Here is a 115,343-nt window from a genome sequence, read left to right as displayed (position 1 = left end):
CGGGGCGCGACCGGCGGTCTCCCTGCATCTGCTCGGCTACCTGTTCGACCCGACCTACCCGCCGCTGGCCGACGAACTCGACCGGGTGCGCGCCGCACGGACGGTACGCGGCGAACGCATCGTCGACCTGCTGCGCGCCGACGGCATCGACATCACCTGGGACGAGGTGCTCGGCTACGCCGCCGGCGGCACCGTCGGTCGGCCACACATCGCCCAGGCGCTGATCCGGGCCGGTCTGGTCGCCAGCACCGACGAGGCGTTCCAACCGCAGTGGCTCGGCCAGCGGTACCGGCTGCCAAAGAACGACCTCGATGTCTTCACCGCCGTACGGCTGGTGCAGGAAGCCGGCGGGGTCACGGTCTTCGCCCATCCGTTGGCGAACCGCCGGGGCCGTACCGTGCCGGACAGCATGATCGCCGAGCTGGCGGCCGCCGGGCTGACCGGCCTGGAGGTCGACCACGTCGACCATGACCCGGCCGAGCGGGCCCATGGCCGCCGACTCGCCGACGACCTGGGTCTGGTCGCGACCGGTTCGTCCGACTACCACGGCAGCCACAAGACGGTCGAGCTGGGCGCGAACACCACCAGCGTCGACGCGTACGAGCAGCTGATCGCGAAGGCGCACGGCGTACCGCCGCTGTAGACCCGGACCTGGTCTGACCGGGACCGCCGATCGGGCGGCCACTAGGTTGAGCGGGTGGACGTCAAGCTGTTCGGCGAGGTCTTCGTGACCCTGCTGGTGATCACCGACCCGCCCGGCATGGTGCCGATCTTCCTCGCGCTCACCGGGGCGCTGCCGCTGCGGGAACGCCGTCGGGCCGCCTGGCAGGCGGTGGCGCTGGCGCTCGGGGTGATCGTGGTGTTCGCGGTCGCCGGCCAGACCCTGCTCGCGTACCTGCACATCGACCTGCCGGCGCTGCAGGCCGCCGGTGGCCTGCTGCTGATCCTGGTGGCGCTGGAACTGCTCACCGGCAAGGCCGACGACCCCGGGCAGCAGTCGACGTCGAACATCGCGCTGGTCCCGCTGGGCACGCCGCTGCTGGCCGGGCCGGGGGCGATCGTGGCGACGATGCTGTTCGTGCAGCGGGCCGAGGCGACCGCCGACTACGTGGCGATCGCGCTCGGCATCGTCGCGGTGATGGTGGTGGTCTGGCTGACGCTGCACTTCTCCGGGTTCATCGTCAAGGTGCTGCGGCCCGGTGGTATCGAGGTGCTGACCCGCATCGCCGGGCTGCTGCTCGCCGCGATCGCGGTCCAGCTGATCGCCGACGCGGTGGCCGCCTTCGTCCGCTCCTATGTGGCCGGCGGCTGACCCTCGGCCACGCGGTGGTGAGCGTGCCGTGGCAGGATCGGCGGGTGCCCCGACCTTCCTCCCCAGCGGGCCAGCGGCGCCCAGGTGCCGGCGCGCCCCAGGCCGAGCAGCTCGGCTTCGACGGTATGCCCGAGAAGCTGTTCGTCTGTACGCCGAGCAAACTCGCCGCCTACGCCGACTGCCCCCGCCGCTACCGCTACACCTACCTGGACCGGCCCGCCCCGCCGAAGGGGCCACCGTGGGCGCACAACTCGCTCGGGGCCAGCGTGCACACGGCGCTGCGGGCCTGGTACGCCCGGCCGGTGCCCGAGCGCCGTCCGGAGGCGGCGGCCGCGCTGCTCAAGAACACCTGGGTACGCGACGGCTACCGTGACGACGAGCAGGAACGGGCCGCCTACCGGCAGGCGCTGCAGTGGTTGGAAGCGTATCTCGGTGCGCTGGACCCGACGGTCGAGCCGTTGGGGGTGGAACGGGTGGTCGCGGTCAAGACGTCGGTGCTGGCCTTCAATGGTCGGGCCGACCGGATCGACGCCCGACCCGGGCCGGACGGCTCGGAGGCGGTGATCGTCGACTACAAGACCGGTCGGTCCGGTCTGACCTCGGACGACGCCCGTGGGTCGCAGGCCCTGGCGCTGTACGCCTACGCCGCGCGGCGGACGTTCCGCCGGCCCTGTCGCCGGGTGGAGCTGCACCACCTGCCGACCGGTACGGTCAGCGCGTTCGAGCACAGCGACGAGTCGCTGGACCGGCAGGTGGCGCGGGCCGAGGCGACCGCCCGGGACATCACCGCCGCACAGCGGGCGGTCGCCGACGGGACGGATCCGGACGAGGCGTTCCCGGCGACGCCCGGCACGCTCTGCGGATGGTGTGACTACCGCCGGACCTGCCCGGCCGGGGCCGGCTATCCGGAGCAGCAGCAGTGGGCGGCGGTCGACCGGCTGCTCAACCCGTCGCCGCAGCCGCGGGCCGCGGCCGAGGACTGACCGGCCCGCCGTCGCGGCCCGCCTGCTCGGCCCCGTCGCGGGCTGGCCCCGCCTGCTCGGCGTCACGGGCAGCCTGCTCGGCTCGGCGTCGGGCGGCCTGCCGGATCGGGCCCTCGACCAGGCTGCGGGGCACCGCCCGCAGTGCCAGCCGCAGGCCACGCGCGGACACCGCCGCACAGACGTCGGTGGTCGGCAGGCCGGGACCGCCGTACATGCGCCGGGCCCACGCCGGCAGCAGGCCCGTCGCGGTGGCGGCCACCCCGAGGTACGCCAGCCGGGGTGGGCCGAACCCGAGCCCGATCCGCCACGGCAGGCTGAGCTGGCCGGGCACCGGGGGCGCGGTGAGGAACAACGCGGTGTCCGCCGCGTCCCGGGTCATCCGCAGCTGCGGGCGGACCGCCCGGTAGTACGTGGCGACCTCGGCGGCACTTCCGGGAACAGTCGCCGGGTCGAGGCCGATCAGCTCCGCGCTGCGCCGCTGCTCGGCGTAGTAGCGGTCGATCTCGGCGGGGGTGAGGTCCAGCCCGGCCCGGGTCGCGGTGGACAGGAACGACTCGACCTCGGTCACGTGCACCCAGCGCAGCAGCTCCGGCTCGTCGATGCGGAACTCCACTCCGGTGGCCGGGTCGGTGGCCCGCAGTCGGGCGTGCAGTCGGCGGATCCGGGCGGCGGCGGCGTTCGCCTCGGCGGTGGTGCCCCACACGGTGGTCGCCACGTAGATCGAGGTGCGCATCAGCCGGCCGAACGGGTCGGCGCGGTAGTGCGAGTTCTGCGCCACCCCGGCGATCGCCCGGGGGTGCAACGCCTGCAGGTAGAGGCTGCGCAGCCCGGCGACGATCAGGATGGGCTCGTCGTGTACCCGCCAGGTCACCGAGTGGGGCCCGAACAGCCCGAGGTCGTCCGCGTCGGACGACCGGTGCCCACCGTCGCCGTCGGCGGAGCGGTGCTCACCGTCGCCGTCGGCGGACCGGTGCCCACTTGCGGCGTCGGTCATCCCGCCGCCCGCTGCTGGCAGTCGGGGCACAGCCCCCAGAAGGTGACCTCCGCCTCGTCGATGACGAAGCCATGGTCGGCACTTGGCTCCAGGCAGGGGGCGGCACCGACCGTACAGTCGATGTCGCCGACCACCCCGCAGCGCCGGCAGACCACGTGGTGATGGTTGTCCCCGGTGCGTCGTTCGTACCGGGCCGCGCCGCCGGCCGGCTCGATGCGCCGGGCCAGTCCGGCCCGGGTCAGCGCGTTCAGCACGTCGTAGACGGCCTGGGTGGAGACCGAGTCGATGCGGTCGCGGACCTGTCGGGCGATGTCGTCCACCCCGAGGTGCCCGCCCCGGGCGAGGACCTCGAGCACGGCGAGCCGGGGGCGGGTCACCCGTAGGCCCCGGCTCCGCAGCTCCTCCTCCGCCCGCATCTGTCCATCGAAACACGCAGGTGGGTGCGGGACAAGACGACGCCGTGCCGGTGGTGGCCGTGGCCACAGGCCGGTCGGCCGGCCGGGCTCAGAAAATCAGTCGGGAGCAGAGCAGGCAGGTCAGGATGATCATGACGGCGGCGGCGATCATGCCGACCCCGTAGGTCACCGTACGGGCGCTGCGTTCGGCACTGTCCACCGCCGCGGTGTCCTGCGGCGGCAGCGCACCGGGCGGGGCCGGGTTGACCACCAGCGGCGGCCGCCAGCCCGGCGGTGGCGGGGCACCGACGGGCGGTCCGGGATAGGGCGGGACAGCCGGCGCAGGGGGAGCGCCCCGGCCCGGGCCGGCGTCGTCGGCCGGGCCGTCCGACGACGGATCGGGGCGTCGCCAGTACGCGTCCGGTGCCGGGCCGTCATCTGTCGTCACGGTCGACGACGCTACCAACCCTCGGCCGGTGGCGTCGGCAGCAGTTCCCGGCCGGTAGCCTGGGGACCGTGCCGAACCTGGATGCCGTCCCCGCTGACGCCCGTGGCGATGCCGACCGGGTCGTCGACCTCGGCGACGACGACGCGCCGCTGCTACCGGAGCAGACCCGCGACGACACCGATCAGGGCTGGGGCGACCGGGTCGGGCAGCACGACGACTGGCTGCTGGAGCAGCGCCCGCCGCACTGGGGCTGAGCGCCGGTCAGCTGGCCGACCCGGCACCGGCCGAGGCCTTGGACGACGAGGTCGAGCCGGCCGGTGCGCTGCCGCTGGAGGCCGCACCGCCGTTCGACGACGATCCGGAGCCTGAGGTCGATCCGGAGCCCGAGGCCGATCCGGAGCTTGAGGTCGATCCGGAGCCGCTGGCCGCAGCGGAGTCCTTCTTCTCCGTCGCCGACTTCTCCGACCCGGTCGAGGAGCCGTTGCCGGCCGCGCCCTTGCCGTCGCCGCTGCGGGAGTCGGTCCGGTAGAACCCGGAGCCCTTGAAGACGATGCCGACCGAGTTGAAGACCTTGCGGAGCCGGCCCTCGCAGGACGGGCAGTCGCTCAGCGGTTCATCGGTGAAGGACTGCACCGCCTCGAGCTGGTGTCCGCACGCGGTGCAGGCGTACTGGTACGTAGGCACGGTCTCCTCCGAGCTTGGCTGGCCGTTTGGCACTCAACCTGTTCGAGTGCCAATGGTGCGTCATCGGACCCCGGTACGTCCAGCGGGAGCCGGTCCGGCTCACCCCGCCGGACGGCCACCACCCTGATCGGCCAACCAGTGCAGCCCGCCAGGAGTGACCACCGCCGTCACCGGTCGGTCGTGCGGCTGCGCCGGCAGTCGGGGCAGCAGCTCCCCGTCGTGCAGCAGCGCCACGACCGGTACTCCGGCGGGCACCCGGGCCAGCGCCCGGTCGTACGAACCGCCGCCGCGACCCAGCCGCACCCCACGCCGGTCGACGGCGAGCGCCGGCACCACGACGAGGTCCACGCCGGCAACCGCCGCCGTGCCCCACCGTTCACCGGCCGGGTCGTGCAGCGGCACCCAGTCCAGGTCCCGGTCGGCCAGCAGGACCGGCAGCAGCACCCGGTCGGTGCCGCCGACCGCTTCGGCGAGCAGCAGCGGCAGACCGTCGCCACCGGGCTCGGTGCCGAACGGAACGTACCCGGCGACCAGGCTGGGGCGCCGCACAGCGAGCAGTTCGCGCAGCCCAGCGGCGATCCGGTCGTCGGCTGCGGCCCGCTGCGCGACGGTCAACTTGCGCCGCCGCGCGAGGATGTCGGTACGGACCCGGCCCTTGGTCGATGCGTACCCGTTCGCTTCATCGGGAAAATCCGACACTCAACACTCCTGGTGGCAACCGCCGCGAAAATTCCGAGCTGTGTCAGCATCGCAGCAACAGGTGCAGAATCCTCTGGGGGAAGCGTGACCCTGCGTGGACGGTTGACCACCGCTTTCCTCCTGGTCGTGCTCGGACCGGTGCTGCTCGGCGCGTTCTTCGTCGGCGCCACCGTCGCAGCCGTCGGGCAGAGCCGGTCGCTGGAGCGGCTGGAACTGGCCGCCGCCAGTGTCCGTACCTCGATCAACGCCATGTGCGCGCAGCTGGAGGCGGCGGCCGGGTCGATCGCCGTACTGCCCGAACCCGGGCAGGTCACCGACGCCGCGAACCAGGTGGTGGCCCGGGGGATCGCCTCGACGGTGCGGGTCAGCCGGGCCGACGGCACAGTGGTGGCCCAGATCGGCGACCCGCCACCGTCGCCGTGGATCGGCTGTCTCAGCGGCACCGCCGCCGGCGGGGCCGCCGCGACGGACTCCGCGCCGACCGACCGGCCGACCACCGACGCGTTGGCCGTCGTCGCCCACGTGGAGGTCCGCGACCCGGCCGGCAGCCTGGTCGGCCAGGTCGCGGCCGCGCAGCTGCTGGATGCCACGTTCGTCACCCGGCTCGCCGCCGCCAGCGGGGTCGGGGTGACCCTGTTCGCCGACACCGACGCCACGACGGTGGTCTACAGCACCGAACCGGCGACGGTCCGCACCAGCGTGGCGGCGACCGCCGCCGCCCTGACCGACGGCGACACCGCCACCGACGACACCGGACGACACGTCCGGCGGCTCGGCCCGGCCGACGGCCAGCCGCTGCCGCTGGCCCTGTCCACCCCACGGGAGCAGCTGTCCGGGCTGTACACGATCCTGGTGGCCACCGTCGTCCTCGCCGGACTGCTCGCCGTCGTCGCCGCCTGGTGGCTGGCCCGCTCCACCACCCAACCGTTGGCCGAGCTCGCGCACGCGGCCAGCCGGGTCGTCGACGGCGACCTGACCGCGCGGGTGCCGGTACGCGGCACCGACGAGGTCAGTGAACTGGCGACGATCTTCAACCGGATGACCCGGGAGGCCCACTCCTACGTCCAGGCCCTCACCGCGAGCCGGGACCAGCTGCGCGGCCAGTTGACGATCCTCGGCGACACCCTGTCGAGCACCCACGACCTGCAACGGATCCTGCGGGTGATCCTGCAGACCGCGCTCGCTGCCACCGGCGGCCGCGACGGCGCCGTACTGGTGCTCGACCCGGCCGCCGGCGTCCTGGTCGGGCAGTCGTCCCAGCCGCGACCACCGGCCGGCTCCGACCCGGCGGCCATCAGTGCCACACCGACGCCGGCGGGCGCGGTGCCGGTACCACCGGGCGCGGCACCGGCACCGTCGGACACCCTGCAGGTCCCGCTCGGCAGCGGCCTGCTCGGCTCGGTCGCGGTCAGCGGCAAACCCCGGCGGGGTCGGATCGAACGTGACGGCCCGGTGCTGTCGGCGTACGAGCCGGCCTGCCGGACCTACGTGGCGGTGCCGTTCTCGGTGCCGAACTGGAGCGACGACGGCGCGACCGCCGGCGCGGGGTCCGCCGGTCAGCGCGGGTCCGCCCGCCGCCAGTCGACCAGTCCGGCGGCCTTCGGGGTGCTGGCCGTCTACGACCGCCTCGGTGGGGACGAGTTCGACGACGCCGACCTGATGACGCTGCGGACGTTCGCCGGGCACGCGGCCGTCGCCGTCAACAACGTCCGGATGCACAAGGAGGCGGAGCGGCTGTCGGTGACCGACCCGCTGACCGGGCTGTGGAACTACCGGCACCTGCGGGAGTCGATCAACCGGGAGATCGAGCGGGCCAACCGGTTCGGCCGGATGCTCGCCGTACTCGTGCTCGACCTGGACCGCTTCAAGGAGATCAACGACACGTACGGGCACGGCGCCGGGGACACCGTGCTCGTCGAGTTCGCCCGCCGGGTACGCATGGAGATCCGCGAAGTGGACCTGGCCTTCCGACAGGGCGGCGAGGAGTTCGTCGTGCTGCTGCCGGAGACGGACGTACGCGGCGGCGTGATCGTCGCCGAGCGACTCTGCGAGGTGATCCGGGCCAGCCCGTTCCGGGTCGAACCGCACACCGGCTCCGGTCGGCGGGGACCGGCGACGGTCTCGGTCACCGTATCGATCGGGATTGCCGTCTACCCGGACCACGCCGACGGCGGAGACGCCGTCCTCGATGTCGCCGACGACGCGCTGTACGCGGCGAAAGCCGCTGGCCGCGACACGTTCCAGGTGGCCAACCGGGCTCCGCAACGCACCGCCCGGGTCCCCGCCGGTGGCGCGGCGGCCGACCCGGAGGGCGGACAGACCCCCGGCGGCGGCGCGTCTTTCGGGCCACAACCGCCGCGACAGACCCGTGGCCGATAGTCTCGCGGCATGTCGGAGCATGCAGCCACCCCAGCAACGACCCCCACCGCCGGCACGGACCGGCGGGCGGTGAAGGCGGTCATCCCCGCCGCCGGGCTCGCCACCCGGTTCCTGCCCGCCACCAAGGCCGTACCGAAGGAACTCCTCCCGTTGGTCGACCGGCCGGTCCTGCAGTACATCGTCGAGGAGGCCGCCGCCGCCGGGATCAACGACGTCCTGCTGATCACCGGTCGCGGCAAGACCTCGATGGTCGACCACTTCGACCGGCAGCCGTATCTGGAGGGCCGGCTCGCCGACAAGGGCGACCAGGAGCGGCTCGCCGCGGTCCGCCGGCCCAGCGAGCTGGCCGACATCTACACCTGCCGGCAGCACGAGCCGCTCGGCCTGGGCCACGCGGTCGGCTGCGCGCAGAGCCACATCGGCGACGAACCGTTCGCGGTGCTGCTCGGCGACGAGTTCGTCGACGAGAACGACCCGCTGCTGCCGGCCATGATCGACCTGCAGGCCCGGGCCGGCGGGATCGTCCTGGCGTTCATGGAGGTGCCGCCGGCCGAGACCAAGCGGTACGGCATCGCCTCGGTCGAACCCGCCGCCGACGCGGTGCAGAACGGTGCCGAGATCGTCCGGGTCACCGGCCTGGTGGAGAAGCCGTCCGCCGAGGAGGCACCGAGCAACCTGGCGGTGCTCGGCCGCTACGTCCTGCCGGCCAGCATCTTCGAGGCGATCAAGCGGACCAAGCCGGGCAGCGGCGGTGAGATCCAGCTGACCGACGCCATGGCGATGCTGCTGGCCGAGGGAACGCCGGTGCACGGCATCGTCTACCGGGGCACCCGCTACGACACCGGCGCGCCGCTGGGGTACCTGCAGGCCGTGGTGCAGATCGCCTGCCAGCGCGACGGGCTCGGCGACGACTTCCGGGCCTGGCTGAAGGAGTTCGTCGCCGACACCCCCGGGGTGCCCACTACATGACCGCGACGGCCGGTGCCGAGGCGGCCTTCAACGAGCTGACGCCGCTCGCCGACTACCTGGGCAGCGTGCTGCGCAGGATTCGGCCGCTGCCGCCGCTCGACCTCGACCTGACCCAGGCGCACGGCAACCTCCTCGCCGAGGATGTCGTGGCGCCGCACGCCTTTCCCGCGTTCGACCAGGCCGTCATCGACGGTTACGCGGCGCGGTGGGAGGACATCGCGCCGGCCGGCCGGGGTGGCAAGGCGATCCCGGCCAGCCGGTCGGCGTCGGCGCAGCCCCGGTCGGTACGGCTCAACGTGGTCGGCGACCTGGGCGCGGCGAGCTGGCGGCCGGTCCGGCTGACACCGGGCACCTGCTTCTCGGTGGCGGCCGGCGCGCCGCTGCCGGTCGCCGCCGACGTCGTGGTGCCGATCGACTGGACCGACCAGGGCATGGCGGCGGTGGAGATCTTCCAGGTGCCGCGGCGCGGCTACGGGCTGCGGCGCGCCGGTGACGAGTTGCCGACCGGGGCGGTGCTGGCCCGCGCCGGTTCCTATGTGACCCCGGCGATGGTGGCGGTCTTCGCCGCCACCGGCATCGGGCACGTCGTCGTCCGGCCCAGCCCTCGGGTGGCGATCGTGGCGACCGGCGACGAACTGGTCGACGTGGGTCGCAGCAGCCAGCCGGGGCAGGTGGTCGACGCGAACTCGCACGCGCTCACCGCGGCGGTCGCCGAGGTGGGCGCACTGGCGTACCGGGTGGGCATCTGCGACGACGATCCGGAGGGGCTGCGGGGGCTGCTCGAGGATCAGGCGATGCGGGCCGACCTGATCATCACCACCGGTGGCACCGGCACCGGGCCCGGGGACATGGTCCGGCGGATCTTCTCCCGCCGGGAAGGGGCCCGCGCGGGGCCGGTCGAGTTCACCGACGTCGCGCTCTATCCCGGAACGGCCCTCGGATTCGGTACGGTCGGAGCCGAGGAGGTGCCCGTGGTCTGCCTGCCCGGTGAACCCGGTTCCGCGTTGGTCGGCTTCGAGGTGCTCGGCCGGCCGGTGATCCAGTTGCTGGCCGGTGCCGAGCCGGTGTTCCGCCCCAGCGTGCGCGCCCACCTGCTGGAGACGGTCTCGTCACCGGCAGGTCTGCGTGAGTTCCGGCCGGCCAACGTCGCCGAGCGGCGCGGCGGCGGCTACACCGTGCAGCCGCTGCCCGGTGGGCCGTTCACCCTGTCCGGGCTGGCCGAGGCGAACGGTCTGCTGGTCCTCGGGGAGCGGGTGACCACCGCCGCCGCCGGTTCCACCGTCGACGTGCTGCTGCTGGACCGGCAGCGGTGATCGGGGACGAGGCACCGGGCTGGCCGGTGGTGCTCACCGACGGGCCGGTGGTCCTGCGCCCGTACCGGCGAAGTGACGCCGCCGAATGGTCGGCGGTCCGCCGCCGCAACCAGGCCTGGTTGGCGCCCTGGGAGTCGACGCCGCCCGGCCCGTGGTACGACCTGAACTCGCCGGACGCGTTCCGCTACCTCTACCGCGACCAGCGCCGGCAGGCCCGGCGCGGGGAGAGCATGCCGTTCGCCGTCTGCCTGGTCGAGTCGGGTGCGCAGCGGTTCGTCGGTCACCTCAACATCGGCAACATCGTGCGCCGCGCGTTCTGCTCCGGCTACGCCGGATACTGGGTGGACACGGCTGTCGCCGGGCGCGGGGTGATCCCGACCGCGTTGGCTCTGGCAGTGGACCACGCCTTCGCCTCCGGTGGGTTGCACCGCATCGAGGTCAACATCCGACCCGAGAACCTGCCGTCACGGCGGGTGGTGGAAAAATTGGGTTTCCGTGAGGAGTCCTACCACCACCGGTACATGCACATCGACGGTGCCTGGCGTGACCACATCGGATACGCCCTGACCAGTGAAGAAGTGCTGGTCGAGGGAGGACTGCTGGCCCGGTGGCGGCGGCTGAGAGCCAGCGCACACTGAACCATTCCGTCGGCGGTGGTCGGCGCGGCGTACAAAATTCCTGGTCGGACGCCCGTAACCTCAAGTAACGAGAAGGTACGGCAACCTATCACGCCTTCATGTTCGAGTGCGGGTGGCTGGTTGCCTCGGGGTGACGGGAGGGGTGAGGGTGCCGACCTCGGTGCTCCTCGCCGTCCTCGCCGCCGCCGGGCTGCTCGCCCTCGCACCGGCACTGGTCCGCCGGTACGACGCTACCGAGCGCCTGGTGGCGGAGCGGGCGCAGTCGACGGCGCGGGTGCTGCAACGCCGCCGCCGTCGCCGTACCGTGCCCGGACGCACCCCGCTGAATCCGCCCCGCGCCCGGCGGCTCACCCTCCGTCCGCCTGCGCCGGCCGGTGACGGTACGGGCGGGAGCAGCCCGTCTGAGGCGCTCGCGGCCGCGCCGACGAGTGCGCCGCCTGGTGGTCGCGGAGGCGCTGAAGGTCGCCGACGTGGCGGCCGGCTGAGCCTGGTCCCGGCGGCCGGCCGCCACCCCCGCCGGGTCAGCACCCGCCGGCACACCCCGGCGGTGGTCCGTCGTCGCCGGGTCTTCGCCGCACTGCTGCTGCTCAACCTTGTCGAGCTGATCGGCGTCCTGGCGGTCGGCCCGGGCTTCTGGATCGGCTTCGCGGTCACCGCGCTGCTGCTCGCCGCCTACCTGGTGCACCTGCGGAACCGGGCGATCATGGAGCGGCGCCGTCGCCGCCAGCGGGCCCGGGAAGCCGCCTGGCTGGCGGTGCGCCAGGCCGAGGTGCGTCGGGAGCAGGCCCGCCGGGCGGCGGCCCGTCGGGAGCAGCAGCGCCGGCTCGCCGCCCAGCGTGAGGTGATGCGTCGCGCCGCGATGGGTCTGGACCGCCCACGTGACCTGCCGGCCGCAGCCAGCGGTGGTGGTGGCCGCGGCAGCGGTGCTGGTGGCGGTGGGGTCACCGGGTCGGTCTCCTACCGCCGCACCGGTGGCCTGCGTGGCCGGGCCTACGAGGCCGGCCGCAGCTACGACACCCCCCGCTCCTGACCCACCCCCTTCTCCGCGACGGCCTTCTCCGCGACGGCCTTCTCCACGACGGCCTTCTCCACGACGGCCTTCTCCACGACGATCTTGCGGTTATCGAGGACTTTTGTCGGAATTGTCGGTCGATAAGTGCAAGATCGTCGGGATCTTGGGCGGTGGTGTCGAGCCATGCCGGGAGTGATTCGCGTGCCAGGTGCCCGACCTGTTAGCCTTGTCGCCGGTCCACTGCCCGGTTTGCCTGGCGGCGGGCCCACCCGTACAGGGGGCTGTGGCGCAGTCCGGTAGCGCACCTCGTTCGCATCGAGGGGGTCAGGGGTTCGAATCCCCTCAGCTCCACCCAGTTCAATGGCCGTTTCCGCCAGTCGGAGACGGCCTTTCGCGACATGTGCAGCAGCAGTGCCGGGCGATGAATCCGGTCGGCGCCGATCACCCGTCGGCGTCAATCGAACAGCCGGTCGAGCGCCTCCTGTTCGAGGTCGCGCCAGCGCTGGGCGTCCTTCAGCGCCTTGGTGACCTCCTTCTCGTCGAGGTGGTGGGCGCCCTCCTCGCGGATGCACGCGACGCTGAACGGCCCGCCGACCGACGGCGAGGTCCGATCCAGCGCCTCCAGTACCCGTACCACGCCCACCACGCCGTACTCGACGGTGCGCGTGGTCATCCGGAAGTGGGACAGCAACGCGCCGGCCTGCTGCGCCATGGGCGCGCCGGAGCCGACGGCGTGGAAGCCCACGTCCTCGTAACGGCCGATGAGCCCGTTGGGGTTGATCTCCACGATCCACGGCCCGCCCTGGCTGTAGCCGGCCGCGAGCAGGTACGCCGACACCCCGCCGCCGCTGTTCTCGCCGGGCACGTCCGGGATGTAGTTCTCGTAGTGCTTCTTGAAGACGGGCAGGACACGCTCCTGCAACTCGTCGCCGATGTCGGGTGCTTCAAGGATGGCGGGGGCAGAGTCCTCCAGGAGAGGACGCAGGTCGTTGAGTACCCCCCGCGCGCCGCTGCCGCCCCAGGCGGCGCAGGCGCCCAGCGGGTGCAGCTTCTGGGCGGGGAAGCTCATCCCGCGGTCGCTGTCGGTGATCTGGGAGTCCGCGCCGATCACCACCCCGTCACTGCAGACAACGGCGAGTACGACGGTCATGGTGTCCTCCTGGGGTGCGGGATCGGGCGAGAGATACCCGGCCTGCCGTCTGCCTACACCCCGACAGGTGTCGGCACCGGGCAGCCGATCGACGGCATTCGCGGCGATACCCGGCCGGTATCAGCCCTGATCAGATCGGTATTGGACGCTTTCTGATCCCGAATGGACGATTTCCTCGTGACTGCGGAACCGCCGCGGTCCCTAGGAGGAGAGAAAAGGTGAAAGGGCTCAACTTCCGTCGGTGGGCGACCACCGTCTCGATCGGCGTGGCACTGGCCGGCGCGGCCACCTTCGTGCCAGGTGCCGCGCAGGCCGGTGGGTCGGGCTGGCGTCATGACGACCTGGACGTCCGGGTCTCGGTCGGGGTGGACGCAGTGGCGGCGACCAGCATCCACGCCGAGCGGTTCACCCCCACCCGGCCGGCCAAGGGCGTGCAGATCCTCGTGCCGGGCGCCACCTACGACCACCGGTACTTCGATCTCGAGACGAGTCGAGGAGTGGTGTCGCAGGCGCGTCAGGCGGCTCGGGACGGGTGGGTGGCGATCGCCATCGACCGGGTGGGCACCGGCGGATCGTCGAAGCCGCCGGCCGCCTCCGTCACCACCGCCGTACACGTCGCCTCGATCGACCAGTTCGTCGACCGGATCGACCGTACCTACAAGCGGCTACCGATCGTGCTGGTCGGTCACTCGTACGGCAGCGTGGTCGCGGCCGGCGTGGCCGCCCAGTCGGACGACGTCGACGCGCTGGTGATCACCGGGTTCCTGTACCGCCGGACCGCGCCCTCTTTCGAGGGGTTTCCGGAACTCGTGCCGGCCGGCCGGAAGCTGCCCGAGGGCTACCTGACCACGGCACCGAACACCCGCCAGTTCTTCTACCACCTGCCGAACACCGCTCCGGCGACGCTGGCGGCCGACGAGCGGACCAAGGCGACCACGACCGAGGCCGAGGTTCCCGGCTTCGCGCAGGAGTTGTTCACGCAGTCCTTCGCGAGCGCGGTCCGCGTGCCGGTCCTCGTCGTTGTCGGAGAACACGACTACCTGTTCAAGGGCAGTGACCCCGCCGAGTTCGCGCTGGTGCAGCGACAGACGTTCGCTGCGGCTGTCTCCGTCGACGCGGTGCTGATCCGCGACGCCGGGCACGACCTTGCCCTGCAGCGCAACGCGCCGCACACCAACGCGATCATCAACAGGTGGGCCCTTGAGCACGCGCGGTCAGCGGTCTCGCCGGCCCGTTGAGGGGTACGGCGCGGCAGCCAGCCCGGGTGGCTACCGCGTCCGCGGTACGGGCCTGCCTGCGTCCGGACGACGACTTCCTCGACGATCGGCGCAACCATCGGAAGCGGTCCGATCGGCGAGTCCGCGCTGAGGACGAACCTGCTGTAGAGGGGAACGTGTCTTGCCAATCGTGAAGTCCAACGGTATCGATATCTGCTACGAGTCGTTCGGTGATGCCGATGATCCGGTGATGCTCCTGGTCATGGGGCTGGGCGAACAGCTCATCGCCTGGCACGACGGCTTCTGTGAGATTCTCGCCGACCACGGTTTCCGGGTGATCCGGTTCGACAACCGTGACGTCGGACTGTCGACCTGGCTCGACGGGTACGGCGACGTCGACGTGGCCGGGCTGTTCACGGGCGATCTGTCGACGGTGCGGTACGGACTGTCCGACATGGTCGCCGACACCGCCGGCCTCCTCGCCGCGCTGGGCGTGTCCCGTGCGCACCTGGTCGGGGCCTCCATGGGCGGCCACATCGCGTAGCAGCTCGCGATCGACAACCCCCAGCTCGTGGCCAGCCTCGCCTCGATCATGGCGAGCACGGGCGACCGTACGGTCGGGGAGAGCAGCATCGAGGACCCGTTCGCGCTGCTGCCCGTCCCGGACGCCGACCGGGAGACCGCGATCGCCGCTGACGTCGCGCTGTACCGGCTCATCGGTTCACCGGGGTTCGTCACCAGCGACGAGGAGCTGGCCCGTCGCGCCGCCGCCAAGTTCGACCGCGCCTACCACCCGGCCGGCACGCTGCGTCAGCTCGCCGCCGCCGCGACCGCCGCCGACCGGACCGAGGGCCTGCATACCCTCAGGATGCCGGCGGTGGTCATCCACGGTGACAGCGACCCCCTGGTCGGTCCCAGCGGCGGCCGCGCCACGGCCGATGCCATCCCCGGGGCCCGGCTTCTGACGGTTCCCGGGATGGGGCACGACCTTCCCGAAGGCGCGTGGAAACTGATCGCCGACGCCATCGTCGCGAACGCCGTGCGCGCCTCACCCGCACCGTAGTGCGTCAACCAGTGGAGTCCCCGCCACTGGGCGATGCGTAGGCCTCGGCCTGGATCCGGTAGAGCGTGGCGTACCGGCCGCCGGGTATGGACATCAGCTGCTGGTGGCTGCCCGCCTCGACGACCCGACCCTGGTCCAGGGTGAGGATCAGGTCCGCGCGGGTGACCGTGGAGAACCGGTGGGAGACGATGACGGTGACGGCATTCGTGCCGGCGGCCGCCCGACGGGACCGCTCCATCTGCCGGTCGAAGATCTCCTGTTCGCTCGGTGCGTCGAGCGACGCGGTCGGCTCGTCGAGCAGGAACAGCAACGGCCCGGTACGCATGGCGGCCCTCGCCAGGGCGGTCTTCTGCCACTGTCCCTCGGACAGGTCGACGCCACCGAACGCCGCGTCGAGTTCGGTGTCCAGCCCATCGGGCAGCCCGTCGGACAGGTTGGTGGCGTCGACCTCCCGCACCGCTGCCGAGATCCGTTCCCGGTCCGCCATCCGTGGTAGATCGCCGAAGCCGACGTTCTCGGCGAACCGGGTGGGGAATCGTCCGAAGTCCTGGAACGTGGCGCTGATCCGGGACCGCCAGGCCGGGGTCCGGATCTCGTCCAGCGGTACGCCGTCGACCAGGATCCGTCCGCTGTCCGGCCGGTACATGCCACCGAGAAGCTTGACCACCGTGGTCTTGCCGGATCCGTACTCGCCGACCAGCGCGACCACCGCGCCGGCCGGCAGGTGCACGCTGACCTGCTCCAACGCCTGTCCGGTAGTGCCGGGATAGCGGTAGCTGACCCGGTCGAGGGTGATCCCGTGGCGCAGCCGCGTCGGCGGCTCGACGCCGACGGCAGGGTTGCGGTTGGCGCGGACGTAGTCTCGCAGCCACAGGTACGGGTCGATCACCCTGCCGGCGCTGGCGACGTTGGTGGTGTAGCGGACCCCGGTGTAGACCGACTGGCGCAGGGCGGTGGCGACGGTCACCGCCAGCACGAGGTCACCGGCCGAACCGGTGCCCCGGGTCGCCTGGTGCACGACCAGGGCGAGCCCGGCGCCGAAGCCCGTGGTGAACAGCAGCCAGCCCGTCAGCCGCCAGCCGGCGGCGACCCACTGGGCCCGCATCCGCAGCCCGACGGCCTCGTCCCAGGCGGCCCGTTGGCGACGGATGAGCTCGTCGGCGGCACCGACGACCCGGATCTCCTTGCCGGCGGCAGGGTCGGTGGCCAGGTCGAACAGGTGCCGTTGTCGGCGTACCGACCCGGCGGCCGCGAGGTCCGCCCGAATGATGGCGTTGTTGCCCTGCTGGTCGCACCAGAGCGGTACGGCGGCGAAGACCAGCAGCCACAGCAGCCACGGGTCCACCGTCGCGAGCAGCAGCAGCATCGCGGTCAGTTCCAGTACGGCGAACAGGACGCCGTTGGCGGACCACAGACTGAGGACGATTTCCCATCCGGCGTTGCGGACCAGGGTGAGCCGGTCCTGGAAATCGGTCCGTTCCAGGTGCTCGAGGCCGTCGAGCGTGGTGATGTCGCGGTGGATTCGTGGGTTGAGGTCGAGAACGGCGACCTTGCCGATCAGAATTCCGGCGGTGTGTGAGTCGAGCGCACCGAGCACGATGCCGGCGGTGCCGGCCAACCCGGCACCGGCCGCGCCGACGACGGCGGCGCCGGTGTCTCCCCGGATCATCGCGTCCACCGCCATCCGGAGGGCGAGCGCGCCGCCGACGACGGCGGCCGCCATGGCGGCCGGGATGAGGAACTGCATCGCGGTCAGTACGGGTGCCCGACGCCAGGAGTCCGCCAGCAGTTCGGCCCAGAGCAGCAGGTAGCGGCGGCGGCGGATCCGGCCGGTGTCCGGCGCGGCGTCGCCGGCCGCCCGGCGGTCGGTCATCGGTGAGCTCCGCTGGTGAACCGGCGGTCGGTCATCCGTGAGCTCCGCTGGTGAACCGGCGGGCCTGGATCGCGAACAGTTCGGCGTACCGGCCCTGGCAGGCGATCAACTCGTCGTGGTGTCCGCTTTCGGTGATCCGGCCGCCGTCGAGCAGCACGATCCGGTCGGCCTGGCGGACCGTGGAGAGGCGGTGCGAGATCAGCACCACGCTCACCCCGCCCCGGACGGCGGCCAGCCGGTGGAAGACCTCGAACTCGGTACGGACGTCCAGGTGCGCGGTCGGCTCGTCGAGGACCAGCAGGTCGGCTCCCATCCGTACGGCGTACCGGGCCCGGGCCAGTGCGATCTGCTGCCACTGGCCGCCGGAGAGGTCCACCCCGCCGGGCACGGTACGGGCCAGCGGGGTGGCCCAGCCGGCGGGCAGCCGGGCCAGCACCGGATCCAGCCCGGCGTCCGCTGCGGCGGCGTCGAGTACGGTCGGGTCGAACGGGCGGTCGCCCCGACCGAGCGCGACGTTGTCCCGGGCGGGCAGGTGGTAGCGCACGAAGTCCTGGAAGACGATGGCCAGCCGGTGCCGCCAGGCCACCGGCCCGAGCGCCGTGACGTCCACCCCGTCGGCGGTGACCCGACCGGCGTCCGGTTGGTAGAGCCCGGCCAGGATCTTGATCAGGGTCGACTTGCCGGCACCGTTGAGGCCGACGATGGCGAGTAGTTCGCCCGGCCGGATCTCCAGGTCCAGGCGGTCGAGGACCGGGCGTCGGGCTCCCGGATAGCCGAACGAGACCTGCTCGAAGCGGACCAGCGGCGGGCCGGCCAGCGCCGGTTCCGGTGCCGGTGGTGGTGGCGTCGCTCGGGCGGTCGGCTCCGACGTGGTCGACGGTACGGGCAGTCGATCCGCCAGGTCCTCTGTGGCGCGCAGGCAGCCGGTGGCGGCGACGGCGACCCGCAGGTCCTCGCTCCAGCCCAGGGTCTGGAAGATGGTGACGCCGCTGGCCAGCACCGCGGTCGCCGCGACGACCCGGTCGGATCCGGCTGGGGCGCCGGCCGCGCCGGCCGCGCCGGCCGCGACCGTCGCGTAGCCGGCGACCAGCGGGACGCCGATCAACAGCAGCTGGCCGGCCTCGCGCGGGATCGCGCGGGCCAGCGCCGCCCATACCGGGCCGTCCATGGCGAGTGCGTGTCGTTGGATCCGCCGGGTCAGCCAGTCGCCGAGTCCGTAGATCCGGATGTCCTTGCCTTCCGCTGGTGAGGTAGCCACGGCGAGCCAGCGCTGGTTGCGCGCTCCGTCGATGGTCCCGGACCGCCAGATCGCGATGCCCCGGGCGGCGTCGCGTTGCCGGAACATTCCGTTGATCAGAGCGGGAAGCAGCAGCGCCGGCACCAGCCAGCCGGCGTAGGCGGCCAGCACCAGGCAGCTGCCGGCCACCCCGGTCAGGCTGGCGGCGAGCCGCAGGCCGGCCACCGCGCCGGCACCGGGGGTGTGTTCCGTCCAGTTCTCCGGATCGGCCCGGGCCGCCCGGATCATCGCCCGGACCTCCGGGTCCTCCAACGCGGCGATGGTCGTACCGGCGGCGAGGCCGGCGACCCGGGCCCGGTGCGCACCGTCGATCCGGGCGGTGGCCAGCGTCGCCAGGGGAGTCACCGCGGTGTCCACGACATGGCCCGCCAACAGCACCAGCACGAAGGCGAGCAACGGCAGCACGACCGCCGACAGCGGGGCGCCGAGTTGGCCGGTCGTCTGGATCTGCCCGACCAGGTGCGCCATCGCCAGTGCACTTGCCGGTGGCAGCAGAGCTCCGGCGACGAGCAGCACGGTCAGCGCCGAGGTCAGCGGCGGCCGGGCCGCGCGTAGCGCGCCGGTCAGCAGCCGGACGTCGGACAGCAGCGCCACCGGTGCCGCCTTCATGGTCGTCACCGGGGTGGACCCTGCCCGGCCCACGACCAGGCCTGTCGGGGATCGCGTCGCCACGGGTCGAAGGACTCCAGCCACCAGGTGGCACCGGCGGTCCGGAGGCCGGCGACCAGCTCCCGGGCCTGGAGCGGATCGTCCGGTGGCAGCCGACCGGGGACCGCCACCGTCCAGCCCGGAGCCCGCGACGGCGTCGCCGTCAGGATCTCGGCGAGCTCTGTCTGGTCCGGTCCCCGTAGTCCGCCGTCGGGCTCGCGCACCATCGGGACGATGCCGTCCCAGCGGGCTGCCCGGGCAAGTGGCCCCCAGCGGGCTGCCCGGGCGGCCGGCCCCCGCCGACCGGCGACCGGCCAGGTGGCGGCGATCCAGAGCGGGATCCGGGGGCGCTGCACCGGTGTCGGCAGGAACGTGACGCGGTCCAGTCGGAGATGGTCGCCCCGGTGGCTGATCTCACGACCACTCCACAGCTGGTCCAGCATCATGAGCGACTCGTCCACCCGCCGGGCTCGGGCGGCCAGGCTGGGATCGAGCCCGAAGGCGGCGAAATCGGTGTCGGCGCTGGCGCCGAGACCGACGCCGACCACCAGCCGGCCGCCACTGAGCTGGTCGGCGGTGGCGGTCTCCCGGGCGACCTTCCACGGTTGCCGTTGGGCGAGCGGGACGACCAGCGGCCCGCACCGGATCCGCCGGGTGCCGGCCAGAATGGCGGTGACCGCCGTCCAGGAGTCGGCCACCGGCAGCCGGCCTGCCCGGTCGATCAGCAGGTGGTCCCAGAGGAACACGCCGTCCCAGCCGGACTCCTCGGCGGTCCGGGCGAGTCGCACCAGCCGGACCGGGTCGGCGTAGTAGCCGACGTTCGGCACCAGCAGGCCGAACCGCACGCCGTCGCCGACCAGCTCCGCCGGTCCGTCGGGGCGGCTCATTGTGCCGCCGGCGCGCGGACCGGGTCGGCGGCGATGATCCGCCGGGCGGTCTCCTGCCCGGACCGCACCGCCCCTTCCAGGTGGCCGTAGAACTGTGCGCAGCGCTCGGTCCCGGCCCAGCGGACGGGTCCGTCCGCCGCCGTGGTCGGCCACGGCGGGCCTGCCGCCGTCCACCAGCCGGGCTCGGGTACGGCCGCGTAACAGCCCTCGACGGTCGACTCGGCCTGCCAGTCGCGCTCCAGCACCGCCAGCGGCTGCCGGGCCGTCGGCCCGAACCAGCCGGCGAGCCGGTCGAGCAGGGCCACCCGGCGGGCGGCACCGGACCCGGCGGCGTACCGGCTGGCGTCCGGGCCGGTGACGAAACCGACGAGTACGCCGAGCCCGTCCCGGCCGGCGGAGTCGTCCACGACGTACCGCAGTGGACCGGTCCGCGCCGTCACCCAGCCGGACAGCCCGGCCTCCCGCCAGAACGGACGTTCGTAGATCAGGTGGAGTTTGACGGTGGCACCGCGGGTGCGGGCCGGCTGCGCGGGGCGGTGGACACTCGGCAGGTGCAGCCGGATCCGGTTGGCCGGCCCGGGGGGCACCGCCACGACCACGTGGGTGCCCAGGACGGACAACCCCGGGCCGACCACGCGGACCGGGCCGTGGCCGGGGCGGGCACCGGGTCGACCGGCCGAGGGTACGGCGTACAGGTCGGTGACCTCGGCTCCGTGCCGGACCGGCCGGGTCAGGGCCGCCGCCATCCGTTCGGCCAGTTGGTGCGCACCGCCGACGAACCGGTCCTGCTGAGCGCCGCCGGCGAACGCCGTCAGGTAGTGCACTCCGCCGCCGGAGGCCAGGTAGAACAGCAGGTGCAGCAGGCTGACGTCGGCGGGGTCGGCGGCGAGCATCTGCCGGACCAGCAGGTCGACCAGCAGCCGGGCGTCCGGATGGCGGAGCTCCCGGTGCGCCCAGGCGGCGACGGTCAGCTGGTCCCACTCGGCGGCGTGTTCGGCGGTGGCCGGGTCGGCGGGCGGCACCGTCGCGGCGAGATCGTCCAGCCGGTCCAGCGCGTCACCGACGGCCAGTGCGTTGAACGCCGGCCGGCCGGCGTCCGACCGCAGCAGGCCGGCCCCGAGGTCGTACAGGTTGGCGCCGGGCGCGGCGGTCGGGGTCAGCGCCAGCCCGAACCGCGCCGCCAGCTCGCGGACCCGCAGATGCCGTACGCCGAGGTAGCTGCCGCCGGCGTCCAGCGCCTGCCCGTACCGGTGGTGGCTCGCGGTCCGGCCACCCACCCGGTCGAGCGCCTCGACCACCTGCACCTGCCGCCCGGTCGCCGCCAGCTCGGTCGCGGCGGTCAGCCCGGCCAGGCCGGCACCGATCACCACCACGTCCACCGCGTCCGCCGCGTCCACCGGTGGCCCGCCGGTCACCGGGCCGGCTCCGTGGCGGTGGCCGCGGTCGTGCGGGCCGGTGCCAGCGTCCCGTCGGACCGGTACGCCGTGACGAGTCGCGCCAGGAAGGTACGGAGCAGGTCCTCGTGCGGGGCGAGCGGTCCGGGCCGGTAGCCGCCGCCGGAGACGCCCCGCTGCACCGACTCGCAGGCGGCCCAGTCCTGCCGGTTGGTGGTGTGCCAGAAGTCCACGGCGTAGCCGGGATCGACGTCCGCCTCGACCAGCTCCGCCGGGAACAGCCACTCGCACTCGACCCGGGTCCGGTCCGCCGCCACCGGCACCAGCCGGTGGGTGACCAGGTGGTCCGGGGTCGCCGTGACGAACAAGCCGGGCGGCAGCAGGTGGTAGCGGACCTGCCGGACCGTCTCCTCGTCCAACTCGGGGAAGGTCCAGCCGGGGCCGGAGCCGTCGAGCGAGATCGAGGCGGCCGAGTTGCGCAGGTCCAGCTGCCCGCCGAGCCATTGGCCGGTGGTGGTGAAGCTCTCCCCGCCCTCGGTGCGCTGCACCCGGCTCAGCTCCGGGTGGGTGCTCGGACAGTGGTAGCACTCCAGGTAGTTCTCGACGATCAGTTTCCAGTTCGCCGCCACCTCGTACCGCTCGGTGGCGACCACCCGCAGCGTGTCGGGCCGGTATACGGCGAGCGCGGCGTCGAGGTCGCCGACCACGTCGGCCAGCGGCGGTGCGTCGCCGCCGACGTCGACGAAGAGCCAACCCTGCCACTGCGCCGAGCGCACCGGCAGCAGGTCGAGGTCCGCGTCGGGCGGCGGGTCGAACCGGGGCGCGTTGCGCAGGGTGCCGTCCAGGCGGTACACCCAGGCGTGGTACGCGCACCAGACGGTGGAGCGGCGTACCGTGCAGTCCCGACCGACCAGCTCGTGTCCCCGGTGGCGGCAGGCGTTGCGGAAGGTACGGAGCCGGCCGGTCGCGTCGTGTACGGCGAGCACACCGGTGCCGGCCACGTCCAGCCCGGCCTGGTCGCCCGGCCCGGCCAGCGCAGCGCTCCGACCGACGCAGACCCAGCCGTGGCGCCAGAACCGGTCCCGTTCCCAGGCGAGGACCTGGTCACTGGTGTACGCCGTGGCGGGCAGTCCGGTGGCCTGCCCGGCCGGCGGCAACGTCGCCACGAACTCCGGCGGCAACGTCGCGGGAAACTCCGGCGTCAACGCCTGCCTCCTTGCCTGCGCGACCATGGCATGATCTCGCGATGGGCTGGGGAGCGGAGGTCCGGCGCGCGCCGCTCGGCGGGGCGCAGCAGTTCGAGTGGTGGAAGCTGCTCACCGGCACCTGCAACGCGATCACCGTCGCGTACCGGCCCGATCCGCCGGTCCCGTACGACCGGGCGGTCTCCATCCTGCGTGGACTCGTCGCCCGGCACGAGGCGCTGCGGACCGCGTTCCGGCTCGCCGCCGACGGCATGCCGGTGCAGGTCGTGCGGGCCGCCGGCGGCGAGCTGCCGGTCCGGGTGTGCGACGAGCGGACCGAGTCCGCGCGGGCGGCGTTCCGCCTCGCGTTGACCGAGCCGCCGTTCACCGACGCCGATCCGGAACAGGTCCGGTTCGGCGTGGTCCGCTCGGCGGGCGACGCGGTGGAGTTGCTGGTGGTGGCCAGTCACGCGGTCTTCGACGGGTACAGCGAACGGATCGTGCTGGCCGAGCTGGCGCAGGCGTGCCGGATGCCGGGTGGCGAGGACGATTCCGACCGCCCCGGCCACCCCGACCTGCCCGGCCCGTCCGACGGCCCACAGCCCGCCGACTCGGCGTGGGACGAGGACTCCGGTGAACTGGCGGCGGTCCGGCTGGCGGCCCAGCGGTTCTGGCACGAGGAGGTACGCCGGATTCCGTCCAGGCTGTTCGTGCCGCTGCGCCCCGGTGTGTTCCAGCGGTACGGAGCCAGCTACCGTTCCGCCGCCCTGCCGCCGGCGCTGGTGCTCGCCGCCCGCCGGCACCGGACCAGCCCGGCGGTGGTCTACTCGGCGCTGATGCACGCGTTGCTGGCGATCATGTCCGGCGCTGCGGTGACCGTGGTGCGCAACCACTTCGCAGGTCGCACCGTCGAGGAGCGCGACACCGTCGGCTGCTACCACTGCATCCTCCCGACCACGGTCGACGTCTCGGACCGCCCGTCGCTGGGCGCCCTGATCGAGCGGCTGCGCGTGCGGACGTTCCAGGTGCAGAGCCGTTACCGGGTGGGGCAGCTCACCCTGCGGGAGATGTTCGCCGCCGAGCAGCGCCGGCGGGGCGAGGTGATCGCGGTCGGGACGACGATCAACTTCGATCAGAGTCCGGAGCTGACCGCGCTGCAGCAGCGCGGCGACGGCGAACTGACCGATCTGCTGGCCACGGCGGGCGAGCTGGAGTTCGGGATGGGCCGCAACGAGACGACGCCCGACCCGGCCGGGTTCGACGCGTACCTGATGAACACCGTCGAGGATGGTGCGATGTGGATCCTGGCCAGCTTCAACAGCATGGTCCTCGATCCGGGGCAGATGCGGGCGATGCTCAGCGGCCCGGAGCGTATCCTGCGGGCCTACCTCGCCGGAGCCGATCTGACGCTCGACGAGGTCGCCGCCCGGCTCGGCACCCACCTCGGCGAACCAGCGCTGGTGGACCTCAGCCCAGGGGAGGATCCGGGCCGCCCGGCCGACGATGCCGTCGACCAGTCGACGGCCGCCGCTGGGACGATGCCCGGTGGTGCGGTGTCCGCTGTGGCGGCGCTGCGCGCGGCCGTGGCCGACCTGCACGAGCTCGACCACGTCGACCAGGACCGGTGCTACCTGGCGGCCGGTGGCCGGCTGCTGCTGGTGCCGGCGGTCCTCGCCCGGCTGTCCGCCGCCGGATGGGCGGGGCTGGTGCCGGACGACTTCACCACTGCGGTGCCGTTGATCCGGCTGGCCCGGCGGCTGCGGCCGGCCCGGTGACCGGATCATCCGGTCACCAGGTGGGACGGTCTTGTCGCCGGACCCGCTCATCCGGTCGACTCCGCGAGTCGGGTGGCCAGCTCGCGGAAGTCGCGCGCCTCGAAGAACAGCGTGATGTCGAGCTCGGTGCCGAGCCGGGCCTCCAGCCGCAGGAACAGGTCGGTGGCGGTGACCGAGTCGCCGCCGATGTCGAGGAAGTTCTCCTCGGCGGCGACGCAGCGGCCGAGTACGTCGGCGCAGGTCGCGAGGATCTCGGCCAGGTACCTGTCGGACGCCGGCTCAGCCATGGCCGGGCCGCAGCAGGTCCGCCAGACCGCGCGGCGTACGCCACTCGAACAGGTCGACGAAGGTGAGCTCGATGTCGTAGCGGCGGTAGAGACGGGAGATGAGCCGGGCCGCGAGCAGCGAGTCACCGCCGGCGTCGAAAAAGTCGTCGTCGGGCCCGTACGCCCGGTCCAGCACCCGACCGAAGATCGCCGCCACCTCGGCGACGACGGGATCGGCGTCGACCGGATCGGCGACGACGGGATCGGCGTCGATTGCCGGGAGGTCGGCCGTGGCGAGTGCCGCGTGGTCGACCTTGCCGTTGGCCAGCAGCGGCAGGGCGGCCCGCACGGACCACCGGGTCGGCACCAGGTGGCCGGGCAGTCGGTCACGTAGCCACCCGGCCAGCTCCGGCCCGGTCACGGCCGTGGTGGCGCGGGGCACCACAGCGGCGGCCAGCTGTCGACCGCCGGCCGGCGCGTCGATCGCGTACACCGCTGCGGCGACCAGCGCCGGGTGGCCGAGCAGGGAGCGTTCGACCTCCTCCGGTTCGACTCGGTGGCCGCGTACCTTGAGCTGCCGGTCGACCCGGCCGACGTAGTGCAGCTGACCGTCCTCGCCGCTGCCGACCAGGTCACCGGTGCGGAACATGCGTCCGTCGTCGCCGCCAGAATCCATGGGGCCGCTGCCGGGCACGGGACCGAACCGTCGCGCGGTCTCCGCCGGGTGGGCCGGGTACCCCAGGCTCAGCGCCGGGCCGCCGATGTACAGCTCGGCGGTCCGGGAGCCGGGTGCCGTCGGGACCAGCACCTGGCGTACGTGTGGCAGTGGCCGGCCGATCGGCACCGGCGTGCCGTCGGGCAGCGCCCGCCCGGTCGGGCCGGCGAGGTCGGCCTGGTGGGTGACCAGGACGGTCTCGGTCTGGCCGTAGGTGTTGACCAGCCGGACCCGGTCGGGCACCAGCTCGCACCAGGTGCGGACCGGTCCTGCGGCCACCTCCTCGCCGCCGATCACCACCAGTCGCAGCGACGGCGGCAGTTGACGACCGGTCGACCGGAGGAATTCCACCACTTCGTACCAGAAGGAGGTCGGCAGGTCGATCACCGTGACGTCGTTGGCGGCGACCGCAGCGAGCAGGCCGGCGACCGTGCCGTCGGTGGCCCGCCGGTCGATCACCAGGGTCGCCCCGCCGAGAAGCGCCGGGTAGATCTCCTCGCCGCTGGTGTCCCAGGTCAGGGCCGCGAAGCTGAGGACGCGGTCGCCGGGGGTGATCTGCCACGCCCTTGCCAGCGCGGTCGCCGCCGTCGCCAGGGCACCGTGTCCGACGAGGACACCCTTGGCGGTGCCGGTGGAGCCGGAGGTGTGGATGACGTACGCCGGCTGGTCGCCGCCGACCTCGCCGACCGGTTCGGCGGGCGGGGCCGTCTCCGGTGCCGGGATTGTCTCGATCATCCGGGTGGGCAGATCGGCCGCGTGGGCGGCCGGCAGCGGCGCGGCGAGCAGGATCCGGCGCAGCGCGCAGGTCGTCGCGATGTCGTGGAGGCGGGCCGGCGGGTCTGCGGCATCCAACGGTACGTATGCCGCACCGGCCCGCAGCACGGCGAGTAGCGAGGCGATCCCGGTGACCGAGCGCCGTACCGTGACCCCGACGAGCTCACCGGGTCGGACACCGTCGCAGGCCACGACGCCCGCCAGCGTTTCGACCTCGCGCCACAGGGTCCGGTAGTCGGTGACCCGGCCGTCCTCGATGATCGCCGCAGCGTCCGGAGTCTCGGCCACCACCTGCTCCAGCAGGGCCACGACCGACGCGGGCCGGGTCGAGCCGAGCGCTTCCATGTGGACCGGTGCCTGGCTCATCGGCATCGGGCTCCTTCCCGGCAGCCGCATCGGGGCCCGGCTGACCGCCGGCCAGGATGGGTGTCGATGCGTTTCGACCAGCCAGAAATTAGCCCTTCGCCGGGCCCATGGTCAACGCCCAACATGGATGGTCGTCAGGCGGTCCGGGTGGCGGCGTCGAGCTGTTCGACGATGCGCCGCTCAGCGGCGGCGATGAGATGCAACAACTTCGGCACCTGACGCAGACTGCGGGAGACCAGGTCCGCGGCTGCCTGGTCCGTCGCCGGACCGGACCGGTTGCCGGCCAGCCAGAGTGAGGCGGCGATGTCCCACTGCCGGGAGACGGCGCGGACCTGGTCGGCGTACCCGGCCAGCTCCGGATGGCCGAGCCCGGCGACCCGGGACAACCAGAGCGCGTGTCCACGGCGGACCGCGCCGAGGTCGGTGAAGCTGCTGACCGGCAACTCCCGCCGCCGGCCCGGGTCGGCGACGAAGTCGGGCCCGGCGAGCCATTCGGCCAGCCGGTCGGCGACGAGCTCGATCGCGGCCACCCCACGCCGACCGGTCGGGTCCGACATCGCCGCGACGTTGCGCCTGATGTGGTCCTGCCAGTTTGCGGCGAGCCAGCCGGCGCTCCGGGTGAGTGCGTCGGGTCGTACGGCGAGCTCCACAGTGCGCCACCGCGCCGCACCCAGCTCCGGAGAATCGGCCCACCGGGCGAACCGGGTGTGCCCGACCCGGCCGGCGAACCGGGACGCAGGGAAGCTGTCCAGCACGTCGACGCTGGTGTCGGTGGCGGCGGTGACGACCAGGTCGTGCGGTACGTGGGCCGTCCGGTGGAACGGAGCCGGCTCGTAGCCGTACTGGTCGATGGTGACCGCGACGGCCCGACCGGGCCGGGCCCGCGCGGCGAGCCACCGCACCAGCTCCGGCAGCCCGCCGGCCCGGCGGTGCAGCAGCTCGATGCCGGTGCCGGCCGGCCCGGCCGCCGTGGGCAGCGGCTCACCGCTGCGGTACGCCACGGACAACCCGTCGGCGACACTGCGGTCCTCGGTGATCTCGAAGGTCCACTCGCCGAGGAGCAGATCCTCAGGATTGGTGACGCCGGCCAGCCGAAGCAACGTACCGAGCGCGGTGTCCCGGCAGTCGCCGTGCGCGAACCCGTCGTCGGCCCCGATCTGCATACCCGTAAGGACACCGGCGAAGGCGGCCGGGGTCAACTCTGCTGGGCCGCCCATTCGGCGACCCGGCGGGCGCTTTCGGACTCGGAGAGGTCCTCGACCCGGGTCATGATCGACCAACGCACCCCGTACGGGTCGCGGATGCTGGCGAACCGGTCACCGGAGACGAAGGTCGCCGCCGGTTCCCGTACGGCCGCGCCGGCCGCGACCGCGCGGGCCAGCGTCGCGTCCACGTCCGGGCAGTACAGGCCCATCGAGTAGCAGTCGTCGTCGCCGGCCGGCGGGGCGACCAGGCCGTACGCCGGCGACGGCTCGCCGAGCTGCAGGTGACCGTTGCCGAAGTCGAGTACGGCGTGCACGACCGCGCCGCCCATCTCGGTCACGTCCACCACCCGGGCATCGAACACGTCCCGGTAGAAGTCGATCGCGCCGCGCGCGTCCGGGATGGCCAGGAACGGGGTGAGGCTGGTGACGCCATGCGGCGTACCGTTGGTGGTGTGCTGGCCGTCGGCGGCCGCGAAGGTGTCGGACATGGTCCCGACCCTAGGCAGCGTGCGGTGCGGCGGCTTGGAGATTCGCGACAGCCGGGCCCGCCGGTGTCGCAGGGCCCGTCGGCGGCGCAGGCCGTAGCCTGGCTGCCGTGGACCCGGCGCAGCGCGGCATCCTCTACCCGGCCCGGCTGCCGACCTTCGTCCGGCTGCCGCCGCCGGAGCCGGTGGCGGCTCTGGTCCGCTGGTTCTGGATCCCGCAGTGGCGGATCGCGCCGGGCCGGGTCTCCCGGCAGCAGATCATCGCCTTCCCGGCCTGCAACCTGGTGGTCGGCCCGGACGGCGTGGAGCTGGCCGGCCCGACGACGCGCCTGTCGTACCGCGACCTGACCGGCACCGGCTGGGCGGTCGGCGCGCTGCTGCGTCCGGCGGCGGTGCCGCACTTCACCGCGGACCCGGCGGCGCTGCGGGACGCCTCGCTCCCGCTGGACCTGCCCGAGCTGCGGTCACCGGTGGTCGCGGCGATGACCGCGCCGGTCGACCCCGCGCAGCGGCCCGCCGCCGCCGTGGCGGCCTTCGCGGACTGGCTCGCCGTGACCGTCGACCCGCCTGACCCGGACGGCCTGGCCGCCAACACGCTGGCCGAACTGGTCGACAGCGACCCGCAGGTCCTGCGGGTCGAGGACATCGCCGACCGGCTGCACGTGTCGACCCGTACGGTGCAGCGGCTGGCCCGCCGCCATGTCGGCCTGCCGCCGCTGACGATGATCCGCCGGCGTCGGTTGCAGGAGGCGGCGCACCTGCTGCGGACCGACCCGGGCACCGACCTGGCGGGGCTGGCAGCCCAACTGGGGTACGCCGATCAGGCCCACCTGGCCAACGAGTTCCGTACGGTGCTCGGCTTCACGCCGACCGCGTACCTCCGAGGGAGCGCCCCAACCTGACGGCGCAGCCTCCGCTTCGTTGCTGAGCCACTCGCCCAGCTGACCCGAAATCGGGATGAACGGCGGCACCGCCGCCCGGCAGGATGGACGGCGTGCATTCCGCGACCGCCGTGACCCCAGCCGAACTGCCGGACCTGCTGCTGCATGTGGCGGTGGTCCGGCCGGTGTTCGTCTGGGGTGCCCCGGCAGGCGGCGCTGGTCGACGACGGCCAGCTGACGGCGGCCAAGGCGATCGCCGTGGTCGACGCGCGTGGCCAGATCCGGGCCAGCAAGGCGCACCGGTTCGACGAGGAACAGTGGTTGTGGGTCTTGGCGCACTGCCTGCTGCACCTGGGCTTCGGCCATCTCAGCGCCGGCCGCTACGCCACCGACCCGGCGTACGCCGATGTGGCCTGTCTGGCGGTCACCCGGTTCCAGCGGGCGGTCAAACTCGGGACCGAGCCGCTGCTGCTGCCGGCCGAGTTGCCCAGCACCGACGAGCAGGTGCTGCTGCGGCAGTGGCGGCAGGCCGGCGTACCGGCCGAGTATGTCGGCTGTGGCACCGGCGGCAACGCTTCGGACCTGGCCGCGTCGCCGGTCGGGATGAGGGCGGTCGGCTGGGACTGGCCGGCTCAGTTCGCGGTCGGCCTGTCCGCAGCCGCGATGGCCGCGGTCGACGTGGCCGGCGGGGCACGCCGTTCACTGACCGACCCGGCCGCCCGCCGGCAGCCGTGGCAGCTGGCGATGAGCTGGTTCCTGTCGTCGTACCCGCTGCTCGGTGCGCTGGCGTCGCGGTTCACCCTGGTCGCCGACGCCGACCTGGCCCGCAGCTGGCACATCACGATCGCAGCGGTGTCGCCGTCCGCCGGGGAGATCTACCTCAACCCGCTGCGGGAGTTGTCGAGCACGCAGTGGCGGTTCGTGTTGGCCCACGAGATGCTGCACGCGGCGCTGCGTCACGGTGACCGGGTCGGCGGGCGTGACCCATACCTGTGGAGCGTGGCCGCCGACTACGTCATCAACGGCTGGCCGATCGAGATGGGCGTGGGCGAGCCGCCGGACGGACTGCTGCACGACCCGCAGTTGGCCGGCCTGTCCGCCGAGGCGGTCTACGACCAGATCGCCAAGGACCTGCGCCGGCTGCGCAAGCTGGCCACCCTGCGCGGCACCGGGCTCGGTGACGTACTCGGCGAACCGTTGCCGTATGCGGGCCGTCCTGGCCACGGCGTCGACCTGGACGACTTCTACCGGCGGGCGCTGCTCGACGGCTACGCCTACCACCAGCGGGAGGGCCGGGGTCATCTGCCGGCCGGGCTGGTCGCCGAGATTCGGGTCCTGCAGCAGCCGCCGCTGCCGTGGGACGCCCGGCTGGCCCATTGGTTCGACGAGTACGTCCCGTCGCCGCGACGGGTCCGCTCCTACGCCCGCCCGTCGCGGCGACAGGCCAGCACCCCGGGTATTCCGCGACCGGGCTGGCGGTGGCCGGACGAGTCGGTGTCCCGGTGCACCTTCGGTGTGGTGCTGGACACCTCCGGCTCGATGAGTCACGAACTGCTCGGCAAGGCGCTCGGCGCCATCGTCTCGTACGCCACCGCCCGGGACGTGCCGGCCGCCCGGGTGGTGTTCTGCGACGCCCACCCGTACGACGCCGGCTATCTGCCGGTGGAGCAGATCGTCGGCCGGGTACGGGTGCGGGGCAGGGGCGGCACGGTACTGCAGCCCGGTGTCCGGCTGCTGGAGTCCGCCACCGACTTTCCGGCCGACGCACCGATCCTGGTCATCACCGACGGGTACTGCGACGTGGTGCGTATCCGCCGGGAGCATGCTTTTCTCGTCCCGGACGCTGCCCGGCTGCCCTTCACCCCGCGCGGACCGGTCTTTCGCCTGCGTTGACTGCTGGAGCTGACGCCTGCGTCGACGGTTGGAGCTGACGCCTGCGTCGACGGTTGGAGCTGACGCCTGCGTCGACGGTGTCAGGTGTCGCTGCGGCGCAGGCCGGCGATGAGCAGGCGGACCAGGCGGCGGGCGTCGTAGCGGGGGTCGGTGTCGTCGCCGATGCAGAGGTTGCCGACGCCGCGCAGCAGCTGGTAGGCGTCGACGTCCGGGCGGATCTCGCCAGCGGCTTCGGCGGCGTCGAGCAGTTGGGCGCAGGCGGGGACGAGCCGGCCGGTGAAGGAGTCGTGCAGGGTCTGGTAGGTGGCGGCGTCGGAGTGCAGCGCCCCGGCGAGGCCGTGCTTGGTGACCAGGAAGTCGACGAACAGTTCGATCCATCGGGCCAGCGCGGCGTGTGGACTGTCACTGTCGGTGAGCAGGGCCGGGGCGGCTTCGGCGCAGGCGTCGACCTGGTGGCGGAAGACGGCGACGATCAGGTCGGCGCGGGTGGGGAAGTGGCGGTAGATGGTGCCGACGCCGACCCCGGCCCGGGCGGCGATGTCGCGTACCGGCACGTCGACGCCGGATGCGACGAACGCCGCCGCGGCGGCGCTGAGCAGTGTCTGCTCGTTGCGCCGGGCGTCGGCCCGCTGCTTGCGCGGCGGGATCGGGGGCGCTGAACCGTTGCCGTCGCCTTCGTCGCTGTCGACCACGCGTGGTCACCTCCGTCATCCGACTTGGCAAACGGAACACTGTTCCGTATCGTTCTTAGCGGAACGCTGATCCGCTTACGGCTCCAGCGTGCCAGACCAGTCGACCCTGTTCAAGGGAGAAACCACCGTGCAGTACCGCACTCTCGGCCGTACCGGCGTCCAGGTCAGCACCCTCGTGCTCGGCGCGATGAACTTCAGCACCGCCGGCCGTACCGACCAGCAGGAAGCCACCGCCATCATCGACGCCGCCCTCGACGCCGGGATCAACCTGATCGACACCGCCGACTGGTACGGCCAGGGCGAGTCGGAGCAGATGGTCGGCAAGGCCATCGCCGGCCGCCGCGACGACATCGTGCTGGCCACCAAGGCCAACATGCCGATGAGCGACGAGCGCAACCACCAGGGCGGCTCCCGCCGCTGGCTGGTCACCGCCCTGGACGACAGCCTGCGCCGGCTCGGCGTCGACCACGTCGACCTCTACCAGGTGCACCGCTGGGACCCGACGACCAGCGACGAGGAGACCCTGTCCGCGCTGACCGACCTGCAGCGGGCCGGCAAGATCCGCTACTTCGGCTCGTCGACCTTCCCGGCCTACCGGATCGTCCAGGCCCAGTGGGCGGCCCGGGAAAACAAGACCAGCCGGTACGTGACCGAGCAGCCGCCGTACTCGATCCTGCAACGCGGCATCGAGGCCCACGTCCTGCCGGCCATCCAGGAGTACGGCATGGGGGTGCTGGCCTGGAGCCCGCTCGCCTCGGGCTGGCTCTCCGGCGCGATCCGGGCCGACCGGGAGATCAGCACCAACCGGTCCGGTTTTCGGCCGCAGATGTTCGACCTGACCGTCCCCGCCAACCAGGCCAAGCTCGACGCGGTCGAGAAACTCGCCACCGTCGCCGACGACGCCGGCGTGACGCTGATCCAGCTGGCGCTCGGCTTCGTCACCGCGCACCCCGGGGTGACCAGCGCGATCATCGGCCCGCGCACCGCCGACCACCTGCGTTCCCAGCTGGCCGCCGCCGACACCGTACTGACCGCCGACGTGCTCGACGCCATCGACACGATCGTCGCTCCCGGCGTCGACCTCGCCCCGCAGGAGAAGCACGACACCCCGCCAGCCCTGCTCGACCCGGCGCTGCGTCGCCGCTGACCCGCCGTACCGGAGGGATCCGATGTCACCGACTACCCGACCCAGCTTCGGGATCATGACCGCCCCGTCCCAGGTCGACTACCACGACGTGCTGCGGGTCTGGCGCGACGCGGACACGATCCCGGCGATCGAGCACGCCTGGCTCTACGACCACCTCATGCCGCTCGGCGGCGATCCGAACGGGCCGACGTACGAAGGGTGGACGCTGCTCGCGGCACTCGCCGCGCAGACCCGGCGGCTGCGCCTGGGCCTGCTGGTGACCAGCAACCGTTTCCGACCACCGGCGATGCTGGCCAAGATCGCCGCGACCGTCGACGTCGTTTCCGGCGGGCGGCTCGACTTCGGTATCGGTGCCGGTTCGCGGCCCAGCTACCCGCTGGCCCGCCGCGAGTACGACGCCCACGGCCTGCCGTTCCACGACTTCGGCCACTCCGTGGACAGCCTCGCCGAGGCGTGCACCATCATCCGGCGGCTGTGGACCGAGGCCGAGCCGTTCGACTTCCACGGCACCCACCACCAACTCGTCGGAGCATTCGGCAATCCGAAGCCGGTGCAGCGCCCGTACCCGCCGATTGTGATCGGGGGGCGGTCGTCGGCCGTGCTGCGGGTGGTCGCCGAGCACGCCGACCTGTGGAACATCCCCGGCGGCGACATCGCCGACGCGGTCCAGCCGCAGCGCGCTGCTGGACCGCTACTGCGCCCAGATCGGCCGGGACCCGGCGGCCATCACCCGCTCCATCCACCTGCCGGTCTCCTACGACCAGCCCAAGCTCACCCGGGCCGCGATCAGCGAAGCGATCGATGCCGGCTTCCGGCACCTCGTCCTCGGACTGTCGCCGCCCTACCCGGCCGACGTCGCCCACCGGGTCGCCGACGAGATCATCGCCGGGTCGGCCTGAGGCTTCCGCCAGGGACCGGAACGGGTCGCCGGTCTTCTGGCCCGCCTGCGGATACCCTCAGGTGGACCCCACACCGTCCAAATGGGGCGTCAAGGAGGCTGGCGTGGCGATTCAGCGGATGGACAACGTCCTCATCGTGGTCGAGGACCTTGACGTCGTGCGGGCGCGGGAGTCGAGGGTCTCCCACCGGGCCAGACGATCCCCGAGCCGTAGCCGCAGCTTCCGCCCATAGTGCGGATGCCATCTGCGTTCAGCGTCGATGCCGGTCCCGCAGACGTAGATCAGCTGACCGACCCGCTCGGGGTGGTCGATGGCGTACCGCAACGCCAGGTGGGCACCCCACGAGTGACCGGGCAGGGCCATGCGCGGTCCGGCCAGCTGGTCGCGTACCGCGTCGAGGTCGGCGACGAAGCGGGCGACGCTGTACGGCCCGCGCCGCTGCGATCGCCCACAGCCGCGCTGATCCCACCGGATGACGCGGAGATGCTCGTTGAGAAGCCGGGCGAGCGGTTCGAAGTAGTCCCACATACCCGGACCACCGTGACAGAGCACCAGCGGCGGACCGTCGCCGGACTGCTCCACCCACAGTCGGCAGCCGTCGTCGGCGCGGACATCCAGGCTCATCGGGTCATTGTCGCGGTGGCGGTGGCCGTCGGGCATCGCCGGTGAGGTCCATCGCGGGGCGTAGATCCCCAGCTCCTGGCCATCCGCCTGGTGAGAACAACGAGGTGACCTGATGGGGCTTGTGGAGAGCCCGTTGCGTTGTGAGGCGCACGGCGGGTTCGGGTGGCGGTTCGGGGAAACCTACTGGTGGCGACACCGACAAGCGCTCCGGACCGACCTCACTACGGCCGGGATCTGGTGGTCGTGGACCGCTGGTTCCCGTCGACCCGGCTGTGTTCGGGCTGCCGCGCACTGGCCGAGCGGATGCCGTTGCAGGTGCGGTCGTGGACCTGCCGGTGCGGGCAGGCCCACGACCGGGACATCGACGCGGCCCGCAACATCCTCGCGGAGGGGCTCTCCGTGATTGCCTGTGGAGGCGGTGTAAGACCTCACGGGGAGTCCTCCTCTCGGACGGGCGGTCGTCGGCGAAGCAGGAACTTCCTGGGGCGACCCAGGGAATCCCGTCCCTTGGGGCGGGGAGGAAGTCAAGCCGGACCTGGGTGCCCAGTGGTCAATCTGGTAGGTTCTTGATGATGGCTTCGGTGACAGCCTTGGTGCTGGCGCTGCCGCCGATATCCCGCGTCAGCAGCCCTTGTGCCGTGGTCGCCTCGATCGCGGCGTTTATCTTCCTGGCCTCGTCGGGCAGGCCGAGATGGGTCAGCATCATCGCTGCGCTGCCAATGGCGCCGATGGGATTGCAGATTCCCATCCCGGCGATGTCGGGCGCGGACCCGTGAACCGGCTCGAACATGCTCGGGTACCGCCGTTCCGGATTGAGATTCGCACTCGGGGCGAGGCCGAGGCTACCCGCGAGAGCGCTGCCGAGGTCGGAAAGGATGTCCGCGTTGAGATTGGACGCGACGACGACCGAGAGATCCTCCGGGTGTAGGACGAACTTGGCCGCCATCGCGTCCACAAGGACGCTTTCCGTTTCGACGTCCTGATAGTCTGCGGCGACCCGCCGGAACGTGTCGTCCCAGAGGACCATACCGTACTGCTGGGCGTTACTCTTGGTGACGCTGGCCACCTTCTTGCGGGTCCTGGTGCGAGCGAGGTCGAACGCGAACCGCATGATCCGTTCGCAGCCGACCTCGGTGAACAGGGCGGACTGGACGGCAACCTCTCCGCCCGCACCGCGGGCGGAGAGGTTGCGTCCGCCGAGGCCGGCGTATTCGCCTTCGGTGTTCTCTCGGACGACGACCCAGTCGAGCTCTACGGTGTCAGCCTTCCGTAGTGGACTGGTGACGCCTGGCAGGAAAGTCACCGGCCGGACGTTCGCCCAATGGTCGAATCCCTGACAGATGCGCAGGCGAAGACCCCACAGGCTGATGTGGTCAGGTACCGTGGGCCACCCAACGGCACCGAAATAGATGGCGTCGAAGTCGCGCAACGTGTCCAGACCGTCCTCAGGCATCATGATCCCGTGCTCGGCATAGTAGTCCGAACCCCACGGGAACTCCGCCCACTGGAATCCGAAACGACCACCGGAGCGCCCTTCCAGTGCGTCAAGTACGTCCCGTCCAGCGGCGACTACCTCCCGACCGACGCCGTCGGCGGGAATGACGGCGATACGGAAGTGGTGCTGATTGCTCATGGCAACTCCGGCCTCGTGGTAGATGGTAGGCACAAATCAGTGAACCCGGATGCTCGATAGGCGTCCAACACCGCTATCCGATCGGATGCATTGGTCCAGCCTATGATTCCTGCTGCACTACGCCTCGCAGCTGTGGGTGTGCTCGGCCGTCATGCGCTGCGTACCGGCGAAGGCCTTGACGGTGCGGGGCCGCCCCAACTTGATCCGGTCGAGGGCCTTGATCCTGTCCTTCTTGCTCCGATCGCGCCACGTGTCGTCGTCGGTGTCGAAGGAGAGCGGCTGCAGGTAGTCCACGGGGTCGATGACCCACCGCACGTGCGGCCGGTCGGCATCCGGCACACCCATGAGGTTCATCTGCTCGAGGTAGCCGGCGTACACCGCCAGGGAGCAGCCCTCCCGAGTCCGGGTGCCCGACGTCAGGTGGTTCGGCACGTAGATGCGGGGACGGACGATCGACTGGTAGTGGATGAGGTCGCGCAGACCGTTGTTGGTGTAGTTGGCGGTCGATGCCGTTGCCAGATGCAGGTCGGTCTGGGGCAGCGACGCGAGGCGGCCCCGGATGCGCTCGCCATCCTCGGGGGTGCCGGGCCAGCCGTTGCCGATGCCCTCCTTCAGCGCGCCTGCGGTGTTCTGCCACCCGAAGCTGAAGTTGCTGCCGTGCCGCAAGGTGATGTGGAAGTAGATACTCACGGTGCCGCCGGAGCCGCCGCCGGTGCGCAGGTTCATCTGCCCGGGCTGCGGGTTGGACCCCGGGGTCAGCGAAGTCCCCGACGGAAAGAGGGCCGAGTCGCGCGGGTCGACGAGAATCTCGGTACGCGGCGGCGGGTACTCCGGGTCCTGCGGCACCGCGACCGAGTGCAGGTGCCGGAAGGCCACCACCTGAGCGAAGGGTTCGAGTACGTCGAGCCGGACCATCTCGGTACCGGGAACGGAGTCGGCGCTGGTGACCGGCACGGTCCGCAGGACGGCGTCAGAGGGGATCCGGGTCTGCGGATCGGTGTTGACCAGCGGGTCAGCCTTCAGCCGAGCAAAGTCGGCGGCCAGCACGGCGCAGGTTTCCTCCGAGGCGTAGATGGTTGCACCGGTCATGGCCGCGATGTAGGCCGCGTTGTCGGCATGGTCGCCGTGCCCGTGGCCGAGCAGAACAGCGTCAGGCCGGGCATCGACGAGGTCGGCGATCACCAGCGGAGTACGGCCACGCTCCACCTCCAGCCGGCTGATGAACGTGTCGAGGTACAGCAGGCGGCCGCCGACCGCGACGGCGAACGACGAGTTGGACAGCCACGATGCGACCACGCGCTCCTCGGGCAGGGCACCGGTCTGAGGGTCGACGTTCTCCGGGCCGAAGAGCCGCAGCCGGGCAGCGATGCCGGCGTCCGAGAGGCGCCTACCGCCGCCCTTGGACGGGCTCCAGCCGGTGCCGAGCTTGGTCGCCAGTGCCGGTTCAGTGACGATTGCCGAGCCGACGGCGGCGCCCGACAGCGCGGTGGCCGAGGCGAGGAACAACCTTCGTTTCATCGGATTCCTCTCATTGCCTGGTGCAGGCATGGAGTAGGGACGGGGTGCAGGCATGGAGTAGGGACGGGGTGCGGGGACGGGGTGCGGGTCGGAGCTGAGATCGACTCACTCAACCAATGTGATCGTCGCCACGTCCAAGACCGGTGTCCTCTCGACGCGATAGCGCGGCCCTATGGGTCGTGGCGACGTGCGTCACCTGGCCCGACGTGCGTCGAGCCGGCACCGGCTTCAGCGTCAACCGGTGAGATGGTCCAGGGCTATCCGTCGTCCGATCTCGGTGAGCAGCTCAGCGGCATCCGACTGGCATCGGTCGAGGTCGGGGTCGATACTGGCGAGCGGGTAAGCGCCAGCAAAGCCGGCGGCAGCGAGGTCGGCCGCATCGAGCGTCGACTGGCCGGCCACCGCGACGACCGGCACACCTGCGGCGTGCGCCGCTGCCGCAACCCCCACCGGAGTCTTCCCGGCCAGGCTCTGCTGATCGAGGCGCCCCTCTCCGGTAATCACCAGACGGGCGCTGGTCAGGGCCGTGGCGAAGTCGGTCAGGTCCAGGAAGACCTCGATACCCCGGCGAATGGTCGCACCGAGTGCCAGGGCGGCGAATCCGACGCCGCCGGCGGCCCCAGCCCCGGGCGCTGCGGCCAGCCCCGCACCGGCTGCCTGTCCGACTGCTGTGGCGAACCGGCTCAGAGCCTGCTCAAGCAGGTTGACCTGCGCGGGGTCGGCACCCTTCTGCGGTCCGTACGTGGCGGCCGCGCCTCGGCTACCAAGCAGGGGATTGTCAACGTCGGCGGCCACCGTCACCGAGACACCACGCAACAGGTCGTGCACGGGATTCAGATCGACGGAGGCTACCTCGGCGAGCCGGCGACCGCCGCGCGGAATGTTCTGCTGATCGCGGTCGAGCACCCGGGCGCCCAGCGCCTGCAGCAGGCCGGCTCCGCCATCGGTGCTGGCGCTGCCACCCAGGCCGATGACGAGGTGACGGCAGCCGCTGCGGACCGCTGCGACGATGACCTGCCCGAGTCCGTACGACGAGGCGTCCAAGGGGGCGGGAACGCCGTCGGGTAGCTGGCTGAGCCCGCACGCGTCGGCGAGCTCGACGACCGCCACCTCGCCGCGGACCGCGTAACTCGTTCGTACGGTCTGGCCGGTCGGCCCGTCGACCTCCACCGGAACCAGGTCGAAGCCGACATCTGACAGGAGCGCGACGGTGCCGTCGCCGCCATCGGCCATCGGACGGCACTCGACCTGGACGCCGGGTCGGACGGCCCGTAGCCCGGCACGCAGCGCCAGAGCGACGTTCGTCGCGTCGAGTGACCCCTTGAACTTGTCCGGTGCCACGAGACACGTCGTCCTGGTGGTGGGCATGTCGGCCTCCCGCTGCTGGTGGACAGGGCTGCCGGGTGGACCGGAAGCCTCACCAACCTTGGGTGGACCCGGGTGCGGCGTCCAACACGCACGATCTACCCCTCTCATAGGTGCGGCCTATGAGATCGGCTGGATGATCCGTCACCTGGCGTGCGGGCATGGCGGCCGGGCCGGGCACCGCGCTGTTCAGCGCGTCGGTGCGGGCGTCGACGGGCCGCACACGTCGGCCTGGTCGGTCAGGCCGCCGGCTGGTCGAGCCGCTCGTCGCGGTACCTCCGGGCGATGTCGATGAATGCCCGCGCGGCGGGCGTCAGCTGGGTGCGGCGACTGACCAGGACGATCCGCAGGTACGCCGTGGGGCGGATCGGCAGCACGTCCGCCCCGGCCCTGATCGCGAGATCCTTCCACGCGGCGGGCAGGATCGCATCGGCCACCCCGGCGAGGACGAGGGGAAGGATGGACGTCCGGTGGGCGACCTCGGCGACGAGCCGGGCCTGACTTCCCTGCGCCAGGATGTGATCGACGAGCTGTCGCATGAGGGAACCGGGCTGGGAGGCGATGAGCCGGTGTCCGTCGAAATCGTCGGCGGTGACGTGGTCGCGGCCATGGAAAGGGCCACCGGGAGCGGTGAACAGCATCAAAGGCTGGTTCTCCAGGGGCACGACGTCGAGCTCGGCGACCCGGACGATGTCGGGCGCGCCGAGCAGGCCGATCTCGACGGCACCGGTACGCACCGCGTCGATCACCTCGTCCGGTACGAAGGCGGCGTTGACGCTGACAGTGACGTCGGGGTGAGCGGCGGCGAACCGCTGCATGATCGGTGCCAGGGGCTCGATGCCGGCGGACGGCATCGAGGTGACCTCAACCCGGCCTCGGGCCACCCCCTTGATGGCGTCGATGGTGGCCTGTGCGGTCGCCAGGTCGCGGATGACCTGCCGGGCCGGACCGATCAGCTGCTTGCCGGCGTCACTGAGCACCACGCCGCGTCCGACCCGGTGGAACAGCGCGACGCCCAGCTCGCGCTCCAGTCCGGCGATGGCCTGTGACAGTGACGGTTGCGCGATGTAGAGCTTCTCGGCTGCCTTGCCGAAGCCTTCAGCGTCGACGACTGCGAGGAAGTATCGGAGCTGGCGGGCGTCCATCGCGCGTCAGCACCGGCTGCCGGTACGGGTCTGGGGCAGCTGAGAATGCCTCCCGGTCGGTGCCGCCCTTCTCAGGCTGCAATCTGTCATGCGCGCGCACCCTTCGCTGATTCTCATGATCAGATCGGCCTGACCTGGCGATATGCAACCAGGTGGCGGCCGATAGGTCCAGACCCCGTTCGGGATTCGTTAGATAGGCGCTGGCTACGAGTGGGAAGTGTCGACCGAGGGTAGCGGCCGACGGTCGATCGAACGCCGCAGCCACGTCCGCGCCGCCACGAGCCGTACGGTTTCGGCGGGAACCGGCGGGTGGCCGCGCCGAAACTACCGGTCCGTCAATGGCCGCGGCCCATCCGCGCTTCTGTCTGCTATGGGCGCTTTGGGCGTTTGATTCGCAGTTTCGCGCGCGCGATCGCTGAGGGCTCCTCGATAGGTCGTGCCTATGAATGAGATCGATGCAGCGTCTTGGACGTCACTATGTCGGCCGAGTTAACTGTTGTGCTGCAGGACACAGTCAGCTCTGGAGGAATCACGTGCCCAGATCCCCACCACCGGCCGACCAGGAGAAACAGGCCGGCGCGTCCGCGCCCGTCCGAGAACTGGATCGCCGCCGACCCCCGACTGGCGTGTCAGCGCGCCGACGAACGGTCCCGACCGTTCCCACCACCACGGCCACCAACCAGAGCCAGTCGCCTAGCCGACGAGTCCAAGGGAGTCCTGTATGGTCCATCCGTCCCCGCTGCGCGCCGACCCGGAACGAGCCGTCCCGCCCTCCGACGAACGGCCCGACACGCTGCTCAGCGTGTCCCACGCCTCGATCGGCTACTGGGTCAACGGCACGTTCGCCCGAGCTGTGGCAGACGTGAGCTTCGACGTCACCGCTGGCGAGACGATCATGTTGATCGGCCCGTCCGGATGCGGAAAGTCGACCCTTCTCAAGACCATCGCGGGGTTCCTCGAACTCGCTGACGGCACGATCACCGTGGCCGGTCGACGCACACTCGCCCCCGGGCCGGACCGGGCGGTCGTCTTCCAGGAGTTCGACCAGCTGTTCCCCTGGCGTGACGTACTCGACAACGTCGCATACCCGTTGCGTCGCAACGGTCGTAAGAGGTCCGACGCGGACCAGCAGGCGCGCCGCTACCTCGAGATGATGGGGCTGAGTCGAGCCCTCGACCGCCACCCCCACCAGCTCTCGGGCGGAATGAAGCAGCGGGTGGCGATCGCGCGCGCCTTCGCGCTGGAGCCGGTCATGCTGCTGATGGACGAGCCGTTCGGGGCTCTGGACGCGCTCACCCGGGCCCGCCTGCAGGCGGAGCTCAACGCCATCGCGAAACGAACCGGGGTCACCATCCTGTTCGTCACCCACAGCATCGAGGAGGCAATTGTTCTCGGTGACCGGGTCGTCGTTCTGACCGACCCGCCTTCGGTGGTCCGTGAGACCGTCCAGATCACCGACGAAGCCAAGGTGGTGGGTTCAGAGGAGTACCGCAGCGTACGGACACATCTGGGCAGCCTGCTGCACCGGGACGGGAAGGGGGCTGACGAGGATGTCGCTGAGTTCACCGACTGAACAATCGACCATCACCCGTACCGAGGGGGACGTCCCGGCCGCGCCGTCGGCCGACGCCGCCCCACCGCGCAGTGTCAGGGACTGGCGGTGGGGGGCGATGCCGGTGTGGCTGCGCCGGGTTCTCGTCGTCGTCCTGCTGCTGACCGGGTGGCAGCTCTACGTCACGATATCGGGCGTCAACCCTCTGCTGTTCTCCTCACCCGCAGACGTGGGTCGGGCCCTGGTCGCGGGTTTCCAGAACGGTGAACTGCTGCGATCGACCGGCACCACCATGCGGGTCCTGTTGCTCGGCATGCTGTTCGGCAGCCTCATCGCCGTCGTGCTGACCACGCTCGCGGTGTGGACGCGCTTCGGTGAGGACGTACTCGTCGTCTTCTCCTCGATGCTGAACCCACTGCCGTCGATCGCCGTGCTGCCGCTGGCGATCCTGTGGTTCGGGCTCAGTGAGACGGCTCTGGTGTTCGTGGTCGCCAACGCGGTGATCTGGCCGATCGCAATCAATGTCAACACCGGCTTCCGGACGGCGAACCGGACGATCATAGCGGTCGGCCGCAACATCGGGCTCAAGCGCTGGCGCATGATCTCCGAGGTACTCTTCCCGGCCGCCCTGCCACACACGATCTCGGGAGTCAAGACTGCCTGGGCCTTCGGCTGGCGCACCATCGTCGCCTCCGAACTCGTGTTCGGCGTCGCAGGAGGCGGGGGTGGCCTCGGCTACTTCATCAACAACAGCCGCTACTACCTTGACATCCCCGACGTCTTCGCCGGCCTGGTGACGATCGCGGTCATCGGCCTACTGATCGACATGGTCTTCATTCTGATCGAGCGGCGCACTGTCGTTCGATGGGGAATGAAGACATAGCCGGTCCGCCAACCTGTCGGAATCCGGTTCCCGCCACCACTGTAGGTGGAACACACTGTCCGCCCGACCCTCCGTCCAATATCAGCAGACAAGGTGGGGATCACCCTATGATTTCAGCTAGTTCTCGAGCCGCTCGGCGATCCCGATATGTTGCCGCGACCGCTCTGGCCGCACTTTTGTCGACCTCGGCCGCATGCGGTTCCAACGACGCCGACGTGCAGGCCGGCGACGGTATGCCGGCCAAGGTGACGATTGCGTACCAGCCGGGCCTGTCATACGCTCCGCTCATTCTACTCAAGCAGAACGGCACCCTGGAGAAGGAGTTTCCCAACACGACCTTCGAGTGGACGGAGCTATCGTCGAGCGCGGCAGTGCAGGACGGCATGATTTCAGGCGACATCCAGGTCGGCGCCGGAAGCGCGGCACAGATGATCCTGGCCCGGGACAAGGGGGTCGACTGGCGGTACCTGGCCTCGCTCAACGACGCGGAACTTTGGCTGATGGCCAAGGACGAACGGCTCACGTCGCTCAGTGATTTCACGTCCTCCGACAAGATTGCGATGCCCTCGCTGACGTCGATTCAGGCGTTGGTCCTTCGAAAGGGAGCCCAAGACCAGCTCGGCGACGCCGAAGCGCTCGACACGAACATCGTGCCCATGTCCCATCCGGATGGCTTGCAGAACCTGGTGAGCGGACAGATCGCCGCGCACCTGACCTCACCGCCGTTCCAGTTCGACGAGCAGGATCAGGGCATGCGTGTCGTGCTGAAGAGCAGCGACCTCTTCGGGCCGATCATGTTCAACGGTGTATTCATGATGAACGAGTACTACGAGCAGAACACCGAGTTCTCGACCCGGCTCTACTCGATCCTGGAAGAGCAGATCGCCGCGCTCGCGGACGACCCGGCGGCGGCGGCGGCTGAGCTCTCGGCGAACTCCGGTGGCAAGACCACACCTGAGAGCTTCGAGAAGTACCTCACCAACCCGGCGATCACCTACACCACCGAGCCGCACGGTCTTCAGGACATCGCCGGTTTCATGGAGGAAATCGGAATGATCTCGGAGACACCGGACAGCTGGAAGGACCTCACCTTCCCCACCGTCCACGAGAGCGCCGGCAGCTGACGCCACAACCCACCCGCCATACGGTCAGACGAGCCGTCGGCGACCGCCGACGGCTCGTCTGACGCACTGGCCACCCAGAGGACCGATACGACTGACCCGGCCTGATCCGGCTGCGGAATCAGCTCGGCCTGTCCGGTGATCGGGCCGCGCGGCCGACCAACTCGACCGCGCACCCGATCAGACGGTGATCGGGCCGCGGTGCAGCCAGTCAACCAGCTCCGGTACGGCGAGCTTGGCGACCTGCTCCTCGTAGCGCCGCAGGTCGCCGTCGTCGAGCAGGTCACGCCACTGGCCGGTGGCGCCCCGGTTGAAGAACTGCTTCGGGTCCCGCCACATCGCCAGGACGGGGGCGAATTCCTTGGCGCGGCTGCGCATGGAATCGAAGGTGGCCGCCTGCACCAGCTCCGGCCAGCGCTGTTCGGGCACCTCGATGTCGAGCTGTTCGGCGATCGCCCGCATCTGGCCCTCAAGGTCGGACTTCAGCTCGTCGTAGTGCAGGAGCAGGACGTTTGACCGGTCACGCTCCGCCCAGAAACCCGACATGTGGTGCAGCATCGACGGCAGGCCGATCTGCACGTCGGGGTGTTCCATCCAGGCCCAGAACCGATCGTACTCGGATTCCAGCTGCGGTGGCGCGTCGTCGGTGAGCTCGCCGGTCAGGTCGTCGTTGCCGACCGCCGCGTCGCGTAGCGCCAGGACCACGTCGTAGTCGGTGTTCTGGAAGTGCGCGTCCCAGGACAGCGCGACGTCACGCGGATCCCGGCCGACGGCGATGTAGTTGACCTCGTCGTGGATCGGCAGTCCGTCGAACGGGGTGTGGGTCTTGATGATGCGTCGGTGCTGCTGCGCCTCGTAGAACGCGAACACGTCGGCCTGGCTGCGGGTCTTCATGTCGGGCCAGATGGTGATGTCGTCCAGCCGGCCGGGCAGCTCCGGCGTCTGGAAGATCAACAACGCGCAGATCGTCTGGGTCCACGTGGTGCCGCACTTGGCGGGTGTCGAGATGACGATGTCACCCGGGCGAAAGGGAAACCCCTGCCACCGTGCACTGTCCATGATCGCGTTCTGGTACCGCTCGGTCGGTTCGCGCACCGTTCCTCCAGTTGCATCAGTCGTCGTCCCGTCTGGACGATCGACTCTACTATGTAGGGTATCGGTGCGAATCGGCCACAAAAGGACACCGGTGCCGCGACGGAGGGCAGGCACCGGGGTCCGGTCCCAACGTTTACCGGGCGTGGCCTCAGTTGTTCCGGAAGGCGTTACGCCGGGCCCGTAGCGTCACCAGCCCGACCACCAGCACCACCAGGATGGCGAGCACCAGCATCGCGACCGCGACGCGGATCAGCCACGCCCATCCGTCGGCGGACGCGACCCCCTCGGCATCCGACGCCGCAGCTGCCGGCGGTGGCGGCGGTGACTGGGCCGGCGTGGCCCGTACGTCGATGATCGCCTCGCCCGCGTACGGGGTCGGCGCGGTGACCGTCACCTGCCAGTCGCCCGGCTGGAGAATCGGGCCGGTGGAGTAGAACCCCTGCCCCTCACCGGACGGCTGCACCTGCATCGGGCCGACCGTCTGGCCGTCCGCACCGGTGGCGGTCAACACCAGCCGGATCGCCTCCGCCGGCCGGTTGCCCGCCGAATCGGTGACCTCGATGGTCACCCCCAGCGCACCGTCGCTGGCCACGTCCAGATCGAGTTGCCCGGTCTGCGCCGCCGCCGGGCCGGCCGCCGGCAGGATCACCAGCAGTAGGCCGACCAGCACCACGGCGAGCCCACTAATCAGCCGCATAATCACTCCTCGTACGGAAAAAGGGTCGGCCCCGCCCCACCCACGGACGCAGGCGGGACGGGGCCGACCACCATCAGAGTTGCTGGTCCGGATCGATCCGGGTCGGGTCTTCCGCGAGCCGACCCGCACCGGTCACCGGCTTACCACCGTTGGCCTGCACTCCGGCCGCGCTGGCCGTGCCGCCGAGGCGCACGATCATCGCGTCCGCGTCGCGGACCATGGTGTCCCGCACGTCGGTGTCGGTCACCAACGCCGGGTCGGTGGCGAGGGCCTTGAAGGCGGTCAACTGCTGCACCGCCCGCTTGTCCTTGCCTTCGGCCTCGGACAGCCGCGCCGCGTCCAGCTTGTTGGACAGCTTGCGGTGCGCGAGGTTGGACAGCTGCCCGGTCGCCTTGAACCGGTCGATCAGGCTCTGCATGTCCCGGAACGACGTGGTCACGAAGAACCGGACCGTCGAGGCGGTACGGTTGCCCGCCTTGTCGGTCGCCGTCACCGTCAACTCGTGCATCCCCAGCGGCAGGTCGTACATGGCCTGCAGCGTGTTGTTGGCGTACGGCTGGCCGTTGAGCGTGCCGACCACGGTCGCGATACCGGAGGTCGGGTCGACCGCCTGCCACGACACCCGGACGTCCTGGCTGTCGCCGTAGAGCTGACCGTCGGCCACGCCGGAGATCAGCAGCGTCGGCTTCGTGCCGTCGATCTTGACCACGGCCGACTTGAGCGCCTCGACGTTGCCGACCGCGTCGGTGGCCCGGTACAGCAGCTCGTGCTCGCCGTCACCACTGATCGCCACCGGCTCGGTGTACGGCGTCCAGTCACCACCGTCGAGCGACCACTCCAGCAGCGCCACGCCGGAACCGGCGTCGGTGGCCGCCAGCACCACCGGGATGGTGCCGTCGTGCCACCCGTTGTCGTTCGCCGGGGCGAACTCCGCAGAGCTGACCGGCGCCGTACCGTCGATCTTGAACGTGACCGACCCGGCCTCCTCGACGTTGCCGGCGGCGTCGGTGGAGCGGAACCGCAGCTCGTGCTCGCCGTCGCCGGTCACCGTCACCGGCGCGGTGTACGTCGTCCAGCCGGTCTCGTCGTCGAGCGAGTACTCGGTGCCCGCCACCCCGCTGCCGCCGTCGTTGTCGGTGGCGGCCAGGGTGACCGTGACGTCACCCGGGTACCAGCCGTCGACCGGCTCGCCGGACCCGGTGACGGTCGCGCTGGTCACCGGTGCGGTGGTGTCCTCCTCCGTCGACGGGGTGGTCAACCGGAAGTAGTCGAACGAGACCGGCTTCGACGCCGTCTGGTTGCCGCTGAGGGTGAACACCCCGATCTTCGGGTTGGCCCCGACCGCCGTGCTGGTCAGCGACTCGAACGCCGTCCAGGTGGTGCCGTCCGCCGAGTACTCGGCTGTGAAGACGTCACCAGCCCGGGACACCCGCAGGTACCACACCCCGGAGGTCAACCCGGTGACCTGCGGCTGCGGGTTCTGGACCACGGCGTCGATCTCACTGCGGAACTCGATCCGCCGGCTGACCGCCGAGCCTGCCGAGTTGTCCGTGACGAAGTCCAACTTCAGGTAGTTGTCGTCGTCGGCGTACACGAGCAGACCGCCCTGCTGGTACTGCTCGTTCAGCAGGCTGCCGTCGACTTTCGTCTCCATCGTCCAGTCGCCCTCGGGGGCGGTCTGCAGGATGAAGTTCGTCGGCCCGGTGTTGTCCCCGGTGTAGATGTCCCCGTTGGGCACGTCGATGGTCAACGCCCCGTCGGCGACCCGGTACGCGGCCGCGTCCTCCCGAACGATGGCGTCCCACCGGCACTTGTCCAGCGCGTCGCCGTCGAACTCGTCGGAGGCCTCGACCGGCCCGTCCGGCGCGTCCGGCGTGAACTGGAACCAGTCGAACAAGGCGTCGACCACCGGCGCCTCGGTGCCACCGTTGAGGGCGAACACCCCGACCTGCGGGTTGACGATGCCGGCCAGCGCCGCCGACCGACCGACCGGGGTGAACGTCTGCCCGTCGGCCGACATGGCCGCCGTGACGTTCGTGCCGTCGCTGGTCAACCGCAGGTAGATGGTGTCACCGGCGGGTGCGTCGGTGGCGTCGGCACCCTCGTTGCGCGGCGTACCGGCGGTCTCCCGGATGAACTCCACCCGGCGGGAACCGTTGTAGAGCAGATCCACCTTCGCGTAGTTGGCGTCGTCGCCGTAGAGCAGCAGACCCGCCTGCTGGTAGTTGGCGGTCACCGGCAGGGTGACCTTGGTGGTGGCCTGCCAGGCACCGGACGGCACCGGCTGCAGCACCAGGTTGGTGGCGTCGTTGCGGGAGCCGTACAGGTCACCGACGCCGGTCGGCAGCCGCAGTACGCCGTCGGAGACCGAGTAGAGCTGGTTCTCCCGGACAATCGTCCACCGGTCGCGGTCCAGCTCGTCGCCGAGGAAGTCGTCCGAGCGCGCCCCGAAGCAGGACGTGTTCGGTGCCTCCACCCGGATCTGGGTGTACGCCGAGGACTGCGCGCCCCGGGCGTCGGTCACCGTCAGCACGGCGGTGAACGTCCCCGGTACGGCGTACGTACGGCTGGCCTCCAGCGTGTCGGCGGTGCCGCCGTCACCGAAGTCCCAGGCGTACGTCAACGGGGTGTCGCCTTCGGCGTCGGTCGCCGTACCGGTGAACGCGACGGTGACCGGCGCGGTGCCGGACGTCGGGGTCGCGGTCACGGTGACCTGCGGCGGCGCGTTGTCGGTCACGCCCCGGCCGATGAAGTCCATCCAGTTGACGTTGAACAGCGAACCGGTGCCGCCGGCCGGGTCCCGGGCGACGAAGAACAGCGTTCCGCTGTCCAGCGCGCCGGTGACCGGTGCGGTGACGTTGGTCCAGGACTGCCAGCCCCCGGTGCCCGGTACGGTGGCCGTGGCCACCAGCGGACCGTCGGCCGCGTCGGCCCGGACCTCGATCCGACCGCCGTTGGCCGCCGAGGCGACCCGGAACCGGATCTCGTCGATGCCGGTCAGGCTGGCCGGGTCGACCGACCACCAGTCGCCGTCCTCGATGAATCCGATGTTGTCGCCGCCGCCGGCCGGGTCGCTGGAGGCTTCCACCTGGACGCCCGGGTCGCCGCCGCCGGTGGCGTCCGCCACCCGCCCGGTGACCGTGTAGTACTCGGCCTGCTTGCGCTTGGGCTGCAGCAGCTCGATCGCCCGGCCGGTGAGCGGCCCGGCGCCGGCGACGCCGCCGTTGTCGGTGTAGGTGGCCTCGAAGACGGTGAAGACGTCCGCTTCGGCGCCGTGACCGTCGGCGAGCTGGGTCTGCACCACGCCGGAGCAGCCGGTGTGCTGGTCCAGCGGGTGGGCGTGCTCGTCGTGGCCGAGCAGCACCTGCAGCTGCACCCGGTCACAGTCGATCTCGCCGTCCTCCGGGTCGGTGACGGTGATGGTGTACTCGACCTGGTCGCCCCAGTTGAAGAAGCCACCGGCCGGCGGGAAGGTGATTTCCACCGTCGGCGCGGTGTTGCCGACCGTCACCGGTACGTTGGCCACCGCGGTCCGCCCGTTCGGGTTGGTCACGGTGAGCTGTGCGGTGTAGCTGCCCGCCTCGGCGTACGTGTGGCTCGGGTTGGCCTGGTCCGAGGTGGCACCGTCACCGAACGTCCACGCGTAGGTGAGGTCCCCGCCGTCGGGGTCCCGGGAGCCGGCGCTGGAGAACTGCACGGTCAGCGGTGCCGGCCCGGAGGTCGGGGTGGCGCTGGCCTGGGCGATCGGTGCGCGGGCCCCGGCGATGTAGTCGATCCGGTAGACCCCGGAGTCGTCGTTGTTGCCGCCGAAGCCGCTGCCCCATTCGATCATGTACAGCGCGCCGTCCGGGCCGAACTCGAAGTCCATCGGCCGGATGAAGCTCATCCCGGTCAGCAGCTGGTTGATGTCGATCAGTTCGGTGCCGTCGGCACTGACCTGCATCGTGTACATCTTCGACTGGTTCCACTCACCGAGCAGCGCCTTGCCGTCGTAGTAGGCCGGCCACTTGCGGTCGGAGACCAGATCGGCGTCGTAGCGGTAGACCGGGCCGCCCATCGGCGCGCCACCGCCACCGATTTCGGGGTAGCGCGGGTCGCCGCTGTAGCCGTAGTCGACGGTGGCCGGGATCGCCGGCGGCAGGTTGGTCAGGCCGGTGTTGTTGGGGGAGTCGTTCACCGGGGCCGAGCAGTCGAACTTGGCGCCGCTCGGGCCGGACGGGAACTGGTAGTCGTTGTACGCCTCGTTCGTCCCGGTGCAGTACGGCCAGCCGTAGTTACCGGGAGTGTCGACGATGTTCCACTCGACCAGACCCCGCGGGCCCCGGTTGGGGTTGTCCGAGTTGGCGTCCGGGCCGTAGTCGGCGACGTAGAGCGTGTCGGTGGCCGGGTCGATGCCCATCCGGAACGGGTTACGGAAGCCCATCGCGAAGATCTCCGGGCGGGTCTGCGCGGTGCCCGGTGCGAACAGGTTGCCCTCCGGGATGGTGTACGTCCCGTCGTCCTCCGGGTGGATCCGGATCACCTTGCCGCGCAGGTCGTTGGTGTTGCCGGAGGTCCGCTGCGCGTCGTAGTCCTGCCGGCCGGCCCGCTCGTCGATCGGGGTGTAGGCGCTCGACTCGAACGGGTTGGTGTTGTCCCCGGTGGCCAGGTACAGGTTGCCGTCGCTGTCGAAGGCCATGGTGCCGCCGGCGTGGCAGCAGGTGTTGCGTTGCGTGTCGACCTGCAGCACGACCTTCTCGCTCGCCAGGTCGATGCTGTCGCCGACGACGGTGAACCGGGACAGCAGGTTGCGGGCGACGCCGTCGTTGCGGGCGTAGTAGAGGTAGACCCAGCCGTTGTCGGCGAAGTCCGGGTCGAGCCGGATGCCGATCAGGCCGTCCTCGTTGCCGGTGAACACGTCGAGGTCGATCGCGGTGACCGTGCTGCCGGTGTCCGGCTTGACGATCTGCACCCGGCCGTCGCGCTCGATGTAGAAGACTCGCCCGTCCGGAGCTACGTCCAGCTCCATCGGGTTGCTGGTGTTGCTGTCCAGGGTGATCTTCTCGAAGCTCTCGGTCAGCGACGCGCCGCAGTCGGACTCGACGACGCCGGCCACCGACTGGATCCCGCCGAGCAGGTGCGTCAGGAACTCCGGTTCGGCGAACGACTCGTCGGTGTGACCCATCCCGGTGTACCAGGCGCGGCCGCCGTCGTAGTCGCGGCACCAGGCGATCGGGTGGTCGGCGCCCATCGCGCCGGAGCCGACCGAGTAGCTGGACTCGTCCAGGCTGGCCAGCACGTGCACGTCGCCACGCGGGTTGGTCCGGAAGTTGTACCACTCGTCGTAGCGGGACCACTCGGCCGGCAGCCCGGCGGTGGCCGGGTGGGCGTTGTCCTCCACCTTGACCGTGGCGGTCTGGTTGGCCGGGTGGCTGGCGAAGTAGGCACCGACGAGTTCGCCGTACCAGGGCCAGCTGTACTCGGTGTCGGAGGCGGCGTGGATGCCCACGTACCCGCCGCCGGCCTGGATGTAGCGCTCGAACGCGGCCTGCTGGTCGGGGTCGAGGACGTCACCGGTGGTGGAGAGCCAGATCACCGCCCGGTAGTTGGCCAGGTTCTCGTCGGTGAAGGCGGCGCTGTTCTCGGTGGTGTCGACGGTGAAGTTGTTGGCCGCGCCGAGCTGCTGGATCGCGGCGATACCGGCCGGGATCGAGGCGTGCCGGAAGCCGGCGGTCTTGGAGAAGACCAGGACCGAGTACGGGTCGTCGACTGCGGCCGGCGCGGGCTGCTCGGCCGGGGTACCAGGGGTGGTCGGGGCGGCCTGCGCGGCGGGGGCGCCGAGCAGCATTGTGGACAACATGGACAGTGATAGCAGTGCGGCGGTGATGGGGCCACGCGGAGCATGGCGTCGGCGGGTTCGGGACACGGGGTCTCCTCGTCCTGGTGAACAGGGGTGCCGGGTCGACCCGGCCGATGGCCTTCCCGTCGTGCTCGGTGAACGTGCTGCCACGACGCGTTCACCGATGTTTTGTTAAGCCGTTGGACAAATTAGGGACTGCCGGCTCTGTTTCCGGCAAGAGTTGAATATGTAACGGTTTTATAACCGAGGTCACGCGCAACACCCCGCCGGCGGTCGTTGCGACACCGGCGGGGTGTGAAAAGGGCAGGTCGGCGGCCTTGTCGTGGCCGCCCCAGGGTCGAGCGTGGAGCGGCCCGGCGGGCGTTACACCCCGAGACGATCTGGGCGTGCGACGGTCACATCCGAAGCTGCGGCCAGTCCAGGACGTCGGCGGCCAGCCCCGCGACCGTCGCGAGCAGGCCCAACCGGGCCTGGCGCAGCCGCTGGTCCTCGGCCATCACGAACACGTCGTCGAAGAAGGCGTTGACCGGGTCGGTCAACCGGCCGGCGATCTCGGTGAACCGGTCCAGATCCACAGTGTGGTCCAGATCGGCCTGCACCTGCTTGACCATCTCGTGCAGCCGTACCTCGGCCGGCTCGGTGAGCAGCGCCGGGTCGTAGCCGGCCGGCACCTCGGCCGGCACGATCCGCCGGGCCCGCTGCACCGCCTCGGCCAACGCCCGGAACTGCGCGTCGCCGAGCAGCCGGTCCAACTGGGCCAGCAGCCGGTCCACCAGCTGCGGCCGGTCGGCGTGCGGCAGCACCGCCCGGACCCGGTCCACCGGCTGACCCTCCTCGGTGAGCAGCTGCTCCAGCCGGCGGGTCAGGAACTCGCCGATCTCGGCCAGCACCGCGTCGTCGACCGGCACCGGCTGACGCCGGGCCGTCAGCGCCAGCCCGGCGGCCAGCGAGACCCCGGCCAGCCCCGGCTGGCTGCGGTGCACCGCCAGCAACCCCAGCACCGCCCGCCGGATGGCGAACGGGTCACTGCTGCCCGTCGGCATGCCGACCGTGGCGGCCAACCCGGTCACCAGGTCCAACCGGTCGGCCAGCGACAGCACCGCGCCGGGCAGCGACTGCGGCAACTGGTCCCCGGTGCTGCGCGGCAACTCCGCCTCGAAGACCGCCTCGGCGACCTCCGCCGACTCGCCGGCGTGCGCCGCGTAGTCGCGGGCCATCACCCCGGCCAGGCTGGTCATCTCGGTGACCAGCTGCGAACCGAGATCGAACTTGACCAGCTCGGCGGCCCGGGCCAGCGTCCGCCGCTCCACCTCGGAGAGCGTGACCAGCTCGGCCAACTCCCCGGCGAGCCCGGCGATCCGGTCGGCCCGGTCGGCCATCGACCCCAGCTTGTCGGTGAAGGTCAACCGGTCCAGCCGCGACCGCAGCTCGGCCACCGGGGTCGCCCGGTCGGCCCGGTAGAAGAACGCCGCGTCCTCGTAGCGGGCCCGCAGCACCGCCTCGTTGCCGGCCCGCACCAGGTCGGTGTCGATGGCGCCGTTGGCGACCGCCACGAAGTGCGGCAGCAGCGCTCCGTCGGCGCCGCGCACCGGCAGGTACCGCTGGTGCTTGCGCATCACCGTCGCCAGCACCGCCTCCGGTAGCTCCAGGTACCGCTGCTCGAAGCCGCCCAGCAGCGGCGTCGGCTGCTCGACCAGATCCACCACCTGGGTCAGCAGCCCGGCCTCGCCGGCCAGGTCGACCCGGCCGCCGACGCTGCCGGACAGCTCCCCGGCGGCGGCGGCGATGATCTCCCGGCGTTCGTCCGGGTCCACCACGATGCCGGCGTCGCGCACCGTCGTCAGGTAACTCTCCGCGTCGGCCACCGGGACCGTCGACGTGGCGGCGGTACGGTGCACCCGGGTGGTCCGACCGGCGGCCACCGTGGACACCTCCACCGGCACCACCACGTCACCCCAGAGCGCCAGCAGCCACCGGACCGGCCGGGTGAAGGCCAACTGCGGATCCCGCCAGCGCATGTTCTTCGCCGACCGCAGGCCGGTGACCACCCCGGCGAGCACCTCGGTGAGGACCTGCGCGGCCGGGCGGCCGGGCTCGTCGCGCAACACCGCCAGATGCGGTACGCCGCCGATCTCCACCTGCGCCAGCTCGCTCACCTCGACCCCCTGGGACCGGGCGAAGCCCGCCGCCGCAGGGGTGGGCGTGCCGTCCGGGCGGAACCCGGCGACGACCTTCGGGCCGCGTACCGTGCGGGTGTGGTCCGGCTCGCGGGCGGCGACCGCGTCGACGATCGCGACCAGCCGGCGCGGGGTGGCCAGCACCCGCACGTCGCCGTGCGCCAGCCGGGTGGCGGCCAGCCGGTCGGTGACCAGCTTGGCGACCTGCTGGCGGGCCGAACGCACCTCCGACGGCGGCATCTCCTCGGTGCCGATCTCGAACACCAGCTGCCGGGCCGCGTCGGCCGGTCCGCCCGACGTGTCCGCCTGTCCGGTGTCCGCCGGCCCCGCCGAGGTGTCCGCCTGGCCGGGCTGGGCCGGGGCCACCACACCGAGCGGGTGCCCCAGCTCCTGGCGTCGACGCACCCACAACTGCGCCACCTCGCCGGCGAGCCGGCGCATCCGGGCGAACTCGGTGGCCCGCTCGGCGGTGGAGACCGCGCCCCGGGCGTCGAGCACGTTGAACGCCTGCGAGCACTTGAGCACGAAGCTGTGCGCCGGCACCGGCAGCCCGGCGTCGATCATCCGCTGCGCCTCGGCGGCGTACAGGTCGAGCAGCTGCCGGTTGGTGGCGACGTCGGCGTCGTCGAGGTAGTAGCGGCTCATCTCGTACTCGCCCGGTCCGAAGATCTCGCCGTACGAGACGCCGGGCGCGTAGGCGATCTCCTTGAAGTGCCGCACCCCCTGCAGCGCCATCATGATCCGCTCGATGCCGTAGGTGATCTCCACCGACGGCACGTCCAGGTTGATCCCACCGGCCTGCTGAAAGTACGTGAACTGGGTGATCTCCAGCCCGTCCAGCCAGACCTCCCAGCCCAGCCCCCAGGCACCCAGCGCCGGCGATGCCCAGTTGTCCTCGACGAACCGGACGTCGTGCGCGGCGACGTCGATGCCGAGCGCGGCCAGGCTGCCCAGGTAGAGCTCCTGGGCGTCGCCGGGCTCCGGCTTGAGGATCACCTGGAACTGGGTGTGGGTCTGGATCCGGTTGGGATTCTCGCCGTACCGGGCGTCGTCCGGACGCACCGACGGTTCGACGTACGCGACCCGCCACGGTTCCGGCCCGAGCACCCGCAGGAAGGTGGCCGGGTTGAGCGTACCGGCGCCGACCTCGGTGTTCATCGGCTGGACCGTCAGGCAGCCCTGCTCGGCCCAGTACGCCGCGAGGCGGGCCAGCGCGTCCTGCATCGTCAGCACGATCGACTCCCAGGTTTGGTGCCGGCAGGCGACCCCGGGGCAGGGGTGTCGCGCCGGCGGCGGATGATTCCGGGCCATTCTATTTACCCGGCCACCGCCGGTTCCCCGGCCTCCGTACGTCAGTCGCCGAGCGCCTTGTCGAAGCCCCAGGAGTGGTAGGTCGAGACCGTCAGCCACGCCGACACCCGGGGATGCTCCCGGTCGGCGTAGCGGTCCCCGGTGTAGTGCCGGGCCAGCCGGTCGATGTCGGTCAGCTCCGGGTCGGGCATCAGCTCCACCGTGCCGTGCAGACTCACGTGCCGGTACCAGGAGTCGCCGTCGAGCACGGTCAGCGACACCCGGGGGTCGGTCCGCAGATGCGCCAGCCGTCTGCGCCGGCCGTCGAGGTTCAGCAGCACCCGGCCGTCGTCCCAGAGGTACCAGGTGGCGACGGTCACCGGCGCGCTGTCGCGCGGGCTCACCGTGCCCATCACCGCCGGATTGGGCCGGCCCAGCATCTCGACCATGTCCTGCGGCAGCGGGGGTCTGGCCATGGGTGGCTCCTTCCAGTCCGGTGGTAGGCGCAAGCGGCCGACGTCCGGGGCGTCGGTGCCGCTGCCGCCGACTCTACGGCCGCGCCGGCCGGGCCGTGGCCGGTGGCAGAATCCGCAGCGTGGAGCGGATCCGGCGTGGCTACGCGCGGCAGCGTCGCCGCGCCGGCGGCCAGTGGTGCGCGCTGGTCAGCCGGGTGACCGGCGACGGCGGCTGGGAGCCGGTGTTCGCCGACGACGCCGACCGGGTGGTGCCCGGCTACAGCGTGCAGAAGCTGGCGGTGGCGGTGGCCGTGCTCGACAAGGTCGACCGGGGCCTGCTGCGCCTGGACGACCGGCTCGACCTGGCCGCCCCGGACATCCTCGGCGGCAGCGGGATCTACCATCTGCACGGAGTCTGGGGCGACACCGTCACCGTCGCCAACGTGCTGACCGCGATGCTGCTGGTGTCGGACAACACGGCGGTACGGCTGTGCGGCCGGGTGGCGGCGGCCCGGGAGATCAACGAGATCCTGGCGGCGAAGGGTCTCACCCATACCCGGGTCGAACCGGTCGCCGACCCGCACCGGTTCCTCCTCGGCGTCACCACCCCCCGGGAGACCCACGACCTGCTCGTCGGCCTGGCCGGGCGGACCCTGCTGAGCGCCGGGTCCTGCCGGTTCCTGCTGCGGGTGCTGCGCGGGGCCGCCGGCTACCACGACGGCGTACGGCGGACCATGTCGTCGGCCGAGCGTGCCCGGGTGGCGACCAAGCACGGTGCCGACGTGGACGCCGACGTCAACGCGGCCGCCCGGCACGAGGTCGGGATCATCGCCGACGCGGACGGCGCGCCGGCCCTGGTGTACGCGTTCTTCGCCGACGGCCTCGACGACCCGGACAACTACGGTGCCACTCACCCGGCGGTCGAGGCGCACGCCGTTCTCGGCCGGTTGCTGCTCGACGCGGTGCCGACGGGCCGGGTGGGCGCCAGCGGTTGACCGCCCCCGCCCACCCGGCCGGTCTACACCTGGTCGCGCAGGCTTTCGGTGCGCTGCGTCACCACGGTCCGCAGCTGGTCGAGTTCGGCGGTGACCGCGTCGGCGTCGGCGCCGTCGACCGTGGCCAGGACGGCGGCCAGGCCGTCCAGCGCGGCCGTCGCCGCGCCGCTGGCGAACATCCGCTGATAGTGATCGCGGTACGCGGCCTCGTACACCTCGGTGAACGCGTCGCTGGCCAGGAACCGCTCCTTGAGCGGGTGCCCCATCGACCGACCGGGACCGCCGCCCTGCTGTGCCGTACCGCCCTGCTGCCCCGGGCCACCCGCGCCGGCGTCGCCCCGCTGGAACCCGTCCGGCGGTTCGAACCCCTCCGGCGGTTCGAAGCCCTCCGGTAGCTCGAAGCCCTCGGGCGGTGCGAACCCGGCACCGGGGTCGCCGCCCTCCTGCGCCTGCCCACCGCCGAACCGGCCGCCGCCCATGCTGACCGTGTCGTGTGGGCCGAGCGTCGCGTCGCCGCGCAACGTCAGGTTGTGGTCCCAGCTGACCACCGTGAACTTCCGGGTGGTCAGGTCGTAGTACAGGTAGTAGTTGCGGCCCGGGCCGGCCATGTCGTCGAAGTTGAGCAACAGGTTCTGCGCGGCGACGTAGCGGGCGAAGGACTCGACGTCGACGTGGTCGGCCAGTTCGGCGTCGAACTCCTCGTCGGAGGCCTCGCTCGCCCAGCGGATCAGGTTGATCACCGGCTGCAGGTCCTGACTGCCGGTCAGGTTGATCTGCTTGAAGTCGTCCTGGTACTCGATCAGATCCTCGCCCTGGTAGCTGAACGATCCGGAAGCCAGGGACTTGTAGAGCACGCCGCTGGTTCCGACCCCGGCGGCGTACTGCTCGTCGGGGTGTTCGACGACGAGCCGGGCGGTGGTCGGCCGGTCGTTGACGGTGAACGAGCTGTACGCGTACCGCTGGGTGGTCATGCCGGCGGCGGCCAGCAGCGACAGCGACAGCGCCTCGTTGGCCACCGCGCTGCCGCCGCCCATGCCGCCGACGCGGACCGCGATCTCCTGCAGCCCCTGGTAGCGCCGGCCGTCGACGAACTCGTCGAAGCTGATCAACCAGGGCAGGCCCTCCGGCTCCTCGGCCGCGAGACTGGCCATGCCCGTGCCCTGGCCGCCGCCGAACTGCCTGCCGCCGCCCTGCGCCGCGCCGTCGGGCTGGCCGCCGCCTGCTGGCTGGCCCTGGCCGCCGCCGAACTGGCCGCCACCGCGTTGGGCGGTTTCACCGTCGCGGGTCAGCCCGCCCAGCGTGGAGTTGCCCTTGAGCCGGATGCCCACGCTCGGAATCGTGGTCCCGTCGACGACGAGGTCGGCCTCCAGATACTCCTTCTCGCCGTCGTCGAAGTAGGCGTCGAGCATCCGCTGGTAGTCCGCGTCGGCGAAGACCAGCGTGATCTCGTGGGCCACCGTCGAGTCGAACAGGTCGACGGTGCCGGCGATGTCGACCGTCACCACATCCGTCGCGGCGTCGGCCGCGCTGGTGACGTACGGCCGAACCCGGGTGCTGCCCAGCACGACCGTGATCACCAGCAGGAACGTCGCGCAGCTGGCGAGCAGCCGGTAGTTGTGCCGAACGCGGACCGGTATCCGATGTCGGAGCCGTCGGCGGGCCATCAAAGGTCCGTCTGGTCGTAGCCGGTGAGCACGGTGACCCGCTGCCCGCCGGTCAGCTCGCCTAGCGCCGAGATCAGCTCACCGGGCTCGGATCCCTTCTTCAGCCGGACCGTGTACATCAACTCGGTCAACGCTCCACCCCGGATCGACTCCATGCTGACCAGCTCGAACTCGGAAGTCAGCCGCAGCAGCACGTCCTGGATCCCCTGGGTGTGGTCGCCGTCCGGCGGTACCTGCACCTTGACCACCTGGCGTTGCACGTTGAGCGCGAACCAGTTGAAGCGGGACATCACCCCGATGATCAGGCAGATGGCGATCGTCGCGACCACCGCGAGCAGGTAGAACCGGGTGCCGCAGGCCATCCCGATGCCCATCACCAGGAAGATGAAGCCGACGTCACGGGTTTCCTTGATCGCGTTGCGGAAGCGGACCACCGACAGCGCGCCGACCAGCGCGAACGCGCGGGCGATGTTGGAGCCGACGACCAGCATGATCAACGAGATCAGCATGCCGAGGATGACCAGGGTCTGCACGTACGACTGGCTGTACGACACGTTGCGGTGGGTGGCCCGGTAGACCCATCCGATGATCGCGCTGAGCACGAAGGACAGTGCCAGCGAGGCGGCGATGTCGCCGAGGCTGAACGTGCTGGACAGGTCCTGGAAGGTGATTTCCATGTCGGTTCAGCCCTTCGCCGATGCGCCGATAGAGAGCAGTTCGTCATCCGACCGGTCGACGACCGGTGCGGGTTCGGCGTCCGGGACGTGGAACACCGACCGGGGTGCCCGGCCGAACGCCTCGACGCTCTGGCAGTACTTGCTGACCCGGACCACCGACAGGTTGGCCTCGGCGGCGAGGTCGGTCAGCCAGTACGGGACCCGCTCGTTCGCCTTCACTTCCATGATCGAACGCGACGGCGGCACGATGAACCGGTTCTCGGCGTCGGCGCCGAGGTGGAAGTCCCGGTCGCGGCCGCGTACCCGGGTGTCGAGGGTGACCCGCAGGCCCAGGTCGGCCCCGGACCCGACGAAGGCCTGCCGCTGGTAGCCGGTGATCGCCACCGGGCGCAGTCGCAGGCCGGAGACCAGGCCGAGGACCTCCTGGACGAAGCCCCGCTGCGGGCGGGCGTGCTCGATCATGTCGCGGTCGTCGCAGAGCCGGCGGGCCAGCCGGTACGGCAGGGCGATCCGTCGTTTCTGGGTCACCCGGTTCACCCGCTGCTTGATCTCGACGTAGACGGTCGTGTCGTCGTCGATGCCGGTCCGGTCGCCGTAGTGCCGGATCCTGATCTTGCGGCGGAACCGCAGCCCTTCGATCTTCTCCCAGTAGAAGCGCAGGTCGTCGGTGTCGTAGTAGAGGCTCCACACGCCGTACCCGTCGACGCCGGCGTGGCTGTCCCGGTCGAGCCGGGCGGCGAGCCGTTCGCGCAGCGCCGGCACCGCCGCGTTGTCGACCAGGTACTTGATCTCGTACCGGTTGAACGCGTGCAGCCGGGAGGCGCCACGCAGCGCGTGCCCCGCCCGGTCGTCGCCGGGACTGGTCGATGTCGCTGACGCCGGTTCGGGGCGCATAGGCGGAGTCCTCACCTTCAGGTAGGGCCGATTCGGTGCGAAGGTGAGGAAACACCGGCGAGATCAAAACAACCTCGGAACGGACTGCGAACCTCAGGTGTACGGGATCTGACGCGGCGGTGTCGGCTGGCGCAGACGTCGGCTTCCCGGCAACCCACAGCCGGCTCCCAGCCCGCTCCGAGGCTCGGCCGGTAGGCATGCCTGATGACGCCAACCGCCGCGAGCAGCCGCTCAGCCGGGACCGGGACCGGCCGGCACCCCCGGATCCTGGTCGTCGACGACGAACCCAACATCGGCGCGCTGCTCGCCGCCACGCTCCGGCTGATCCAGTTCGACGTACGGGTCGTCGACGGCGGCCGGGCCGCGCTGGTCGCCGTCGAGGAGTTCGAACCGGACCTGATGGTCCTCGACGTGATGATGCCGGACCTGGACGGGTTCGAGGTGGCGCGGGCGATGCGCCGGGGCGGCCGGCCCGTACCGGTGCTGTTCCTGACCGCGCGTGACGCCCTGCAGGACCGGATCGCCGGGTTGACCGTCGGCGCCGACGACTACGTCAGCAAACCGTTCAGCCTGGAGGAGGTGGTGCTGCGGATCCAGGCGATCCTGCGCCGCGCCGGAGTGACCGCCGAGCCCGGCCCCGCTGACCGGGTGCTGCGCTACGCCGACCTGGAGCTCGACGAGGAGGCCTACGAGGTGCGCCGCGCCGGTCGGCGCGTCGACCTGTCGCCCACCGAGTTCAAGCTGCTGCGGTACCTGATGGTCAACGCCGGCCGGGTGCTGAGCAAGAGTCAGATCCTGGACCGGGTGTGGAGCTACGACTTCGGCGGGGACGGCCGGATCGTCGAGTCGTACGTCTACTACCTGCGCAAGAAGATCGACCAGGAGGAGCCGGCGTTGATCCACACCGTCCGGGGTGTCGGTTACACGCTGCGACTGCCCCGCTCGGCCGACGACTGATGCCGACACCGGTGCCGGTCCGCCGCCCGAGCGGACGCCGGTTCGCCGTACGCCGGTGGTCGCACTGGACCCTGCGGTCCCGGCTGGTCGTCGTGACCGCGGCGCTGACCGCCGTGGCGCTGGTGCTGGCCAACTCGGCCGGGCTCGTCCTGCTGCGGCGCAGCCTGACCGACCGGGTCGACGAGCAGTTGCGGCTGATGAGCCGACCGTACGCCAGCGCGGCACCGCCGTCGCTGGACCCGGACGGACGCCGGCCCCGGCTGTTCGCCGGCCCTTCGCTGCAGCCCGCCCAGGTGGTTCTGCTGTACGACGCCGACGGCACCCTCGTCCAACAGGCTGTCTCCGATCCGGACGTCGCGCTGCCCCGGCTGGGCGACTATCCGCAGCTGACCGCGCAGGCGGGCACCGCCGGTCCGTACACCGTGGCGGCGACCGACGACGGCGACTCCTGGCGGGTCCTCGTCGTCGGCCGGGCCGACGGCGGCGTCGCGGTGCTCGGGGTGTCGCTGCACCAGATCGACGCCACCGCCGACACGCTGCTGGTGATCGACGTCGCGGTGGTGCTGCTGATCCTGTTCCTGCTCGGCCTGGGCGCTGCGGCCACGGTCCGTCTCGGGTTGCGCCCGTTGACCCGGATGGGGCACATCTCGGCGGAGATCACCGCAGGTGACCTGTCCCGTCGGGTGGCCGACGCCGATCCGCACACCGAGGTCGGCCGGCTCGGTGGCGCGCTGAACTCGATGCTGGACCGGATCGAGGCCGAGGTCGCCGCGCGGACCGCCTCCGAGCAGCGGCTGCGGCAGTTCGTCGCGGACGCCTCGCACGAGTTGCGCACCCCGCTCACGTCGGTCCGTGGCTTCGCCGAGCTGTACCGGCGCGGCGGGGCACCGCCCGGCCCCGAGCTGGACGAGGCGATGCGCCGGATCGAGGCGGAGGCCGCCCGGATGGGGCTGCTGGTCGAGGACCTGCTGATGCTGGCCCGGCTGGACCACCGCCGGCAGCCGGTACGTCGACCGGTGGACCTGCTCGCCGTCGCGGCGGACACGATCCGCGACGCGTACGCCCGTAACCCCGACCGGCCGGTGCGGATGGTGGCGGCCGGCTCCGGCACCGACGCCGTACCGGACCTGCAACCGGTCTCGGTCGCCGGTGACGAACCGCAACTACGCCAGGTGGCCGCGAACCTGGTGGCCAACGCCCAGCAGCACGCCGGCCCGCAGGCCGAGATCACGGTACGGGTGGGCACCGTCCGGGTCGGGGTCGACGCCGCACCCGGCCGACTGCTCGCGGCGGTCGGCCGGGACCTGCCGGCCGACGTGCCGGTGGCCGTGTTCGAGGTGGCCGACACCGGCCCCGGGGTGCCGCAGGTCCACGCCGGTCGGATCTTCGAACGGCTCTACCGGGTCGATCCGAGCCGGTCCCGGGCCGGTGGCGGTGGGTCCGGGCTCGGGCTGGCGATCGCCGCCGCCATCGTGGACGGTCACGGCGGTCGGATCGAGCTGTTCGACCGGCCCGGCGGCGGCGCGGTGTTCCGGGTGCTCCTGCCTGGCCCGGTGTCGTGCCGGCCGGTGGCGGCGTTCCGGCGGTGACCTGCCGGCACGGGGCAGCAAATCGGCCTAAGTAGTTAAATGCCTGTTTGGTCCGTTGTTCCGGTGCGTGCTGAAGCGCAAACTAGCTACGGTTGCCCCGTTGTGCCGTGCGGTTGGCCTGGCTTAAGATTTCCATGCGCGCCCCTATCGCCCGCTTCCCCCGTGGCAGGCGATCGGGGCGCGCTTTATTGTGCGTAGCGCCCTTCCCGTGGCCCGCTCCACCTGCGGTTCGTCGATCTTCAATCGAGCACAGTGGACTAATGTGTGCGGTAGGTCCATGATCGGCTGACGGCGACCCCTCGCCGGCCGGTCAGATCCAGCGACCGCCCAGCCACATCCGGCTCGACCAGTCCTCGTACGGCAGCGCCTCGCCGACGAAGATCGGATAGAAGTACGCGAAACAGACCGCCACCAGCAGCACGTACGCTCCGACGATCACCGCCCCGATCATCCGCCGGTCGTTGCTCGCCGGATCCTGCCCGGCGCTCTCGGCGCCGGGCGTACCGCCCATCGCCCCCCGGCCACCCGGCAGCGCCTCGGCCAGCCGGGCATCGGCCGGGGTGGCGATGGCACCGAGCACGTACGTCACCGCCAGCACCAGGAACGGCAGCGCGGGGGCGGTGTAGAAGGAGAACATCGTCCGGCCCTCGGTCGCGTAGTAGAACCAGGGCAGCAGACCGGCGGCGACGCTGGCCAGGATCGCCCCGGCCCGCCAGTCCCGTCGGGCGATGCCCAGCCAGAACAGCGCCGCCAGTGCCGGCAGGAACGACCACCACAGCAGCGGCGTCCCCAGCAGCAGCACCTCGCCGGCACAGCTCGGCGCGCCACAGTTGGTCTGGTCGGACCAGTAGAACGCCACCGGCCGGCCGAGCAGCAGCCACTGCCACGGCCACGACTGGTACCGGTGCTCGGTCTCCAGCGTGCTGTGGAACCCGTACGCCTGGGTGTGGTAGTGCCACAGGTTCTGCAGCGCCCCGATCACCGGGGCCTCGCTCATCCCGTTGTCCGCCCGGTAGTGCCGCAGATAGCCGCCGTCGGTGCCCAGCCAGCCCGACCAGCTCACGATGTACGTGGCGAGGATCAGCACCCCGCCGAAGAGCAGCCAGCCCACCTCGTCGACGATCGTGTCCCGCCACGGCCGCCGGACGCCGACCGAGCGGCGCAGACCGACCTCCCAGAGCACCACCAGCAGGCCGAAGACCGGGATGAACCACAACGCGCTCCACTTGACGGCGAGCCCGCAGCCGAGCAGCAGCGCGGCCAACAGCCGCCACCAGGGGACCGCGACCGACGGGCGGCCGGCCCGACCGGGCAGGCTCGGGTCGAGCCCCGACTCGATGGCCCGTAGCCACCGTCGCCGGCTCCAGTCCCGGTCGAGCACCAGCGCGGCGAACGCGGCGAGGACGAAGAACGCCAGGAAGATGTCGAGCAGTGCGGTGCGGGACAGCACCAGGTGGAATCCGTCCAGCGCGAGCAGCAGCCCGGCCGTGCAGCCCAGTACGGTGGACCGGAAGAGCCGCTCCGCCGTCCTGGTGAGGATCAGCACCATCAGGATGCCCGCGACCGCCGCCGCGATCCGCCAGCCGAACTCGTTGAAGCCGAACTGCCGGATCCCGAGTGCGATGATCCACTTGCCGAGCGGGGGATGGACGACGTACGCCGGGGTGTTGTTCTGCTCGTCCCACTCGAAGCCGTACTGCAGGAGCTCGTTGCCCTCGTTGGCGTAGTAGACCTCGTCGAAGACCAGGCCCGGCGGGTGGGTGAGGTTGACCAGCCGCAGCACGGCGGCGATCAGCACGACCGCCGCCGTGGCCAGCCAGGACCACGGCCGCAGCCGGTTGTCCAGCGGCGCCAGCCGGCGGCGGACCACGGCCGGCAGACCGCCGCCGCCCGCCGACCCCCGGTCGCCGGTCGGGTCGGCGCCACCGGAGGGGTCCCGGCCGGCGTCCGGCGGGCTGGCCGGCCGGGCCGCCGTGACCGGAACCTCTGATTCACCGCTCGTCGTGCTGGAAGCTGTCGCCGGAATCACCCCGTGATCGTAGGCTGCCGGACAGCGCCACGGGGAGCTACCGGCCCCGGTTAATATTTCGAGTCGTCGATATCGATGATCGACGTGGGGGTCCGCTACCAGCCGGCCACCAGGAATCCGGCACCCAACAGCAGCGGCGCCGCCAGGGCCAGCAGCGTCGCCCCCCGCCGGGCCGCCCGGCTGGCGAGGCGTCGGGCCCCGCTGCCCCAGACCAGCACCAGCGCGAGCAGCGCGATCAGCGCCCAACCGACCGTCCACCGCAGATGCAGCCCGGCCAGGTCGGCGGCCACGTACGCGGTGTCCCGGTCGAGGTGCAGCATCCAGGCGGCCAGTTCGGTGCCGGCCGTGCGGTCCAGCGGTGGTACGCCGAGCAACCGGACCGGCCCGGCCCGGTCCCCGGAGGGTGCCACGAACTCGCCGAGACACCGCTGCCCCAGCCCGTCACCGGTGCAGCCGGTCACCGTCGCGGTGCCGGCCGTTCCGCGGCCGGCGGCCAGCCACAGCGGCTCGGCGCTGACCCAGCCCAGGAACGCCGCCGCTGCGGCGACCAGCAGAATCCAGGCCAGCCCGGTCGCCGGGCGTCGGGTCCGCCGCCGCCGACGCCGGCGGCGGCTGGCCCGCGCCGGAGATCGGGCCGGCGGTGTCGGCGTACCGGATCGGGCCGGCGGCGTGGCCGGCCGGACCGTGACCGGCGGTGGATCGGCCGCCGGTGCGTCGGCCTCGTCCGTGATCGCGGCCTCGGCCTCGACCGCCGGTGTCGGCCTCGTTCCCGATACCGGCGACGGCACCTGGGAGGGCACCGGGTCGGGTGGGGTGCCGCCGTGCCACCAGGTGGCCTCGGGGCCGGCCGCCGCCCACGGGCTCGGCAGCCGCGACCGGCGTGGCGGCCGGCGTCGCGGCACGCGGGACGACTGCTCGGTCGGCGCCAGCGCCGGCCGAGCAGCCTGATCGTCGGACCGGGCCTCGCCCGGCTCCGGTACGGCTGCTTCCCCGGTCACCCCGCCATTTGACACCCCGACGGGCGGGGCGGGGGCGAAGCCCCGGGGCGTGTCGCGCCGGTACGGCCCGGCACCGGGCGCGGTGGGAAGGCTCGTCAACCCGTTCGCGTACGCCCGGTGACAATCATTAGGCTGGTGCCATGAGTCACGTTCTCGCGGCGGTCGCCTGGCCTTATGCCAACGGGCCCCGCCACATCGGCCACGTTTCCGGCTTCGGCGTCCCCTCCGACGTGTTCAGCCGGTACATGCGGATGGCCGGCCACGACGTGCTCATGGTCTCGGGCACCGACGAGCACGGTACGCCGATCCAGGTGCAGGCGGACCGCGAAGGGCTCACCCCCCGCGAGTTGGCCGACCGCTACAACCGGGTGATCGTCGAGGACCTGCACGGTCTGGGGCTCTCCTACGACCTGTTCACCCGGACCACCACCGGCAACCACTACCGGGTGGTCCAGGAGCTGTTCGAGACGCTGCACCGCAACGGCTACATCGTGCCGAAGACCACGCTCGGGGCTATCTCGCCGTCGACCGGCCGGACGCTGCCGGACCGCTACATCGAGGGCACCTGCCCGATCTGCGGCTACGACGCGGCCCGGGGTGACCAGTGCGACAACTGCGGCAACCAACTCGACCCGGTCCAGCTGATCAACCCGAAGTCCAAGATCAACGGCGAGACGCCGAACTTCGTCGAGACCGAGCACTTCTTCCTGGACCTGCCGGCGTTCGCCGAGGCGCTCGGCCGCTGGCTGGACAGCCGCGAAGGCTGGCGGCCCAACGTCCTACGCTTCTCCCGCAACCTCCTCGACGACCTGCAGCCCCGGGCGATCACCCGCGACCTGGAGTGGGGGGTGCCGATCCCGCTGGAGGGCTGGCGCGAGCGCGGCGACAAGCGGATCTACGTCTGGTTCGACGCGGTGATCGGTTACCTGTCGGCCTCGATCGAGTGGGCCCGCCGCACCGGTGACCCCGACGCCTGGCGCCGCTGGTGGACCGCGGACGCCCAGGGCAAGGACGCCCGCGCCTACTACTTCATGGGCAAGGACAACATCGTCTTCCACTCGGTGATCTGGCCGTCGTTGCTGCTCGGCTACTCCGGCGAGGGCGGCCGCGACGGCGAGCCCGGCGAGCTGGGCCGGCTGCACCTGCCGACCGAGGTGGTCTCCAGCGAGTTCCTCACCATGGAGGGGCGCAAGTTCTCCTCGTCGCGTCAGGTCGTCATCTACGTCCGCGACTTCCTGGCCCGCTATGACGCCGACGCACTGCGCTACTTCATCGCCGTCGCCGGACCGGAGAGCCAGGACACCGACTTCACCTGGGCCGAGTTCCGCCGCCGCAACAACGACGAACTGGTCAACGACTGGGGCAACCTGGTCAACCGGTCGATCTCGATGGCGGCGAAGAACTTCGGCGCGATCCCGCCGGTCGACCCGGCGGGGCTGACCGCCGCCGACGAGGCGCTGCTGGCCACCAGCCGGGCCGCGTTCGGCACGGTCGGTGCCCTCATCGAACGCCACCGGCAGAAGCAGGCCATCGGCGAGGCGATGCGGGTGGTCGCAGACGCCAACCGCTACCTGTCCGACCAGGCCCCGTGGAAGCTCAAGGGCGAGGCCGACAAGCCCCGGATGGGCACCATCCTGCACGTCGCCCTCCAGGTGGTCACCGACGCGAACACCCTGCTCACCCCGTTCCTGCCGCACTCGGCGCAGCAGATCCACGAGCTGCTCGGCGGCACCGGCGTGCACGCGCCGATGCCGCGCATCGTCGAGGTCGACGACCTCGACGGTGGTCCGGCGTACCCGATCCTCACCGGTGACTACCAGGAGGGCGCCCGGTGGGAGTCCCGCCCGGTCGAGGTCGGCCGGCCGCTGGCCGCGCCGAAGCCGGTGTTCCGCAAGCTCGACGAGTCGATCGTCGACGAGGAGCTGGCCCGGCTCAGCGGCTGAGCCGGTTCACCACTCGTACGGCAGGTCCGTCGGGCTCTCGTCGGTGATCTCCACGGTCGGTGCCCAGACCTCGTACAGCCCGCGTTCGTGGCACTGGGCGCCGAGCGCGGCGACCGCCTCCGGGGTGGGCCGGCACAGCCGCAGCCGGCTCCACCCGGACTCCTGGCGCAGCACCTGGCAGCGGGCGTCCCGCCAGGTGGTGAAGCGCAGCCGCCGGGCCAGCGACTCCACCGGGTAGCGGGCGGCCCGGGTCATCGCCAGCACCCGGAACTCGCGGGGCGGGTCGGCGACCGCCTCGTAGGGCTGCCCCTGGTAGGTGCCGACCAGCTGGGTCGACTGCGGCAGGTCGCCGGTGCGCAGGTACTCCTGGTCGGACGGTACGTCCGGGATGCCGTCGAGCAGGTGCCGCCGCTGCGGGCCGGCCATCCGGATCCAGCCGCGCTGCTCCGGCTGGTACGTGTAGAGCACCACCTCGGTGCCGTCCGGGGTGTACGCCAGCAGTGTGGCGTTGGCCGGTAGCGGCAGGTCCGTGCAGCCGGCGGTGACGAACTCCGGGATCAGGTGGTGCTCGCTGGGGGTGAACCCGGTGCCGAGCACCGGCGGGCCGATCCGGTCGCGCGGTGGCATGGCCACCAGACCCTGGTACGCCGGACCGACCGGGACCTCGTAGTCGGCCGCCCCGATGGCCCGCCAGCGCAGCGCGTACGCCACGTCCAGGTTGTCCCGCCCGGCCCCGTCGTCGGTGCGCAGCAGGGCCAGGTCGGCCGGGGTACGCAGATGCGCGATGTCGTACTCGCGGTAGCAGAAGCCGGCGGGGGACCAGCCGCGCAGGTAACCGGCGGCCTGCCGGCCGGAGAGGACCTTCATCATCCGGGTGCCGCGCCGCACCGTGGCGGTACGGCGTACCGCCGTGATCGCCGGGTCGCCGTCACCGGCCGGCGTCTGGCTCAGCTGGTGCAGGTCGTGCCAGCTGGCCGCCTTGGTCAGCGGCACCATCAGCGGGCTGTCCGGGGTCGCCTCGACCCGGTCGGCGCCCTCGGCCAGCGCACCGCCGCCGGTGACGTCGGCGGCACCACCGCTGGCAGCGGCGGCCGGTCCGCCGGGTACCTGGCCGACCTCGCAGGCGTGCACGAACCGGAACCACCGGCCACGGTCGTCGGGCCGGAAACCGGGGGCCGGGTCGGCACTGGTCAGCCGGTACGCCGCGCCTCGGGCGATCTCCTCGGCCGGGTAGACCGCGCCCTCGAAACGCAGCCGCAGGCCGATCGGGGCGTCGGTGACGCCGCCGCGCGCAGAGCTCACGGTCACTTCGCCGAAGGTAGTCGTCGAGTCACCGCGTCGGATGAACGCGTGGTTACCTCAGGATGTCCATTACCGCCGCCGCCGTGCGGCCGGCGCGGGTGGGCCGGTGCGGCCAGGCGCGGGTGGGCCGGTGCCGGGGGCGGACCGGGGCGTGTGATGCTAATCGGCGATGACGCAGCCAGCCGAGACCCGCCGTGCACGGGCGGCCCGCAGGGCCGGGGAGTTCCCGCCGCCGCCGGAGCCGTTGCCCGTACCGGTGATCGACAGCCACACCCATCTGGACCTGACCGTCGCCGAGCCGGCGGTGCCCGGCCGCGACGCCGGCGATCCGGTGGCGACGCTGCTCGCGCAGGCGGCGGCGGTCGGGGTGGACCGGCTGGTCCAGGTCGGGGTGGATCTCGACTCGTCGCGCTGGGGTGCCGAACTCGCGGCGCGGGTGCCGGCGGTGGTCGCCACGGTGGCGCTGCACCCCAACGAGGCACCCCGGCTGGCCGACCTGGACGAGGCGTTGCGCGCCATCGAGTCGTTGGCCGCCGCCGACGCGGTACGCGGCGTCGGGGAGACCGGGCTGGACCACTTCCGGACCGGGCCGGACGGCCTCGCGGCGCAGCAGGCCAGCTTCCGGGCGCACATCGCGATCGCCAAGCGGTACGGCAAACCACTGGTGATCCACGACCGGGACGCCCACGCCGACGTGCTGCGGGTGCTGGACGACGAAGGCGCTCCGGAGACCGTGGTCATGCACTGTTTCTCCGGTGACGCCGAGTTCGCCGCCGAGTGCGTCCGGCGCGGATTCGTGCTGAGTTTCGCCGGTACGGTGACCTTCGGCAACGCCGCCGGGCTGCGGGCGGCGGCCGCGGTGACCCCGGTGGACCAGCTGCTGGTGGAGACCGACGCCCCGTACCTGACGCCGGTGCCGCACCGGGGCCGACCCAACGCCTCCTACCTGGTGCCGCACACGGTCCGGACGCTGGCCGAGGTGACCGGCACCGGGCTCGACGAGCTGTGCGCGGCGATCTCGGCCACCGGTGACCGGGTCTTCGGGCCGTGGGCGGGCCGGTGACCGGGCTGCTCGGCCCGGCGCAGATCCGGGAGCTGGCCGGCCGGCTGTCGGTGGCGCCGACGAAGCGGCTCGGGCAGAACTTCCTGCACGACCCGAACACCGTACGGCGGATCGTGGCCGCCGCCGACCTGCCGCCGGACGCGGTGGTGCTGGAGGTCGGCCCGGGGCTCGGCTCGTTGACCCTGGGCCTGCTGGACCAGGTGGCGCACCTGCACGCGGTGGAGATCGACCCGGTGCTGGCCGGCGCGCTGGGGCAGACCGTCGCCGACTGCGGCGGTGACCTGGCCCGGTTGACCGTGCACACCGCCGACGCGCTGCGGATCACCGCCGCCGATCTCGGTACGCCGGCACCGACCGCGCTGGTGGCGAACCTGCCGTACAACGTGGCCGTGCCGGTGGTGCTGCACCTGCTCGCCGAGCTGCCGAGCCTGACGCACGGGCTGGTGATGGTGCAGAAGGAGGTCGCCGACCGGTTGGTCGCCGGTCCGGGCTCGCGCACGTACGGCGTACCGTCGGTGAAGCTGGCCTGGTACGCGGCCGCCCGGCACGCCGGCCGGGTCCCGCCGAGCGTGTTCTGGCCGGTGCCCAACGTCGACTCCGGATTGGTGGCGTTCAGTTGCCGGCAGCCGCCGCCGGTGCCGCCGGGGGAGTCGTCGGAGCGGTTCCGGCGTCGGGTGTTCGCCGTGGTCGACGCGGCGTTCGCGCAGCGGCGCAAGACGCTGCGGGCGGCGCTGGCCGGCTGGGCGCAGGGCGCGGACCGGGCGGCGCAGGTGCTGACGGCGGCCGGGGTGGCACCGGGCGCGCGGGGTGAGGCGCTGGGTGTGGCGCAGTTCGCCGCGATCGCCGCAGCGGCGCCGGTGGCCGCTCCGGCGGCCGAGTAGGCTGGCTGCCGTGATCGTGACGAGAGCTCCGCGTGCCGCCCGCGTCAGCGGGGGATTCCCCCGGTGACCGAGGCGTGGCGGCCGGGCGACGACGACGAGCGTTCCCGGCGCGGTGCCCGCGCTTCCGTGAAGGTACGGGTGCCGGCCAAGATCAACCTCAAGTTGGCGGTCGGCCCGCTGCGCCCGGACGGCTACCACGAGATCAACACGGTCTACCACGCGATCGCGCTCTACGACGAGCTGACCGCCCGCCGGGCCGACACGCTGATCCTGACCATGGACGGCGAAGGCACCGGCGAGCTGGCGTTGGACGACTCCAACCTGGTGCTGCGAGCCGCCCGCGCGCTCGCGGCGCACGCCCGGGTGCCGGCCCACGCCCGGCTGCACCTGCGCAAACAGATCCCACTCGCCGGCGGCCTGGCCGGCGGCAGCGCCGACGCCGCCGCCGCACTGGTCGCCTGTGACGAACTGTGGGGGATCGGGCTGTCCCGCGACGAGCTGGCCGGGCTGGCCGCCGGGCTCGGCTCGGACGTGCCGTTCCTGCTGCACGGCGGTACGGCGTTGGGCACCGGGCGGGGCGAGGCGGTCAGCCCGGTGCTGGCCCGCCCCACCACCTGGCACTGGGTCGTCGCGGTCGCCGACGGCGGCCTGTCCACCCCGCAGGTCTACGCCGAGCTGGACCGGCTGCGGGCCGTCGGTGCCGCTCCGGCCCCGGTCGGCCCGGCCGACGACCTGCTGGCCGCGTTGCGCCAGCGGGATCCGCACGTGCTCGCCGGTGCCCTCGGCAACGACCTGCAGCCGGCGGCGGTGTCGCTGCGTCCGGCGTTGACCCGGGTGCTGGACACCGGGGTGGCCGCCGGCGCGCTCGCCGGTCTGGTCTCCGGGTCCGGCCCGACCTGCGTGTTCCTCACCGCCGACGGTGCCGACGCGCAGACCGTGGCGGGCGCGCTGACCGACGCCGGGGTCTGCCGTACGGTGCACCTGGTGCACGGTGCCGTCGCCGGGGCCAGGCTGGTCTGATGGTGAACATCGTCAATCTGGACCGGGTCGGCAAGGGCTACGGCGCGGTCGGTCAACTGCTCACCGACGTCTCCCTCGGCCTGGACGACAGCGACCGGATCGGGGTGGTCGGCCTCAACGGCGCCGGCAAGTCGACCCTGCTGCGGCTGCTGACCAAGGCCGAGGAGCCCGACTCCGGGCGGGTCACCCACCGGCGGGACCTGCGGGTCGCCGCGCTGCCGCAGACGTTGACGCTGGACGCCACGGCGACCGTCCGGGACGTGGTGCTCGGCACCGCCTGGCTGCCCGAGGGGTTCGGCGCGGAGCACGAGTGGGCCGGTGACGCCGGGGTGCGGACCGTCCTGGACGGTCTCGGCATGGGCCATCTCGGCCTGGACCAGCCGGTGGGGCCGATGTCCGGCGGCGAGCGGCGCCGGATCGCCCTGGCCGCGCTGCTGATCCGCCCCGCCGAACTGCTGATCCTCGACGAGCCGACCAACCATCTGGACGTCGCCGGGGTGGCCTGGCTCGCCGCGTACCTGGTGCAGCGGCGCCGGGGCGCGCTGGTGGTGGTCACCCACGACCGGTGGTTCCTCGACGAGGTCTGCACCGACACCTGGGAGGTCGCCGACCAGACGGTCCGGGCCTACGAGGGCGGGTTCGCCGCCTGGACGTTGGCCCGCGCCGAACGCGAGCGGGTGGCGGCGGCCACCGAGGCCCGCCGGCAGAATCTGCTGCGCAAGGAGATCGCCTGGTTGCGGCGCGGACCACCGGCCCGTACGTCGAAGCCACGGTTCCGCATCGAGGCGGCCAACGCGTTGATCGCCGACGTGCCCCCGCCCCGGGACACCGTCTCGCTGCACCGACTGGCCACCGCCCGGCTCGGCAAGCAGGTCTACGAACTCGACGACGTCACCGCGTACGCCGGGGAGAAGCTGATCCTCGACGGCCTGACCTGGCGGATCGGCCCGGGGGACCGGATCGCGATCGTCGGCGCCAACGGCGCCGGCAAGACCACGCTGCTGCGGCTGCTGGCCGGGGCACGGACCCCGCAGCAGGGCCAGTTGGTCACCGGCGCGACCGTCCGTCCGGCGTTCCTGTCCCAGGAGCTGGCCGAACTGCCCGGCGAGCTGCGGGTGCTGGAGGCGGTGGAGGAGGTCGCCCGCCGGGTGGTCTTCGGTGACCGGGAGCTGGCCGCCACCCAGTTCGCCGAGATGTTCGGCTTCACCGACCGGCGGCTCTGGACGCCGGTGGGGGACCTGTCCGGTGGCGAACGCCGCCGGCTGCAGCTGCTGCGGCTGCTGGCCGCCGAGCCGAACGTGCTGCTGTTCGACGAGCCCACGAACGACCTGGACACCGACACCCTGGCCGCGTTGGAGGACCTGCTCGACTCGTGGCCGGGCACGCTGATCGTCGCCAGCCACGACCGCTACCTGATCGAGCGGGTCACCGACGAGGTGTACGGCATGTTCGGTGACGGTCGCCTGGTGCACCTGCCGGGCGGGGTGGACGAGTACCTGGCGCGGGCGGGCAGCACCGGCTCGGCCGCCTCGGCCACCGGCTCGGCCACCTCGGGTGCCGGCTCGGCCGCGTCGGCTGGGGGGTCGTCGCCGGCCGGCGACGGCACTGGCGGCACCGGCGGGTCCGGCGGGTCCGCCGCCGGGCGCAGCGCCGGGGACCTGCGGGCGGCCCGCAAGGAGCTGGCCCGGCTGGAACGCCAGGTCGGCAAACTGGAGCAGCAGGAAGCGGCGCTGCACGAGGAGCTTGCCCGGCACGCCACCGACTTCAGCCGCCTCTCCGAGCTCGACACCCGGTTGCGTCAGGTGCAGGCCGAACGCGGTCGGGTCGAGGAGGAGTGGCTGGCGCTGGCCGAGCAGGTGAGCTAGGCCGCGCCGGGCAGGGCCACCCTTCGTGGCCGCTGACCCATGAGCGACAATCGTCGGCGACCACCCCCCGTCCGGCGTTGGAGACAGACCCCATGGCGCACACCCCTGTGAACCACCCGGCCCGGCCGATCTACCGGGCGATCGGCGCGCTCACCGGCCTCTATCTGGCGATCTTCGGAGTCGTCGGGCTGATCGTCACGGCCGGCGACGCGCCGTTCGCCCAGGACGACACGCGGGTGCTCGGGCAGGGCGCGAACTTCGGGTTCGCCGCGGTGTCGCTGCTGCTCGGTGTGCTGGTGCTGGCCGGGGTCGGGATCGGCCGCAACGTCGACACGGCGATCAACAAGATCCTGGCGTACGGGCTGATGGCGCTGAGCCTGGCCGAGCTGGCGGTGCTGCGCACCGACGCCAACTTCCTCAACTTCACGGTCAGCACCTGCGTCGTCGTCATGATCGTCGGGCTGGTCCTGCTGATGGCGGCGATGTACGGCAAGGTCGGCACCGAGGACGAGGCCAAGGCCTGGCAGGACGGCCGCCTGCTGCTCTGAGCCGTTCGCCTGCGAGCGGCCCGACCAGCGGGGGACAATCCGCTGCGGAGGTGCCCGCGTGCCGGTCGCGTGGGCCACGGCCAGCGACAGGAGCGGCAGCCATGGCGCACATCCCGGTCAACCATCCGCTGCGCCCGGTCTACCGGACGATCGCCGGGTTGACCGGGCTGTACGTCCTGATCTTCGGCATCGCCGGAGTGCTCGCCACCTGGGGCGACCCGCTGTTCGCCCGCGACGACGTGTGGGTGCTCGGGCTGCGGACCAACCTGGCGTTCTCGTTGTCGTCGGTCGCGTACGGCGGGCTGATCCTGATCGGGGCGCTCATCGGCGGTCAGGCCGGGCACTTCGCCAACCTGACCATCGCGGTGGTCTTCATGGTGACCGGGCTGCTGATGCTCGGCCTGCTGCGGACCAGCGCCAACTTCCTCAACTTCTCGATGTCCACGGTCGTCGTGTCGTTGCTGTTCGGCATGGTCTTCCTGGCCACCGGGCTGTACGACAAGGTCGGCCCGGTCGAACCCGCCGATGCCGACGACGATCAGCAGCGTCACCCGCAGCGGGCCGGCCGCTGACCTGCCGCTGACCGGCGGATCGCAGCGGATCAGCGGATCTCAGCGGGTCCGGCGGCGGGTCAGCAGGGTGGGCCTGGCCTCCAGGTGGGACAGCCCGTTCCAGGCCAGGTTGACCAGGTGCGCGGCGACCGTCTCCTTGCGCGGTTTGCGGACCTCCAGCCACCAGCGGCCGGTGAGTGCCACCATTCCGACCAGGGCCTGCGAGTAGAGCTCGGCGAGTTTCGGGTCGTACCCGCGGCTTTTGAACTCGGCACCGAGGATGTGCTCCACCTGGTGCGCGACGTCGTTCATCACGCTGGAGAAGTTGCCGGCGGCCGACAGCAGCGGCGACTCGCGGACCAGCACCCGGAAGCCGTTGGTCTCGGTCTCGATGTAGTCCAGCAGCGCCAGCGCGGCCTGTTCCAGCAGCTCGCGTGGATGTCCGGCGGTGAGCGCGGTGGTGATCCGGTCCAGCAGCGCCCGGACCTCGCGGTCGACGACGACCGCGTACAGGCCCTCCTTGCCGCCGAAGTGCTCGTATACGACCGGTTTGGAGACTTTCGCCCGGGAGGCGACCTCCTCGATCGAGGTGGCGTCGAAGCCCCGCTCAGCGAACAGCTGCCGACCGATGGTGATCAGCTGTTCCCGGCGTTGCGCGGCTGACATGCGGACCCGGGAGCTCGGCTTGGCCGGCACCGCCGGTGGTGGCGGCGGTGCCGGCGACGCGGGTGTCCGGGGCCGCGCGACGTCACCGTTGGTGATTGGGTTGTCAGTCACTCGGCCCATCCTGCCAGTGCCGGGCTACCGGGCGGGTGCCCGGCACTGTCCCGGTCAGACCTCGGTGACGGACTTGATGCGCTTCGCGGCGATGCGTTCCGGCTTGGGCCAGCGGACGTTCGACGCGGCACCGGACTTCTCCAGCAGCCAGATGACCCGGGCGGAGATGTCGATCTGACCGCGCAGGACGCCGTGGCGGGCGCAGGTCGGGTCGGCGTGGTGCAGGTTGTGCCAGCTCTCGCCGAAGGAGAGGATCGCCAGCGGCCAGAAGTTCGACGCCTTGTCGCCCTGGCGGACCTCGAACGGGCGCTCGCCGTAGACGTGGCAGACCGAGTTGATCGACCAGGTGATGTGGTGCAGCAGCGCGACCCGGACCAGGCCGGCCCAGAAGAACGCGGTCAGCGCACCCTGCCAGGACCAGGTCACCAGGCCGCCGATCGCCGCCGGGGCGACCATGGTGAACACGACCAGCGCCGGGAAGAACTGGTCGATGCGGCGGATGTCCTTGTCGGCGAGCAGGTCAGGGGTGAAGCGCTCCTGGTTGGTCAGGTCACGGTGGAACAGCCAGCCGACGTGGGCGTAGAGCAGGCCCTTGGTCAGACCCCAGACGCTGGTGCCGAAGCGCCACGGGGAGTGCGGGTCGCCCTCGATGTCGCTGTAGGCGTGGTGCCGGCGGTGGTCGGCGACCCACTGGATGATGTTGCCCTCGATGGCCAGCGACCCGGCGAGCGCCAGCGCGATCCGCAGCCAGCGCTTGGCCTTGAACGACCCGTGGGTGAAGTAGCGGTGGAAGCCGACCGTGATGCCGAGTCCGGCGACCACGTAGAAGACCCCACCGATGATCACGTCGGACCAGCCGAGCCAGCCGCCCCAGGCGACCGGGACGGCGGCCAGGACCGCCAGGAACGGGATGACCACGAAGGCCCCGAGGGCGATCAGTACGCCGAGTGACTGTTTGCCGACGGTCAGCGGCTTGGGGGCGGGTCCGGGGGTGGTCTGTGGCGGCTCGAGTAGGGCAGTGGACATGGCACCTCGCAGCGGTGACGGGTTCAACCGCTTACGCCGGTACGTGCGAAAGCCCAGTGCGGCGGCCAGCGGTGAAGATCGGAAACTTACGCCTACGTCACCGTAACCTACGGAGCCGTAGTTTTCTACGGTTGATTCCCGCCCGCCACCCGTGCGGGCCACGGCGGTGCGCCGGGACCGGCCCGGCACGATAAGCTGTGCCCGTAGCACGATCGGCCGTGGTGTAATTGGCAACACCTCGGGTTTTGGTCCCGATATTCTAGGTTCGAGTCCTAGCGGCCGAGCTTCCCACGACATCGCCCCCGCCGCAGCGGTGACAGATGTCGTGCCAGGTCAAGCCAGATCGCCGCCGCCCTGACGGGAGCATCCTCGTGGTCCAGCCCCGGTCCCGTACCGTGGTCGTCCTCGCCGCCGGCGAGGGCAAGCGGATGAAGTCAGACCTGCCCAAGGTGCTGCACCCACTGCTCGGCCGGACCCTGGTCGGGCACGTGCTGGCCGCCGCCTCGGCGGCCGCCGCCGAGCAGACCCTGGTCGTGGTCGGGCACCGCGCCGAGCAGGTCACCGCGCACCTGTCGGAGATCGCCCCGGCGGCGCTGCCGGTCCTGCAGGCCGAGCAGCACGGCACCGGGCACGCCGTCCGGCTGGCGATGGCGGCCGCGCCGGACGCCACCGGCACCGTAGTGGTGCTCAACGGCGACGTGCCGCTGCTGCGACCCGAGACGGTGGCCGAGCTGATCGCCGCGCACGAGTCTGCCGGCGCGGCGGCGACCGTGCTGACCGCCGAGGTCGCCGACCCGACCGGGCTCGGCCGGATCGTCCGGGACGCCGTCGGCGGCCTGGAACGCATCGTCGAGGAGCGCGACGCCAGCACCGAGCAGCGCCGGATCCGCGAGATCAACGCCGGCATCTACGCCTTCGACGCGGTCCGGCTGCGCGACGCGCTGGGCAAGCTGACCACCGACAACGACCAGGGCGAGGAGTACCTCACCGACGCCGTCGGCCTGCTCGCCGCCGCCGGTGCCCCGGTCGGCGTCCACGTCGCCGACGACGTCACCGAGACGCTGGGCTGCAACGACCGCGTCGAGCTGGCCCGACTGCGCCGGCTGCTCGCCGACCGGGTCAACGAAGGCTGGATGCGGGCCGGGGTGAGCATCCTCGACCCGGCGACCACTTGGATCGACGTGACCGTCGACGTCGGGCGTGACGCGGTGATCGACCAGAACACCCAGCTGCGCGGGGCCACCACGGTCGGCGCCGGGGCGAGCGTCGGGCCGGACGTCACCCTGATCGACACCAGCGTCGGCCCGGCCGCCACCGTGCTGCGCTCGCACGCCGTACGGGCCCGGGTCGGTGCCGGCGCCAGCGTCGGGCCGTACGCCTACCTGCGCCCGGACGCCGACCTGGCCGAGCGGGCCAAGGTCGGCACCTTCGTCGAGGTGAAGAACTCGCAGCTGGGTGCCGGGGCGAAGGTGCCGCACCTGAGCTACGTCGGCGACGCCACGATCGGTGCCCGCGCCAACATCGGCGCGGCGACGATCTTCGTCAACTACGACGGGGTGCGCAAGAGCCGCACGACCGTCGGGGAGGCCGCCTTCGTCGGCTGCGACAGCAGCCTGATCGCGCCGGTGGAGATCGGTGCCGGCGCGTACGTCGGCGCGGGCAGCGCGGTGACCAAGGACGTCCCGCCGGGTGCGCTGGCGGTCACCCGGGCGTCGCAGCGGGTGGTCGAGGGCTGGGTGCAGTCCCGCCGGGCCGGCACCCCGGCGGCGGAAGCGGCCCGCCGGGCCGCCGCCGACGGTGAGGCGGCCCACCATCACGATGCCAGCGGCACCGTTCCGGGAGATACTGCGACTGACTAGTCCAGCGGCGCCTGACCCACCAGGCCGGCGACCGCCATCACCCGGACGGGAGCAGACATCTCGATGGGCAGCATCGTCGCCGAGAACCGCAAGAGCCTCATGCTTTTCTCCGGCCGGGGGTTTCCCGAGCTGGCCCAGGAGATCGGCGAGGTGCTCGGCGTGGCGCCCACCCCGGCCGACTCGTACGAGTTCTCCAACGGTGAGATCTTCGTCCGGTTCAAGGAGTCGGTCCGCGGTTCGGACGCGTTCGTCGTCCAGTCGGTCACCCACGGGGTGAACCGCTGGGTGATGGAGACGCTGATCATGGTCGACGCGCTCAAACGCGGCTCGGCCAAGCGGATCACCGTGGTGCTGCCGTTCTACCCGTACGCCCGCCAGGACAAGAAGCACCGGGGCCGGGAGCCGATCTCCGCCCGGCTGATCGCCGACCTGCTGCGCACCGCCGGGGCGAACCGGATCCTCACCGTCGACCTGCACACCGCGCAGATCCAGGGCTTCTTCGACGGCCCGGTGGACCACCTCTTCGCGATGGACATCCTGGCCGGCTACGTCGAGCAGCGCTTCGCCGGCCGGCCGATGACGGTCGTCGCCCCGGACTCCGGCCGGGTACGGGTCGCCGAGCGCTGGACCGACCGGCTCGGCGGCTGCCCGCTGGCCTTCATCCACAAGACCCGGGATCCGCTCAAGCCCAACCAGGTGGTCGCCAACCGGGTGGTCGGCGACGTGGAGGGCCGGGTCTGCCTGATCGTCGACGACATGATCGACACCGGCGGCACGATCACCAAGGCCGCCGAGATCCTCTACGAGGCCGGTGCCTCGGACATCGCGGTCGCGGCGACCCACGCGCTGCTGTCCGACCCGGCCACCGAGCGGTTGAAGAACAGCCGGATCAGCGAGGTCGTGGTGACCAACACGCTGCCGCTGCCGGCCGAGAAGCAGCTCGACAAGCTCACCGTGCTGTCCATCGCACCGCTGTTGGCGCGGGCGATCCGCGAGGTGTTCGACGACGGATCGGTGACCACCCTGTTCGGCGGGCTGAGCTGAGCGGCACGTCCGTCGGGCTGAGCGCCACGCCTCAAGGAGGAGCCTGCCGGGCCGACCCGGGGACTGCCTGAAGCCGTTCACCAGGCTCGGGTAGACTAGTGCGGTTGCCACGGCGAGGGTGCCCTGCGGGCCGCTGCTGACCAAGCGCTGCCGCACGGAAGCACCGTGATCGACGCGGTGCTCCGGGCACTGCCCATTGGACGAGCGCCCCGCGTGCCCCTTCGCCCGGCACCGCTGACATCGCATCCGACTCCCCGGAGCCGGATCAGGTTCCCCCGCACGCACTGCCAAACTCCAGGAGTACTCCCGTGTCCGAGGTAAAGATCAGCGCCGAGCCCCGTACCGAGTTCGGTAAGGGTGGTGCCCGCCGTACCCGCCGGGCCGGCAAGGTGCCCGCCGTGCTGTACGGCCACGGCGAGAAGCCCAAGCACATCGCGTTGCCCGCCCGTGAGTTCGCCGCCGCGATCCGCCACGGTGGCGCCAACCAGCTGTTCGCCATCGACATCACCGACGGCACCCAGGCGTTGGCGCTGACCAAGGCCATCCAGCGTGACCCGATCAAGGACACCTTCGAACACGTCGACCTGCTGCTGGTCCGTCGCGGCGAGAAGGTCACCGTGGACGTGCCGGTGCAGCTGGTCGGCGAGCCGGCGAAGAACACCCTGGTGATGCACGAGCACGACACCCTGTCGGTGAGCGCCGACGCGACCCGGCTGCCGGAGTCGCTGGAAGCCTCGATCGAGGGCCTGGAGGCCGGCTCGCACGTCACCGCCGGCGACGTCACCCTGCCGCAGGGCGTGGAGCTGACCGTCGACCCGGAGACGGTGCTGGTCGTGGTCTCCGCCGCGCCGACCGCCGAGCAGCTCGACGCCGAGGCCGGCGTGGCGGCCGAGGAGCCGGCGGCCGAGGAAGGTGCCGGGGAAGGCGCCCCCGAGCAGCCGACCGAGGCGGCGGCCGAGCAGCCCGTCCAGGCCTGACCAGCCGTTCAACGATCCGGGCGTCCCGCTGCTGGCCATGCCAGCGCGGCGACGCCTTGATCCGTTTCGGGAGGTGTGGTGGAGACGGCACCCTGGCTGGTGGTCGGGCTCGGCAACCCCGGTAGGGAGTACGCCCGCAACCGGCACAACGTCGGTTTCATGGTGGCGGACCTGCTCGCCGGCCGGCTCGGCGTACGGCTGGGCCGGCACCGCCGGGCGGCGGCCGAGACCGGTGAGGGTCGGCTCGGCCTCGGCGGGCCGAAGCTGGTCCTAGCGAAGCCGCTGACCTACATGAACCTCTCCGGCGGGCCGGTCGCGTCGCTGGCCCAGTTCTACAAGGTGCCGGTCGATCAGATCGTGGCGGTTCACGACGAGCTCGACATCGACTACGGTCGGCTGCGGGCGAAGCAGGGCGGTGGTGAGGGCGGTCACAACGGGCTGCGCTCCATGTCCCGGTCGCTGGGCAGCAAGGAGTACCTGCGGGTCAGGTTCGGTATCGGGCGTCCGCCCGGCCGGCAGGACCCCGCCGACTACGTATTGTCGGATTTCTCGACAACTGAACGCAAGGAACTCGAATTTCTCGTCGATCGGGCCGCTGACCTGGTGGAAGCGGTGGTCGTCCGGGGTCTCGAGTGGGCCCAGAACACGTACCACAGCACGTGAAGGTTAGTCGTGGCGTTACATCTGGGCGGTTGGATCGTGAACCGGGCAGGACCCTGTCCGTGGACTGCGGGGGGAGAGCCCGGCGTCGCCGGGTAGGCAGAAGAGGAGCCAGATGAGCACGCCACCGGTAACCGACGCCGCGTTCGCCCGATGGCTCGCCGGACGCGCCGGCGAGTCGCTGCTGCAGGTCCGTCAGGAGCTGGGGTACGCCGACCCGGCCGCTCTCAAGGCGGCCGGTGACAAGGTTTCGCACGACCTGCTCCGCACCGAGCTGGCCCGCTGGCGCCCGGCGGACGCGGTGCTGTCGGAGGAGGACGACGGTTCCCGTCAGGCCCTGTCGGCGGAGGACTCCGCCGCCGCCGGCCCGTCGCGGCTGACCGCCGACCGGGTCTGGATCATCGATCCACTCGACGGCACCCGGGAGTTCTCCGAGGAGGGTCGCGCCGACTGGGCGGTGCACGTGGCGCTCTGGTCCCGCAACGGGTCCACGCCGCACCGGCTGGTCGCCGGGGCGGTCGGACTGCCGGCCCAGCACCGGACGATCAGCACCGAGCATCCGCCGCCGTACCCGCCGATGCCGGCCCCCGGCGCGGGTGGCGGCGCGATCCGGCTGGCCGCCAGCCGCAGCCGCCCGCCGGCGTTCGTCACGGCGCTCGCCGCCGACCTGGACGCCGAGCTGGTGCCGATGGGATCGGCCGGGGCGAAGATCGCCGCGGTGATCGCCGGTGACGCCGACGCCTACGTGCACGCCGGCGGCCAGTACGAATGGGACTCGGCCGCGCCGGTCGCCGTGGCGACCGCCACCGGCCTGCACGCCTCGCGGATCGACGGCACCCCGTTGCGGTACAACGAGGCCAACCCACGACTGCCGGATCTTGTGGTCTGTCGACGAGATCTTGCCAGCAAACTGCTCGCAGCGTTGCGGCAGCATCTGCAGGTATCCTGACCTCTGATCTCCAGCTTGCCAACCGGAAAGGTCTGGTATTCGGATGACCAAGCTTCGGACCGCCCGCCACGACCGGAGGTGGCTGTGATGAGTGGCGCCGCCGCGTACCGTGTCTCCCACCTCGACGCGCTGGAGTCGGAGAGCATCTTCGTCATGCGCGAGGTCGTCGCCGAACTGGAGCGCCCGGTGCTGCTCTTCTCCGGCGGCAAGGATTCGATCGTGATGCTGCGCCTGGCGCAGAAGGCGTTCGCTCCGGCCCGGATCCCGTTCCCGGTGATGCACGTCGACACCGGGCACAACTTCGCCGAGGTGCTCGACTACCGGGACCGCCGGGTCGACGAGCTCGGCCTGCAGCTGCTCGTGGCCAGCGTGCCGGAGGCGCTCGAGTCCGGCCTGGTCCGCGAGTCGCCCGACGGGATGCGTAACCGCATCCAGACGCCGGTGCTGCTGGCGGCGGTCGAGAAGTACCGGTTCGACGCCCTGTTCGGCGGGGCCCGCCGCGACGAGGAGAAGGCGCGGGCCAAGGAGCGGGTCTTCTCGTTCCGCGACGAGTTCGGCCAGTGGGACCCGAAGAACCAGCGGCCGGAGCTGTGGTCGCTGTACAACGGCCGGCACCACCCGGGCGAGTCGATCCGGGTCTTCCCGCTGTCGAACTGGACCGAGCTGGACGTCTGGCACTACATCGCCCGCGAGCAGATCGAGCTGCCGTCGATCTACTTCGCCCACGAGCGCGAGGTGATCGAACGCGACGGCATGCTGTACGCCGTCAACGAGTTCATCCAGCCCCGCTCCGGCGAGACCCCGTTCATCGAACAGGTCCGCTACCGTACGGTGGGTGACGCCTCCTGCACGGCGGCGGTGCGCTCCCCGGCGGACACCGTCGACAAGGTGATCGACGAGGTCGCCGCCACCCGGATCACCGAGCGCGGGGCGACCCGTGGCGACGACCGGGTCAGCGAGGCCGCCATGGAGGACCGCAAGCGGGAGGGCTACTTCTGATGACGGTGACGGCTGACGCCCCCACCACCCGGGCCATGGACCTGCTGCGGTTCGCCACCGCCGGCAGCGTCGACGACGGCAAGTCGACCCTGATCGGCCGGCTGCTCTACGACACCAAGTCGCTCTTCACCGACCAGCTGGAAGCGGTCGAGGCGGTCAGCGCGGCCCGGGGTGACGAGTACACCAACCTGGCGCTGCTCACCGACGGCCTGCGGGCCGAGCGGGAGCAGGGCATCACCATCGACGTGGCGTACCGCTACTTCGCCACCCCCCGGCGCAAGTTCATCATCGCCGACACCCCCGGGCACATCCAGTACACCCGCAACATGGTCACCGGTGCCTCCACCGCCGACCTGGCGCTGATCCTGGTCGACGCCCGTAAGGGTCTGGTCGAGCAGTCCCGCCGGCACGCGTTCCTCTGCTCGCTGCTGCGGGTGCCGCACCTGGTGCTCTGCGTCAACAAGATGGACCTGGTCGACTGGGACCAGTCGGTGTTCGAGTCGATCGCCGACGAGTTCACCACGTTCGCCGCCAAGCTGGAGGCGCCGGACCTGTCGGTCATCCCGATCTCCGCGCTGCACGGCGACAACATCGCCACCCGGTCGGAGAAGACCCCCTGGTACGAAGGCCCGTCGCTGCTGCACCACCTGGAGCACGTGCACATCGCCTCGGACCGCAACCTGGTCGACGTCCGGTTCCCGGTGCAGTACGTGATCCGGCCACAGTCGACGGTCGTCACCGACTACCGGGGCTACGCCGGGCAGGTCGCCTCCGGGGTGCTCAAGCCGGGCGACGAGATCATGGTGCTGCCGTCCGGGTTGACCAGCACCATCGCCAGCATCGAGACCGCCGACGGACCGGTCGACGAGGCGTTCCCGCCGATGTCGGTGACCGTACGCCTCACCGACGAACTGGACATCTCCCGTGGCGACCTGATCTGCCGGCCGCACAACGCGCCCACCCCGGCCCAGGACATCGAGGCGATGATCTGCTGGATGGACGAGTCACGGCCGCTGCAGGTCGGTGCGAAGTACGCGATCAAGCACACCACCCGCAGCGCCCGCGCCGTGGTCCGTGGCGTGCAGTACCGGCTGGACGTCAACAGTCTGCACCGCGACGAGACGGCCGGCCAGCTCGGCCTCAACGACATCGGCCGGGTCACGTTCCGCACCACGGTGCCGCTGCTGACCGACGAGTACCGGCGCAACCGCACCACCGGCGGGTTCATTCTGGTCGACGAGTCGACCAACCGGACCGCCGCCGCCGGCATGATCATCGAAGCCGGCTGACCAGGGCACCCCGGGCCGGGCCCGCCGTCACCGGGCGGGCCCGACCCGGCCCTTGGACTCACCAGCGGCCGTAGACCGGTGCGCGGCCGCCGGCCAGCGCGCTGAGCACCGCCACGATGTCGGCGCTGCGCCGGTCCAGCAGCATCGTCGGCACCATCAACCGGGCACCCGGCGGGACCGCCGGATGCGGGGTCTGCGCGTCGATGCAGATCAGATCCTCACACCAGGTACGCCGGACCAGCACCGCCGACACCGCGTCCCATGGCAACCAGACCGGGTTCACCCGGAAACTGCCGTTGGCCACCCACACCCCGGTCCGGTCGGCGGCCAGCACCGGGCCCCGGCCGGTGAACCGCCCGTGCCACAACGCCACCGTCACGGCCAGCACCGCGCCGAGCAGCAGCACCGGTACGCCGACCAGCGCGGCGGTGAACGCCCGGCCCACCTGCGCCTCCCGGGCGACCAGGTAGCCGACCCCGCCGAGGAGGCCGCCGGCCAGCAGCCAGCCGACGCCGGCCAGCGCGCCGGCGGTGGCCAGGAACCTCGACCCGTCGATCCGGACCAGGAACGGGGTGTCCCCGGACAGCCGGTCGGTCAACTGCTGCACCACGGGGCAACCTCCACCGTCGCCGGTCTACTGTGTTGCGGCGAGGTTAGTGGATCCGTTCGGCTCCGGCACAGGGCAGGGCGGTGAAGCTGACCGGTGTGGCGAAACCGTTGTCGGCGTACGCCGCCGTGACGGCGGCTGCCACCGGCCCGGCGGCGTCGGCATCGACCAGCGCCAACACGCAGCCGCCGAACCCGCCGCCGGTCATCCGGGCCCCGTACGCCCCGGCGGCCAGCGCCGCGGTCACCGCGACGTCCACCTCCGGCACGGTGATCTCGAAGTCGTCGCGCATCGAGGCGTGCGAGGCGGTCAGCAGCGGCCCGATCTCCCGGACCCGCCCGGAGTGCAGCAACGCGACGGTGTCGAGCACCCGCTGGTTCTCGGTCACCACGTGCCGTACCCGGCGGCGGACCGTGTCGTCGGGCAGCCGGTCCAGCGCCGCCGGCAGCGCGTCGACGCCGACGTCGCGCAACGCCGGTACGCCGAGCACCGTGGCAGCCTGCTCGCAGGCGGCCCGGCGGGCGGCGTACTCGCCGGAGACGTGCCGGTGCGGGGCCTGGGTGTCGACGACCAGGATGGCCAGCCCGGCGGCGGCCAGGTCGAACGGGATCTGTTCCACGTCGAGGGACCGGCAGTCCAGGAACAGGGCGTGCCCGGCCCGGCAGCGGATCGACGCCGACTGGTCCATGATCCCGCAGGGCACCCCGGCGTAGACGTTCTCCGCCCGCTGGGCCAGCGCCGGCCGTTTCTCGACCGGCAGCCGGTCGGTGCCGACACCGCCGAGGTCGGCCAGGGCGGTCAGCACCGCCGATTCCAGCGCGGCCGACGAGGACAGGCCGGCACCCAGCGGTACGTCGGAGGCGATCGCCAGCCGGGCGGCCGGTACGGCGTACCCGGCCTCGCGCAGCGCCCAGATCACTCCGGCGACGTAGCCGCCCCAGCCGTCGACGGCGCCGGGCCGGTCGGCGTCGGCGGCACTGATCACGATCTGCTCGTCGGACTGCTCCGACCAGACCGTCCAGCCCTGGTCCGTCTGCTCTGCCGGCTCGGCCTGCTCCGCCAGGCTCGCCGCGACGACGGTGCGGTGCGGCAGGGCGAACGGCAGCACGAAGCCGTCGTTGTAGTCGGTGTGTTCGCCGATCAGGTTGACCCGGCCCGGGGCGGCCCAGACCCCGGCCGGTGGGCCGCCGTACCGCCGGGTGAAGCCGTCGGTGGCGCGGCGGGCGACCGTCATGACCGCACCTGCCGGTACGGCAGGAACGCCCACGCGTCGGCGACCATCTCGGCCAGCGTCGGTTTCTGCGGACGCCAGCCGAGTTCGTCGTGGGCGCGGGCCGACGAGGCGACCAGCGTGGCCGGGTCGCCGGCGCGGCGCGGGGACATCTCCACCGGCACCGGGTGGCCGGTGACCTGCCGGACGACCTCGACGACCTCACGGTTGGAGAATCCGCTGCCGTTGCCCAGGTTGTAGATGCGGTGTTCGCCCGGGACAGCCGCGTCGAGGGCGAGCAGGTGGGCGCGGGCGAGGTCCTCGACGTGGATGTAGTCGCGCACGCAGGTGCCGTCCGGGGTCGGGTAGTCGTCGCCGAACAGTTGCAGCTTGTCACGGCGGCCGGCGGCGACCTCGAGGGCGATCGGGATCAGGTGGGTCTCCGGTTCGTGGCGTTCACCCAGCGCGGTGCCGTCGGGGCGCAGGCAGGCGCCGGCGACGTTGAAGTAGCGCAGCGACGTCGCGGCCAGCCCGTGCGCGGTGGCCTCGCTGGTCAGCGCCATGTCGACGGCGAGTTTCGTCGCACCGTACGGGTTGGTCGGGGCCTTGGTGGCGGACTCGGTGATCGGGATCTCGCTCGGGTTGCCGTAGACGGCGGCGGTGGAGGAGAAGACGAACCGACGTACCCCGGCGGCCCGGACGGCGTCGATCAGCGCCAGCGAGCCGACGGTGTTGTTGCGCCAGTGCCACTCGGGGTGGACCACCGACTCGCCGGCGGCGATCAGCGCGGCGAAGTGCAGCACACCGTCGAAGCCGGCGTCCGGGGTGAGCACCGTCGCCACGTCGTGCACGTCGGCCTCGACGAACGTCGCCTCGGGGGCGAGCGCCACCCGGTGCCCGGTACGCAGGTCGTCGAGCACCGTCACCTCGTGCCCGGCGTCGATCAGCAGCCGGGTCACCACGCTGCCGATGTAGCCGGCCCCGCCGGTTACCAGGAGTTTCACCATCGGTCCCTTCTCGCCAGGCCGTCCGCCCGGTATTCCATCACATTCAGCCACGATCCAACAGAGTCGAACATCCGACGCTGGTGGCACCCGGCTCGACCCACCCTGGCCGAGCCGGGCGAACCCGGCCGTACCCGACCCTGGCCGAGCCGGGCGAACCACGTACCACTGATGCTGTCAGAATTGTCGACATGTCCGAGCTCGCCTCCCGCCCCCGGGTGCTCTCCGGTATCCAGCCGACCGCCGACTCGTTCCACCTCGGCAACTACCTCGGCGCGGTCCGCAACTGGGTGGCGATGCAGGACAGCCACGACGCCTTCTACTGCGTCGTCGACCTGCACGCGATCACCGCCGGCCACGACCCGGCCGTGCTGCGCCAGCGGACCCGGGTGGCCGCCGCCCAGCTGCTCGCCGCAGGCCTGGACCCGGACCGCTGCACGCTGTTCGTCCAGTCGCAGGTGCCGCAGCACGCCCAGCTCGGCTGGGTGCTGAGCTGCATCACCGGGTTCGGCGAGGCGAACCGGATGACCCAGTTCAAGGACAAGTCGGTCAAGCAGGGCGCTGAACGGTCCAGCGTCGGGCTGTTCACGTACCCCATCCTGCAGGCCGCCGACATCCTGCTCTACCAGGCCGACGCGGTGCCGGTCGGCGAGGACCAGCGCCAGCACCTCGAACTCACCCGCGACCTGGCCCAGCGGTTCAACACCCGGTTCGGGGCCACCCTCACCGTGCCCGCGCCGTACATCGTCAAGGAAACCGCCAAGATCCTCGACCTGCAGGACCCGCACGCCAAGATGTCCAAATCGGCGTCGTCGCCGGCCGGCATCATCGACCTGCTGGAAGATCCGGCGCGCTCGGCGAAGAAGATCCGCTCGGCGGTCACCGACACCGGCCGGGAGATCCTCTACGATCCGGAGAACAAGCCCGGGATCAGCAACCTGCTGACCATCTACGCCGCGCTCACCGGCCGTGCGCTCGACGAGCTGACCGCCGCGTACGAGGGTCGCGGCTACGGGGACCTGAAGAAGGACCTGGCGGAGGTGGTGGTGGAGTTCGTCGCACCGATCCAGCAGCGCACCCGCAGCTACCTCGACGACCCGGCCCAGCTGGACAAGCTGCTCGCCGTCGGCGCGGAGAAGGCCCGTGCGGTCGCCGCCGGGACCCTCGCCACCGTGTACGACCGGGTCGGTTTCCTGCAACCGACGGGGACCCCCTGAACGTGACGGCGATCGGTGCGCCGCCGGCGCCGGGGCAGCTGCGGATCGGGGTCGCGATCGACATCCCGCAGCCCTGGGGTGAGCTGCTCACCCGGCGGCGTGCCGAGGCCGGGGACCCGGCGGCCGAGTACGTGCCGGCGCACATCACCCTGCTCGGCCCGACCGACATCGTCGAACAGCAGCTCGCGCAGGTCGAGGCGCACCTCGCGGCGGTGGCGGCGGCCCACCCGCCGTACCCGCTGCATCTGCGCGGCACCGGCACGTTCCGGCCGATCACCGACGTCGTCTTCGTCGCCGTCGCCGCCGGGATCAGCGAATGCGAGCTGATCGCCGCCGAGATCGGCTCGGTCGACGAGTTGGTCCGCAACAGCCCGTTCCCGTACCACCCGCACGTCACCGTCGCGCAGAACGTGCCGGCCGAGGCCCTCGACAAGGTCTACGACGACCTCGCCGGGTTCGAGGCGCAGTTCGACGTCGAAGGGTTCACCCTCTTCTCGCACAGCGGCGAAGGCCGCTGGCAGCCGCGCCGCGACTTCGCCCTCGGCGGCTGACCGCGCCTGACGGGCCTTTGCGGCCGGCTGACCGCGCCTGACGGCGCACCGGGCCCGCGATAGGCCAGGATGACGGGCGTGAACCTCATCGAGCGGGCCGAGGCCGCCGCCACCCGTGGCATCGACCGGGTCCGGGCCCGGTCCGCCCGCGTCGACCACGTGTGGCGGGCCGGCGAACGGTACAACGAGGTGCTCGCCGGGCGGCTGGCGGCGGCCATCGCCTACTACGGCTTCTTCGCCGTGTTCGCCCTCGGTCTGGTCGCCTACTGGGCGTTCGGCGCGATCGTGGAGGGCAACGCCGAGGTGGCCGCGGCGGTGGCCGACTTCCTGCTGCAGAACCTGCCGTTCCTCGACCTGACGCAGATTCAGCAGAACAGTGGCCGGGTCGGCGTCGTCGGCCTGGTGCTGCTCGGGCTCACCGGCATCGGCTGGGTCGAGGCGATCCGCTCGTCGCAGCGGCTGATCCACCGCCTCGACCAGCAGCCGGGTTACATCGGCGTACGGCAGGTGGTCGACCTGGTCGTGCTGGTCGGGGTGTTCCTGCTGCTCGGTGTCTCGGTCGGGGCGATCGACGCGCTGCGTTCGCTGCTGCGCTGGATCCTCGGCGAGCACTCGGTCGCCACCACCGTCTCCAGCACGCTGCTCGCCGTCGTGATCAACATGGTGCTGGCTGCCGCCCTGCTGGTCGTGGTGCCGCGGCTGCGGCTGGCGCCCCGACGGCTGGTCGTCCCGATCATCGGGGTGGCGCTGGGCATCACCGTGCTCAACACGGTGGGCCGGTTCTACGTGGTCCGGTTCGAGCGAAACCCCGCGTACACGGTGGTAGCCGGCGCCGTCGGTCTGTTGATCTACCTCTACCTGCTGAACCAGCTGCTGCTGTTCGGCGCGGCGCTCGCCGCGACCAGCCGACACGGCCGGGTCGTCGACGCCGCCGCCCCGGACCGCAGCGTGGCCGCCGCCGAGCCAGAAGCGGTCGCGCCAAAAGTGGTAAATAACCCGAAAACCACCGGCGGTACGCGGCGGGCCACGATGATCGGTCGCGTGGGTGCACTAGTCACGCTGGAACTGCCGGACGACTCGCCGGCGCACACGATGCCGTGGATCATCACGTTCGGCCCGCTGGGCGAGCAGGACGGCGACTGGGAGCCGGTGGTGTGCGGACCCTACGAGCGGGCACACGCCCTCGCGCTGGCCGAGACCGTGGTGGCCGACGAGGAGCTGATGGCCGTCGTCGAACCGCTGCTGACCCTGGTCACCGTCGAGGAGATCCGGGCCGAGATCGCCGCCACCCAGGCGGCCGGTCAGGAAGAGGCCGGCGAGTACGACGACCTCGAAGACCTGGTCGGTGGCGCCGACGCCGAGCCGGAGGAACGGCACGTGGAGCCCTCGCCGCCGCCGTCACCCGACGACGTACGGGCCGGCATGGCCCGCATCGCCGGCATCCTGACCAACCTGAACTGAGCTGCGGTGACCGTGCCGCGGTCACCTGCGCGTGCCGTACCCGCGTCGGGCCCGGACACGGTGATGCCCCGGGGCCGTTTCCCGCCCCGGGGCATCAGTCACCACCTTCGCCCCCCACCACAAGGGGTTCCACTGCCCAGTCGCCCGGCGGCGATACCAGCTCGACGAACGACCAGGTTCTACTCGATGCTTACCCGGTTCCCGGTGCGCTAAACCGTGTTCAGCGCGGCGAGAACCAGGCGGCGGCATCGATCGGCAGTACCGGCACCCCGTCCGGCCCGGTCGACACCGGTGCGCTGGCGAGCAGCACCGCGCCGTACCCGGGGACCGAGACCGGGGCACCGCTGAGGTTGACCACACAGACCAGCCCGGCCGCATCGTCGCCCGGACCGCCGTCGGCGGACCTGGCGTCGTCACCGCGTTGGAACGCCAGCACGCCCGGCTCGGTCTCCAGCCAGGTCAGCCCGGTGCCGTCGCCGGCCGGGGCGTCGCGCAGCGCCGGGTGCTCGGCCCGGATGGCGAGGGCCCGCCGGTACAGCTCCAGCGTCGAGTCCGGGTCGCCGGCCTGGGCCTGCGCGGTCAGCGGCGCCCAGCCGGCCGGGGCCGGCAGCCAGGATTCGACCGAGCCGGCCGGCCCGAAGCCGTACGGCGGGGTGTCGCCGCTCCACGGCAGCGGCACCCGGCAGCCGTCGCGGCTGCGCCCGGTACGGCTGAACGCCGGGTCCTGGCGCAGGTGGTCGGGCAGGTCGAGAACCTCCGGCAGGCCCAACTCCTCACCCTGATAGAGGTAGGTGCTGCCGGGCAGGGCGAACATCAGCAGCGCGGCGGCGCGGGCCCGGCGCAGCCCGACCTCACCGTCGCCGTACCGGGTGACGTGCCGCTGCTTGTCGTGGTTGGACAGCACCCAGGTGGTCGGCGCGCCGACGATCGACGCCTCGGCGAGCGCGGTGTCGATCACCTTGTGGAACGAGTCGGCCGACCAGGTGGCGTCGAGGAAGTCGAAGTTGAACGCCTGGTGCAGCTCGTCGGGGCCGATGTAGCGGGCCAGCCGCTGCGGGGTCTCCGCCCACGCTTCGGCGACGGCCATCCGTCCGCCGGGGTAGCTGTCCAGGATCGGCCGCCAGGCGCGGTAGATGTCGTGCACCTCGTCCTGGTCGAAGTACGGCAGCCGGCCCTTGCCGAGCAGTTCGATCTGCCGGCGGCCGGTGGTGGCCGAGGTCCAGCCGATGTCCGGCAGCCCGTCGGCCTTGATCATCCCGTGGGCGACGTCGATCCGGAACCCGTCGACGCCGCGATCGAGCCAGAAGCGCAGGATCTGCTCGAACTCGGCGCGGACCTCGGGGTGGCGCCAGTTGAGGTCGGGTTGCGCCGGGTCGAACAGGTGCAGGTACCACTGGCCGTCGGGCAGCCGGGTCCAGGCCGGCCCGCCGAAGATCGACTCCCAGTCGTTCGGCGGCTCGTCGCCGTTGGCGCCGCGGCCGTCGCGGAACATGTACCGGTCGCGCTCCGCCGATCCGGGCGCGGCGGCGAGCGCCGCGACGAACCACGGGTGTACGTCGGACGTGTGGTTCGGCACGATGTCGACGATGATCCGCAGGCCGAGCGCGTGCGCGTCGGTGATCATCTCGTCGAAGTCGGTGAGGTCGCCGAACATCGGGTCCACTTGGCGGTAGTCGGCGACGTCGTAGCCGCCGTCGACCATCGGGGAGCGGTAGAACGGCGTCAGCCAGAGCGCGTCGACGCCAAGCTCCCGCAGGTACGGCAGGCGGCTGCGGATGCCCTGCAGGTCACCGATGCCGTCGCCGTCGGAGTCGGCGAAGCTGCGTACGTACACCTGGTAGACGGCGGCGGTCCGCCACCAGTCGTCCCTGGCGGTGCGCGGGTTGGCCTGGGCAGGATCGATCGTCACGGGGTCCCCGTCCTGTCGGTGTGCGTGCTGGCCTCGCCGTTGAGTCAGCGTGGAGCGGAGCAGTGCTGGGCTCGCTATCGAGTCAGCGTGCTGCGGGTGCTGGGCTCGCTATCGAGGATGCCTGCCCGCTCCTGCAAGAGTCAAGCAACCCTTGCGCAAGGAAGCTCACCCCCTCATCCCGCCCCGTCCACCCCTCCATGATCACCGCGATCTTGCACTTATCGTGAGACAAAGTGGACATATCTTCTCGATAACTGCAAGATCGTCGCGATCATGGGCGGTGGGTCAGGGGGTGGCGGGGGCGGTGAGCGCGGCGGCGGCGAGGTGGGTGACCTGGGGGGCGATGCCGGTGGAGCCTCGGGAGACCAGTTCGGGGCGGAACACGTACTCCGAGTTGGGGGCGGCGTGCCCGTTGATCTCGTCGACCAGGGCCCTTACCGCCGCCACCGCCATCGCGATCACCGGCTGGCGCAGCGTGGTCAGCGGCGGATCGGTGAACGCCATCAGCGGCGAGTCGTCGTAGCCGACCACCGACACGTCACCCGGCACCGACAGGCCACGCTGCCGGGCGGCCCGGATCGCGCCGAGCGCCATCAGGTCGGAGCCGCAGGCGATGCCGGTGACGCCCTTGTCCAGCAGCCGGTTCGCCGCCGCCTTGCCACCCTCCACACCGAACAGTGACAATGCGATCAGCTCGTCGATCTCGGCGTCGGTCGCACCGACCAGCCGGTGCATCGCCGCCCGGAACCCGGCGACCTTGCGCTGCACCGGCAGGAACCGGTCCGGCCCGGTGATCAGCCCGATCCGCCGGTGGCCGAGCGAGACCAGGTGGGCCACGGCCAGCTCACCGGCTTCCCGGTCGTCGCAGGAGACGAAGGGGGCCTCGATGCCCTCGGCGTACCCGTTGATCAGCACGATCGGCAGCGGCCGGGCGATCAGTTTGCGGTAGCGCTCGTGGTCGGCGGCGGTGTCGGCGTGCAGGCCGGAGACGAAGACGATGCCGGCGACCTGGCGGTCCAGCAGCATCTCCACGTACTCGTCCTCGGTGACCCCGCCGGGGGTCTGGGTGCAGAGCACCGGGGTGTAGCCGGACTGGGCCAGCGCGGACTCGATGGTCTGCGCGAACGCCGGGAAGATCGGGTTGTCCAGCTCCGGCACCACCAGGCCGACCAGGCCGGCGCTGCGTTTGCGCAGCCGGGCCGGGCGTTCGTAGCCGAGGACGTCGAGCGCGGTCAGCACCGCCTGGCGGGTCTCCGCAGCCACCCCGGGGCGGTCGTTGAGCACCCGGGACACCGTGGCCTCGCTGACTTCGGCCTGGCGGGCGATGTCGGACAGTCGTGCGCGCATGGCCTCCACGGTAGCGCACCGGCAAGTTCTTGCGACGGTCCCTGCAAGCTCTTCCATTGCCTGCAACGTCTTGCTAACGTCCCGGCAACACACGACGAAACCAGTGCCGTGATCGCGGCACCGTACTGCAATAACTTCCAGGACAGGAGTCCCGATGCGCGTCCGTACCACGTCGGTGGCCGCCGGGCTGGCCGCCGTGCTCGCGCTGGCCGCCGCCGGCTGCGGCAGCAGCGACGGCGAACCCGCCACCACCGACAGCCCCGACGCCGCCGCCGGCGGCACCCTGGTCATCTGGGCCGACGACAAGCGCAGCGCCGCCCTCGCCCCGTTCGCCGAGAAGTTCGGCGCCGACAACGGCGTCACCGTCGAGGTCCAGGCCATCAGCAAGGACCAGCAGACTACCTTCGTCACCGCCTCGCAGCAGGGCAGCGGCCCGGACGTGATGGTCGGCGCGCACGACTGGATCGGCAACCTGGTGCAGAACGGCGCCATCGAGCCGGTCCAGCTCACCGGCGACCAGACCGCCGGCTTCGCCGAGGTCGCCATCCAGGCGGTCACCTTCAACGGCCAGGTCTACGGCGTCCCGTACGCGATGGAGAACGTCGCCCTGATCCGCAACACCGCGCTCGCCCCCGACGCCCCCGCCACCATCGAAGACCTGGTCGCCACCGGCGAGCGGCTCAAGGCCGACGGCAAGGTCTCGGAGATCCTCTGCCTGCAGGTCGGCCAGAACGGCGACGCCTACCACCTGTACCCGCTCTACACCTCGGCCGGCGGCAGCCTGTTCGGCACCACCGCCGAAGGCGACTACGACCCGACGCAGCTCGGCGTCGGCACCCCGGAGTCGATCGCCGCGTTCGAGAAGATCGCCACGCTGGGCGAGAAGGGCAAAGGCGCGCTGAAGCGCTCCATCACCCCGGAGAACTCGATCGCCACCTTCACCAGCGGCAAATGCGCCTTCCTGGTCTCCGGGCCGTGGGCGATCACCGACGCCAAGGGCGCTGACATCGCGTACGACATCAGCCCGGTCCCCGGCTTCGCCGGTGGGGCCGAAGCGCAGCCGTTCGTCGGCGTGCAGACCTTCTACGTCGCCGCGAAGGGCACCAACAAGGCGCTGGCGCAGGAGTTCGTCGCCAACTACACCACCCAGACCGACCTGGCCGTCGCCCTCTACGAGGCCGAGCCGCGCCCGCCGGCGCTGACCGCCGCCCTCGACCAGGTCGCCGGGGCCGACCCGGACCTGGCGAAGTTCCAGCAGGCCGGGCAGGGCGGCGCGGTGCTGCCGGCGATCCCCGAGATGGCCGCCATCTGGGACCCGTTCGGCAAGGCCGAGGCCGCGATCGTCGGCGGTGCCGACGTGGCGAGCACGATGACCGCCGCCGGTCAGACGATCGCCGAACAGATCAAGTAATGCGAACCACCGGAGCCGGCGGTCTGCTGGCCAAGGCGCTGCTGCTCGGCCTGGTCGCGGCGATCGCGATCTGGGCGGCGTTCCCGCTGATCGCCGCCGAGGCGTGGGTCGGGCTGGGCATCCTGGTCGTCACGACCGCCGGCATCGGCTACCTCTACCTGGGTCGGCGACACGTGCCGGCGAAGTACCTGATCCCCGGCACCCTGTTCCTGATCGCCTTCCAGATTTTCCCGGTGCTCTACACCGCCTCCACCGCGTTCACCAACTTCGGCGACGGACACCGGGGCAGCAAGACTGAGGCGATCGCGGCCATCCAGGCCACGTCGGTGGTCCAGGTGCCAGGATCCATCGAGTACGCGATGACTGTCGCCACGGTCGGCGACGCCGCCACCGGTGACCTGGTGCTGCTGGTCGTCGACCCGGCCGACGGGGTCGTCTACGCCGGTGACGAGTCCGGGTTGACCGAGCTGCCGGCCGGCGACGTCACCGTCACCGACGCCGGCAAGGTGACGGCGGCCGACGGGTTCACGCTGCTCAACGCCGGTCAGGCCAGCGCCCGCAGTCAGGAGATCACCGACCTGGCGGTGCCGACCGACGACGGGGCGATCCGCTCCATCGGGCTGTCGAGGGCGTACGAAGGGGTCGCGGTCCGGGCGTACGACGATGATTGTGATTGTGTGACCGACACCGTGACGGGCACGGTGTGGACGGCCGACGACGACGCCGGCTCGTTCGTCTCCGCCGACGGCGACCGGCTGCTGCAAGGTTGGCGGGTCGGCGTCGGCCTGGACAACTTCACCCGCGTCCTGACCGACCGCAGCATCTCCGGGCCGTTCCTCGGCACCCTGGTCTGGAACTTCGCCTTCGCGATCGGCTCCACCGGCGGCACGTTCGTCCTAGGGCTGCTCTGCGCCCTGGCGCTGCACTCCGACCGGGTGCGGGGGCGCAACCTCTACCGGGTGCTGCTGATCCTGCCGTACGCGATGCCGTCGTTCGCGATGCTGCTGGTCTGGCGGGACATGTTCAACACCGACTTCGGGCTGATCAACCAGTTCTTCGGGTTGACTGTGGACTGGTTCGGGCAGGACTGGTCGGCCCGGCTGGCGGTGATCGGCGTACAGCTGTGGCTCGGGTATCCGTACATGTTCCTGGTCGCCACCGGCGCGTTGCAGGCCATCCCGAAGGAGCTGACCGAGGCCAGCTCGATCGACGGCGCGAACCCGTGGCAGGCGTTCCGCCGGGTGACGTTGCCGCTGCTGCTGGTGGCGTTGACGCCGCTGCTGATCGCCTCGTTCGCGTTCAACTTCAACAACTTCAACGCGATCTATCTGACGACCGAGGGTGGGCCGTTCCCGGCGGACAACCCGAGCGTCGGCGCGACGGACCTGCTGATCACCTACACGTACCGGTTGGCGTTCGGCGCGGCCGGCGCGCAGTACGGCTTCGCCGCCGCCATCTCGATCTTCATTTTCACGCTCGTCGCGGTGATCTCCGCGGTCAGCTTCCGGCGCACCCGGCAACAGGAAGAGGTGTACGGATGAAGCAGCGCTCGCTGACCCGTTGGCTGGGTCGGGTCGGCTGGCGGCACCTGGTGGCGCTGCTGGCCGTGGCGTTCTCGCTGTTCCCGATCGTGTTCGTGCTGTCGGCGGCGGTGAACCCGCTGGGCACCCTGTCGTCGACCGACCTGTTCCCGACCGGGGCGTCAGGCAACAACTTCCGCCGGCTGTTCGCCGACACGTCGTTCGGCCGCTGGTTCGGCAACTCGCTGCTGATCGCCGGGCTGGCGTCGTTCGCGTCGGTGTTCCTGTCGTCGCTGGCGGCGTACGCCTTCTCCCGGATGCGGTTCCGGGGCCGCCGCGTCGGTCTGCTGTCGCTGCTGCTGATCCAGATGTTTCCGCAGTTCCTGGCGATCGTCGCGATCTTCCTGATCTTCTCGACGATCACCGACCTGTGGCCGACGATCGGGTTCAACACCCCGTGGGGGCTGATGCTGCTCTACCTCGGCGGCGCGCTCGGGGTGAACACCTGGCTGATGAAAGGCTTCTTCGACACGCTGCCGAGGGAGTTGGACGAGTCGGCCACCATGGACGGGGCGTCGCACGCCCAGGTGTTCTTCCGGATCATGCTGCCGCTGGTGGCGCCGATCCTGGCGGTCACCGGGCTGCTGGCGTTCATCAACACCATCAACGAGTTCCTGATCGCCAACGTCTTCCTCACCAACCCGGAGGCGAAGACGCTGGCGGTCGGCATGTACGGCCTGGTGGCGGGGGAGCGGAACAACAACTTCGGGATCTTCGCCGCCGGCACCCTGCTGACGGCGATCCCGACGGTGCTGGTGTTTCAGCTGCTCAGCCGCTACATCGTTTCCGGTCTCACCTCCGGGTCTGTGAAGGGTTAGCTTGTGGGTCAGCTGTTCGAGGCGCATCACGACGGATCGTCGTTGTATGCGCCGGGTGCCGCCGCCGGGGTAAACCTGGGTGATCGGGTGTCGGTCTTCGTCCGGGTGCCGGCGGGTGCGCGGCCGGTCGACAATCTGTGGGTACGCTCCACAGCCGACGGTGAGCCGCGCTTCACCGAGGCGGTGGTCGACCGGCAAGACTCGAATGGGGACGTGTGGTGGCGGGGCGAGGTGGAGGCCCGTAACCCGGTCACGCCGTACCGTTTCCTGCTGGCCGGGGGTGGGCGGCGCTGGTTGACCGGGGTCGGCGAGGTCGACCACGACGTGCCGGACGCCACCGACTTCCGGCTCGTCACCCACGATGCGCCGCCGGCCTGGGCCGCCGACGCGGTGATCTACCAGATCTTCCCGGACCGGTTCGCCCGGTCGGCTGCCGCTGACGGGCGGGAGCTGCCGGAGTGGGCGATCCGATGCGACTGGGACACCCCGGTCGTCGGGCGCGGGCCGGAAACGCCGGCCCAGTTCTACGGCGGTGACCTGGACGGCATCCGGGAGCGGCTCGACCACCTGGAGCGGCTCGGCGTCAACACCGTCTACCTGACGCCGATCTTCCCGGCCCGGTCCAACCACCGGTACGACGCCGCCGCGTTCGACCACGTCGACCCGCTGCTCGGCGGGGACGAGGCACTGGCACGGCTGTCGGCGGCGGTGCACGCTCGCGGCTGGCGGCTGCTCGGCGACATCACCAGCAACCACACCGGCGACGCCCACCCGTGGTTCACCGCCGCCGTGTCGGACGTAACCTCGGCGGAGCGGGAGCTGTACTACTTCGGCGACAACGGTGATTATGAGTCGTGGCTGGGCGTGAAGTCGCTGCCGAAACTCAACTGGGGCAGCGCCGAGCTGCGGAGACGCTTCGTCGACGGGTCATCGTCGGTGGCGCGGCGGTGGCTGCTGCCGCCGTACGGGTTGGACGGTTGGCGGATCGACGTGGCCAACATGACCGGCCGGCGCGGTGCCGACGCGCTCACCCTGGAGGTGGCAGCGTTGCTGCGCCGGGCGGTCGTCGAGACGCGGTCGGACGGGCTGATCGTCGCCGAGCACGGGCACGACTTCACCCGTGACCTGGACGCCGATGGTTGGCACGGCACGATGAACTACGCCGGGTTCACCCGGCCGGTGTGGAGCTGGCTGCGGTCACCGACGCAGGATTTGCCGGACTTCCTCGGCGTACCGGGTGGGGTGCCGGCCCGGTCCGGGTCGGCGGCGTTGGCGACGATGCGCGCCTTCGGGGCGTTGGTGTCGTGGCGGTCGTTGGTGCATTCGTGGCAGCTGCTCGGCTCGCATGATTCGGCCCGGATCCGCACGGTGGTCGGGGACGCGGCGCGGCAGGAGGTGGCGGCCGGGTTGCAGTTCACGCTGCCGGGGACGCCGATGGTGTTCGCCGGGGATGAGTTGGGGTTGCGGGGGGAGAACGGGGAGGGTTCGCGGACGCCGATGCCGTGGGACCGGCCGGGCTCGTGGGATGGGGCGACGTTCGGGGTGTACCGGGCGTTGGTGGCGTTGCGTCGGGAGGTGCCGGAGCTGCGGCACGGCGGGCTGCGGTGGGTGTACGTCGATGACGACGCCCTGGTCTATCTGCGGGAGTCGCCGTCCGGGTCGGTGTTGGCGTTGGCCCGGCGGGCGTCGGGTGCTCCGGTGCGGTTGTCCGGTCTGGTGGCCCCGCCGTCCGCTGCCGCTCCGGACCTGGTCAACCTGTACGGCGGCGCACCACCGCTACGCCCGGCCGCCGACGGCACCCTGACCCTGCCCGCCGCCGGCCCCACCTTCCAACTCTGGCACCTCCCCTGACCCGTGGACTCCGAGATCCTTGTATATTCATCTGAGATGTATATGCTCAACGCATGAAAATCGGCGAACCGGCGTTCCTGGTGATGACCGCGCTGGCGGACCGGCAGCTGTACGGCTACGCGCTGATCGAAGAGGTGCGCCAGATCTCTGGCGACCTAGTGCACCTGAAGGCGGGCTCGTTGTACGCGATCCTTGACCGGCTACGCGCGGAAGGGTTGGTGGAGGTAGCTGCTGAGGAAGTGGTCAACTCGCGGCTGCGCCGCTACTACCGGCTCAGCGGTGCTGGCGCCCAACGGCTTGCTGAAGAGTCCGAACGCATGCAACGACAAGCTCGAACTGCGACCACGCGACTGCAGGCGCGCCCTCGACCTGCTGCTCCGGGCGTCGCTGGATCGTTAGCGTGAGCCGGGCGTTAGAGCGCCGCTACCAGCGGCTGCTGCAGTGGTACCCGCCTGAATTTCGTGAGCAGTACGGTGCAGAGATCCTTGGCGTTTTGATGGACGGTGCCGAACCCGGGCAGTCCCGCCCTCGGCTCGGAGAGGTGGTCGATGTGGTACAGGCTGCGATCATGCGGCGGATGGGGGCCGTTCGCACCGCGACCGGCGCGGGTGCATGGCTCCCTGCAGCGGCAGCCGTCGGTACGCTCGCTGCAGTTCTGGTGCTAGCTCGTCAGGCTCGCCCTGCCGTTGAAGGGGGCGTCTGGTCTTGGCGGTTTGCTGAACAGGCTCCAATCACCGTCATCGGCACCGTTGGCTGGGCGCGACTAGCCGGATGGTTGCTGATAGTTGTAGCTCTGGCCGTAGGAAAGCGATCTGTCGCTGCGGCAGTGGCGGGTATGGCAGTCGTGGCCGAGCTCGCGATGCTGGTCATCGGTGTCGGTGACCCGTCTGGAGCCGGGTGGCAGTTGCTTCTCGCCGCTGTGGTCGCCGTCCTGCTGGCTGGTTCGTTTCTGCAGGGAACGGAGCAAGATCGGCTTTCGGCTCGGACCTGGATAGCAGCGGCCGTTGCGGGGGTCTGCACTGCACTGAGCGCCACGTTGGAGCCTATCCTGGCGAGACAGTCCGGAGCCTTTGTGGAGGTCGGGACTCAGTTGGAGGTAAACCTCGCAATCGGCACTGCATCGATGATCTTGCTGCTCAGCGTAGTCACAGTGCTGACGTTGCCGGTGGTCCAACGCGGCAGGGCCCTAGTATTGCTGGCAACCGTCGTGGTGCTGCTAGCGACAGCGCTGCTGCTTGGCTATGACAATGCGTTATCAACCGTGATGCCTCAGGCTGCTCTGACTGGTTCCCCTGCAGCGGCACTCGTGGTGGCCGCAGCCGTTGCCGCGACAGTGCTCGCAGCCGGGATTTTCGTCATTCGCGCTAAGGAGCGAATCGGCAGTTAAGGTCATGGCCCGGTACCCCGCTCAGGGGTACCGGGCCATGATAGATACGGCTACATCATCAGGGTTCCCCGCCAAGCGTTACGGAGTTCGCGGGTATCCATTGTACAGGCGGATAACGTCGGCCCAGTCCTGGAAATACATGGTGGAGCCGCCACCGGCAGACACTACTCCCTTCGCTCGCACGCCGGTGCTGCCGATAAGAGTAAAGACCGGTCCGCCACTGTCGCCGGCACGTGCTGCGGTATTTCCAGACGTCTGTGTAGTGCGGATCAGGCCCCTGATTGTATAGCCGCAGTCGCCGTCGGAATCCGGACTGGAACAGCTCACGACAATATTCGTACTGCTGCCAGTGCGCAGATCGCATATAACACCACTGGCGGCACCCGACTGGCATACCAGTTCGTTGGCTGCATGGTAGCCCCACCCGTTGACGGTCTTGTAGTTGCTCGTCGTCGGACCTCCGTCGAACATTCGATAGAAGCCAGGCGTGTCGATGAGGATCAAGTCATACTCCCAGGACTCTCCCGTTACGCCACCCATCAGGTTGAAGGTCGTGCCCGAACCGCCCGCAAAAACGCCCTGGTAGGCAACGTCCGGGGCTGTTGCGCAATGGGCGGAGGTTAGTATCCAGGTGCGGGAGTATGCGTTGATCCCGAATCCGGTGGTGCAACTCATCCGATGGTCGCTGCCCCGCTAGGACTCCCAGCGTCCGCCACCGTTCCAGGGTGAGGTATCCGCCACTCTGCTGGCGAGGATATTAACCTCCTCAGTAGCGGTGCTGACGGTCACGGGAACTGACAGGGAAAGCCCGCTGAGGATTGTGGATATATCTGTCAACGTAGATTGATTTGTCGTGCGCAAAATCCGCCGCTCCGCATCAACTGGAAGGCGCTCAACGTCCAGTCCCGTACCGTCATACCGCATCCCTACTGACTGCAAATTGCCGCCTGCTCTGGCGTTGGCGTCGCTGATAGCTGCTGCGTCGGCCTCCATTTCGGCCAACGAGTAGGGAGCAGACTTGATTTCGACGGGACCAAGACGACGGGCCGAGGCGATCGCGCCCTCCATGCGAGCCGTCGGTGTTCCGCTGTAGTAAAGGGCTAACCCGTCACCTTCGAAGGAGATCGACGTAAACCCAGCGGCCGGCTCCGCTAAATGGGCTTCGTACAGCTCGGATACCGCCGGCTGCAGCGCGTTCTGGCGAAGCATTATATCGAGTGTTTCTGGGTCTAGGTTCTCGGTTGATTGTGCGTCTGGCGAAACGGAGTCTTCCTGTTTCTCGTCACCCGCGTTGGCTGGGGCGGCGGCCAGTAGGAGCGCAAGTAGCGCTGCAAAAGCGACAGCGCCTCGGCTGTAGCTTCTTCGGCGGTCGTGGTTTCCTGTGTGGTTGGAGGGGTTCAAAGGGTTCCTCTCGCCAGGGCGCATTCGCCGCAGGGGTGGACCAAGTCCACAGGTGACAATCGATGCTACAGCTCAAGAGCAGACCAGTGAAGGCTGCGAATGTCGGACCTTGCCACCTGCGAGGTCAGGCACGGCCCTGATGCCTCCCCGCAGGCATCCCGGGCTGCTCGAATGATCCGCAGACGGGACTTTACGTATATATCGGGGTAAGAGTTGTATTTAGTTTCGAACCCAGACTTCTCGGCACTTCTTCTGTGCTGAGCTGCGGAGACGCTTCGTCGACGGGTCATCGTCGGTGGCGCGGCGGTGGCTGCTGCCGCCGTACGGGTTGGACGGTTGGCGGATCGACGTGGCCAACATGACCGGCCGGCGCGGTGCCGACGCGCTCACCCTGGAGGTGGCAGCGTTGCTGCGCCGGGCGGTCGTCGAGACGCGGTCGGACGGGCTGATCGTCGCCGAGCACGGGCACGACTTCACCCGTGACCTGGACGCCGATGGTTGGCACGGCACGATGAACTACGCCGGGTTCACCCGGCCGGTGTGGAGCTGGCTGCGGTCACCGACGCAGGATTTGCCGGACTTCCTCGGCGTACCGGGTGGGGTGCCGGCCCGGTCCGGGTCGGCGGCGTTGGCGACGATGCGCGCCTTCGGGGCGTTGGTGTCGTGGCGGTCGTTGGTGCATTCGTGGCAGCTGCTCGGCTCGCATGATTCGGCCCGGATCCGCACGGTGGTCGGGGACGCGGCGCGGCAGGAGGTGGCGGCCGGGTTGCAGTTCACGCTGCCGGGGACGCCGATGGTGTTCGCCGGGGATGAGTTGGGGTTGCGGGGGGAGAACGGGGAGGGTTCGCGGACGCCGATGCCGTGGGACCGGCCGGGCTCGTGGGATGGGGCGACGTTCGGGGTGTACCGGGCGTTGGTGGCGTTGCGTCGGGAGGTGCCGGAGCTGCGGCACGGCGGGCTGCGGTGGGTGTACGTCGATGACGACGCCCTGGTCTATCTGCGGGAGTCGCCGTCCGGGTCGGTGTTGGCGTTGGCCCGGCGGGCGTCGGGTGCTCCGGTGCGCCTGTCCGGTCTGGTGGCCCCGCCGTCCGCTGCTGCTCCGGCCCTGGTCAACCTGTACGGCGGCGCACCACCGCTGCGCCCGGCCGCCGACGGCACCCTGACCCTGCCCGCCGCCGGCCCCACCTTCCAACTCTGGCGCCTCCCCTGACGCTGCGCCCTGCCCGGTGAACGCCACTAGTACTCCAGCCGGGGATGTTGACCTTGGCTGAGCTGCGGTCTGGTGCGGTGCGGGAACGGGTGCAGCCACCGTCGATCATGGGCGGTTGTGTGGACTGACCATGACGCGGCGGTGGCTGCGGGATACAGGGTAGACGCCCGCCTGTGGCAGGTGTTGTTCGACGACCTGATGGTGATGATCGGGCGTCGTTTCCGCAGGCCGGAGCCGCGCCGCCGGGTGCGTGACTTCGTCCGGGGCCTGCTGGCGCCGATACCGTCGAAGAACTGTTGGACGATCGCGGAGCATGCCGGGGACACCAGCCCGGACGGGATGCAGGATCTGCTGACCCGGGTGCGCTGGGACGACGCCGCCGTCCGCGCCGATGTCCGCGAGTTCGTGGGCCACCACCTCGGTGACACCGAGGCGGTGCTGGTCATCGACGAGACGGGGGACCTGAAGAAGGGCCGGCACACCGTCGGCGTGCAGCGGCAGTACTCCGGCACGGCCGGGAAGATCGAGAACTGTCAGGTCGCCGTGCACCTCGTCTACGCCACCGACGACGTTCACGCGATGCTCGACACCGCGCTCTACCTGCCGACGTCCTGGTGCGACGACCCTGGCCGCCGCGCCGAGGCTGGCGTCCCCGAGCAGGTCCGGTTCGCCACGAAGCCGCAACTGGCGTCGCGGATGATCACCGCGGCGGTCACCGCCGGACTGCCGTGTCAGTGGGTGGCCGGCGACGAGGTCTACGGCGGCGATCCGCGCCTGGCAGCCGAACTCCGTCAGCTGCGACTGGGCTACGTCCTGGCCGTGGCCTGCTCCCACCAGGTGACCACCAATGTTGGCGTCCACCGCGTCGACGCCCTCGCCGCCGGCCTTCCCACTACCGCCTGGCATCGGATCTCTGCGGGCAGGGGCGTGAAAGGCCACCGCTGGTACGACTGGGCATTCATCGCACTGCCACACGCCGCCGACACCCACAGCGGGCGCCACTGGCTGCTGATCCGCCGCAACCGCAGAACCGGCGAGCTGGCCTTCTACCGCTGCTGGGCACCCCACACCGTCCCGCTCCGCAGCCTCGTCGCCGTCGCCGGCCGCCGCTGGAAGATCGAAGAATCGTTCCAGGCCGCGAAGACCGGCCTCGGCCTGGACCAGCACCAACACCGCCGCTGGACATCCTGGCACCGCTGGACGACCCTGGCGATCCTCGCCCACGCCTTCCTCGCCGCCGCGACCACACGCCGCAGCCGCCCCGACCCGGCCGGGTTGATCGCACTGACCGTCAACGAACTACGTCACCTGTTCAACGTCCTGATCATCGAACCCACCCGCCGCCACCGCGACCCGCTGCTCTGGTCCATACGCCGACGCCGCCACCAGGCGCGAGCCAGAACCAGCCACTACGCCCGACAAGCACTCACCGAGCCATGATCACGATCCCCGGCTGGAGTACTAGTTGCCCATCGAACCCATCCGCTGATGGTGATTCCGGAAAAACGAATCGACACCTCGGCTGCGACATTGTCGACCGCGACCTGATCCAGGCGCGTTCTCGCTCGTCTATGCGCGGAAGTCGAACCCGTGCCCGGTTGGACCTAAAATCGACGCGATGTCACGACCTGATAAGGGTTGGTTCTCCTGGTGGCTGGTGTAATAGCTCAATCTTCTTTGGGGTTCATGACGCCTTTGTTCTGGTTTGCCTTCAGCTTGATGACGACAGCGATCATGCCAAACGCAAACCCGAGAACTCCGAGCGCAGATGTTTTGCTCTCTATCTCACTAAAATTGACAAAAAACGATATTATGCTTAGTGATGTGAAGATCACTGCCAGTAGAGTGCAGATGTACCGTGTGGCTCGCAACAATTCTTGTCCTTGGGTTAGTAGTTGCTGTTGTGTTGAATGAATGCCACTTGGCTCGCCGTAACCCAGTGGGCTTCGGCGAGCCAGTTTGGCTTGCTCTTGAGTTCTTTCTGCAGCTAGTGTCCGCTGCACCAAACTGGGCCAACATACGGATGGCTTACGATGACGCCGTTGCTATTCGAGCAAAAGCCCAGAGCACTAGCCCCAATGACAAAAAGGCCTGCAACAACGGTGGCCGCGATTGTTCCAACTACAGGGAGGACAATTGCTACTATCGCGGAGAATCCGGCGCCCGCATTCATTGCATTCGTTATTTTGCTGGTTGTGGTTGCGGTGAAGTGAACCTCCATTCCCCACCAGTAGTAGATTACTCCGTTGTGAAAGATGGATGGATTTGCTGGAAAAACTTGCAACTGTTCGTTTGTCAGAAGTTCTCCGCGAAGGACGGCTTGGTTAAGTTCGTCCAAGCTTGCTACGACCTGATCGAACGTCTCCGGGTTGATTCCCGAGTCGGCCGCGGTAGTTTCTAGCTCAAGCGTTCCATCGTCGGCTCGCACAATGCTTGGTGTTAGTCGACTTGTTGCTTCTGCGAAGGCTTCGGCTGCCGCCTGAAGGCTCGGGTTTGTAATTACCGCCGGTTGCTCCGGTGTGGCTTGGGCCGAGCTTGGATTGATCAGTCCGAAGGCAAGTGTTAGCGCTACTCCGGCGGCCGAAACCGCTAGTCGTTGCATCCCTCGTATCATGAAGCCTCCTGGTTCGATGGTGATCGATTAGCAGCTTATGTAGCTGAGTTGGTAGGGAGGCAGTCCTAGTCTTGGTGCAATCTTGAGACAGCGGCCGTTTGGCGGACCCATGCTCTGGAATTGGGAGAGCAACCCGCTGTTGGCAATCAGGTGGCAGGCTGGCTGAAGCGGAGATGGAACCGCCGAAATGCAATATGCGGTAAACGCCGCCTGGGAGACGGCTGCTGCGGCCCACATGCCTGCAGTCAGATATTTGTCATACACTGCATCCCACGCAACTGACATCTCATCGTTGTTCTCGAAGTTGAGTGGTTGTTCGGCCGGATCAACCGACTCGATGAAGGATGGTGTGATCGCTCTGTGATCCGCTGGGCTCGCTGTAGCTGCTGTTGAGAATGATAGGCAGATGCTTGTTAGTGCGCTAGGAGAATAATGCTTCGGGCTACTCTGATGACTGCGTGCAAGACCTCACCACTCCTTCATGTTGCCTCGATTCGTCGACCGTACCTGGGGTGTGTGGCGTGCTTCAAGGCGTTGCGCGAGTCGATCATGACTATTTGTAAATACTCGGAATGTTCGCTGTGGACTGAGTAACTGCTAAAGTTTGTTCGAGTATTGGATAGTCTTGACCGTGTTTGGAACATGTGATACCGATCCTATCGTGACTAGTGCGCTGGCCGCAATTTGCCAGCTGACCAGGGGTAACCGCAGTTGAGTCGAGTGCGTTGGTGTAACCAGCAAGCGCGATCCTGGTGGTGGTATCGCTGGGTGGAAGGCGTGACGGGGCGGTTGTGAGGCTGTAGGGAGGCAGTTACAGACCGGCTTGCCGGGCCCGGGTGCCGCAGCCGGGCTGTCCTGTCAGGACTTCTATGGTCGGTCTCTTCGATTTGGACCTTGGCGAGACCTAGTCGGTTCGACTGGTGAGGTCTACGAAGGGGGTCCAGCGTACGGTGTGGTCTTTGTTGCGGACGGAGGCCAGGCGGACGGCGAACTCATCGGCGACGCCGGGGGTGCTGGCGAGTAGGGGTACGGCGGCGGCGATCATCTTGAGTTCGCGGGCTTCGCGGAGGGTCGGCCAGGCTGGGTCGGTGGTGACGTCGTAGCCGTACGTTGAAGTGAGGGCTTGGTGTGCGCTGGCCCGGCCGAAGTGGATCTCGCCTACGGCGACGGCGGCCAGGTCGACCTGCCACGGGCCGATGCAGGTCGGGTCGAAGTCGCAGAGGACTACGCGGCCGTCGGCTTCGCGGAGCAGGTTGCCGACGTGTGCGTCGGCGTGGACCAGGCCGCGGGCCTGGGCGTTCAGGTCCGCGATGCGTGGTGCGAGCCGATCGCACCAGTCCAGCAGGAAGTCTCGGTCGGCCGCGTCCAGTGCTTCCGCGTCGGTGAGACGGGTGCGGACGTCGCCGACCGGGTCCCACTCGGGCAGCGGGAACGGCGGCAGGCCCAGGGCGTGGAACTCGCGGAGTACCTGACCGAGTTCCTCGACGGTCGGCGGTCGTGGCGTGGGAGCGACGAGCCGCCACACCGTGGCGGAGAGGCCGTCGGCCCGTACCGGTTGCTCGATGTTGGGGGCGAGGCGGATGGTCGGGGCGTTGACTGCTTCGAACCAGGTTGCCAGGCGGGCGACCTTCAGCGCCCGGTCGTGCAGGGCGTGGGATCGGGTGATGCGGATGACGAGGCCGGCTGAGGGGAGCGCGTACACGGCGTTGTTGGTCAGCCGTAGCAGTTGGGCGTCGCCGGCGGCGACGCCGAGTCGGGCGGCGATCTCGTGCAATGCCGCTGCCATCGCCTGCTCGGTGAACCGTCCGACCGATCCGGTCATCAGCTGCCTACGCCTACCGCAGCTACGGTGCGGGAGAAGTCGGCGACGGTGGACATGTGCTCGTGGCGCTTGAGATCCCGTCGCAGGTTGTGGATGCGGTCCAGGATGCGGGGCGAGCTGAGCTGCCGGGCTTGTTCGATCACGCAGGCGCCGACGGTGACCGCCTGCTCGGGCTCGTCCGCTAGGAACAGTGAGCTGCACAGGCTGACGCCGTTGAGCGCGCTGCTGCGGACGTTCTGGGAACCGAAGGTCTCGATGGCTTGCGCGACGGTACGGGTGGCGGCCTCGCCGTACCGGTCGCTGTTGTCCTTGCGGGCGAGGTCGCGGTAGACCCGCCCGTACTGGGCGAGGAGTTCGCCGCGGTCGTAGAAGCGCATCCAGTCTGGTTCGTTGTCCGGGTTGATGCGGTCGAACTCGTCTGTGGCCGACCCGAGGGCGCGTGTTGCCGACGGCCCGTCGCCGAGAGCGGCCAGGGAGGCGGCCTCGGCTCCGTGGAGCATCGCGCTGACAGCCGGGGTGACCCGTCGACCTACCTCGTCGCGGGCCAGGCGAAGCGTCTCCAGCGCATCTTTGTTGTGGCGCAGGTGCTGGAACTGGCGGGCCTGGCAGTAGCGCACCCGCGCTGTGAGCAGTACGTCGTTCGCGGCGACCGCCATCCGCTCGGCCAGGAGGAAGTGCCTCTGTGCATCGAGATGTCGGCAGGCGTCGAACGCGGTCCAACCCGCCAGTTGTCGGACTGACGCGACCGACCGCAGCAACCGAGAGCCCACTGATGAGGGGTAGGGCTGGTCCAGCATGGCTGACGCGGAGTCGGCCAGGTGTGCGACGTCGCGGTAGAGCGCGCCTCCGCCGCGTTCGTAGTCGATAGATCGGTAGAGGGAGATCACGGCGTCAAGCCGGTCGATGTCGCTGTGGCCCACCCGACGCGAGCCGTCGTCGGCGGAGCCGCCGAGCAGGCCGGCCGAGGCAGCGACCGCCGCGATTCCCTGGAGCAGGGAGCGACGGTTCGTGTCCGGCTCTCCGGCCTCGCCGTGTTCTGGCATCTGCCCGGGTCGCATGTCGTTCCCTGGGAGTACGCCGGCTGGGTCACTCTCATGTCTCGCCGATCGGGAGTAGACCCTTCGGACCAGGGCGACTGTGGTCCTCAGTTCGCGTGCTGGCCGGAATCCGAGTTCGTCGTCGGTGTCGGCGTTGAGGACGATGCGGAGGGCGGTGCGGTAGTCCTCGGCGGGGTAGCGGATCTTGCCGTTTTCGAGTTTGCCCAGGTAGTTGGCGGTGAAGGCGCTGTGGGCTGCTTGTCCGGGGTCGGGGTAGAGGATCTTGTTGACGGCGTCGGCGAGTTGCCGGCGGGTCAGGCCCAGGCGTTCGCGTGCTGCGGTGAGCGGATGGTTCTGCATGACACCCCCGAAGTGTGGCGCACGATCTGATGCGTGATGCCGCGAACTGCCTGTGGCGGTAATCGACTTTGGACAGTATCCCACCTGGTGAATGCCGCCTTCAACCATCTGCGTCGAGCAATTCCTGACCCTGCCAGGGAATACGTCAACACGTAAATGTCAAGAGGGGAGGCAGGGCAGGGCTATTGCGTTGTCGGGTAACTGCTGGTCACGGCGGTGATCAGGTCGTGTGATCGGCGGTTGGCTTGGCGGGTTGCCCGGGCGATGTTGGTCGCCCCGGTGGTGCGGTGCCAGCCGATCGCGGTGTTACGCAACGTGGCGAGAACGGCGGGTCCGGTGCCGGTCCGGGCCTGGTGAAGGTCTTCACGGAACGTCACGTCGCGTACGTGATGGACCTTGTTCTCGATGTACCAGTGTCGACGTATCCAGCTCTGCAGATCGCGGGGCAGGGCTTCGCCGGCGGGCAGCGACACGGTCAGATAGGCCGTCTCCCGGCTGGTTCTACCAGCGACGATGCGAGTCCGGGTGATGCACACGGCTTGCTGGGCGTACGGGAAGGCGATACCACCGGGGGTCGCGACGGTGACGGCCTTCACGGTGCGGGTCTCCCGGCGGCCGTGACCACGGTCGCGAGTCCGGTCACCCACCGGGACCCGTGCCCAGGGCAGTCCTTTCAGTTGCTTGAACAGGGTCGGCTGGTTGGCCTTCACCTGCACGAGCAGGTGTGCTCCACGGGCGGTGACCTCGTCGGCGTGACGGGTCTGGGTGTGCAGGGCGTCGGCGATGAACAGCACCCCGGTCAGGGAGCCGAGTACCTGTTCGACGGCGTCGAGCAGCGGCGCGAACGATGTGATCTCGTTGCTCTTCGTGTCCACGGTGACCTGGGCGATCACGATCCCGGTGGTGGTGTCCAGGGCGGACAGCAGATGCACCGTGCGGCCGTCGCCGGTGCGGGAGCCACGCAACGACTTGCCGTCGATGGCGATCACCGTGCGGTACCGCCTCGGGGTGGTCACCTGGGCGGGAGTGCGGGCACTCAGCCAGCCGGCGAGGACGGTGCCGAGCAGCGTGTCGTCGAGGCGGGTCAGCAGCCGCCAGACGGTGCTGCCGACCGGCACCCCCGCGGTGAAACCGAGCCGCCGCTGTGCTTGTGTGTCCAGGTCGTGCAGCCAGTCGGTGATCGCGGCGAACGATGACGCCCCGGCCATGACGGCACAGACCGCCACCGCCAGCAGCGGGGTCAGCGGGTACCGCACGCCTCGTGGGTCGCGTGGATCGGGAACAGCGGTCAGCGCGTGTAGTAGACCGCTGCGTTCACCGTCGGTGACTGGCACTGCCTCCGCGATCGAGGCGGGTGCCGCTACGGCCAGTGCGGGAGTGAGGGATGATGCCATCGGCGGGTGGGGTCTTTCTCGGAGTCATGAAGCGTCGCAACTCCATGATCACCGATGCGGCCTCACCCGCTTCTCGCGACTCCGTAGAGGCCGAACTGCTCACGAAATACCTGGTCAGCGGCCTACCGGCCGACTACGCAATCACCCTGGGAGGCAGGGGGTGGTTGCCGTAACGGGAAGCATCCCTTCCAGTGGTGCGGGAGCGTCGCCAGCCGCCGCCGGATGCCTCCCATGACCGCCGGCGGCAGGCTCTGCGGAAGCCGCCCTACCGGTCAACGGGGTGTGCCGGCCCGGTTCGGGTCGGCGGCGTTGGCGACGATGCGTGCGTTCGGGGCGTTGGTGTCGTGGCGGTCGTTGGTGCATTCGTGGCAGCTGCTCGGCTCGCATGATTCGGCGCGGATCCGGACGGTGGCGGAGGACGCGGCACGGCGGGCGTCGGGTGCTTCGGTGCGCCTGACCGGCCTGGTGGCCCCGCCGGACGCCGCTACGCCCTGCCGCTGACGGACCTGGCCTGCCGGCGGTCGGCCCCACCTTCCAACTCTGGCACCGCCTCTGATCTGGGCAGGTAAACGGTTGAAAGTGATTGGTACCACCAAGGCGCCACACACCTCTGGCCCCATAATTGGTGGCTACCGTGGACCCTCACTCAAGCGCTGTCAACATGCATGCCGGTTAGGCTTTCAAAGGCGGCGGTGCCAGAGTAGCCGACCAAAAACCCCACTAGGGCGCCGCCCCAGAAATCCTCTACGGAGATAAAGGAAGGCGTCTCGGTTCGGCGCGCGGCGAAGATCGATGCGGCGATGCTAAGAATAACAGCGAGAAGTATCGGACCGACTGCGGACGTCGGGCCGCTCGCGACCTGCTGTGGTCCTCCCTGCTGCAGGAATCGGGCAGTGGCGCCGAGTATTCCCCCAGTGGTCGATCCGGCTATGACTGCCCAAAGTGCACAACGGATAGTCACCTCCGTAGTTGCAGTATTCGAATGTACCGCTTGACCTTCCTGCTTGCCGTCTAGGGGCGGCGGATCGAAGGAGTATAGAACGGTGATATTCAACCGGTAGGCGGCGGGAACGAAAAATGCTGTTTTGCGTGTGGTTAAAGTAAGGGTCCACACCCTGTCGCTTCCCGCCTGTAGAGCAAGACTGGCGGGAACGGGGGCGGACAGCAGGACATCTCGGTCACGTGGCCCTCCTATCCGCTCGATGTGCAACTGGCCATTGCCGCTGACGTACATCGCCGCACGTCCCAGCCGAGCGTCCTCGATATGAACCTGGCTGTCCTCGCTAACGCTGATGAGGTCATACCCATGCCGCACCGCCGTCCATTCGCGTATACCTTGCACTTGGCTGTGCAGCTCGGTAGCCGCAGCTCGTAGCCGTTGCTCCTCTTCCAGCCTTGCAGGCGTGGAAGGTTGGGCAACGAGATCGGCGAGGCGTCGCTGGAGGGCGGACAGCCGGTTAAGGCTCTCAGCCAGATAGCCTGAGGCCGCTGGGTCTTCGGCGCTACTCGGTTTCGCTTCGCCCTTGAACTGGTCGGCAACGGCGTGGACCGCCGAGGGTAGGTGCGTTGTGACTTGCTGGATCCAGATCGGCCGATCAAACGGGTTCGTGACATGAAGATATATCGCGAATGGTGTCCCTGAAAATGCCTGTGGGGACGACAACTCCACGGTCAGGTTTAGCAATCCTCGCCCTTCGTTGCCACTACCGTTGACCGGTGTTGTCATGTATCTTCTCCTCATCTTTATTTGCAGGAGACCCTCTGGTGCGGATCAAAATATTCCACATGCTCCTGTTCGCGCGGTAGTCCTGCGGTGGCCCATCTTCCGTCCGTCCGTGTCGCAAATGTGACACATGCAGGTAGGCTCTGCGGACTGCGGCGGTGCCAGGTTGCCAAGCGGGCGTTGGGCGGCATCTGGTGCATCGCCTTGTCATCGCCTGCTCGGTGAACCGTCCGGTCGGTCCGGTCATCAGCTGATCAAAGAGACTCTGGCGTGCCTCGATGCGATGTACTGATGGCTCTGGCGGCGTAGCTCGACCAGGTCAACGGATTGGACGACCGCCGTGACCGGTCGGAGGTGCCGAAGGCTGGCTACCCTCTGGATGAGCGGCTGAGCGTCGGCGGTGGTGTTGTGGTAGGCGATGCTGACGTGCGGGACGAATCGGCTTGCCCGTTCGGGTAGGGCGGTCGGTCCGCGTACCTCGGCGATGGACTCGCGGATGAGGTCACGGAGCCTGCTGACCGGTCCAGGCGGACCGACACTGAAGCGGACTGCTCCTGGCGAGCCGGCGAGCGGGCCGATCTCGATCGGGATGGCGGGGAGTCCGGCGCAACGTCTGCGTACGTCGTTGACCACTGCCGTGGCCACGTCTGGTGAGACTTCGTCGGTGAAGGCGAGTCGCTGCATGGTGATGTGCAGGCTGGCCGTCGGGACCAGGTCGAGGTGGGGCAGATGGCGCAGCTGATCCTGGCAGTGGGTCGCCATGGCGGTAAGGGCTGGGACGTGGCCGAGCATCACCATCCAGTGGTAGGAGCGCCGGCCAGGCGTCCACCCCGGGCGGCCCCAGTGGTTGACCATCCGTTGAACCTGCTGGAACCGGGTCCACTCCTGGTCGGCCCAGGGCCGTTCGCGGCCGTGGGCCGGCGCTTCGGGCTGGGCCGTCATCGGTTACCTCGGCCTTCGCCGAGCCACGTGTAGACCTCGTCGACGAACGACTCGGCGCAAGGATCGTCGAACTTCTCCCTGACCATCGTGGCGAGGTCGCGGGTCCGCTGACGTATCGACTCGACCTGGTTGTCCTGGCAGGCTCGCATGGCTTGGCGGGCGACGTCGGCGGCCTGCTCGACATCGGGTCGGTCCCCGCCTGCCAGCGCGGTCGCCAGGTCCAGCCGTACCAGGGCCTGGCTCCACACGGAAGGGGACGCGTCGACGATCGTGACCGCGCGGCCAGCCAGGTCGAGAACCTGCTCGGTGCGTCCCAGAGCGAGGAACGCCGTGGCGGCGTTCGACGCCACCCGTGCCTCGCTGTAGAGGCCGAACGAGACACACGAACTCATGCCGGGCTCGGGTGACAGGTCCGAGAGCACCTCGTAGGCGGTGCCGATCGCCTGTTCTGCCTCCTGCGTCTGGCCGAGCTTCGCGTGCGCGCGTGCCTCGCCGTTGACGGCGAGGCGCACCGCCTGTGGTCCGCGGCTGGCGAACCGGCGGCCGTCCACGGCGTAGGCGAGCGCCTTGCGGTACTGCCCGTCGTAGAACTCGGCGAAGCTCTGCGTGCCCCGTACCCATGACTTCAGCTCCCGGTCCTCCGCGTAGTCGGCGAGCTGGAACGCCTCGATCCCGTAGGCCCGCGCCGAGCTGAATCGGCCGAGATTGACCGACATGTAGCTGAGCAGCCCGGAGAGCTGTCCGGCGATGGCGAGTAGCCGTGCGCCGCACCGAGGCTGCATCCGCAGCGGGATGAGGCTCTGCACCCAGCGTCGTTGCCGCACCACGTCGGCGGCGAGCGTGAGTGGCCCTTCCTCCTCGTAGCGTGCGACGACATCCGAAACGTAGAGATCCAGAGTGTCCAGCAGAGCGTGGCTGACGCTCGCGTCGTTGTTCTCGCGAATCCGGGCCAGGATGACCGAGGGCTGCTCGACCAGCCCTTCGGAACCTACGCTTCGGGCAGCGGGCACAACCCTTCTGTTGCCGGAGACGGCGCTGGTCTCCGATTCGACAACAGCAGCAACATCCTGCCGTACTACCGTACGAGGGTTGCGGAATCCGAGTTCGTCGTCGGTGTCGGCGTTGAGGGCGATGCGCAGAGCGGTGCGGTAGTCCTCGGCGGGGTAGCGGATCTTGCCCTTTTTCGAGTTTGCCCAGGTAGTTGGCGGTGAAGGCGCTGTGGGCTGCTTGTCCGGGGTCGGGGTAGAGGATCTTGTTGACCTGGTCGGCGAGTTGCCGGCGGGTCAGGCCCAGGCGTTCGCGTGCTGCGGTGAGCGGATGGTTCTGCATGACACCCCCGAAGTGTGGCGCACGATCTGATGCGTGATGCCGCGAACTGCCTGTGGCGGTAATCGACTTTGGACAGTATCCCACCTGGTGAATGCCGCCTTCAACCATCTGCGTCGAGCAATTCCTGACCCTGCCAGGGAATACGTCAACACGTAAATGTCAAGAGGGGAGGCAGGGGATGGTTCCCGCAACGGGAAGCATCCCTTCCAGTGGGGCGGGAGCGTCGCCCCGTCCCGGGCGGGACGCTTACCGCCTGCGGCCTGCGGCCGACTGCCGATCACCGCGCGTACGCGTTCGGCGCGGCCGGGTGCGGGTCTGGCTGCCGCCCTTGTTGGTAGGCCTGTTTGAGGCGGTACTCGTCGCACTCCGGAGCGTACGTCGCCGGCAACACCGCGGTATTTATGAGAACCAGTCGGTCAAGTCAAAGACTACTGAGGCGTATTCATCGGGCGAGTTGATCGTAGGCTGTGTCACTATGTGCCGTGACTGGATGATGGACGCTAGTTCTTGCGGAAAGCTGCCTCCCATCCCTGGTCTGACGAGCCCACTTGACTCCGATAGAAGTGGAACATCAAGCCCATAGGTATCCTTATCTTCCTTGGGTTTGATGTAGAAGCGGCACCTCTGATCTTTGGTGAGCAGAAATCCAGCACACGAGTATACGTCCTCGAACCACGGGAAGCCGCCACCGTGTACAAAGATGCTGAGAATGCTGAATAGATTTGATCGAACCACGCGCCGCTATTGGTGGCCTCAAAACCTAAGTCGCTGGCGGCAACGACCAAATTGCCATGACTATCGCGAATACCTGAGAAACTCTCTGCTAGTTGAGGCAGTTCGTCGGCCGCAACCTTCACTCGTATCCAGTCGACTGCCGCGTCGACATCTAAGCTGCCTCCATCGCGTGAAAGGTCAAATTCAAATCCGAATCCGTCGGCCATTTCTGCGTCTTTGCAGTAGAATACGCGTGCTCGATCGGAGCTGGATCGCACAACCCCGCGCAACTGTGGACCTGCGGGTGGGAGTGGGCCTGGCGGGGCCATTACCAAGGGTGTCATGTGTCTGAGTAGTAACCCGAAGGTGCTATCCGCCAGGCTCACAGATTCTCCACTCTAGTTGTTGAAGCTGGTTTCTATATCGAGTTTACCCAGTCGGGGCACCTGTTCATGCCCTCGCAGTAGGCTGTGATCGTCCCAGGTGGCAACGGTTCGTGTCCAGTTCTCCGGCCTCGCCGTGCTCTAGCATCGGCCTGGGTTGTATGCCGTTTTTGGGACTACGCCAGCCGGCCGATTCCATGTCCCGCCGATTGGGGTAGACCCTTCGAATGAGGGTGGGTGCGGCCCTTCAGCTTGTGTGTTGGCCGGAATCCGAATTCGTCGTCGGTGTCGGCGTTGAGGGCGATGCGCAGGGCGGTGCGGTAGTCCTCGGCGAGAGGTAGCGGATCTTGAGTTTTCGAGTTTGCCCAGGTAGTTGGCGGTGAAAGCGCTGTGGGCTGCCTGTCCGGGATCGGGGTAGAGGATCTTGTTGGCGGCGTCGGCGAGTTGCCGGCGGGTCAGGCCCAGGCGTTCGCG

General features: G+C 70.5%; 99 protein-coding genes, 2 tRNA genes and 2 pseudogenes (1 of these 103 only partly in view). 53 read left to right on the top strand and 50 right to left on the bottom strand.

Going from position 1 to position 115,343, the window contains the following annotated elements; genetic code table 11:
• The 3 genes from O7608_RS31635 to O7608_RS31625 form a co-directional block, all read left to right on the top strand.
• On the top strand, positions 1-643 hold the 3' portion of the coding sequence (locus O7608_RS31635; protein WP_289208012.1) for a PHP domain-containing protein. 215 nt of this gene lie to the left of the window's left edge; 643 of the gene's 858 nt are visible here — the last part of the coding sequence; its start codon lies beyond the left edge, outside the window; its stop codon occupies positions 641-643.
• 54 nt (positions 644-697) lie between these two features.
• Positions 698-1,312: a MarC family protein gene (locus tag O7608_RS31630; RefSeq protein WP_289208011.1), complete on the top strand. Its 615-nt coding sequence runs from the start codon at positions 698-700 to the stop codon at positions 1,310-1,312.
• A 125-nt stretch (positions 1,313-1,437) separates the two neighbouring features.
• Positions 1,438-2,295 (top strand): RecB family exonuclease, encoded by an 858-nt coding sequence (locus O7608_RS31625; protein ID WP_289211126.1) that lies wholly within the window; start codon positions 1,438-1,440, stop codon positions 2,293-2,295.
• Here O7608_RS31625 and O7608_RS31620 read toward each other — a convergent pair.
• From O7608_RS31620 to O7608_RS31610, 3 genes are all read right to left on the bottom strand, one after another.
• Entirely contained in the window at positions 2,255-3,289 is a 1,035-nt protein-coding gene (locus tag O7608_RS31620) for an oxygenase MpaB family protein (RefSeq protein WP_289208010.1), read from the bottom strand. The genes O7608_RS31625 and O7608_RS31620 overlap by 41 nt on opposite strands.
• On the bottom strand, positions 3,286-3,705 hold the full coding sequence (locus O7608_RS31615; RefSeq protein WP_289208009.1) for a Fur family transcriptional regulator: 420 nt from the start codon (positions 3,703-3,705) through the stop codon (positions 3,286-3,288). The genes O7608_RS31620 and O7608_RS31615 overlap by 4 nt, the downstream gene beginning before the upstream one ends.
• Positions 3,706-3,793: 88 nt before the next feature.
• A complete protein-coding gene (locus O7608_RS31610) occupies positions 3,794-4,132 on the bottom strand; it encodes a translation initiation factor 2 (RefSeq protein WP_289208008.1) in 339 nt (112 codons plus the stop codon).
• Between the two features lie 68 nt (positions 4,133-4,200).
• On the opposite strand from O7608_RS31610, the gene O7608_RS31605 reads away from it, so the two are divergent.
• A complete protein-coding gene (locus O7608_RS31605; RefSeq protein WP_289211152.1) occupies positions 4,201-4,386 on the top strand; it encodes a hypothetical protein in 186 nt (61 codons plus the stop codon).
• A gap of 7 nt (positions 4,387-4,393) precedes the next feature.
• Here the strand turns inward: O7608_RS31605 and O7608_RS31600 are convergent, their stop codons facing one another.
• Complete coding sequence (locus O7608_RS31600; protein WP_289208007.1) at positions 4,394-4,816, bottom strand: FmdB family zinc ribbon protein; 423 nt, start codon at positions 4,814-4,816, stop codon at positions 4,394-4,396.
• 99 nt (positions 4,817-4,915) lie between these two features.
• On the bottom strand, positions 4,916-5,515 hold the full coding sequence (locus tag O7608_RS31595) for a 5-formyltetrahydrofolate cyclo-ligase (protein ID WP_289208006.1): 600 nt from the start codon (positions 5,513-5,515) through the stop codon (positions 4,916-4,918).
• 84 nt (positions 5,516-5,599) lie between these two features.
• On the opposite strand from O7608_RS31595, the gene O7608_RS31590 reads away from it, so the two are divergent.
• The 6 genes from O7608_RS31590 (at position 5,600) to O7608_RS31565 (ending at position 12,177) form a co-directional block, all read left to right on the top strand.
• Positions 5,600-7,894 carry a diguanylate cyclase gene (locus tag O7608_RS31590; protein ID WP_289208005.1) on the top strand — a complete coding sequence of 765 codons (2,295 nt, stop codon included), beginning with the start codon at positions 5,600-5,602 and terminating at the stop codon, positions 7,892-7,894.
• Positions 7,895-7,903: 9 nt separating this feature from the next.
• Positions 7,904-8,863 carry a UTP--glucose-1-phosphate uridylyltransferase gene (locus O7608_RS31585; protein ID WP_289208004.1) on the top strand — a complete coding sequence of 320 codons (960 nt, stop codon included), beginning with the start codon at positions 7,904-7,906 and terminating at the stop codon, positions 8,861-8,863.
• Entirely contained in the window at positions 8,860-10,176 is a 1,317-nt protein-coding gene (locus O7608_RS31580) for a molybdopterin molybdotransferase MoeA (protein WP_289208003.1), read from the top strand. Before O7608_RS31585 ends, O7608_RS31580 begins: the two co-directional genes overlap by 4 nt.
• Positions 10,173-10,814, top strand: a complete 642-nt coding sequence (locus tag O7608_RS31575; protein WP_289208002.1) for a GNAT family N-acetyltransferase — start codon at positions 10,173-10,175, stop codon at positions 10,812-10,814. Before O7608_RS31580 ends, O7608_RS31575 begins: the two co-directional genes overlap by 4 nt.
• Before the next feature lie 142 nt (positions 10,815-10,956).
• Entirely contained in the window at positions 10,957-11,844 is an 888-nt protein-coding gene (gene sepX, locus O7608_RS31570; RefSeq protein WP_289208001.1) for a divisome protein SepX/GlpR, read from the top strand.
• A 259-nt stretch (positions 11,845-12,103) separates the two neighbouring features.
• Positions 12,104-12,177: transfer RNA gene (locus O7608_RS31565), tRNA-Ala, on the top strand.
• Positions 12,178-12,280: 103 nt separating this feature from the next.
• Here the strand turns inward: O7608_RS31565 and O7608_RS31560 are convergent.
• Positions 12,281-12,976, bottom strand: a complete 696-nt coding sequence (locus O7608_RS31560) for a proteasome protein (RefSeq protein ID WP_289208000.1) — start codon at positions 12,974-12,976, stop codon at positions 12,281-12,283.
• A 218-nt stretch (positions 12,977-13,194) separates the two neighbouring features.
• Here O7608_RS31560 and O7608_RS31555 point away from each other — a divergent pair, with 218 nt between their 5' ends.
• From O7608_RS31555 to O7608_RS31545, 3 genes are all read left to right on the top strand, one after another.
• A complete protein-coding gene (locus O7608_RS31555) occupies positions 13,195-14,214 on the top strand; it encodes an alpha/beta hydrolase (RefSeq protein ID WP_289207999.1) in 1,020 nt (339 codons plus the stop codon).
• Positions 14,215-14,383: 169 nt separating this feature from the next.
• Positions 14,384-14,737 (top strand): alpha/beta fold hydrolase, encoded by a 354-nt coding sequence (locus O7608_RS31550; RefSeq protein WP_289211125.1) that lies wholly within the window; start codon positions 14,384-14,386, stop codon positions 14,735-14,737.
• 48 nt (positions 14,738-14,785) lie between these two features.
• Positions 14,786-15,256, top strand: a complete 471-nt coding sequence (locus O7608_RS31545; RefSeq protein WP_289207998.1) for an alpha/beta fold hydrolase — start codon at positions 14,786-14,788, stop codon at positions 15,254-15,256.
• Between the two features lie 4 nt (positions 15,257-15,260).
• Here O7608_RS31545 and O7608_RS31540 read toward each other — a convergent pair whose 3' ends face one another.
• From O7608_RS31540 to O7608_RS31520, 5 genes are read right to left on the bottom strand one after another with little or no spacing between them, the layout of a single operon-like run.
• Positions 15,261-17,129 carry an ATP-binding cassette domain-containing protein gene (locus tag O7608_RS31540; RefSeq protein ID WP_289207997.1) on the bottom strand — a complete coding sequence of 623 codons (1,869 nt, stop codon included), beginning with the start codon at positions 17,127-17,129 and terminating at the stop codon, positions 15,261-15,263.
• A 31-nt stretch (positions 17,130-17,160) separates the two neighbouring features.
• Complete coding sequence (locus O7608_RS31535; protein WP_289211124.1) at positions 17,161-19,035, bottom strand: ATP-binding cassette domain-containing protein; 1,875 nt, start codon at positions 19,033-19,035, stop codon at positions 17,161-17,163.
• Between the two features lie 5 nt (positions 19,036-19,040).
• Entirely contained in the window at positions 19,041-19,961 is a 921-nt protein-coding gene (locus O7608_RS31530) for an LLM class flavin-dependent oxidoreductase (RefSeq protein WP_289207996.1), read from the bottom strand.
• The gene (locus tag O7608_RS31525; protein WP_289207995.1) at positions 19,958-21,376 is read right to left on the bottom strand and encodes a flavin monoamine oxidase family protein; all 1,419 of its coding nucleotides are present in this window, start codon (positions 21,374-21,376) and stop codon (positions 19,958-19,960) included. Before O7608_RS31525 ends, O7608_RS31530 begins: the two co-directional genes overlap by 4 nt.
• Positions 21,373-22,512 carry an aromatic ring-hydroxylating oxygenase subunit alpha gene (locus O7608_RS31520; RefSeq protein WP_289211123.1) on the bottom strand — a complete coding sequence of 380 codons (1,140 nt, stop codon included), beginning with the start codon at positions 22,510-22,512 and terminating at the stop codon, positions 21,373-21,375. The genes O7608_RS31525 and O7608_RS31520 overlap by 4 nt, the downstream gene beginning before the upstream one ends.
• 89 nt (positions 22,513-22,601) lie before the next feature.
• Here O7608_RS31520 and O7608_RS31515 point away from each other — a divergent pair, with 89 nt between their 5' ends.
• A complete protein-coding gene (locus tag O7608_RS31515; RefSeq protein WP_289207994.1) occupies positions 22,602-24,314 on the top strand; it encodes a condensation domain-containing protein in 1,713 nt (570 codons plus the stop codon).
• Between the two features lie 47 nt (positions 24,315-24,361).
• On the opposite strand, the gene O7608_RS31510 is transcribed toward O7608_RS31515, so the two are convergent.
• The 4 genes from O7608_RS31510 to O7608_RS31495 form a co-directional block, all read right to left on the bottom strand.
• The gene (locus O7608_RS31510) at positions 24,362-24,601 is read right to left on the bottom strand and encodes an acyl carrier protein (protein WP_289207993.1); all 240 of its coding nucleotides are present in this window, start codon (positions 24,599-24,601) and stop codon (positions 24,362-24,364) included.
• Positions 24,594-26,435, bottom strand: a complete 1,842-nt coding sequence (locus O7608_RS31505; protein WP_289207992.1) for a non-ribosomal peptide synthetase — start codon at positions 26,433-26,435, stop codon at positions 24,594-24,596. The genes O7608_RS31510 and O7608_RS31505 overlap by 8 nt, the downstream gene beginning before the upstream one ends.
• Before the next feature lie 134 nt (positions 26,436-26,569).
• Positions 26,570-27,598: a hypothetical protein gene (locus O7608_RS31500; RefSeq protein WP_289207991.1), complete on the bottom strand. Its 1,029-nt coding sequence runs from the start codon at positions 27,596-27,598 to the stop codon at positions 26,570-26,572.
• A 32-nt stretch (positions 27,599-27,630) separates the two neighbouring features.
• The gene (locus O7608_RS31495; RefSeq protein ID WP_289207990.1) at positions 27,631-28,128 is read right to left on the bottom strand and encodes a VOC family protein; all 498 of its coding nucleotides are present in this window, start codon (positions 28,126-28,128) and stop codon (positions 27,631-27,633) included.
• 164 nt (positions 28,129-28,292) lie between these two features.
• On the opposite strand from O7608_RS31495, the gene O7608_RS31490 reads away from it, so the two are divergent.
• Positions 28,293-29,027, top strand: a complete 735-nt coding sequence (locus tag O7608_RS31490) for a helix-turn-helix domain-containing protein (RefSeq protein WP_353850588.1) — start codon at positions 28,293-28,295, stop codon at positions 29,025-29,027.
• A gap of 177 nt (positions 29,028-29,204) precedes the next feature.
• Complete coding sequence (locus O7608_RS31485; protein ID WP_289207989.1) at positions 29,205-30,899, top strand: vWA domain-containing protein; 1,695 nt, start codon at positions 29,205-29,207, stop codon at positions 30,897-30,899.
• Positions 30,900-30,979: 80 nt separating this feature from the next.
• Here O7608_RS31485 and O7608_RS31480 read toward each other — a convergent pair whose 3' ends face one another.
• Positions 30,980-31,546 (bottom strand): TetR/AcrR family transcriptional regulator, encoded by a 567-nt coding sequence (locus O7608_RS31480; protein ID WP_289211121.1) that lies wholly within the window; start codon positions 31,544-31,546, stop codon positions 30,980-30,982.
• Between the two features lie 172 nt (positions 31,547-31,718).
• Here O7608_RS31480 and O7608_RS31475 point away from each other — a divergent pair, with 172 nt between their 5' ends.
• Both O7608_RS31475 and O7608_RS31470 read left to right on the top strand, forming a co-directional pair.
• Positions 31,719-32,738 carry an aldo/keto reductase gene (locus O7608_RS31475; RefSeq protein WP_289211120.1) on the top strand — a complete coding sequence of 340 codons (1,020 nt, stop codon included), beginning with the start codon at positions 31,719-31,721 and terminating at the stop codon, positions 32,736-32,738.
• A 22-nt stretch (positions 32,739-32,760) separates the two neighbouring features.
• Positions 32,761-33,318: pseudogene (locus O7608_RS31470) on the top strand (LLM class flavin-dependent oxidoreductase); the annotation flags it as partial.
• Positions 33,319-33,748: 430 nt separating this feature from the next.
• Here O7608_RS31470 and O7608_RS31465 read toward each other — a convergent pair.
• The gene (locus O7608_RS31465) at positions 33,749-34,261 is read right to left on the bottom strand and encodes an alpha/beta fold hydrolase (RefSeq protein WP_289207988.1); all 513 of its coding nucleotides are present in this window, start codon (positions 34,259-34,261) and stop codon (positions 33,749-33,751) included.
• Between the two features lie 162 nt (positions 34,262-34,423).
• On the opposite strand from O7608_RS31465, the gene O7608_RS32095 reads away from it, so the two are divergent.
• Positions 34,424-34,831 carry a zinc ribbon domain-containing protein gene (locus O7608_RS32095; RefSeq protein ID WP_353850479.1) on the top strand — a complete coding sequence of 136 codons (408 nt, stop codon included), beginning with the start codon at positions 34,424-34,426 and terminating at the stop codon, positions 34,829-34,831.
• On the opposite strand, the gene O7608_RS31460 is transcribed toward O7608_RS32095, so the two are convergent.
• From O7608_RS31460 to O7608_RS31445, 4 genes are all read right to left on the bottom strand, one after another.
• On the bottom strand, positions 34,812-35,894 hold the full coding sequence (locus tag O7608_RS31460; RefSeq protein ID WP_289207987.1) for a tartrate dehydrogenase: 1,083 nt from the start codon (positions 35,892-35,894) through the stop codon (positions 34,812-34,814). The genes O7608_RS32095 and O7608_RS31460 overlap by 20 nt on opposite strands.
• A 117-nt stretch (positions 35,895-36,011) precedes the next feature.
• Positions 36,012-37,412, bottom strand: a complete 1,401-nt coding sequence (locus tag O7608_RS31455) for an MBL fold metallo-hydrolase (RefSeq protein WP_289207986.1) — start codon at positions 37,410-37,412, stop codon at positions 36,012-36,014.
• A gap of 234 nt (positions 37,413-37,646) precedes the next feature.
• Positions 37,647-38,780: a glycerate kinase gene (locus O7608_RS31450; protein ID WP_289207985.1), complete on the bottom strand. Its 1,134-nt coding sequence runs from the start codon at positions 38,778-38,780 to the stop codon at positions 37,647-37,649.
• 236 nt (positions 38,781-39,016) lie between these two features.
• The gene (locus O7608_RS31445; RefSeq protein WP_281553125.1) at positions 39,017-39,922 is read right to left on the bottom strand and encodes a LysR family transcriptional regulator; all 906 of its coding nucleotides are present in this window, start codon (positions 39,920-39,922) and stop codon (positions 39,017-39,019) included.
• Between the two features lie 721 nt (positions 39,923-40,643).
• On the opposite strand from O7608_RS31445, the gene O7608_RS31440 reads away from it, so the two are divergent.
• From O7608_RS31440 to O7608_RS31430, 3 genes are all read left to right on the top strand, one after another.
• Positions 40,644-41,495, top strand: a complete 852-nt coding sequence (locus O7608_RS31440) for an ABC transporter ATP-binding protein (RefSeq protein ID WP_289207984.1) — start codon at positions 40,644-40,646, stop codon at positions 41,493-41,495.
• A 97-nt stretch (positions 41,496-41,592) separates the two neighbouring features.
• Positions 41,593-42,357: an ABC transporter permease gene (locus O7608_RS31435; RefSeq protein WP_289207983.1), complete on the top strand. Its 765-nt coding sequence runs from the start codon at positions 41,593-41,595 to the stop codon at positions 42,355-42,357.
• Between the two features lie 215 nt (positions 42,358-42,572).
• Positions 42,573-43,481, top strand: coding sequence for an ABC transporter substrate-binding protein (locus O7608_RS31430; protein WP_289207982.1), 909 nt, complete (start codon positions 42,573-42,575; stop codon positions 43,479-43,481).
• 177 nt (positions 43,482-43,658) lie between these two features.
• Here O7608_RS31430 and O7608_RS31425 read toward each other — a convergent pair whose 3' ends face one another.
• The 5 genes from O7608_RS31425 to O7608_RS31405 form a co-directional block, all read right to left on the bottom strand.
• Positions 43,659-44,573: a sulfotransferase domain-containing protein gene (locus tag O7608_RS31425; protein ID WP_289207981.1), complete on the bottom strand. Its 915-nt coding sequence runs from the start codon at positions 44,571-44,573 to the stop codon at positions 43,659-43,661.
• A 148-nt stretch (positions 44,574-44,721) separates the two neighbouring features.
• Positions 44,722-45,270: a hypothetical protein gene (locus O7608_RS31420; protein ID WP_289207980.1), complete on the bottom strand. Its 549-nt coding sequence runs from the start codon at positions 45,268-45,270 to the stop codon at positions 44,722-44,724.
• Positions 45,271-45,343: 73 nt separating this feature from the next.
• A complete protein-coding gene (locus O7608_RS31415) occupies positions 45,344-51,109 on the bottom strand; it encodes a ThuA domain-containing protein (RefSeq protein WP_289207979.1) in 5,766 nt (1,921 codons plus the stop codon).
• Positions 51,110-51,504: 395 nt separating this feature from the next.
• Entirely contained in the window at positions 51,505-54,510 is a 3,006-nt protein-coding gene (locus tag O7608_RS31410; RefSeq protein ID WP_289211119.1) for a glycine--tRNA ligase, read from the bottom strand.
• Positions 54,511-54,638: 128 nt separating this feature from the next.
• A complete protein-coding gene (locus O7608_RS31405; RefSeq protein ID WP_289207978.1) occupies positions 54,639-55,052 on the bottom strand; it encodes a TIGR03618 family F420-dependent PPOX class oxidoreductase in 414 nt (137 codons plus the stop codon).
• A 119-nt stretch (positions 55,053-55,171) separates the two neighbouring features.
• Between O7608_RS31405 and O7608_RS31400 the strand changes: the two genes are divergently transcribed.
• Positions 55,172-56,026, top strand: coding sequence for a serine hydrolase (locus O7608_RS31400; protein ID WP_289207977.1), 855 nt, complete (start codon positions 55,172-55,174; stop codon positions 56,024-56,026).
• 23 nt (positions 56,027-56,049) lie between these two features.
• Here O7608_RS31400 and O7608_RS31395 read toward each other — a convergent pair whose 3' ends face one another.
• From O7608_RS31395 to O7608_RS31385, 3 genes are read right to left on the bottom strand one after another with little or no spacing between them, the layout of a single operon-like run.
• Entirely contained in the window at positions 56,050-57,690 is a 1,641-nt protein-coding gene (locus O7608_RS31395; protein ID WP_289207976.1) for a CotH kinase family protein, read from the bottom strand.
• Complete coding sequence (locus O7608_RS31390; RefSeq protein ID WP_289207975.1) at positions 57,690-58,367, bottom strand: DUF4956 domain-containing protein; 678 nt, start codon at positions 58,365-58,367, stop codon at positions 57,690-57,692. The genes O7608_RS31395 and O7608_RS31390 overlap by 1 nt, the downstream gene beginning before the upstream one ends.
• A gap of 6 nt (positions 58,368-58,373) precedes the next feature.
• Positions 58,374-59,261, bottom strand: a complete 888-nt coding sequence (locus O7608_RS31385) for a polyphosphate polymerase domain-containing protein (protein ID WP_289207974.1) — start codon at positions 59,259-59,261, stop codon at positions 58,374-58,376.
• A gap of 204 nt (positions 59,262-59,465) precedes the next feature.
• Here O7608_RS31385 and O7608_RS31380 point away from each other — a divergent pair, with 204 nt between their 5' ends.
• Both O7608_RS31380 and O7608_RS31375 read left to right on the top strand, forming a co-directional pair.
• Positions 59,466-60,218 (top strand): response regulator transcription factor, encoded by a 753-nt coding sequence (locus O7608_RS31380; RefSeq protein ID WP_289207973.1) that lies wholly within the window; start codon positions 59,466-59,468, stop codon positions 60,216-60,218.
• A complete protein-coding gene (locus tag O7608_RS31375; protein ID WP_289207972.1) occupies positions 60,218-61,807 on the top strand; it encodes a sensor histidine kinase in 1,590 nt (529 codons plus the stop codon). The genes O7608_RS31380 and O7608_RS31375 overlap by 1 nt, the downstream gene beginning before the upstream one ends.
• Before the next feature lie 310 nt (positions 61,808-62,117).
• Here O7608_RS31375 and O7608_RS31370 read toward each other — a convergent pair whose 3' ends face one another.
• Together O7608_RS31370 and O7608_RS31365 are read right to left on the bottom strand one after the other, a co-directional pair.
• Positions 62,118-63,836 carry a dolichyl-phosphate-mannose--protein mannosyltransferase gene (locus O7608_RS31370; RefSeq protein ID WP_502959157.1) on the bottom strand — a complete coding sequence of 573 codons (1,719 nt, stop codon included), beginning with the start codon at positions 63,834-63,836 and terminating at the stop codon, positions 62,118-62,120.
• A 95-nt stretch (positions 63,837-63,931) separates the two neighbouring features.
• Entirely contained in the window at positions 63,932-64,933 is a 1,002-nt protein-coding gene (locus O7608_RS31365; RefSeq protein WP_289207971.1) for a hypothetical protein, read from the bottom strand.
• A 41-nt stretch (positions 64,934-64,974) separates the two neighbouring features.
• Between O7608_RS31365 and metG the strand changes: the two genes are divergently transcribed.
• Positions 64,975-66,777, top strand: a complete 1,803-nt coding sequence (metG, locus tag O7608_RS31360; RefSeq protein WP_289207970.1) for a methionine--tRNA ligase — start codon at positions 64,975-64,977, stop codon at positions 66,775-66,777.
• A gap of 6 nt (positions 66,778-66,783) precedes the next feature.
• Here metG and O7608_RS31355 read toward each other — a convergent pair whose 3' ends face one another.
• Positions 66,784-68,085: a hypothetical protein gene (locus O7608_RS31355; RefSeq protein WP_289207969.1), complete on the bottom strand. Its 1,302-nt coding sequence runs from the start codon at positions 68,083-68,085 to the stop codon at positions 66,784-66,786.
• A 163-nt stretch (positions 68,086-68,248) separates the two neighbouring features.
• Here O7608_RS31355 and O7608_RS31350 point away from each other — a divergent pair, with 163 nt between their 5' ends.
• The 6 genes from O7608_RS31350 (at position 68,249) to O7608_RS31325 (ending at position 74,028) form a co-directional block, all read left to right on the top strand.
• The gene (locus O7608_RS31350) at positions 68,249-69,142 is read left to right on the top strand and encodes a TatD family hydrolase (protein ID WP_289207968.1); all 894 of its coding nucleotides are present in this window, start codon (positions 68,249-68,251) and stop codon (positions 69,140-69,142) included.
• A complete protein-coding gene (gene rsmA / locus O7608_RS31345) occupies positions 69,139-70,023 on the top strand; it encodes a 16S rRNA (adenine(1518)-N(6)/adenine(1519)-N(6))-dimethyltransferase RsmA (protein ID WP_289211117.1) in 885 nt (294 codons plus the stop codon). Before O7608_RS31350 ends, rsmA begins: the two co-directional genes overlap by 4 nt.
• 63 nt (positions 70,024-70,086) lie before the next feature.
• The gene (locus O7608_RS31340) at positions 70,087-71,043 is read left to right on the top strand and encodes a 4-(cytidine 5'-diphospho)-2-C-methyl-D-erythritol kinase (RefSeq protein WP_289207967.1); all 957 of its coding nucleotides are present in this window, start codon (positions 70,087-70,089) and stop codon (positions 71,041-71,043) included.
• On the top strand, positions 71,043-72,908 hold the full coding sequence (locus tag O7608_RS31335) for an ABC-F family ATP-binding cassette domain-containing protein (RefSeq protein ID WP_289207966.1): 1,866 nt from the start codon (positions 71,043-71,045) through the stop codon (positions 72,906-72,908). Before O7608_RS31340 ends, O7608_RS31335 begins: the two co-directional genes overlap by 1 nt.
• 92 nt (positions 72,909-73,000) lie before the next feature.
• A complete protein-coding gene (locus O7608_RS31330; RefSeq protein WP_289207965.1) occupies positions 73,001-73,456 on the top strand; it encodes a DUF4383 domain-containing protein in 456 nt (151 codons plus the stop codon).
• A gap of 101 nt (positions 73,457-73,557) precedes the next feature.
• Positions 73,558-74,028 (top strand): DUF4383 domain-containing protein, encoded by a 471-nt coding sequence (locus O7608_RS31325; RefSeq protein WP_289207964.1) that lies wholly within the window; start codon positions 73,558-73,560, stop codon positions 74,026-74,028.
• Between the two features lie 39 nt (positions 74,029-74,067).
• Here O7608_RS31325 and O7608_RS31320 read toward each other — a convergent pair whose 3' ends face one another.
• The gene (locus O7608_RS31320; protein WP_282229564.1) at positions 74,068-74,673 is read right to left on the bottom strand and encodes a TetR/AcrR family transcriptional regulator; all 606 of its coding nucleotides are present in this window, start codon (positions 74,671-74,673) and stop codon (positions 74,068-74,070) included.
• A 165-nt stretch (positions 74,674-74,838) separates the two neighbouring features.
• Complete coding sequence (locus O7608_RS31315; protein WP_289207963.1) at positions 74,839-75,810, bottom strand: acyl-CoA desaturase; 972 nt, start codon at positions 75,808-75,810, stop codon at positions 74,839-74,841.
• A 212-nt stretch (positions 75,811-76,022) separates the two neighbouring features.
• Between O7608_RS31315 and O7608_RS31310 the strand changes: the two genes are divergently transcribed.
• From O7608_RS31310 to O7608_RS31275, 8 genes are all read left to right on the top strand, one after another.
• Positions 76,023-76,094: transfer RNA gene (locus tag O7608_RS31310), tRNA-Gln, on the top strand.
• 36 nt (positions 76,095-76,130) lie between these two features.
• On the top strand, positions 76,131-77,669 hold the full coding sequence (gene glmU, locus O7608_RS31305) for a bifunctional UDP-N-acetylglucosamine diphosphorylase/glucosamine-1-phosphate N-acetyltransferase GlmU (RefSeq protein WP_289207962.1): 1,539 nt from the start codon (positions 76,131-76,133) through the stop codon (positions 77,667-77,669).
• A 63-nt stretch (positions 77,670-77,732) separates the two neighbouring features.
• Positions 77,733-78,713, top strand: a complete 981-nt coding sequence (locus tag O7608_RS31300; RefSeq protein ID WP_289207961.1) for a ribose-phosphate diphosphokinase — start codon at positions 77,733-77,735, stop codon at positions 78,711-78,713.
• Positions 78,714-79,021: 308 nt separating this feature from the next.
• On the top strand, positions 79,022-79,690 hold the full coding sequence (locus O7608_RS31295; RefSeq protein ID WP_289207960.1) for a 50S ribosomal protein L25/general stress protein Ctc: 669 nt from the start codon (positions 79,022-79,024) through the stop codon (positions 79,688-79,690).
• A 75-nt stretch (positions 79,691-79,765) separates the two neighbouring features.
• The gene (gene pth, locus O7608_RS31290) at positions 79,766-80,353 is read left to right on the top strand and encodes an aminoacyl-tRNA hydrolase (RefSeq protein WP_289207959.1); all 588 of its coding nucleotides are present in this window, start codon (positions 79,766-79,768) and stop codon (positions 80,351-80,353) included.
• Between the two features lie 112 nt (positions 80,354-80,465).
• Positions 80,466-81,299: a 3'(2'),5'-bisphosphate nucleotidase CysQ gene (locus O7608_RS31285; protein ID WP_289207958.1), complete on the top strand. Its 834-nt coding sequence runs from the start codon at positions 80,466-80,468 to the stop codon at positions 81,297-81,299.
• 87 nt (positions 81,300-81,386) lie between these two features.
• Positions 81,387-82,298: a sulfate adenylyltransferase subunit CysD gene (gene cysD / locus O7608_RS31280; RefSeq protein WP_289207957.1), complete on the top strand. Its 912-nt coding sequence runs from the start codon at positions 81,387-81,389 to the stop codon at positions 82,296-82,298.
• Positions 82,298-83,587, top strand: coding sequence for a sulfate adenylyltransferase subunit 1 (locus tag O7608_RS31275; RefSeq protein WP_289207956.1), 1,290 nt, complete (start codon positions 82,298-82,300; stop codon positions 83,585-83,587). The genes cysD and O7608_RS31275 overlap by 1 nt, the downstream gene beginning before the upstream one ends.
• Before the next feature lie 58 nt (positions 83,588-83,645).
• On the opposite strand, the gene O7608_RS31270 is transcribed toward O7608_RS31275, so the two are convergent.
• From O7608_RS31270 to galE, 3 genes are read right to left on the bottom strand one after another with little or no spacing between them, the layout of a single operon-like run.
• Entirely contained in the window at positions 83,646-84,197 is a 552-nt protein-coding gene (locus O7608_RS31270; protein WP_289207955.1) for a hypothetical protein, read from the bottom strand.
• A 43-nt stretch (positions 84,198-84,240) separates the two neighbouring features.
• Positions 84,241-85,428: a galactokinase gene (gene galK, locus O7608_RS31265; protein WP_289207954.1), complete on the bottom strand. Its 1,188-nt coding sequence runs from the start codon at positions 85,426-85,428 to the stop codon at positions 84,241-84,243.
• Complete coding sequence (gene galE / locus O7608_RS31260) at positions 85,425-86,411, bottom strand: UDP-glucose 4-epimerase GalE (protein ID WP_289207953.1); 987 nt, start codon at positions 86,409-86,411, stop codon at positions 85,425-85,427. The genes galK and galE overlap by 4 nt, the downstream gene beginning before the upstream one ends.
• A gap of 188 nt (positions 86,412-86,599) precedes the next feature.
• On the opposite strand from galE, the gene trpS reads away from it, so the two are divergent.
• The 4 genes and pseudogenes from trpS (at position 86,600) to O7608_RS31240 (ending at position 89,637) form a co-directional block, all read left to right on the top strand.
• Positions 86,600-87,625: a tryptophan--tRNA ligase gene (trpS, locus tag O7608_RS31255; protein WP_289207952.1), complete on the top strand. Its 1,026-nt coding sequence runs from the start codon at positions 86,600-86,602 to the stop codon at positions 87,623-87,625.
• Positions 87,626-87,627: 2 nt separating this feature from the next.
• Positions 87,628-88,176 carry a 2'-5' RNA ligase family protein gene (locus O7608_RS31250; RefSeq protein WP_421357652.1) on the top strand — a complete coding sequence of 183 codons (549 nt, stop codon included), beginning with the start codon at positions 87,628-87,630 and terminating at the stop codon, positions 88,174-88,176.
• Positions 88,177-88,254: 78 nt separating this feature from the next.
• Positions 88,255-89,190 (top strand): annotated as a pseudogene (locus O7608_RS31245) (YhjD/YihY/BrkB family envelope integrity protein); the annotation flags it as partial.
• Positions 89,191-89,217: 27 nt separating this feature from the next.
• Positions 89,218-89,637, top strand: a complete 420-nt coding sequence (locus O7608_RS31240) for a hypothetical protein (protein ID WP_289211115.1) — start codon at positions 89,218-89,220, stop codon at positions 89,635-89,637.
• 220 nt (positions 89,638-89,857) lie between these two features.
• Here O7608_RS31240 and O7608_RS31235 read toward each other — a convergent pair whose 3' ends face one another.
• Together O7608_RS31235 and O7608_RS31230 are read right to left on the bottom strand one after the other, a co-directional pair.
• Positions 89,858-91,540: a glycoside hydrolase family 13 protein gene (locus O7608_RS31235; protein ID WP_289211114.1), complete on the bottom strand. Its 1,683-nt coding sequence runs from the start codon at positions 91,538-91,540 to the stop codon at positions 89,858-89,860.
• Between the two features lie 291 nt (positions 91,541-91,831).
• Positions 91,832-92,893 (bottom strand): LacI family DNA-binding transcriptional regulator, encoded by a 1,062-nt coding sequence (locus O7608_RS31230; RefSeq protein ID WP_289207951.1) that lies wholly within the window; start codon positions 92,891-92,893, stop codon positions 91,832-91,834.
• Between the two features lie 154 nt (positions 92,894-93,047).
• Here O7608_RS31230 and O7608_RS31225 point away from each other — a divergent pair, with 154 nt between their 5' ends.
• The 6 genes from O7608_RS31225 to O7608_RS31200 are packed head-to-tail and all read left to right on the top strand — an operon-like array spanning position 93,048 to position 99,940.
• Positions 93,048-94,304 (top strand): sugar ABC transporter substrate-binding protein, encoded by a 1,257-nt coding sequence (locus tag O7608_RS31225; RefSeq protein WP_289207950.1) that lies wholly within the window; start codon positions 93,048-93,050, stop codon positions 94,302-94,304.
• Positions 94,304-95,845: an ABC transporter permease subunit gene (locus O7608_RS31220; RefSeq protein ID WP_289207949.1), complete on the top strand. Its 1,542-nt coding sequence runs from the start codon at positions 94,304-94,306 to the stop codon at positions 95,843-95,845. The genes O7608_RS31225 and O7608_RS31220 overlap by 1 nt, the downstream gene beginning before the upstream one ends.
• A complete protein-coding gene (locus O7608_RS31215) occupies positions 95,842-96,702 on the top strand; it encodes a sugar ABC transporter permease (RefSeq protein ID WP_282225489.1) in 861 nt (286 codons plus the stop codon). Before O7608_RS31220 ends, O7608_RS31215 begins: the two co-directional genes overlap by 4 nt.
• A 3-nt stretch (positions 96,703-96,705) precedes the next feature.
• Entirely contained in the window at positions 96,706-98,553 is a 1,848-nt protein-coding gene (locus O7608_RS31210) for a glycoside hydrolase family 13 protein (RefSeq protein ID WP_502959156.1), read from the top strand.
• 53 nt (positions 98,554-98,606) lie between these two features.
• On the top strand, positions 98,607-98,957 hold the full coding sequence (locus O7608_RS31205; protein WP_289207948.1) for a PadR family transcriptional regulator: 351 nt from the start codon (positions 98,607-98,609) through the stop codon (positions 98,955-98,957).
• The gene (locus tag O7608_RS31200) at positions 98,954-99,940 is read left to right on the top strand and encodes a hypothetical protein (RefSeq protein WP_289207947.1); all 987 of its coding nucleotides are present in this window, start codon (positions 98,954-98,956) and stop codon (positions 99,938-99,940) included. The genes O7608_RS31205 and O7608_RS31200 overlap by 4 nt, the downstream gene beginning before the upstream one ends.
• Before the next feature lie 78 nt (positions 99,941-100,018).
• On the opposite strand, the gene O7608_RS31195 is transcribed toward O7608_RS31200, so the two are convergent.
• Positions 100,019-100,615 carry a chymotrypsin family serine protease gene (locus O7608_RS31195; RefSeq protein ID WP_289207946.1) on the bottom strand — a complete coding sequence of 199 codons (597 nt, stop codon included), beginning with the start codon at positions 100,613-100,615 and terminating at the stop codon, positions 100,019-100,021.
• A gap of 18 nt (positions 100,616-100,633) precedes the next feature.
• Positions 100,634-101,149 carry a hypothetical protein gene (locus O7608_RS31190; protein WP_289207945.1) on the bottom strand — a complete coding sequence of 172 codons (516 nt, stop codon included), beginning with the start codon at positions 101,147-101,149 and terminating at the stop codon, positions 100,634-100,636.
• Positions 101,150-101,636: 487 nt separating this feature from the next.
• Here O7608_RS31190 and O7608_RS31185 point away from each other — a divergent pair, with 487 nt between their 5' ends.
• Together O7608_RS31185 and O7608_RS31180 are read left to right on the top strand one after the other, a co-directional pair.
• Positions 101,637-102,551, top strand: coding sequence for an alpha-amylase family glycosyl hydrolase (locus O7608_RS31185; RefSeq protein WP_289207944.1), 915 nt, complete (start codon positions 101,637-101,639; stop codon positions 102,549-102,551).
• A 198-nt stretch (positions 102,552-102,749) separates the two neighbouring features.
• Positions 102,750-103,991 carry an IS701 family transposase gene (locus O7608_RS31180; protein ID WP_289211112.1) on the top strand — a complete coding sequence of 414 codons (1,242 nt, stop codon included), beginning with the start codon at positions 102,750-102,752 and terminating at the stop codon, positions 103,989-103,991.
• A 227-nt stretch (positions 103,992-104,218) separates the two neighbouring features.
• Here the strand turns inward: O7608_RS31180 and O7608_RS31175 are convergent, their stop codons facing one another.
• The 5 genes from O7608_RS31175 to O7608_RS31155 form a co-directional block, all read right to left on the bottom strand.
• The gene (locus O7608_RS31175; protein ID WP_289207943.1) at positions 104,219-104,554 is read right to left on the bottom strand and encodes a hypothetical protein; all 336 of its coding nucleotides are present in this window, start codon (positions 104,552-104,554) and stop codon (positions 104,219-104,221) included.
• Entirely contained in the window at positions 104,539-105,153 is a 615-nt protein-coding gene (locus O7608_RS31170) for a hypothetical protein (RefSeq protein WP_289207942.1), read from the bottom strand. Before O7608_RS31170 ends, O7608_RS31175 begins: the two co-directional genes overlap by 16 nt.
• Before the next feature lie 916 nt (positions 105,154-106,069).
• The gene (locus O7608_RS31165) at positions 106,070-106,987 is read right to left on the bottom strand and encodes a phosphotransferase (RefSeq protein ID WP_289207941.1); all 918 of its coding nucleotides are present in this window, start codon (positions 106,985-106,987) and stop codon (positions 106,070-106,072) included.
• Positions 106,987-108,342 (bottom strand): NsdA family TPR-like regulatory protein, encoded by a 1,356-nt coding sequence (locus tag O7608_RS31160; RefSeq protein ID WP_502959234.1) that lies wholly within the window; start codon positions 108,340-108,342, stop codon positions 106,987-106,989. Before O7608_RS31160 ends, O7608_RS31165 begins: the two co-directional genes overlap by 1 nt.
• A gap of 224 nt (positions 108,343-108,566) precedes the next feature.
• On the bottom strand, positions 108,567-109,640 hold the full coding sequence (locus O7608_RS31155) for an ISAs1 family transposase (RefSeq protein ID WP_502959155.1): 1,074 nt from the start codon (positions 109,638-109,640) through the stop codon (positions 108,567-108,569).
• 420 nt (positions 109,641-110,060) lie between these two features.
• Between O7608_RS31155 and O7608_RS31150 the strand changes: the two genes are divergently transcribed.
• A complete protein-coding gene (locus O7608_RS31150) occupies positions 110,061-110,279 on the top strand; it encodes a hypothetical protein (RefSeq protein ID WP_289207938.1) in 219 nt (72 codons plus the stop codon).
• Between the two features lie 145 nt (positions 110,280-110,424).
• Here the strand turns inward: O7608_RS31150 and O7608_RS31145 are convergent, their stop codons facing one another.
• The 4 genes from O7608_RS31145 to O7608_RS31130 form a co-directional block, all read right to left on the bottom strand.
• The gene (locus O7608_RS31145) at positions 110,425-111,504 is read right to left on the bottom strand and encodes a hypothetical protein (RefSeq protein WP_289207937.1); all 1,080 of its coding nucleotides are present in this window, start codon (positions 111,502-111,504) and stop codon (positions 110,425-110,427) included.
• 243 nt (positions 111,505-111,747) lie between these two features.
• Positions 111,748-112,443, bottom strand: a complete 696-nt coding sequence (locus O7608_RS31140; protein ID WP_289207936.1) for a 2'-5' RNA ligase family protein — start codon at positions 112,441-112,443, stop codon at positions 111,748-111,750.
• Positions 112,440-113,615, bottom strand: coding sequence for an NsdA family TPR-like regulatory protein (locus O7608_RS31135; RefSeq protein WP_502959233.1), 1,176 nt, complete (start codon positions 113,613-113,615; stop codon positions 112,440-112,442). The genes O7608_RS31140 and O7608_RS31135 overlap by 4 nt, the downstream gene beginning before the upstream one ends.
• Before the next feature lie 657 nt (positions 113,616-114,272).
• Positions 114,273-114,713, bottom strand: a complete 441-nt coding sequence (locus tag O7608_RS31130; RefSeq protein WP_289207934.1) for a hypothetical protein — start codon at positions 114,711-114,713, stop codon at positions 114,273-114,275.
• Positions 114,714-115,343 lie beyond the last annotated feature (630 nt).

The organism is Solwaraspora sp. WMMA2056 (assembly GCF_030345095.1).
Lineage (GTDB): Bacteria > Actinomycetota > Actinomycetes > Mycobacteriales > Micromonosporaceae > Micromonospora_E.
Note: the sequence above shows the minus strand (reverse complement) of the source record. Positions and strands in the feature narration are given on the sequence as shown.

Coding starts and splice junctions, on each gene's coding strand:
- O7608_RS31625 (WP_289211126.1), top strand. CDS start 1,438: ATGCCCGAGAAGCTGTTCGTCTGTACGCCGAGCAAACTCGCCGCCTAC.
- O7608_RS31620 (WP_289208010.1), bottom strand. CDS start 3,289: ATGACCGACGCCGCAAGTGGGCACCGGTCCGCCGACGGCGACGGTGAG.
- O7608_RS31615 (WP_289208009.1), bottom strand. CDS start 3,705: ATGCGGGCGGAGGAGGAGCTGCGGAGCCGGGGCCTACGGGTGACCCGC.
- O7608_RS31585 (WP_289208004.1), top strand. CDS start 7,904: ATGTCGGAGCATGCAGCCACCCCAGCAACGACCCCCACCGCCGGCACG.
- O7608_RS31580 (WP_289208003.1), top strand. CDS start 8,860: ATGACCGCGACGGCCGGTGCCGAGGCGGCCTTCAACGAGCTGACGCCG.
- O7608_RS31560 (WP_289208000.1), bottom strand. CDS start 12,976: ATGACCGTCGTACTCGCCGTTGTCTGCAGTGACGGGGTGGTGATCGGC.
- O7608_RS31545 (WP_289207998.1), top strand. CDS start 14,786: ATGGCGAGCACGGGCGACCGTACGGTCGGGGAGAGCAGCATCGAGGAC.
- O7608_RS31540 (WP_289207997.1), bottom strand. CDS start 17,129: ATGACCGACCGCCGGGCGGCCGGCGACGCCGCGCCGGACACCGGCCGG.
- O7608_RS31535 (WP_289211124.1), bottom strand. CDS start 19,035: ATGAAGGCGGCACCGGTGGCGCTGCTGTCCGACGTCCGGCTGCTGACC.
- O7608_RS31530 (WP_289207996.1), bottom strand. CDS start 19,961: ATGAGCCGCCCCGACGGACCGGCGGAGCTGGTCGGCGACGGCGTGCGG.
- O7608_RS31515 (WP_289207994.1), top strand. CDS start 22,602: ATGGGCTGGGGAGCGGAGGTCCGGCGCGCGCCGCTCGGCGGGGCGCAG.
- O7608_RS31510 (WP_289207993.1), bottom strand. CDS start 24,601: ATGGCTGAGCCGGCGTCCGACAGGTACCTGGCCGAGATCCTCGCGACC.
- O7608_RS31505 (WP_289207992.1), bottom strand. CDS start 26,435: ATGAGCCAGGCACCGGTCCACATGGAAGCGCTCGGCTCGACCCGGCCC.
- O7608_RS31500 (WP_289207991.1), bottom strand. CDS start 27,598: ATGCAGATCGGGGCCGACGACGGGTTCGCGCACGGCGACTGCCGGGAC.
- O7608_RS31495 (WP_289207990.1), bottom strand. CDS start 28,128: ATGTCCGACACCTTCGCGGCCGCCGACGGCCAGCACACCACCAACGGT.
- O7608_RS31465 (WP_289207988.1), bottom strand. CDS start 34,261: ATGAGCCTGGATGTCCGCGCCGACGACGGCTGCCGACTGTGGGTGGAG.
- O7608_RS31460 (WP_289207987.1), bottom strand. CDS start 35,894: ATGAGCAATCAGCACCACTTCCGTATCGCCGTCATTCCCGCCGACGGC.
- O7608_RS31455 (WP_289207986.1), bottom strand. CDS start 37,412: ATGAAACGAAGGTTGTTCCTCGCCTCGGCCACCGCGCTGTCGGGCGCC.
- O7608_RS31450 (WP_289207985.1), bottom strand. CDS start 38,780: ATGCCCACCACCAGGACGACGTGTCTCGTGGCACCGGACAAGTTCAAG.
- O7608_RS31445 (WP_281553125.1), bottom strand. CDS start 39,922: ATGGACGCCCGCCAGCTCCGATACTTCCTCGCAGTCGTCGACGCTGAA.
- O7608_RS31440 (WP_289207984.1), top strand. CDS start 40,644: ATGGTCCATCCGTCCCCGCTGCGCGCCGACCCGGAACGAGCCGTCCCG.
- O7608_RS31435 (WP_289207983.1), top strand. CDS start 41,593: ATGCCGGTGTGGCTGCGCCGGGTTCTCGTCGTCGTCCTGCTGCTGACC.
- O7608_RS31420 (WP_289207980.1), bottom strand. CDS start 45,270: ATGCGGCTGATTAGTGGGCTCGCCGTGGTGCTGGTCGGCCTACTGCTG.
- O7608_RS31415 (WP_289207979.1), bottom strand. CDS start 51,109: ATGTTGTCCACAATGCTGCTCGGCGCCCCCGCCGCGCAGGCCGCCCCG.
- O7608_RS31410 (WP_289211119.1), bottom strand. CDS start 54,510: ATGCAGGACGCGCTGGCCCGCCTCGCGGCGTACTGGGCCGAGCAGGGC.
- O7608_RS31405 (WP_289207978.1), bottom strand. CDS start 55,052: ATGGCCAGACCCCCGCTGCCGCAGGACATGGTCGAGATGCTGGGCCGG.
- O7608_RS31395 (WP_289207976.1), bottom strand. CDS start 57,690: ATGGCCCGCCGACGGCTCCGACATCGGATACCGGTCCGCGTTCGGCAC.
- O7608_RS31390 (WP_289207975.1), bottom strand. CDS start 58,367: ATGGAAATCACCTTCCAGGACCTGTCCAGCACGTTCAGCCTCGGCGAC.
- O7608_RS31385 (WP_289207974.1), bottom strand. CDS start 59,261: ATGCGCCCCGAACCGGCGTCAGCGACATCGACCAGTCCCGGCGACGAC.
- O7608_RS31380 (WP_289207973.1), top strand. CDS start 59,466: ATGACGCCAACCGCCGCGAGCAGCCGCTCAGCCGGGACCGGGACCGGC.
- O7608_RS31375 (WP_289207972.1), top strand. CDS start 60,218: ATGCCGACACCGGTGCCGGTCCGCCGCCCGAGCGGACGCCGGTTCGCC.
- metG (WP_289207970.1), top strand. CDS start 64,975: ATGAGTCACGTTCTCGCGGCGGTCGCCTGGCCTTATGCCAACGGGCCC.
- O7608_RS31350 (WP_289207968.1), top strand. CDS start 68,249: ATGACGCAGCCAGCCGAGACCCGCCGTGCACGGGCGGCCCGCAGGGCC.
- O7608_RS31335 (WP_289207966.1), top strand. CDS start 71,043: ATGGTGAACATCGTCAATCTGGACCGGGTCGGCAAGGGCTACGGCGCG.
- O7608_RS31330 (WP_289207965.1), top strand. CDS start 73,001: ATGGCGCACACCCCTGTGAACCACCCGGCCCGGCCGATCTACCGGGCG.
- O7608_RS31325 (WP_289207964.1), top strand. CDS start 73,558: ATGGCGCACATCCCGGTCAACCATCCGCTGCGCCCGGTCTACCGGACG.
- O7608_RS31320 (WP_282229564.1), bottom strand. CDS start 74,673: ATGTCAGCCGCGCAACGCCGGGAACAGCTGATCACCATCGGTCGGCAG.
- O7608_RS31315 (WP_289207963.1), bottom strand. CDS start 75,810: ATGTCCACTGCCCTACTCGAGCCGCCACAGACCACCCCCGGACCCGCC.
- glmU (WP_289207962.1), top strand. CDS start 76,131: ATGTCGTGCCAGGTCAAGCCAGATCGCCGCCGCCCTGACGGGAGCATC.
- O7608_RS31300 (WP_289207961.1), top strand. CDS start 77,733: ATGGGCAGCATCGTCGCCGAGAACCGCAAGAGCCTCATGCTTTTCTCC.
- O7608_RS31285 (WP_289207958.1), top strand. CDS start 80,466: ATGAGCACGCCACCGGTAACCGACGCCGCGTTCGCCCGATGGCTCGCC.
- cysD (WP_289207957.1), top strand. CDS start 81,387: ATGAGTGGCGCCGCCGCGTACCGTGTCTCCCACCTCGACGCGCTGGAG.
- O7608_RS31275 (WP_289207956.1), top strand. CDS start 82,298: ATGACGGTGACGGCTGACGCCCCCACCACCCGGGCCATGGACCTGCTG.
- galK (WP_289207954.1), bottom strand. CDS start 85,428: ATGACGGTCGCCCGCCGCGCCACCGACGGCTTCACCCGGCGGTACGGC.
- galE (WP_289207953.1), bottom strand. CDS start 86,411: ATGGTGAAACTCCTGGTAACCGGCGGGGCCGGCTACATCGGCAGCGTG.
- trpS (WP_289207952.1), top strand. CDS start 86,600: ATGTCCGAGCTCGCCTCCCGCCCCCGGGTGCTCTCCGGTATCCAGCCG.
- O7608_RS31230 (WP_289207951.1), bottom strand. CDS start 92,893: ATGCGCGCACGACTGTCCGACATCGCCCGCCAGGCCGAAGTCAGCGAG.
- O7608_RS31225 (WP_289207950.1), top strand. CDS start 93,048: ATGCGCGTCCGTACCACGTCGGTGGCCGCCGGGCTGGCCGCCGTGCTC.
- O7608_RS31220 (WP_289207949.1), top strand. CDS start 94,304: ATGCGAACCACCGGAGCCGGCGGTCTGCTGGCCAAGGCGCTGCTGCTC.
- O7608_RS31215 (WP_282225489.1), top strand. CDS start 95,842: ATGAAGCAGCGCTCGCTGACCCGTTGGCTGGGTCGGGTCGGCTGGCGG.
- O7608_RS31205 (WP_289207948.1), top strand. CDS start 98,607: ATGAAAATCGGCGAACCGGCGTTCCTGGTGATGACCGCGCTGGCGGAC.
- O7608_RS31195 (WP_289207946.1), bottom strand. CDS start 100,615: ATGAGTTGCACCACCGGATTCGGGATCAACGCATACTCCCGCACCTGG.
- O7608_RS31190 (WP_289207945.1), bottom strand. CDS start 101,149: ATGCTTCGCCAGAACGCGCTGCAGCCGGCGGTATCCGAGCTGTACGAA.
- O7608_RS31180 (WP_289211112.1), top strand. CDS start 102,750: ATGGTGATGATCGGGCGTCGTTTCCGCAGGCCGGAGCCGCGCCGCCGG.
- O7608_RS31170 (WP_289207942.1), bottom strand. CDS start 105,153: ATGCAACGACTAGCGGTTTCGGCCGCCGGAGTAGCGCTAACACTTGCC.
- O7608_RS31165 (WP_289207941.1), bottom strand. CDS start 106,987: ATGACCGGATCGGTCGGACGGTTCACCGAGCAGGCGATGGCAGCGGCA.
- O7608_RS31145 (WP_289207937.1), bottom strand. CDS start 111,504: ATGACAACACCGGTCAACGGTAGTGGCAACGAAGGGCGAGGATTGCTA.
- O7608_RS31140 (WP_289207936.1), bottom strand. CDS start 112,443: ATGACGGCCCAGCCCGAAGCGCCGGCCCACGGCCGCGAACGGCCCTGG.
- O7608_RS31130 (WP_289207934.1), bottom strand. CDS start 114,713: ATGGCCGACGGATTCGGATTTGAATTTGACCTTTCACGCGATGGAGGC.